The following is a 111,477-nucleotide window of genomic DNA, read 5'->3' as shown; positions in this document are numbered from 1 at the left end:
GTTCTTGTTGAGCAGCAGGGCGAGGTAGAGCCCGACCGTGAACTTCACCACCGAGGCGACCGCCGTGTACAGGCAGGTGTTGAACACCGAGAGCCAGAACACGTCGTCGTCCCAGAGCCACGCGTAGTTCTCCAGCCCGATGAAGACGCCGTCCCGGCCGATCCGTGCATTGGTGAAGGACAGCCAGATGCCCTTCAGGAGCGGGTAGGCCAGGAACAGGCCGAGGATCAGCGCGGTCGGCAGCATGAACCAGAAACCCGCCCAGCCGCGGCTGGCCCGCAGCCGCTGCCAGCCTGAACGGGTCGGGACCGCGACCGGGGCGGGCTGCGTCAGGGCCGTGTGCGCCATGCTCTCGCCTCCGCGCGGGGGGGATCAGGTGTTCCGGAAGATGCGCTGGGCGGCGCGCTCGGCGTTGCGGATGGCGCCCTTCACGTCCTCGCGGCCGGTGCAGTGGCTCGCGAACATGTCGACCACCACGAAGTCGGCCAGCACCGCGGCGATGCGCTCGCTCACCGGCGCTTGTCCGCCCGCCGCGAGGGATCGCCGGCCCGCCTCGGCGAAGACCGCGTTCTTCGGATCGTTCGTCCAGATCGGGTTCTTGGGATAGTTCGACAGCGGCTCGCACAGGTAGCCCTGCGCGGCCTCCAGCCAGGGATTGTAGTTCTGCGCCTCCATCATGAAGGCGATGAAGGCCTTGCAGGCGTTGGGCGCCTTCGAATACTTGAAGGCCAGGATCGGATAGGCGAGCTGGAACTCGGTCGGCTTGCCCACCGGACCGACCGGCCAGACCGCGTGGTCCATATCCTCGGCGAGCTTCGGATTGTCCTTCTTGGCGGCGGCGTAGATCGAGATGCCGTTGTTGGTCAGGTACAGATCGCCGGCCAGGAACGCCTTGTTGTTCGACGAATCGTTCCACGACACGGTGCCCGGCACGAAGGTCTCGTACAGGGATTTCACGTATTCGAGCGCCTTGGCGGTCTCGGGCGCATTGATCACGATCTTCTCGTTGGCGTCCACGAGATTGCCGCCATGGGCCCAGAGCGCCCAGTGGCACCACGTGTTGCCGTCGCCGGTGGCGTGGCCGAGGGCGAAGCCGGCCGGGGTGTTGTTCTTCTTCAAGCCCCGGCAGAGGTCGAGAAAGCCCGCGGTATCGGTGGGAAATTTGCTGAAACCGGCCTTGTTCATCGCCGAGATGCGGTAGTTGGGATAGCCGCCGTTGAAGGCGACCGGAATGGCGATCCACTGACCCTTGACCTTGCCGTAGGCCTCCGCCGACGGGAACCAGGGGCCGTATTTCTTGGCGAGCGAGGCCGCCACGTCCTCCAGGGGCAGACACTTGTCCGGGAACAGCGCCGGAAACGAGAACAGCCCCCAGACCATGTCGGGCCCCTGCCCGGTATTGGCCGCCACAGAGGCCTTGGGCTGGATGTCGTCGTAGGATTCGTTGCTGACCGTGATCTTGACGCCGGTCGCCTGGGTGAAGGCATCGACCATCTTCAGGAAGGCCTCGTCCTCGCTCGGCACGAAGCGCTTCCAGCGGAGCAGCGACAGGCTGGCCCCGGGCTCGGGCTTCCACTCGGCGTCCTGCGCCCAGGCCTTGGCGAAGCCGAGGAGGTCCCCGCCGGCGGCGAGGCCGGTCGCGGCGGCGCCGGCGAGCAGGGAACGGCGATCGAGAACGGGCATCGGCGGCTTCTCCCTGGGTGATCCTGTCCGGCGGCCGCGCGCGGCGTCCCGCCCTGTCATCCTGTGGGGCTCAGGTCGGTCAGCTCGACAGACGATGCCCGGTCCCGGCGTCGAAGAGATGCACCCGGTTCGGGCGCAGCGAGACGGTCTCCCCCGGCCGTTCGATCACGCGCTCCCGGAGCACGCAGGTGAGATCCTGGCCGACCGCGCGCACCGCCAGCATGGTCTCCGAGCCGGTGGGCTCCACGACCACCACCTCGGCGGCGATCCCGTCCGGGGCGAGATCGAAATGCTCGGGCCGGACGCCCAGGACGAGCGGCCTGCCCTCCACACCGGCCGGCGCGTCGTCTAGCGGGACCGTCAGGCCCGTATCGGTGACGAAGGTCAGGCGGCCGTTCGCCCGGATCCTCCCGGGCAGGAAGTTCATCGCCGGGGAGCCGATGAAACCCGCCACGAACAGGTTGTCGGGCCGGTCGTAGAGATCCAGCGGTGCCCCGATCTGCTCGACGATGCCGTCGTGCATCACCACGATCCGGTCGGCCATGGTCATGGCCTCGATCTGATCGTGGGTGACGTAGATGGTCGTGGTCTTCAGCCGCTGGTGGAGCTCCTTGATCTCGGTGCGCATGGCCACGCGCAGCTTCGCGTCGAGATTCGAGAGCGGCTCGTCGAACAGGAACACCTGCGGGTCGCGGACGATCGCCCGCCCCATCGCCACGCGCTGGCGCTGCCCGCCGGAGAGCTGGCGCGGATAGCGGTCGAGCAGATGCGTGAGCCCGAGGATCTGTGCGGCCCTGTTGACCCGCAGGTCGATCTCGGCGGCGGGCGCCTTCCGGATCCGCATCGAGAACGCCATGTTATCGCGAACCGTGAGGTGCGGGTAGAGCGCGTAGTTCTGGAACACCATCGCGATATCCCGCTCCTTGGGCGGCACATCGTTCACGATCCGCTCGCCGATGCGGATCTCGCCGCCGGAAATGTTTTCGAGTCCGGCAATCATCCGCAGCAGGGTCGATTTCCCGCAGCCCGACGGGCCGACCAGGATCACGAATTCACCGTCCCTTATGTCGACGGACACGCCGTGCAGGACATTCGTCGATCCGAAAGCCTTGCGAACCTCGCGGATTCCCACCGAGGCCATGCTTCCTCCCGATCAAGGCCACTCTGCCGGCGGCTCTATCGCGCCAGTACAGGGGAGCGAGGGCGGGAAAGCAAGCCGTAACCTTCACGATCCCGCAGAATGCCCTGTTTCTGTCAGCCGAGATCCCAAAACCGGTGACGGCCCCGCCGGCGTGAAACGTCCGGCAAGCTCCGAACACCCCCGGGAATGCTAGAGCGGGCGCCGCACGCGCTCGGGGAAAGCCGCGGCCCGTCGTCAGGGGAAAGGGAGCACCATGTCGTCATCCGGTCTCACCGCGCACGCGATCCTGCCCGCGGATGGCTGCCGCGGCGCGCTCGTCGGCCGGGTGTGGCGCCCGGAGGCGCAGGGCCCGAGCGTCGTGGCGATTCGCGCCGGCGCGTCGGGGGAGGCGCGGGTGGTCGACGTCACGGCCCGGCTGCCGACCGTGAGCGACCTGTGCGAAACCCCGGATCCCGCCGCGGCGCTGCGCGGCGCGGCGGGCGAGGATCTCGGCAGCCTCGACGCGATCCTCGCCAACACGCCGCCGGACACCCGCGATCCGGGCCGGCCGTGGCTCCTCGCCCCGGTCGATCTCCAGGCCCTCAAGGCGGCGGGCGTCACCTTCGCCACCTCCATGCTGGAGCGGGTCATCGAGGAGCGGGCCCGCGGCGACCTCGCCGCCGCCGCGGCGATCCGCGCGGAGGTCAAGCGCCTCGTCGGCCGCGACCTGCGCAAGTTGAAGCCCGGCTCGCCCGAGGCGATGGCCCTCAAGGCGGTGCTCGTCGCACAGGGTGCCTGGAGCCAGTACCTCGAGGTCGGCATCGGGCCGGATGCGGAGATCTTCACCAAGGCGCAGCCGCTCTCGGCGGTGGGCTGCGGCGCGGATGCGGGGCTGCATCCGGACTCGCACTGGAACAACCCCGAGCCGGAAGTTGCCCTCGCGGTCGCGTCCGATCAGCGGATCGTCGGGGCGACGCTCGCCAACGACGTCAACCTGCGCGACTTCGAGGGGCGGTCGGCGCTGCTCCTCGGCAAGGCCAAGGACAACAACGCCTCCTGCGCCCTCGGGCCGTTCCTGCGCCTGTTCGACGACACGTTCGACCTCGACAGCGTCCGCCGCACCACCGTCACCCTGGAGGTGACCGGCGCGGACGGGTTCCGCATGGAGGGCACCTCGCCGCTCGCCGAGATCAGCCGCGATCCGGACGAGCTGGTGGCCGCCCTGATGGGCCGCACGCACCATTATCCGGACGGCGCGCTGCTGCTCCTCGGCACGATGTTCGCGCCGATCCAGGACCGGCACGGGCCGGGCCTCGGCTTCACCCATGTCGAGAACGACCGGGTCGTGGTGGCGAGCCCGGAACTCGGCAGCCTCGTCAACCGCATGCGCCCGTGCGACGCCTGCGCGCCCTGGACCTTCGGCGCCCGGGCCTTGATGCGCAACCTCGCGGCGCGCGGATTTCTGTGACAGAGCGACGGGCGGAGCCCCGCCCGACCCGGTGCCCGAGCCTGCCGAGAGGATGCTGATGACGAACGCCGCCCTCCTCGACCGCCTCGCCGCGCTGGTCGGACCGTCCGGCCTCGTCACCGGCGAGGAGCTGCGCGGGCGCTCGGCGAACTGGACGCGGCCGACCGAGCCCTGCGCCGCCCTGGCGCTGGTCCGTCCGCGCAGCACCGCCGAGACCAGCGCGGTCATGGCGGCCTGCCACGCGGCGGGGATCGCGGTGGTGCCGCGGGGCGGCGCCACCGGTCTGGTCGACGGTACCCTCTGCGCGCCCGACGAGATCACCCTCTCGACGGAGCGGATGACCGGCATCGAGCCGGTGGACCCGCTGGGCATGACCGTGGTGGTCGGCACCGGCGCCACCATCGAGAGCGTGCAGGACGCCGCCGCGGCGGGCGGCCTGTTCTTCCCCCTGGATCTCGGTGCCCGCGGCTCGGCGACGATCGGCGGGGCGATCTCCACCAATGCCGGCGGCCTGCGGGTGCTGCGCTACGGCATGACGCGCGAGATGGTGCTGGGCCTCGAAGCCGTGCTGGCGGACGGCACGGTGGTCTCGTCCATGCGCCCGCTGATCAAGAACAACACCGGCCTCGACCTGAAGCAGCTCTTCATCGGCACCGAGGGGACGCTGGGCATCGTCACGCGGGCAGTGCTGCGGCTGCGCCCGGAGCCCGCCGGCTACGCCACGGCGCTGGTCGCCTGCCCGGGGGTCGACGACGGCGCCCGGGTGCTGCGGGCGGCCCAGAGCGCCTTCCAGGGTCGGGTCTCCTCTTTCGAGGGGCTATGGCCGGATTTCTATAAGCTGATGACCGCCCCCGGCCGGGCCAAGGCGCCGCTGGGCTACGCGTATCCGTTCTACGCGATCATCGAGGTCGAGTGCGTGCCCGAGGAATCCGACCGCTTCCTCGGCCTGCTGGAGGGCCTGATGGGCGACGGCACGATCCTCGACGCGGCCGTGGCCTCGTCCGAGGAGCAGCGCCGCGGGATGTGGCGCATCCGCGACCGGGTCGAACACCTCAACGCCGACGGGATCGAGCGCGCCTTCGACGTCAGCGTGCCGCTCGCCAAGATGGACGGCTACGTCCGCGGCGCGCTGGACCGCCTCGCCGCGATCCCCGGCTGCCGCGCCGTGGTCTACGGCCATATCGGCGACAACAACCTGCACTGGAACACGACCCGCCTCGACGCCGGCGGCAACGCCTTGATCGACGCCGCGATCTACGCGCCGCTCGCCGAACTGAACGGCTCGGTCTCGGCGGAGCACGGGATCGGCCTGGAGAAGCGGGGCAAGCTGCCGCTCTCGCGCTCGCCGGAGGAGATCGGCGCGATGCGGCTCATCAAGCGGGCGCTCGATCCGGACAACCGGCTGAATCCGGGCAAGATCTTCTGAAGGCGCGGGCGGTGGCGCGACGCCCGCCGGAGCCGGCGGCCAAACCGCTGCGGTTGACCGTGAGGCTGACCCCGCGCGGCGGCCGCGACGCCGTGGAGGGATGGATCCGCGATGCGGACGGCACGCCCTGCCTCAAGGTGCGCGTCGCGGCCCCGCCCGTCGACGGGGCGGCCAACACGGCCCTCGAACGGCTGATCGCCGATGCCCTCGGGGTCGCGGGCGGCGCAGTCAGGATCGTGGCCGGCCACCAGGGGCGGGTGAAGCGCCTGGATATTGCGGGCATCCATGATGATGCCCTCGCCAGGGCCTTCGGCGAGCCGCCATAGGCCGGCGTGCGGCGACGCGACTGCACCACGCTGCCGGTCGCAGGCGGCTCGAGCCGATTCTCTCAGTCAAGCCCCGGCACCCGGCGGAATGCGTCGCGGTTCGCGCTGACCAGCCGCAGGTTCGAGGCCAGGCATTGGGCGGCAATCAGGAGATCGTTCGGTCCGATCGGCGTGCCCCGCTTCTCCACGACCGCGCGTATCGCGCCGTACTGGTGATCCGCCGGACTTGTCAGGGGCACGATCGGGATCGCCGCGAGGACCGTTCTGGCGCGATCCGCGAGAGCCTTGGACCCTTTCCACGCAACGCCCTACCGGATCTCGGCTGCCACAACGATGCGCGTGCAGACGTTGGCCGTGCGCCCGTCGAGCCTCGCGGCGACCGGGCCGTCACGTCCGCGGTTGATGAGATCCGACAGGATGTCGGTATCGAGCAGATCGTGAATCCGACCGCTCAAAGGACAACGTCCTCGGCGTTGAGTCCGGGATCGCGTCCAACGTGTCTTCGGGCGAAAGCGGTTCCAGCGAGGCGATGAGGACCACAAGCCCGAGTCTCGGCCGGAGGACCAGGCTGCCGCCCGCTGGCCGCGAGACCGCCACCTCGTCGCCAGGCCGTTCGAACGCCTTCGGAATCCGAACGGTCGGGCTGCGGTTATTCCTGACCACTTTCGCGATGCGTTCCACCGCTCCCTCCCGGCATATGCCGGCGCTCGCGGCCTCGGAAGCGCGCGTCAAGCGCCCCTTAGAACGCCACCTTGTCGCCGCCCTTCAGCGTCAGCATCTCCCGCGCCTCGTCGGGGGACGCGATGGCCAGGCCGAGCCCCTCGATGATCGAGCGGACGCGCCGCACCTGCGCCGCGTTGGTCTCGGCGAGCTTGCCGGGGCCGTCCCACAGGCTGTCCTCCAGCCCGACGCGGACGTTTCCACCCATCGCGGCCGCCATAGCGGCGATGTTCATCTGGTTGCGGCCCGCTCCCAGCACCGACCAGCGGTATTGATCGCCGAACAGCCGGTCGGCGGTGCGCTTCATGTGCATCACGTCGTCGGGATGGGCGCCGATCCCGCCTTGAAGCCCGAACACGGTCTGGATGAACAGCGGCGCCTGTACGAGCCCGCGGTCGAAAAAGTATTTCAGGTTGTAGAGATGGGCCGTATCATAGCACTCGAACTCGAACCTCGTCCCGTTCGGGCCGCAGGTGGTCAGGATGTGCTCGATCTGCCCGAACGTGTTGCGGAAGATGATGTCCTTGTTGCCGAGGTAATCCCTCTCCCATTGGTGCTTCAGGTCCTTGAAGCGATCGAGCATGCCGAACAGGCCGAAATTCATCGAGCCGAGGTTCAGCGAGGCGACCTCGGGCTGGAAGGTCGCGGCTGGACGCACCCGCTCCTCGATCGACATGGTCGGCGCGCCGCCGGTGGTGATGTTCACCACGCAGGATGAGCGCTGCTTGATCACCGGCAGGAACTTGGCGAAGGCCTCCGGCGACTGGTCCGGCTGGCCGGTCTCCGGGTCGCGGGCATGGAGATGCACGATGGCCGCGCCGGCCTCGGCAGCGCCGATGGCGGCGTCGGCGATCTCCTCGGGCGTCACGGGCAGGTGCGGCGACATGCTGGGCGTGTGGATCGCGCCCGTCACCGCGCAGGTGATGATGACTTTCCGCTGGGTCGCCATGCTCAGTCCCTCTGCTGCATCTTGTGGGCGCGGAGCGCCGCGAGTTTTGCGTCCCGGCGCCCCATGCGGGCGGGCAGGTCGCCGGGCGCCGGCCAATGCGCCAGGATCGCCGCGGTGGCGTCCGCCGCGTAGACCGAGGGGGGCGCCGGATCGGCCGCGAGGCGCTTGTAGAAGTCGGTATAGCGGGCGCAGTAATCGGCGATCCCGCCCGGCGCGTTCAGCTCGATGGTCTCGAACGGCCCCATGAAGCTCCAGCGCAGGCCGAGCCCGTCCGAGACGGTCTTGTCGAGGTCCTGCGGGGTCACGTAGCCCTCCGCGGCGAGGCGGAAGGCCTCCGCCAGCAGGGCCCCCTGAAGCCGGTTGAGGATGAAGCCCTCGATCTCCTTGAGCACGGTGATCGGTACCTGGCCGATCGCCTCGTAGACCGCCCGCGCCCGGGCCAGGGCCTCCGGCGCGGTCCAGGGGGCGCCGGAGATCTCCACCAGCGGGATCAGATGCGGCGGGTTCACCGGATGGCCGATCAGGCAGCGCCCGCGGCCGGGCAACCCTTCCGTGAACAGCGAGCAGCGGATCGCCGAGGAGGACGAGGCGATGACCGCCTCCCCCGGCGCCAGCGCGTCCAGCTTGGCGAACAGGGCCTGCCTCACGTCAAGCCGTTCCGGCCCGTTCTCCTGGACGAAGCCGACGCCGTCGAGGCATTCCGAGAGGGACGCGACGGCCCGGATCCGTCGCCCGGCCGTCTCCGGGTCGGAACAGAGCCCGTGCGCCGCCAGCGTGTGCAGCCCCTCGACGCAGAGCGGGATCGCACGCGGGGCCACGTCGTCGGCGGCGTCGAACAGGCGCACATCCCACCCGGCGCGGGCGAAGATCATCGCCCAAGCCCGCCCGATCAGGCCGGCGCCCACGATCGCGACGCTCTCGGTCATGACAGCCCTCCCAGGACCCCGCCGAACGGCGTTGGCGCGCCACGTGCTGTGATCACAGATCACTATCGGCACCGCGCGGGTTTCGTCTAGTCTCCGATCATGGACTCACCGGCGGCCCTGGCCGATCTCCCGCAGCTGGAACGCCAGACCCTGTCGGGCACCGCCTACGCGGCGCTGTCGGACCTGCTCGCCTCCGGGCGGCTCGCCCCCGGCGACCGGCTGTCCCTGCGCCGGAGTGCGGCGGCGTTCGGCGTCTCGGTGATGCCGGTCCGGGAGGCAGTGAGCCGCCTCGTGGCCGAGGGCGTGCTGGAGGTGTCACCGGCGCGGGCCATTCGGGTGCCGATCATGAGTGCCGGTGCGTTCCGGGCGCTCGCCGAGACGCGCATCGCCGTGGAGGGGATCGCGGCGGCCCGATCTGCGGAGCGCCGGACCGAGACCGAACTCGACGCGATCCGGCGAGCCGAGGCGGCGTTCCGGGCCGAGGCCGAATCACCGCACGCCGACGTGTCCAAGGCCGTCCAACGCAATCGCGACCTGCATTTCGCGATCTACGGCGCCGGCGGGCTCGCCCCCCTGCGGGAGATCATCGGCCGCCTCTGGCTGAAGGCGGGCCCGGTCATCAATCTGGACCTGCGCGGCTGCCCGGAGCGGCTGCGCCAGGGTTTTGCGCTCCGGCGGCATGCCGAGGCGCTGGCCGCCATCGCGGCGCGGGACGGCCCGGCGGCTGCCGCCGCCATCGCGGCGGACATCCGCGAGGCGGCTGATTTCATCCTGTCCCGCGGCGGCCTGCGGGACGTGCACGGGGAGGAGTGACCATGGATCTCGGTATCGCCGGCCTGCGGGTTCTGATCACGGCGGGCGCCGCGGGGATCGGGCGGGCGCTCGGCGACGCGTTTCTGGAGGAAGGCGCCCAGGTCTTCGCCTGCGACATCGACCCGGAGGCGCTGGACGGGCTGCCGGCGAATGTCGGCCGCTGCCGCACCGACGTGGCCGACCGGGACGCCGTCGCGGCGATGATGACGGCGGCGGTCGCGCATCTCGGCGGCCTCGATGTGCTCATCAACAATGCCGGCATCGCCGGACCGACCGGCCGGGTGGAGGAGATCGCCCCCGAGGCGTGGGATCAGTGCCTCACCGTGTGCCTGACCAGCCAGTTCAATTGCGCCCGGCTCGCGGTGCCGCATCTGCGGCAGAGCGCCAACGCCTCGATCGTCAACCTGTCCTCGGCCGCCGGCAAGTTCGGCTTCGCCCTGCGCAGCCCCTACGCGGCGGCCAAATGGGGGGTGATCGGCTTCACCAAATCGCTGGCCATCGAACTCGGTGGGGACGGGATCCGGGTGAACGCGATCCTGCCCGGACTCGTCGCCGGCGATCGCCAGCGGCGGGTGCTGGAGGCGAAGGCGCAGCAGCAGGGGACGAGCTTTTCCGAGATGGAGGCGCGCGCCTTCTCGTTCGTGTCGGTCAAGGATTACGTCACCGCCCGCCAGCTCGCCGACCAGATCCTGCTTCTCTGCTCGCCCCGCGGCCGGACCATCTCGGGCCAGGCGATCTCGATCGATGGTGACACGCGGATGCTGTCCTGAATGCACGACCGCGACGGCCAAAGCCCGCGCCGGAATCGCGCAGGCGCGCGAAGGCGATTCCCGAACGGCTGAATTTTGAATACAATCAGCCGCAGGTGGAATCGAACCACCACGGGAGGACGCGGCCGTGACGGGAACGAGGGCGCAGATCGCGACGGCGCCGCGCGCGGCGGCGCGCCTGGATGCCGGCCTGGCGCGCCGGCTGGCCGAGCAACTGCAGGGTGAGGCGCGCTTCGACGCCTTCACCCGTGGCCGCTACAGCACCGACGCGTCGATCTACCAGATCATGCCGGCGGGCGTGGTTTTGCCGCGCTCGGCGGCCGACATTGCCGCCACCCTGCGGATCGCCGCCGATTACGGCGCGCCGGTGATTCTGCGCGGCGGTGGCACCTCTCAGAACGGCCAGCCGATCGGCTCCGGCCTCGTCGTCGATTGCGCGCGGCATTTCAACGGCGTGCTGGCCTACGATCCGGAGGCCGGCACGATGACGGTCGAGCCCGGCATGGTCCTGGAGCGCTTGAACGCCCGTGTGAAGGCCGACGGATGGTTCTTCCCCGTGGAGCCGTCCACGGCCACCCGCTGCACCATCGGCGGCATGGCCGGCAACAATTCCTGCGGCGCCCGCTCCCTGCGCTACGGCAAGATGAGCGACAACGTCCTCGCCCTGGAGGCGCTGCTGCACGACGGCGAGGCTTTCGGGTTCGGGCTCACCGGCAATGCCGGATCGGGGGTGACCGGTTCGGGCCGGATTCAGGTCCTGGCCGAGCGCATGCGCGCCCTCGCCGACGGGCACCGGGACGAGATCGCGGCGCGCTACCCGAATGTGCAGCGCCGCGTGGGCGGCTACAATCTCGACGCGCTGGTCGAGGCGCGGCCGAATCTGGCGCACCTGCTGGTCGGCTCCGAGGGGACCCTCGCGGCGACTACCGCGGTGACGCTGAAGCTGTCGCGCCTCCCGGCACATCGGGTGATGGGGGTCTGCCATTTTCCGTCCTTCCGGGCCGCCATGGAGACCACGCGGCATATCGTGGCCCTGGACCCGGTGGCGGTCGAGCTGGTGGACAACAACGTCCTGGTGCTCGGGGCCGACATTCCCCTGTTCCGCACAACCCTGGCCGACATCACCCGGGGCCGGCCCAACTGCCTGCTGCTCACGGAATTCGCCGGCGACGACCGCGCCGCCCTCACCCGCGACCTGAAGCGGCTGACCGCCTGCATGGCCGATCACGGCTATCCGGACGCGGTCGTGGAGGTCGTGGAGCCGGCCCGCCAGAAATCGGTCTGGGAGGTCCGCGAGGCCTGCCTCAACATCATGATGTCGATGAAGGGCGACGCGAAGCCGGTCTCGTTCATCGAGGATTGCGCGGTGCCGCTGGAGCATCTCGCCGATTACACGGACGCGGTCACGGAGGTCTTCACCAAGCACGGCACCCGCGGGACATGGTACGCGCACGCCTCGGTGGGCTGCCTGCACGTGCGCCCGATCCTGAACATGAAGGACGGCGGCGACGTGCGGCGGATGCGCGCCATCGCGGAGGAGACCTCCGAACTGGTGCGCCGGTACAAGGGCTCCTATTCCGGCGAGCACGGCGACGGCATCTCGCGCTCCGAATACATCGCGCCCCTGTTCGGGCCGATCCTGGCCCGGGCCTTCGAGACGGTTAAGGACGATTTCGATCCGGAAAACCGGCTCAATCCCGGCAAGATCGTCCGGCCGCTGACCATGGACGACCGGTCGCTGTTCCGGTTCAAGCCCGACTACGCCGCGACGCAGCCGGTAAAGACCGCCCTCGACTGGTCGGACTGGGGCGGCTTCGGCGCCGCCGTGGAGATGTGCAACAACAACGGGACCTGCCGGAAGCTCGTCGGCGGGGCCATGTGCCCGTCCTATCGGGTGACCCGCGAGGAGCAGCACCTGACCCGGGGCCGCGCCAATTCCCTGCGCCTGGCGATCTCGGGGCAGCTCGGCGCGGACGCCTTCACCAGCCCGGAGATGAAGCGGACCCTCGATCTCTGCGTCTCCTGCAAAGCCTGCCGCCGGGAATGCCCCACCGGCGTCGACATGGCCAAGATGAAGATCGAGTTCCTGCACCATTACCACGCCCGGCACGGGCTGCCGCTGCGCGAGCGCCTGATCGCCCTGATGCCGCTCTACGCCGGGGCCGCCGCCCGGCTCGCGCCGCTCCTCAACCTGCGCGATCGACTCCCCGCGCTCGCCAGGCTGTCGGAGCGGGTGGCCGGGCTGTCGGCCAGGCGCTCGCTGCCGCGCTGGCGCCGGCCCTGGCGCGAGCAGGGCGAGGCCGCCCATCCGGGCGACGTCGCCGGGGACTTCCGCGACGTGATCCTGTTCGGCGACACCTTCAACCGCGCCTTCGAGCGGGAGAATTTGGAGGCCGCCGAGCGCGTGCTGCGGGCCGCGGGCTATCGCCTGCACCGCGTCTTCCCGGCGCGTGGCCGGCGCCCGCTCTGCTGCGGCCGGACCTGGCTCGCCTCCGGCCAGACCGACCGGGCCCGGCAGGAGGCCCGGCGGACCATCGACACGCTGCTGCCCTTCGTCCGGGCCGGGGCGCGGGTGGTCGGCCTGGAGCCGTCCTGCCTCCTCACCTTCCGGGACGAATTCGCGACGCTCCTGCCCGGCGCCGACGCGGCCCTGCTGGCCCGGCAATCCGTGCTGGTCGAGGAGCTGCTGGCCGCCGACCTCGCCGCCGGGCGGATCGAGCTCCCGCTGGCGCATCAGGGTGGCCGTGTGGCCCATCTGCACGGGCATTGCCACCAGAAGTCCTTCGGCCTGATGGGCTCGGTGGAGACGGTCCTGCGGTCGGTGCCCGGTCTCGACCTGCGGGTGATCGAGTCGAGCTGCTGCGGCATGGCCGGGGCCTTCGGGTACCGGCCGGAATCGATCGAGACGTCCTTCGCCATGGCCGAACTGTCGCTGTTCCCGGCGCTGCGTGCGGCGGCACCGGGCGATCTCGTGGTGGCCGATGGCACGAGCTGCCGACATCAGATCCACGACGGGCTCGGTATTCAGGCGGAACATGTGGTCCGCGTTCTGGATCGAGCGCTCGTGCCTCGACACTGAATTGCCGGACACCTACACATGGACAGCGGGTCGCTCAGACCTGCCCGTGTCGGGGGACCATGAACAAGATCGAACCCGGGATCGGCATCAGCCGCCGTTATCTTCACGACGAAGTGGCGGATCGGATGCGCGAATTGATCCGGTCCGGCGAGATGGAGCCGAAGGCGCGGATCAACGAGGGCGAATTGACGGAGCGCTTCGGCATCTCGCGGACGCCCCTGCGCGAGGCGATCAAGATCCTGGCCACGGAAGGCCTCCTCGAACTGCTCCCGAACCGCGGCGCGCGGGTCGCCAGCATCTCCGACACCGAGCTGGAGGAGATGATGGAGGTGATCGCCGGCCTCGAGGCGACCGCGGGCGACCTGGCCTGCCGCACGATCGGCGATGGCGAGATCGACGCCATCGCGGCCGATCACGAGGCGATGGTGGCGGCCTGGAAGGCGGGCGACGAGGCGGGCTATTTCAGCCACAACCGCCGGATCCACGAAGCCATCATGGCGGCCAGCCGGAACGCGGTGCTGGCGAACATCTACGAGAGCCTGTCGGGCCGGATCCAACGCTCGCGCTACTCGGCCCATCAGACCCCGGATCAATGGGCCCGCGCGGTCTCCGAGCACGAACGCATGATCGCGCTGCTCCGGACGCGGGACGGCACCGCGCTGGCGACCCTCATGCGCGAACACATCCGGGGCAAGAAGCCGGTGATCGCGGCCAATTACGGGGCGGTCGAGGCCGTCTGACGGCGCCAGGCCGGACGGACACCGCGGGACTCCCACGCGCATGCAGTGCAGGCGCGGTCCGGATCAGGCGGCATTCGGCGCTCGCAGGCCGGCGACGAGATCGGTGAACCGGTCACCCTGCACGAGGACGTGGTTGCGCAGCGCCTCGGCAGCCTGCGATGCGTCGCCGGCCACGATGGCGGCCACGATCGCCTCGTGCTCGGCTAGGGATTGCGGCAGGCGCTGACGCACCCGCAGCTGCAGGCGGCGATACGGGGCCAGCCGACGGTGCAGCGACAGCGCCTGATCGGCCAGGAAGGCGTTGTGGCTCGCCCGATACACAACGGTGTGGAACACGTAGTTCTCGGCGTAGTAGGCCTCCGCATCCGCCTCCGCCATGGCGGCACGGCAGCCCGACAGGGCGTCCTGGAGGGCGGTGGTATCGTCGGGGGTGAAGCGCCGGGCCGCGAGCCGTCCGCAGGCCGCCTCGATCTCCGCCATGGTCTCGAACATGGCGAGCAGCAGGTGCGGCTCCGGCGCGCTCACGATCGCCCCCCGGCGCGGCTTCGTCTGGACGAGCCCGGTGACGGCCAGTTGCAGCAGCGCTTCCCGGATCGGCGTGCGCGATACGCCGAACCGCGTCGCGAGCTGATTCTCGTCGAGTCGAGCCCCGAGGGCGAGTTCCCCCGAGACGATCTCGTCCTCGATCCGCTGCTTCAGACGCTGGGCGTGGCTCATCCGTCCGTTTCCCCTCCCCGGCGGAGCAGCCGGATGCGCAGCGGCGGCCCGGCGGACGCCGGTAGACGTATGCTTGTGGATTGACAAAGTATACATGGATGTTCTTCATGCATACACGGTGTCGTGTTTGTGCGACGCACAAAAACATCGCCGCGATGCTTGCGGTGCGGGAGAGCCACATGACGCTGACTCGTCGTTCGCTGATCGCGACTACTCTTGCGACACCTGCCATCCTGCGGTTCGGCCTGGGATCGGCGCGGGCGGCGACCACGCTGAAGCTGTCGCACCAGTTCCCGGGCGGGACCATCGAGGACGGTGACTTCCGCGACCGCATGTGCCGGAAGTTCGCCCAGACGGTGGCCGAGCGCTCGAAGGGCGCCCTCGAAGTCCAGGTCTATCCCGGGTCGTCGCTGATGAAGACGAACGCCCAGTTCGGCGCGATGCGCAAGGGCGCCCTCGACATGTCGCTGTATCCGAGCCCCTACGCCGGCGGCGAGGTTCCGGAACTGAACATCGGCCTGATGCCGGCCCTCGTGACCTCCTATGGCCAGGCGCTGTCCTGGAAGTCGGCGCCAGTGGGGCGCAAGCTCGCCGAGATCCTCGACGCCAAGGGGATCGTTCTGGTCTCCTGGGTCTGGCAGGCCGGGGGCGTCGCCAGCCGCGAGCGGCCCCTCGTCTCGCCGGCCGATGCCAGGGGCATGAAGGTCCGCGGCGGATCGCGGGAGATGGACATGATGATGAAGGAGGCGGGCGCCGCCACCCTCTCCATCCCGTCGAACGAATCCTACGCGGCGATGCAGACCGGGGCCTGCGACGCGGTGATCACCTCCTCGACGAGCCTGATCTCCTTCCGCCTGGAGGAACTGTCCAAGGCGCTGACCTCGGGGCGCGAGCGGTCGTACTGGTTCATGCTCGAACCGATCATGATGTCGAAGATCGTGTTCTCCGGTCTGCCGAAGGACCAGCAGGATCTGATCCTGGCGGTGGGCGGCGAGCTCGAAGCCTTCGGGCAGGCGGGCGCCAAGGAGGACGACACCCGCGTCGAGGAAATCTTCTCGAAGGCCGGCGCCAAGGTCTCGCAGCTCGACGAGACCTCGCTCGGCCAGTGGCGCGAATTGGCCAAGACCACCGCCTGGAAGGATTATGCCGGCCGGAACGCCAATTGCGCCGAGCTGCTGAAGCTCGCGGAGCAGGTCGCGTGAGCCACGCTTTCGACGCGGCCACGGCGGGACCGGAGGCGCGCGCCGCCGATGCGCCACGCGTGCCCGGCCTGCTCGGCCTGTTCGACCGCACGATGGGGGTGCTGAACCGGGTCATCCTCGGGCTCGGCGGCCTCTGCCTCGTCGGCGCCTGCCTCGTGCTCACCCACAGCGTCGTCGTCCGCTACGTGCTGAAGGAGCCGACGGAGTGGCAGGACGAGATGGCAGTGTTCTTGATCATCGGGGCCACCTTCCTGTCGGCCGCCGGCGTCCAGGCCAAGCGCGGACACGTGGCGATCGAGGCGCTGACCGGCCTGCTGTCGCCGGCGGTCAACCGGGTCCGGCTGCTGTTCGCCGATATGGTCAGCCTCGCCTTCTGCCTGTTCTTCGCCTGGAAGAGCTGGTCGCTCGACCACGAGGCCTGGGTCGACGGCCAGACCTCGCAATCGACCTGGGGTCCGCCGCTCTGGATCCCCTATACCCTCATGGCGGTCGGCATGAGTCTCCTGTGCCTGCAACTGGCGCTCCAGATCGCCGAGGCCCTGGCCTACGGCCCGCGGGCCGCCGGATGGGCCAAGCCCAAGATCGGTCTCGGGGCCGACATCAACCGCGACATGCACGACGCCCCCGCCGTCTCACCCCGGGGGCCCGATCCGATGGGGCAGACGGTAACCGCGAAGGTCGAGCGATGAGCACGGCGGCGATTGGCGTCCTCTACGCGGGCGCCACCCTCGGGGCGATGCTCGCGGGCATCCCCATCGCGTTCGCGTTGGGCTTCGTCGCCCTCGCCTTCATGGTGGCGTTCATGCCGGGCGCCTCCCTCGATACGGTGGCACAGAACGTCTACGAGGAGATGGCCTCGATCACGCTGCTGTCGATCCCGCTGTTCATCCTCAAGGGCGCGGCGATCGGGCGGTCCCGGGCCGGCCAGGATCTCTACTCGGCCATGCATGCCTGGATGCACCGCATCCCCGGCGGCCTCGGCATCGCCAACGTCTTCGCCTGCGCGCTGTTCGCCGCCATGGCGGGCTCGAGCCCGGCCACCTGCTCGGCGATCGGCTCGGCGGGCATCCCGGAGATGCGCAAGCGCGGCTACTCGCCGGGCTTCGCCGCCGGGATCATCGCGGCCGGCGGCACCCTCGGGATCCTGCTTCCGCCCTCGATCACCATGATCCTGTACGCGGTCGCCTCCGAGCAGTCGCTCGGCCGCCTGTTCCTGGCCGGGATCGGGCCGGGGCTGCTGCTCGTGAGCCTGTTCGCGGCGTGGGCGATGGTCCGCTTCCGCTCGGAATACGCGGCGGCCAAGACGGCCCTGGAGCGCGGCGGGCCGGCCTCCCCGATCCTGGCGGACGACCAGTACAGCATGGCGCAGCGCTTCTCGACGCTGCCCCGGGTGCTGCCCTTCGTGATCCTGCTGACCGGCGTGATGGTGGCCCTCTACGGCGGCTACGCCACGCCCTCGGAGACGGCGGGCCTCGGCGGATTGCTGGCGCTCGCGCTGATCGCCGCGATCTACGGCGTCTGGCGGTTCCGGGACGTCAGCCCGATCCTGATCGCGACGCTGCGCGAATCGACCATGCTGATGCTGATCATCGGCATGTCGCTGCTCTACGCCTACGTGATGAGCTACCTGCACATCTCGCAATCGGCGGCGTCGGCGATCGTCGCCATGCAGCTGTCGCCGTGGCTGCTGCTGGTCACGATCCTGGCGCTGGTGATCGTGCTCGGCTTCTTCCTGCCGCCGGTCTCGATCATCCTGATGACCGCGCCGATCATTCTGCCGCCGCTGAAGGCCGCGGGCTTCGACCTCGTGTGGTTCGGCGTGGTGATGACCATCACCATGGAGATGGGTCTGATCCACCCGCCGGTGGGGCTCAACATCTTCGTCATCAAGAACATCGCCCCGGACATCCCGCTCTCGGACATCATCTGGGGCACCCTGCCCTTCGTGCTGCTGATGGCGGTGGCGATCCTGATCCTGTGCCTGGTGCCGGGTATCGCCCTGTGGCTGCCGGACTGGCTCCTCGCCAGCACGCGTTAGCGCGACGGCCGTCCGAGGGCAGACCCACACGATCCGCGGCGGCCTTGATGCTGCGGATCGCGGCCTTATCGCCGCGCCAGGCTCAGCGCCCGGTCCAGGCCGGGGAGCGCTTGCCGAGAAAGGCCTCCGTGCCCTCGCGGAAATCCTGGCTCATGTAGCACATCAGGATCAGGTCATCGCCCGGATGCGGCGCCCCGTCGGCGGCGGGTTCCTCCTCGGCGAGCCGGCGCAACCCCTCCTTGGTGGCCTGCATGGTCAGCGGCGCGTGCCCGGCCAGCAGCTGCGCCAGGGTATCGACCCGCTCGGTGAGCGCCGTGCGGTCGTCGACCACCTCGCCCACGAGGCCGATAGCCAGGGCCTCCTCGGCCCCGACGAGGCGGGCGGTGAAGATGATGTCCTTGACGCGGGCCGGTCCGATCAGCCCGGAGAGCCGCTTGAGGTTGCCCAGGCTGAGGCAGTTGCCCAGCGTCCGGGCGATCGGGAAGCCGAAGCGGGCGTCCCGGGTGGCGATCCGCAGGTCACAGGCCGCCGCGATGGCGGCCCCTCCCCCGGTGCAGGCCCCGGCGATCGCCGCGATGGTCGGCACGCGCAGGCGCTCGAGGGTGCCGAGCACCCGGTCCATGAACCGCTCGTAGCCCAGCGCGTCCTCGGCGGTGGTGAAGCTGCGGAACTGGGCGATGTCGGTGCCGGCCGCGAACGCCTTGTCGCCGGCGCCGGTGATGATCAGCGCCTTGACGGCCGGGTCCGCGGAAATCGCGTCGCAGCAGGTAATCAGGCCCTGGTACATCGCGAAGGTCATCGCGTTGCGGGCCTGGGGCCGGTTCAGCACGATCCGGGCGATGCCGGCCTCGTCCGTGGTGAACAGAAGCTCGTCGGTGGCGGGCGTGGCATTCATCGCTGATCCTCCGGTTCGCCGGCTCAAGCCACGGTCTCGCGAACCACGCCCCGGTCGATCAGGCCGTCGATCTCGGAGGCGGTATAACCGGCCTCCGCCAGGATCGCCCGGGAATGCTCGCCGAGCAACGGCGCCGGGCCGTGGACTCGGCCAGGGGTCTCCGAAAACTTCACCGGCAGGCCCAGCGTCTTCATCCGCCCGACCCGCGGGTGATCGACCTCGACCACCATGGCGCGGGCCAGCGTCTGCGGATCCCGGTGCATGGCGTTGACGTCGAGCACCGGGCCGGCCGGGACGCCGCCGGCCTCCAGGCGTGCCAGCCAGACCTCCGAGGTTTCCGCGGAAAAAATCGGCGCGAGCGTGGCGGCGAGGTCGTGGCGGTTCGCCATCCGGTCCCGGTTGAGGGCGAAGCGCGGATCCTCGGCCAGGGCCTCGGCGCCGATCGCCTTGAGGAGGCGCAGCCAGTTGGTCTGGTTGGCCGCCCCGATGGTGATCCAGCCATCCGCGGTCTGGAAGGCCTCGTAGGGCGCGTTCAGGGGATGGGCCGAGCCCATCGGCCCGGGGGCGATCCCGGTGGCCATGGCGATGGCCGACTGCCAGTAGGTATGGGTGATCCCGGCCTCGAACAGCGAGGTATCGACCGCCTGCCCCTGCCCCGTCCGGAGCCGGTTGACGTAGGCCGCCAGCACGCCCATCGCGGCCAGGATCCCGGCGGTGATGTCGGTCACCGGCGGCCCGCACTTCATCGGCGGCCGGCCCGGCCCCTCCCCGGTTACCGACATCAGCCCGCTCATGCCCTGGGCGACGAGATCAAATCCGGCGCGGTCGGCGTAGGGTCCCGTGCGGCCGAAGCCCGAGAGCGAGCAGTAGACGAGCGCCGGAAAGTCCTGCCGCAGGGTCTCGTAGCCGAGGCCGAGGCGCTCCATGGTGCCACCGCGATAATTCTCGATCAGCGCGTCCGCACCCCCGAGCAGGCGGCGCAGGACAGCCACCCCGTCCGGGTCCTTCAGGTCCAGGCTGATCCCGCGCTTGCCGCGGTTCATCATCATGTAGGCGGCGCTCTCGCCCTCCAGGGCGGGCGGGACGGTGCGACGGGTATCGTCGCCGTCCATCTTCTCGACCTTGATCACCTCCGCGCCCATGTCGGCGAGCATCAGCCCGCAGACCGGGCCGGCCATGATATGCGCGAGTTCGATCACCCGCATGCCGGCGAGCGGGCCGGACCGTCCATCAGGCGCCATCATCGGATCCTACTCCGCGGCCGTCACGGTCACCACGGGCGCGACCGGCCCGGTGGCGGGCTCGGCGAATTCCCGCTCGGGATGCATCGTGAAGGCGAGGCCGGCGCCGAGCAGGCACAGGCCGATCGAACCGATGAACGGCAGGGTCCAGCTCCCCGTCAGATCGACGATGAGGCCGAAGACGATCGGCGAGACGATCGCCGCCACGGCCGAGCCGGTGTTCATGAGGCCGCTCGCCGTGCCGGCATATTTCGGCGCGATGTCCATGGGTACCGACCAGATCGGCCCGATCACGAGCTCGGCGAAGAAGAAGCCCGAGGACAGGAGCAGGGCGACCAGGGTGAGGTCCCGGGTGAGGAACACGCCCGCGAGGCTCGCGGCGGCGCCGAGGAAGCCGACCACGATCACCGACAGCCGGGCGAGCTTCACCTTGCCGGTACGGTGCAGGATCCAGTCGCTCATCACGCCGCCGACCGTATCGCCGATGACGCCGGCGAAGAACACGCCCGAGGCGAACAGGGCCGAGTTCTTCAGGTCGAGGCTGTAATTCTCCTTGAAGAAGCTCGGCAGCCAGCCGAGGAACAGCCACAGGGTCCAGCCGTAGCAGAAATACGTGACCGTCACCGGCAGCATGCGCCGGGTCAGGGCGCCCCAGGGCACGGATTGCTTGGCGCCGACCTTGCGGGGCGGGGGCAGCGTGTCGAGTTCCGCGCGGGTGATCGCGGGATGATCCGAGGGATCGTCGCGGAAATAGAGGTACCAGATCGCCACCCAGATGAAGCTGGCGGCGCCGAGGATCACGAAGCTCGTCCGCCAACCGAAGTGATAGATCAGGAAGGCGACGATCGGGGGCGCCACCGCGTTGCCGAGGCGGCTGAAGGCGTGAGTGATCCCCTGCGCGAAGCCGCGCCGGCCGGGCGCCGTCCAATTCTGCATGGCGCGTGTGGCGGTCGGGAAGGTCGCGCCCTCACCGAAGCCCAGAAGCACCCGCGCCAGGAACAGGCTGAGGACACCGCCGACGAGGCCGGTCAGGATGGTGGCCACCGCCCAGATGACACCGCAGGCCAGCAACGTGCGCCGGGCGCCGAACTTGTCGCCGACCGAACCGCCGATCACCTGGAAGATCGCGTAGGGATACGCGAAGGCCGAGAGGATGAAGCCGAAATCGGTCTTCGACATGCCGAAATCGCGCATGATCTCGGCGCCGGCGGTCGCGATGTTCACCCGGTCCAGGTAGGTGATGAAATACATCACGCACAGCAAGCCGAGCACGCCGTTCGTGGCGCTGATGCGCTTCGACATCGACCGTCCCTCCACAGATGGCGCCGCGTCTCGCGGTCGCCCGGCGCCTTGGCCGCAGGGCCGGACGCTCTCTCGTAATGCATTATTCAAACGCGTTACGCCGGGGAAGGCAACGGCGAAACATCCTCTGAGCGAGCCAATCTCCACTGTTGCACGGAAACGGGAGTGTTGCCGCCCAAGGAGGGCTGCGCGGCACCGGCCTCAGGGAGAGGCGTCGGCTCTCGGAAAATCTCGATCGGGCGCTGACGGCAATAGCGCATCACCCCGGTTTCCATGTCCGGGATGATGCGCCAGCGATGTTGCTCCGGCCGCGCCAGCGTCAGGCGGTGGCGGGCCTCAGCGCACCCGTCTGCGCATCGGCGACGCCGCCCAGCGCCTTGCCCCGCGGCCCGACCCAGCGGCCGACCCATTTGCGCTGCCAGAGCGCGAGGCAGCCGAGCACGATCGCGGTGAAGGCGGCGTAGCCGATGAAGCCGATGGAGAATGAGCCGGTATATTGCTTCGACAGCCCCATGACGTTCGGCAGGATCGCGCCGCCGAGGGCTCCGACCTCGCCGATCATCGAGCCCGCGACCGCGGTGTTGCTGGGCCAGCGCAGCGGCACCAACTGGAACAGCGCGCCGTTGCCGGCGCCGAGCGCCGCGAAGCACAGCATGAACAGGAGCGTGGTGAGCGCGAGCGACGGCGTCGCAGTGAGCGACAGGAAGGTGGCGATCGCCGCGAGCAGGACCACCGAGAGAACCGCGATCCCGCCCATCCGGTCGGCGAAATAGCCGCCGACGATCCGGATGCCCGAGCCCATGAAGGCGGCCAACATGGTCAGCCGCCCGGCCTCGACCTTCGTGACGGCGAACTGCTCGTAGAAGAAGGTCGGAAGGAAGTTCGACAGGCCGACGAAGCCGCCGAAGGTGATCACGTAGATCAGCGAGAACGCCCAGCCGTCCTTGGTGAACAGGCAGGAGATGTGCTCCTTGAACGATTGATGCGCGTTGTCCGGCGGCTCCTTGGCCAGAACGATCATGACCGCCAGGGGGATCAGCATCACCACGCCCGCAAAGGCGTAGGTCGTCTGCCAGCCATAGGCCTGCGCCAGCGGCGGGGCGAACAGCACGGCCAGCACGGTCCCGGAATTGCCGGCGCCGGCGATGCCCATGGCGAGCCCCTTATGCTCGGGCGGGAACCAGCCCGAGCCCAGCGACAGCGCCACGCCGAAGGACGCGCCGGCGATGCCGAGCAGCACGCCCATGGCGAGCACGTCGCTGTAGGACGAGACCGCGAAGTAGCCATAGGCCATCGCCAGGATGATCACGCTCATCTCGGTGATCGCGGCGTTCTTCCGACCGATATACTGGGCGAGCACCCCCAGCGGGAACCGCATCAGCGCCCCGGCGAGGATCGGGAGCGAGATCATGAAGCCGGTCTGGGCCGGCGAGAGCTTGAAGGTCTCGGTGATGAACGGGCCCATGGCGCCGTTCAGGACCCAGATGGCAAAGCAGAAATCGAAGTAGAGAAACGCGGCGAACAGCGTCGGGGGGTGCCCCGACTTCATCACGGTCTTGAAGCTGGCCATATCTGGTGCTCGTCTCAAGTGGGCGAACCGTCACGCGGCCGCTCATGCCGGGGGATCCGGACTCACACCGTCCGCTGTTGGGAGCGCCGTTGCTCCGCTGCCGCGGCACGCGCGGCCTACTCGACTAAGCAGCAAGCGTGCCAGACCGGCTGCCGCCCGCGTTGCCGCCGCTGATCGCTCGGCCGACTATCCCGGTCGGGCTCCGGTCCCGGATCACCGATGCCGCCGTTCAAGGCAGGCGTGCCGAGCAAACGGGCGGCGGAGCGGCGGAGACGAGCGCGCGTCTTGTGCCGTCCGGAACTGCGCCGAACCAGTCTCGTCATCGGGGACCGCGGGAACCGTTGAGGCACAACGGCAACACCGCGGCGCAGAAAGGGTCCCGATGTCCTCCAGGACGTTCATGCCCGCCGGTTCAACTTGGCGGCCGCGCGGGATATTTGCTAAGTCACGGACTGGGCGGCACCCCATATTCGTACGGGTCTGCTCGATCGCGCGCCGCCTCGACATGCGGTGTCGCCTTCCAGGGAAATCATCGCATGTCCGCCCCGATCCGCCGCCTGCTCCTGGCCGGCCTCGCCGTCATCGCGTTCGCCACGACCGCTCATGCCCAGGGCCGCGGCCCTGTCGGCGAGTCCGGCATCGACGGATTCGGTGACGACGGGCAGCTCTATCAGGATCAGAACGGTGCGCTCTACGTGCGCCGCAACGGGCGCTACCTGCCCTATACCGGGCGGGCCGACATCGTTCGTCCTGCGCCCGCGACTCCGGCCGTACCGCCCGCCGCGAGCCTCGACGTGGATCCCACCGTCCCGGCCCGTCCCGGCGCCGTGGCGCCGGCCGAAGGGCTCTCGCCGCTCGAAGCCGCCAAGGCCAGGGCCGTGCTTCGGGCGCCCGACAACGAACCGATCGATTACGCCAAAGCCTACGGGCCGGTCACGGACGACGTGTATCCGGTTCAGCCGTTCAACTATAAGAAAATGAACCCGGCCTTCCTGCGCCAGGAGATCGCCTATCACGGCCCCTACGAGCCCGGGACGATCATCGTCGACCCGCGCGCCCACCAGCTGACGCTGGTCCAGGAGAACGGCCGGGCGCGCCGCTACGGCGTCGGGGTGGGCAAGCAGGGTTTCGCGTGGTCCGGTAACGCGACCGTCAATTCCAAGCAGGCCTGGCCGGACTGGTACCCGCCGAAGGAGATGATCGCCCGCAGCCCGAAACTGGCGAGCGAGGTCGACAAGCTCCAGAGCGGCCTCGGCGTCGCCGGCGGCCTGCGCAATCCGCTGGGCGCGCGGGCCATGTACCTCTGGCAGGGCAACAAGGACACGCTGTTTCGGATCCACGGCACCCTGGAGCCGTTCTCGATCGGCAAGAGCGTCTCGTCGGGCTGCATCCGGATGATCAATCAGGACGCCATCGACCTGTTCAGCCGCGTGAATGTCGGCAGCAAGGTGGTCGTGCTGAACTGACGGCGCGGGCTTCACGCCCGGGGCCGGGCTTCTGGACCGCGCGTGAATCCGTTTTCACGATCTGGCGTCGCCGTCCCGCGGGCCAAGCCCGATCGGGGCGCGGCGGCGCGGCGCCTCAACTCAGCCCGCGTCGATGTTCGCCGAGGATCCGGCGGACCGTGCCGGCCTCCGAGCGGTAGACCACCGTCTCGGTCTGGATCCGGTCGGGCTGGAACCGGACGCCCCGCAGGAGCGCACCGTCGGTGACCCCCGTGGCGGCCACGATCACATCGCCGCTCGCAAGGTCGGTGAGGTCGTATTTCCGATCGCCATCTTCGATGCCCATCTCGGCCGCCCGGCGACGGCGATCCGCCGTGTCGAGGATCAGCCGACCCTGCATCTGGCCGCCGATGCACCGCATCGCCGCGGCGGCGAGGACCCCCTCCGGCGCCGCGCCGATCCCGAGATAGAGGTCGATACCGGTCTCCTTGGGGCTCGCCGTGAAGATGATGCCGGCGATGTCGCCGTCCGAGATCAGCCGAACCGCGGCGCCCGCCGCCCGCACCTCGGCCACCAGCGCCGCGTGACGGGGCCGGTCCAGGATGAGCGCGGTGATCTGCTGCGGCTCGACGCCCTTGGCCCGGGCCAGCGCCATGACGTTGTCGGTGGCGCTCGCATCCAGATCGACGAGGCCCGGGGGGTAGCCGGGCCCGATGGCGATCTTCTGCATGTAGACGTCGGGGGCCGCGAGCAGGGAGCCGCGCTCGGCCATCGCCATCACCGCGATGGCGCCCGGCATGTCCTTCGCGCAGAGCGTCGTGCCCTCGAGGGGATCGACGGCGATGTCCACCTCGGGCCCCTCACCCCGCCCGAGCTGCTCGCCGATGAACAGCATCGGCGCCTGATCGCGCTCGCCCTCCCCGATCACCACGGTTCCGCGGATCGGCAGACCGTTGAGTTCGTCGCGCATGGCATCGACCGCCGCTTGGTCGGCGGCCTTCTCGTCACCCTTGCCGCGCAGGCGTGCGGCCGCGATGGCGGCGCGTTCCGTGACGCGGGCGAGTTCGAGGGCGAGCATGCGCGGAACCCCGCGCGAGACGGACCTTGGTGCATCAGCCATCGTTTCCTGCCTCTGTCCGGCCCGATCTTGAAGTCGGATACCGGTTTAATGCCGTCGCGCGGCAGACGTTCAGCCTAAGTTCCGCGCTCCAATGCCTGATGGACCGTCGTTAGGCTGGACCGCCGGCGGCCCAAGACCGCGTCCGGATCACAGCCGTGGCATCGACCTGCGCAGCGGGATCGCGGATTGCGGATCGGGGCGGTGCCGTTACTCACGCTCGATCCGGATCACCTGCGGCGGCTCCGCGAGCAGCCCGTCCGCATCGATGGCATCGAGCGCGGCCCGGATGGTGCCCTCCGTTGCCGCATAGGTGATCAGGACCAGCGGCACCGGCCGGCCCGAGCGCCCGCGCGGATCCGTGCCGGCCCCCTCGGTCCGGCGCTGCAGGATGCTCTCCAGCGAGATCTCCCGCTCGGCCATCCGCTGGGCGACACCGGCGGCGACGCCCGGACGGTCGTGAACCGTGAGGCGGATGTAGTACCCGCCCTCGTGGCGCTGCATCTCGACGCGCTCGCTGGGCCGCATCGTGACGGCCGGGACGCCGAAGGTCGGGCGCACGATGCCGCGCGCCACGTCGGCGATGTCGGCCACCACGGCGGAGGCCGTCGCCGCGCCGCCGGCACCGGGACCGATCAGGGTCAATTCGCCGACCGCGTCCGCGTCGATGGTGACCGCGTTGGTGACACCCATGACCTGCGCGATCGCCGAGGATTTCGGCACCATCGTCGGATGCACCCGCTGCTCGATCCCCGACTCGGTGGCCTGCGCCACACCGAGCAGCTTGATCCGGTACCCGAGTTCGTCCGCCATCCGCAGGTCGAGGGGCTGGACGCGCGAAATCCCCTCCACCGAGACGCCCTCGGCGTCGAGAGCGGTGCCGAAGGCGAGGCTCGTCAGGATCGCGAGCTTGTGGGCGGTGTCGAAGCCCTCGACGTCGAAGGTCGGATCTACCTCGGCATAGCCGAGCGCCTGCGCATCCTTGAGGCAGGCCTCGAAGGTCAGACCCTCGCGCTCCATCCGGCTGAGGATGTAGTTGCAGGTGCCGTTGAGGATCCCGTAGACGCGGGCGATTGTGTTGCCGGGGAGCCCCTCGCGCAGGGTCTTGATCACCGGGATGCCCCCGGCCACCGCCGCCTCGAAGGCTAGGGCGACGCCCCTGTCCTCAGCGAGGGCCGCCAGGGCCGCACCGTGGTGGGCGAGGAGCGCCTTGTTGGCGGTCACCACCGGCTTGCCGGCCTGGAGAGCCGCCTCGACCACCGCCTTGGCGGGGCCGCCGGATCCGCCGATCAGCTCGACCACGCAGTCCACGGTTTCCGAGCGCACGAGCGCGACCGGATCGTCGAACCAGTCGATACCCGTCAGGTCGAGGCCGCGGTCGCGGCTGCGGTCGCGCGACGAGACCGCCGTGACGCGGAGGTCGAGGCCCGAAGCGGTCAGCGCCGCCCGGCGGCGTTCGACCATCTGGACCACGGACGCACCGACGGTGCCGAGCCCGGCGATCCCGAGGCGAAAGCTCACTGTCATGACCCCTTCCGTGCCCGGGCGGCCCTGACGGTCGGGGCGCCCGATGCGGCGCAGTTCTGCAAGAATTCCGTCCCGGCTGCAAGGAAACGGCCGAGGTGCCGAGGCCGCCTCATCCGGCCAGGTCGCGATGCCGGATCGCGGTCGCCACCAGGGCGTAGAGCACCGCCGCGTTCAGGAGATGCCAGAGCGCGTGCGTCCCGATCGGCAGCACCGTGCAGGTGGCCTGATCGGCGGTGCGCGCGGCGAGCGACAACAGGAACAGCACGCCGATCCCGGCGAGGCGCCGTCCGGTGCCGACGAAGCGTTCCTCGGGCCGCCTGACGGTCACGGCGGCCACACCGAACAGCGCAAGCATGGCCGGTACATAATCGATCGAACCGTTGGTCAGTCGCGAGACGTCCTGCCCGGTCAGGCCGTCGAGCATGGGCGAGAGGGCGAAGCCGAACAGGGCGAACCCGAGGGTCGCTGCGACGACGCGGACCGGCGCCAGCCGCAGATACCGGCGCAGCGCCACGGCGAGATAGGCGTCGATGAACAGCGCGATCGGGATCACGTCGGCGAGCATCGACCAGTAGACTGCCAGCGTGTGGAACAGGAAGGACCCGATTCCGACCGATGCGATCAACCCGGCTAGGGCGAGCGCGGCGCGGTCCGGCGGCCGGGGTCGCCCCGCGCGCCATCCCGCCGCGGCGGCGGCCAGGACGAAGCCGGCGTTGGACAGGGCATTGACGGGCTCGGCCCAGAACCCGGCGTCGGTTCGCTCGCAATAGGCCCGCACCGGCTCGAACCAATCCATCTGGAGACCTTCGCGCATCGTCCCGAAAGGCGGCCGCCGGCTTTCGGAAGAATACGATGCGACGACAAAAGCGTAGCGCATCGTGCCGTTTCCGACGTCCGGCCCGATGCGCTAGATCCCCGGCCTTGCGCCGGGATGGCCTTGCCAGGGCGCGGCGAAGCGCGGATGACGGCGCTGCGGCGACCGGATGCGAGGCGATGCGGATCACGACCTGGAACGTCAATTCGGTCAAGCAACGCTTGCCCCACCTGCTGGCGTTCCTGGACGAGGCCCGGCCCGACGCACTCTGCCTGCAGGAGCTGAAATGCCAGGACGCGGCGTTCCCCCGCGCCGAGGTCGAGGCCGCCGGCTACGCGGTCGAGACGCTCGGGCAGAAGGCCTATAACGGTGTCGCCCTGCTGGTCCGCGCGCCTCTCACGATGAGCGAGATCCGGCGCGGGCTGCCGGGCGACGCGGCCGACGAGCAGGCCCGCTACATCGAGGCGCTGGTCTCCGGGCCCGACACAGCGCCGGTGCGGGTGGCGTCGATCTATCTGCCGAACGGCAACCCGGTGGACAGCCCGAAATACCCGTACAAGCTCGCCTTCCTGGAACGGCTGCGGCTCCACGCACGCGCGCTCATGGCCGATGAGAAGGCAATTGTGCTGGCGGGCGATTACAACGTCATCCCGGAACCCGCCGACGCCGCCGACCCGGAGGCGTGGCGGTCCGACGCGCTGTTCCGTCCCGAGAGCCGCATGGCGTTCCGGGCGCTGCTGGCCGAGGGCTACACCGACGGCCTGCGCGCCTGCGATCCGCGCGACGGGCTCTACACCTTCTGGGACTATCAGGCGGGGTGCTGGCCGCGGAACGTCGGCATCCGCATCGACCATCTGCTGCTCTCGCCGCAGGCCGCCGACCGGCTGATTTCGGCCTCGGTGCAGAAGCATCTCCGGGGGCTCGACAAACCGTCCGACCATGTGCCGGTGACGGTGGAATTGTCGGCCGGCTGAGGATCCGCCCTACCTCCATCCCACGGCCAGGCGGATCGCGATCCGCCGGCCCTGTCACCAAGGGAGTCACGATGATCGTCTACGGTACCGGCTATTCGCCTTACGTCCGCAAGGTCCTGGTCTCGCTCGCCGAGAAGAACGTGCCCCACGAGCACAGGCCGGTGATGTTCCACGCCCCAGACCCGGATTTCCAGGCGGCGAGCCCCCTGGGCAAGATTCCGGCGATCGAGGATGGCGGCTTCAAGCTGGCGGATTCTTCGGCGATCCTCTGGTACCTGGAGCGCAAGCACCCGAGCCCGGCCCTGGTCCCGGCCGATCCGCAGGCGCTCGGGCGCGCGGTCTGGTTCGACAAGTTCGGCGACACCGAATTGTTCGGCCCGCTGATCGTGCCGTTCGTCGAGCGGGTCATGAAGCCCAACATGATGGGCAAGCCCACCGACGAGGCCGCCGTAACCAAGGCCCTCGACACCGACCTGCCGCCGCTGTTCGATTGCCTGGAGCGGCAGATCGCGGGGTCTTACCTCGTGGGCGACGCGTTCAGCATCGCCGATATCTCGATCGCCACGGGCTTCTACAATTTCCACTTGGCCGAGGCCCGGATCGATGCCGGCCGCTGGCCCAAGCTCTCGGCCTACATCGCCGAGATCCTGGCGCGGCCGTCGTTCAAGGCCGCGCAGGACGCCAGGAAAGGCTGAGACCTGCCGCTAGCGGGGCCTGCCGCTGTCTCCCGGAGGCAGCGGCAGGGCCTCGATCAATCCGGGTTCAGCGCCGCTTGCGGATCGAACCCACGGTCTGGAGCTGGGTCTGCGCCTCGGCGCGGTCGTCCTCGTTGGCGGAGGCCCAGTTCTTGTCGTAGAGCGCGACGATCCAGTCGTCCTTGCGGCCCTCCGCGCCCTCGCGGGCGAGGGACAGCCACATCAGGCCCTTCACCCGCTGGATCGGCACGCCGCCGAGACCGTTCATCAGCATGTCGCCGAGCAGCGCCTGGGCGGGGTGATGGCCCTTCTCGGCGGCGAGGTTGAACCAGCGCGCCGCCTGCCGGGGATCGGATTCGACGCCGGTGCCATCGAGGTAGAGCCGGGCGAGATTGTACTGCGCGTTGGGGTCGCCGTAATAGGATGCCGCGTAGTTGAACATGTCGTAGGCGCGCTCGGGATTCGGGCGCACGTAGGTGCCCTTGATCCCCTCCAGGAAATAGGTGCCGAGCGCCGTGAAGGCGCTGCCCAGCACCGCGGAATTCTGCGGATCGGGCCCGTCATCGGTGCTGGCATCGGCGATCCGGGAGAAGAACTCGAACGCCTTCAGGTCGTCGTGGGGCACGCCGTCGCCCTCGGCATACATCCGGCCGAGCTTCCACAGGGCGAGGGCATGGCCCTGGCCGGCGGCGTATTCGAGGGCGCGGGCCGCCCCCTGCTTATCGCCGGCATTGTACTCGCGGACACCGGCCCGGAGCGCGTCCTTGGCCGAGCGATAGCTCCTGTCCGCGACCGGCACCGGGACCGGCACGCGGACATTGGCGTCGAGCGCGTGGGGCGCGTCGGTCGGCAGGGCGAACAGGGCCAGGGCCCAGGCCGCGAGGGCGGCCCTGCCGAGGGACCGGAACCGACCGGGATCGGCCCCGGCCGGCGCCCTGCGCCGGCTGAGGTCAGTCCTAGACGTCCGCATAGCTCTGCGTCTCCTCGGCACCGCCGGGGTGCGTGACGGCGCCGTACAGCGCCGGGCCGACGCCCTGCGCGTATTTCCACAGGTAGCCGGAGGTCGCGGTGCTGGCGCGCGGTGCCCAGGCCTTGCGGCGCTCGGCGAGTTCCGCGTCCGACAGGGCGACGCTGAGCGTGCCCTGGATCGCGTCGAGGGTGATCATGTCGCCGTCGCGGATCAGGCCGATCGGGCCGCCCACCGCCGCCTCGGGGCCGACATGGCCGACACAGAAGCCCCGCGTCGCGCCGGAGAAGCGCCCGTCGGTGATCAGCGCGACCTTGTCGCCCATGCCCTGGCCGTAGAGGGCCGCGGTGGTCGACAGCATCTCGCGCATGCCGGGGCCGCCGCGGGGACCCTCGTAGCGGATGACGAGGACGTCGCCCTCCTTGTAGGTGCGCGACTGCACCGCCTCGAAACAGGCCTCCTCGCCGTCGAACACCCGGGCCGGCCCGGTGAAGACCTGGCTCGAGGCCGGCATGCCGGCGACCTTCACGATCGCGCCCTCGGGGGCGAGGTTGCCCTTGAGGCCGACGACGCCGCCGGTCGGGGTAATCGGCCGGTTGGCCGGATAGACCACGTCCTGGTCCGGGTTCCAGGTCACCCGGTCCATGTTCTCCGCGATGGTGCGGCCGGTCACCGTCAGGCAGTCGCCGTGCATGAAGCCATGGTCGAGCAGGGTCTTCATCAGCAGCGGGATGCCGCCGACCTCGAACATGTCCTTGGCGACGTAGCGCCCGCCGGGCTTCAAGTCGGCGATGTAGGGCGTGCGCCGGAAGATCTCGGCCACGTCGAAGAGCGTGAATGCGATGCCGCACTCGTGCGCGATGGCAGGCAGGTGGAGCGCCGCGTTGGTCGAGCCGCCGGAGGCGGCCACCACGGTGGCGGCGTTCTCCAGGGCCTTGCGGGTGACGATGTCGCGCGGGCGGATCTGCTTGGCCAGCAGCTCCATGACCTTCTCGCCGGCGGTGGCGCAGAACTTGTCCCGGATCTCGTAGGGCGCCGGGGCGCCGGCCGAATAGGGCAGCGCCAGGCCGATCGCCTCGGACACGGTGGCCATGGTGTTGGCGGTGAACTGGGCGCCGCAGGCGCCGGCGGACGGGCAGGCGACCTGCTCCAGCTCGTCGAGGTCCTCCAGGCTCATGTCGCCCACCGCGACCTTGCCGACCGCCTCGAACAGGTCCTGGACGGTCACGGGCTTGCCGCGGAACGAGCCGGGCAGGATCGAGCCGCCGTAGATGAAGATCGACGGCACGTTGAGGCGGACCATCGCCATCATCATCCCGGGCAGCGACTTGTCGCAGCCGGCCAGCCCCACCAGGGCGTCGTAGGCGTGGCCGCGCATGGTCAGCTCGACCGAATCGGCGATGACCTCCCGGGACGGCAGCGAGGCGCGCATGCCGCCGTGGCCCATGGCGATGCCGTCCGTGACCGTGATGGTGCAGAACTCGCGCGGCGTGCCGTGGGCGGCGGCGACGCCCTTCTTGACCGCCTGCGCTTGCCGCATCAGCGAGATGTTGCAGGGGGCGGCCTCGTTCCAGCAGGAGGCGACGCCGACCAGCGGTTGATGGATCTGCTCACGCGTCAGACCCATGGCGTAGAGATAGGAGCGGTGCGGTGCGCGGTCGGGCCCCTCGGTGACGTGGCGGCTCGGCAGCTTCGACTTGTCGTTCAAACGCGTCACCATGCCCTCAGACCAAGCCTTCGCGCAGCCAGTCCCGAGGGTGCGAAGGACCTTTGCGCATCGCCGTTCGCGATGCGCCCGGCTGGCCTTCCGCGTGCTCGGGAAAATTATCGTTTCTGATCGGTAAAGCGTTGTCGAGATTGCCCTTTACCGCGGAGGTTGAGGTGGGCCCGGACTATGGCGGGATCGCGGCGTTTACGGGCAGGTCTCGGGGCGGACCCGGGATCGTTTTACGGTGTTGCGACCTCGCCACAGCCACGCTTGAGGGCAATTCGGAAGACAACGAAAGATTAAGGCTCGCCGCAGGCGAGCGGCGTCGGACGGCGTCAATCCAGGATCACGCGGCGTCAGATACGACACCGTCCCGCGTCGACTGGACGTCGGAGCGGGACGCGGCTCTCGTCACCGGATTCCAGGTCGCCAAACGCTCAAGCCGAGGTGGCGGGCCGTTCCGGCAACGGTGGCGCCTCGCGCCCGGCGATGGCGACGCGGTCGCTCTCGTCCTTCAGCGTCACCCCGGTCAGACCGAGGCGGAGCGCGCAACCGAGCAGCCAGTCGAGCTTGAACGCGGCCCGGTCGGGCGTCAGGCCCGCCGCCCGCACGTTCGAGATGCAGTTCCGCTCGGCATCCGACCGGCCGACCCGGGGGCCGAAGGTCAGGTAGATCCCCAGGCTGTCGGGGGATGACAGCCCCGGCCGCTCGCCGATCAGCACGGCGACCGCGCGGGCGTCGAGGGCGCCGCCGATCGCGTCGCCCAGCGCCACCCGGGCCTGCCGGGCGACCACGACGGGCGAGAGCGCCCATCCGGCCGTCTCGGCGTAGGGTTTGAACGCGGCCAGAACCGGCACGGCGTTCTCGTGGACGGCGCGGGCCGACAGCCCGTCGGCGATGACGATCGCGAGGTCGAACGGCCCGGCCCGGTCCTTGAGCACGGCGCAATCCTCCGCCGCGAGTCTCCGGCCGAGATCCGGCCTGCGCAGGTAGGTCGCGCGATCCGGCGCCTGGGAGGCGACCGGCAGGGCGGTGAAACCGAGATTCGTGATCTTGCCGAGGAGCTCGTCCGCCTCGAGGGGCGTGTGCACCGCGTCGCGGGCCTGCGCATGGTCGAGGCCGAAGCGCAGCACCTCCCGGGTCGGCATCCCGCTGCCCGCCCGGCCGAGGCCGATCCGGGCAGGCGTCAGGCCGGCGAGGCGGGCCCAGATCGGGCCGTTGTCACTCATGCCGAGAGATCCGGTGCTGCCGTCAGGAGCGGCGTCTCGGCGCCCTGGATCAACGAGCCGGCGCCATCGGTGAGGCCGATCTCCTGCAACCACATTTCGAATTCCGGGGCGCGCTTCAGCCCGAGCACTTCGCGCAGGTACAGGGAATCGTGGAACGACGTGGATTGATAGTTCAGCATCACGTCGTCGGCCCCCGGCACGCCCATGATGTAGGTGCAGCCCGCCGCCCCGAGCAGCGTCAGCAGGGTGTCCATGTCGTCCTGATCGGCCTCGGCATGGTTGGTGTAGCAGACGTCGACGCCGAGGGGCACGCCCATCAGCTTGCCGCAGAAATGGTCTTCGAGACCCGCCCGGATGATCTCCTTGCCGTCGTAGAGGTATTCGGGGCCGATGAAGCCGACCACGGTGTTGACCAGCAGCGGCCGGAACACGCGGGCGACCGCATAGGCCCGGGCCTCCAGGGTCTGCTGGTCGATGCCGTGATGCGCGTCCGCCGAGAGCGCCGAGCCCTGGCCGGTCTCGAAATACATGCAATTGTCGCCGCGCGGGCCGCGCTTGAGCGCCAGCGCGGCCTCGTGCGCCTCCTTCAACAGGGACAGCGTCACGCCGAAGCTCGCATTGGCCTTCTCGGTGCCGGCAATCGACTGGAACACGAGATCCACCGGCAGGCCCTGCTCCATGGCGGCGAGGGTCGTGGTGACATGGGTGAGGACGCAGGCCTGGGTCGGGATCGCGTGGCGGCGGATCACCGCGTCGAGGAGCTGGAGCAGATCGCCGATCGCCTGGACCGAATCGGAGGCCGGATTGATGCCGATCACCGCATCGCCGCAGCCCAGGGCGAGCCCGTCGAGGATCGCCGCCGTGATGCCCTTCGGATCGTCGGTCGGATGGTTCGGCTGGAGGCGGACCGCGAGGGTGCCCGGCAGGCCGATCGTGTTGCGGAAGCGCGTGACGACCCGGCACTTCCGGGCAACCGAGATCAGGTCCTGGTTGCGCATGATCTTAGAGACCGCGGCGGCGATCTCGGGGGTGATGCCGGGGGCGATCCGGGCCAGCGTCTCGGACGGCGCGGTGAGCAGGACCTCGCGGAAATCGCCGACCGTCAGATGGCGGATCTCGGTGAAGGCGCCGGCGTCGTGCGTATCCAGGATCAGGCGGGTGACGTCGTCGCGCTCGTAGGGGATCAGCGGGCGGGCCAGGATCTCGGCGAGGGGCACCTCCGCGAGGCACCAGCGGGCGGCGGCATTCTCTTCGGCGGACTCCGCCGCGACGCCGGCGAGCCGGTCGCCGGAGCGGATCGGCGTCGCCTTGGCCATCAGGGCGGCGAGATCGGCGAAGGCGTGGGTGCGCGGGCCGACGACGTGACGGTAGGCCATGCGGATGTTTTCCCTCGCCGCGTGAACACCGGATCACAGGATAGCGTGATCCGGGGATCGGGTCTGCTCAGGCCGCGCCGGCATGGGGGGCGGGGATCTCGGTCGAGATCGCGTCCACGGTGCGCGGCATCGGGCTCCCCTGCCCGTCCGAGCGCTGGATCCGCACCTGCTGGTTGACCGGCTGCATGTTGCCGAAGGGCGTCGAGAAGGCGATCTCGGCGGCGTCGCGCCCGACGCCGATGCGCACCAGCCCGTCGAGATCCGCCTGCCGCGTCGCGTCGAACAGCCACCAGCGGCCGTCGAGATAGGCCTCGAAGACGGCGTGGAAGTCGCTCGGCACGAGGCCGTGGGCGTAGCAGCTCACGAACCGGGCCGGGATGCCCAGCGCCCGGCAGAAGGCGGTGCCGATATGGGCGAAATCCCGGCAGACGCCCGCACGCTTCAAGAGGGACTCGTCCGCCGTGGTCTCGCCGTCGCTGGTGCCCGGCTGGTAGGTGATGTGATCGTGGATCCAGTTGCAGATCTCGTTCACCCGGGCATGCCCCTTCGGCAGGGCGCCGAATTCGGCCTGGGCGAAGGGCGTCAGTCGGTCTGAAGAGACGAACCGGCTCGGCAGCAGGAACGGCAGGATGTCGAGGGGCAGCTGCCCGATCGGCGTCTCGTTGATGGTAGCCGGGTCGGCCCGGTGCACCGTCAGGTCCACCTCAGCATTGTACTCCAGCGCGAACTGGCCGGTGGGCACGTTCACGGCGAGATAGCGGTTCAGCAGATCGGGCGTCGTGTAGAGATCGCGCTTCAGGTTCGGCGTCAGGACCAGGCTCTCGCTCAGGATCTCGACGCTCTTCAGCTTGGCCACCTCCAGGTTGAAGATGAAGGTGGTGTCGGACAGGATGTTGTAGGACAGACTGCAACCGAGTGTGTAGCGCATCGGATCTCCTTGCCGGGCGACGACCTGTCCGTCGTCCAAGCAAAGTGCGCGCCCGAATGGCGGTTCCAGGCCCGACGCGCTGCGCTATCCGGCCCGCCTCGGCAGCAGCAGGACCGTGAGCGAGCGCACCCCCTGCGCCCCATGGATCAGCACGCCCTCGATATCGGCGGTCGCCGAGGGGCCGGTATGCAGCACAGCGTAGGCCGAGCGGCCGAATTCGGGCCGAAGATAGGCCGCCTGCACGTTCGGCAGGATATCGGCGGGGTCGAGCAGCACGATCAGGTGCTGGGCGAGATAGGCGACCGCGTTCACGATCAGCTCGCCTTCCGTGAACAGCACCGAACCCGTCTCGGCGATGCCGAACACCGCACGGACCACCGCCACGTCCACGTCCTCGACCTCCTGCGGGTCGCGCACCGCGCGCAGGTCGCGGTTGCCGGTGAGTTCGGGCACCGCGGAGGCGATGACCTTGGCGGAACCGAGCCGCTCGCGCAGGTCCGCGAAGGCATCGTCGGTGCCGGGCTCCGCCACCCGGCCGCCCATGCGCTTCAGCCGGTCGCCGAACTCGGCCACGGGGTCGTCGCCGATGAGCGGGGGGAAGAGCGGCACCTGCGGCAGCGGGAAATCGCCCGCCGGCCGGTTGGCCCGGATGTCGCCCAGGATCGCCTCGCGGGCGGTCATCGACCGGCGTCCTTCATGCGGTTCTGCTTGTACCAGGCGTGGAAGGTCTGGCGCGGGGCCTCGGGCATCTCGCGCTTCTTCCCCCAGGTGTTGAGCGGGTTGTAGACCGCGAAGCGCGGCAGGACCTTGAGCGCCGAATCCGCCGCGCCGATCGCCGCCCGGTAGGCGGCCGGCCGCGACAGGACCGCGCCCGCGGCCTTCATCATCCCCTGCTTGAGCGCGGGGATGTGGTGCTCCTCAACCAAGACCTTGCGCCACGCGAAGATCTGCTCGTGGATGTTGATCTTGACCGGGCAGACGTTGGTGCAGGAGCCGTTCATTGTCGAGGAGAACGGCAGGGTCGAGTATTTCCGCTTGTTGAAGGTCGGGTCGATGATCAGGCCGATCGGGCCGGAATAGGTCGCCCCATAGGAGAGGCCGCCGGAGCGCCGGTAGACCGGGCAGGTGTTCATGCAGGCGCCGCAGCGGATGCATTTCAGCGAGGTCCAGAACTCCTCCATGCCGAGGCGGGCCGAGCGGCCGTTATCGACCAGCACCATGTGCATCTCGGTGCCCGCGCGGGGCGCGCGGAATTGCGAGGTGTATTGGGTGATCGGCGAGCCCAGCGCCGAGCGCGACAGCAGCCGGATGAACACCCCGAGATGCTCGACCTTGGGGATGATCTTCTCGATGCCGATCGAGTGGATCTGCAGCGGCGGGACGTTGCCGGAGAGGTCGGCATTGCCCTCATTGGTGCAGGTGACGACCGTGCCGGTCTCCGCGATGGCGAAGTTGCAGCCGGTCATACCGGCATCGGCCTTCAGGATGTAGGGCCGGGTCGTCTCGCGCTGGCTCTCGGCGAGGTAATGGGCGTCGTCGTTGTCGGGATCGGTGCCGAGGGTCTTGGCGAAGACTTCGGCCACGTCCATCCGGGTCTTGTGGACCGCCGGCGCCACGATGTGGCTCGGCTCCTCGTTGTCGAGCTGCTGGATGCGCTCGCCGAGGTCGGTCTCGATGATCTCGATGCCGTTGGCCGCCATGTGGTGGCGGAAGCCGCACTCCTCGGTCAGCATCGACTTCGACTTGACCAGCGTCTTCGCACCGCGGTTGCGCAGGATCTCCAGGACGATCCGGTTGTGGTCGGCCCCGTCCCGCGCCCAATGGACCTGGACGCCGTTGGCTGTCGCGGCCGCCTCGAACTGTTCGAGGTACTGGTCGAGGTGGCTGAGCGTGTGCGTCTTGATCTGCGAGGCGAGCTCCCGCAGTTCCTCCCATTCCGGGATGCCGTGCGCCGAGACGTCGCGCTTCTTGCGCAGGTCCCACAGGCGCTCGTCATGGGCCGCCTGGTGGAGCGGTGCCGCCAGGAACCGTTCGGCGGCCTCCGCCTGATCGATCGGCCGGTCGCCGCGGATCTTGGCACCCCGGGGCTGAGCCTCGCGGATTTGCGGCGCCCGGATCGGCTTCGAGGCGGCCTCGGCGTGCTGGAGCCGTCCGCCGTCCTGAGAGCGCGCGCTCTCGTCGTCGCGGGCGCGGACCTCGGGGTGGATCACGCCTTCGCGCTCGCGCGGGTTCAGGTCCTCGACGCTCATGCGGCGACTCCGTTCAGCACCTGCGCGATGTGGATGTACTTCAGCGGCACCCCGAGGCGCTCGGCGCAGCCCTTCTGGTGCATCAGGCAGGAGGAATCGGCCGAAACGACGTATTCGGCGCCGGCCCGGTTCTGATCCGCGACCTTGTCGTAGCCCATCTTGGCCGAGACCGCCGGCTCGAAGACCGAGAAGGTCCCGCCGAAGCCGCAGCACTCGTCCGGCCGGGCGAGGTCCACCAGCTCGACGCCCTCGACCATCCGCAGCAGGTCGAGGGGCTTGGAATAGAAGGGCTTCACCAGCTCCGAGGGCCGGGCGTGGTGGATGCCGCGGAGGGCGTTGCAGTTCGTGTGGTAGGCGACCTTGTGGGGGAAACGCGCCCAGGGCAGCGCCTCGACCTTCAGCACGTCGTGCAGGAACTCGACCAGCTCGTAGGTGCTGGCCCGGACTTTCTTGACCTCCTCGGTCTGCGGGATCGCGGTCAGGTGCTCCCGGACCTGATGCACGCAGGAGCCCGAGGGCGCCACCACGTAGTCGAAGCCCGAAAAGTTCTTGACGAACAAGGCCTCGGTGGCGGCGGCCTCCGCGTGGCAGCCGGTGTTGGTCATCGGCTGGCCGCAGCAGGTCTGGTCGTAGGGATACTCCACCGTGCAGCCGAGCCGCTCCAGCAGCTCGAGGGTGGCGATCCCGACCTCGGGCTCGAAGGCGTCGACGTAGCACGGCACGAACAGGCCGATCCGCATGGTCCGGCACCTCCCTGGATCGCCCGCTCCGTTGGCCTGGAACGGTTCGAGACTGATCGGGAGGGTCTATCGGATGAGGTTGGTCTTGGCGAGGTCGAGGACCGCGTCACCGCGTCCATCCATCACGGCCCGCAGCACGTAGAGGCTGAAGCCCTTGACCTGCTGCCCGTCGATCTTGGGGGGCATCGCCAGCTCGTTGCGGGCGGTGCGCACGTCGAGGAGGGCGGGACCGTCGAAGGCCAGGAACTTGCGCACCGCGTCGGGCAGCTCGGCCGGATCCTCGACCCGCAGGCCGAAGATGCCGGCCGCCCGGGACATCGCGGCGAAATCCGGGTTGTCGAGGGCGACGCCGGTCTCGATGTAGCCGGCGGCCTTCATCTCGAGTTCGACGAAGCCGAGGGTGCCGTTGTTGAACACCACGACCTTGAGCGGCAGGCGGTGCTGCCGCAGGGTCAGGAAATCGCCCATCAGCATCGCGAAGCCGCCGTCGCCGCAGAGGGCGATGACCTGCCGGTCCGGCTGCGCCGCCTGGACGCCGATCCCCTGCGACAGGGCGTTGGCCATGGAGCCGTGGACCCAGGAGCCGAGCAGCCGCCGCCGCCCGTTCATGGTGAGGTAGCGCGCTGCCCAGATCGTCGGCGTGCCGACATCAGCGGTGAAGACGGCATCGTCCGAAGCCGCCTCGCTGATCGTCCGGGCGAGGTATTGCGGGTGCAGCGGACCGCCGGGCTTGCCCGTGGCGAGTTCGTCCAGGCCGGCGCGCGCCTTCGCGTAATGCTGCAGACTGGCATCCAGGAAGGCGCGGTCGGCCTTGGGCTTCAGACGCGGCAGCAGCGCCCGCAGCGTCGCCCCGATATCACCCACGAGGCCGAGTTCGATCCGGCAGCGCCGGCCGAGCTCGGACGGGCGCAGGTCGACCTGCGCAACCTTCGCGTCATGCGGGTAGAACTGCTTGTAGGGGAAGCCTGTACCGAGCATCAGCAGGGTGTCGCAGGACATCATGGCCGCGTAGCCCGACGAGAAGCCGATCAGGCCGGTCATGCCGACATCGTAGGGGTTGTCGAATTCGACGCATTCCTTGCCGCCCAGCGCGTGGACGATCGGGCTCTTGAGCGCCTCCGCGAGCTGGAGCAGCTCGGCATGGGCGCCGGCGCAACCGCGTCCGCACAGGAGGGTGACGCGCTTGCCGGCATTGAGCATCGCCGCCAGGGCGTCGAGTTCCGGGTCCGCGGGCCGTACCACCGGCTTGGCGGGGATCAGCCCGGCCCGCGGCGTCAGGGCACGCTTGGGCGCCTCGCGCAGGGCGACGTCCCCCGGCAGGACGATCACCGCGACGCCCTGCTCGCCGACCGCGGCGCGAATCGCGTTTTCCAGCACGAAGGGCATCTGGGCCGGGTCGGAGACCAGCTCGCAATAATGGCTGCAGTCGCGGAACAGCTCGGTCGGCTTCGTCTCCTGGAAGTAGCCCGAACCGACCTCGGCCGACGGAATGTGGGCGGCGATCGCCAGGACCGGGGTGCGGCTGCGATGGGCGTCGTAGAGGCCGTTGATCAGGTGCAGGTTGCCCGGGCCGCAGGAGCCCGCGCAGACCGCGAGCGCCCCGGTGATCTGCGCCTCGGCGGCCGCCGCGAAGGCCGCGGCCTCCTCGTGGCGCGTGTGGATCCAGCCGATGCGTCCCCGGGCGCGCAGCGCCTCGGTGATGCCGTTCAGACTGTCGCCGACAACGCCGTAAATGCGGGCGACACCCGCCTCCTGGAGCGTCTCGGCGACGACGTCGGCGACGTTGTTGATACGCATGATTCGGCTCCGCCATCGCGCCGGGTGCGGCAACTTGGTCCGGGGCGCTGGTAAGTCATCCGCCGCCGCCGGGATAGGGGGCGCGCCGCGGGTCCGACCCGCCGAGGCGGCGGCGGGGGGCGGCCCGCGGCACCACCGAGACTTCCCCGGGAAAGCCCGCCGCGCGCTTGATTTCCGCAGCCCCAGAGTCGAAGGACGTCTGGAAACGTTCCGAAGAGATCATCGTCATGGAAGAACTGCTGGCCCGCGTCACCGCCCGGACTGGGCTCGACGCCGCGACCGCACAGACCGCCGTCGGGCACATCCTCGCCTTCCTGCAGAAGGAAGGGCCCGAGAGCGAGGTCAACCAGCTGCTGGCGGCGCTGCCGGGATCCGATTCGCTGATCGCCGAGTCCAATGCCGGCGAGAGCGGCGGCGGCCTGATGGGCATGCTCGGCGGCATGATGGGCGGCGGCGGCGTCATGGCGCTCGGCCAGAAGCTGATGGCGGCCGGCGTGCCGATGGGTCAGATGCAGCCGCTCGGTCAGGAGCTGTTCGCGTTCGGCCGCGAGAAGGTCGGCGAGGACGCCATGGGACCGATCATCGGTTCGATCCCGGGGCTCAACCAGTTCGTCTGATCCCGCGCCGCGTGTGCGGCGCCGCACTGTCATCGGGCACGGCCCGGACGATCGTGAAAAAACAGTTTCCGGGCGAAAGCTTGACGGAACCTGTCAACGCGATCCCCGTTATTTGGGGTGCGGTCGGCAAGGGTGCCTTAAACGACCTGCGCGACCGCGATCCAGCAGGCCGGCCATGCCCGTGTTCGAAGCGAAGAACCTGGACAGCGCGTTCGAGGGCCAAGCGCTCCTCGCCGCGATCCTGCATCCGACGCGCGCTGCCCAGACCCGCGCGTTGCGCCACGGCCGCCGTCGCGCCGAGCGTGCATCCTCGATGGCCGATCCGATGACGCTCGAGCCGCGATTCCCGATCGCCGCCGACAGCCTGACGCCGAGCCCCTGCCCGTCGCGCTGATGGGCGCGACCGCTACCAGGGCTGCGGCGTGACCAGGCCCTGACGGGTCACCACCACCCAATCCCGTCCGCGGCGCTCGACACCTTCGACGCGGCCGAAACCCGGCAGTACCTCTCCGGGCCCGATCTCCAGGAGCCGGTGCCGGCGATTCTCGAGGATCGCCATGCCGTCATAGACGTCACGGACAGCCCACCCGTCGATCACCGGGGTCTTCTCGACGGCCAGCGCCTTCGGTTTCGCATCGGCCGGCTTGATATCCGCGAGGCGCGCTTCGGTGATCTTCGCATCGCCAGCCTTCGGCTCCACGCTCCGCGTCTCGGCGAGGCTTCCGGTCTGGGTCGGCTCGGCCTTCGCGACCGGGGTCACCGGGGGCACCCGCCGCTCGATCTGGGCCGCCAGCCCGGCGATGCGGACGTTCTGCTCCCGCTCGACCTGTTCGAGACGCTCGCCGAGGGCCATGGTCTTGGCCGCGAGGGTCTTGTCGAGCTGCGCGAGGCGCTCGCTCAAGGCGCCGCTGCGGGCGGTCGCCTCTTTGCGGGCGGTGTCGGTGGATGCGCGCAGATCGGCGAGGACCTGATGGAGTTGTGCGATGTCGCTGCCGAGCCGCGCGGTCTCGGTCCGACCGGCGTCCAGCGTGGTGCTGAGCGCCAGGACAGCGTCGTTGGGCAGGGCGGCCGACCGGGTCGCGGCGATGACGCCGCCGCCCAGCAGCGCGCCCAGCGCCAGGCAGGCCCCCGGGATCGCGAGCCTGCGCAGGTCGATCCGCGCCAGCGCCTCCCGAGCCGCGCGCTTTCTGGTGCGCGGCTCGGACGTCGCGGTCTCGCCGCCCGCATCCGCCTGGCCGGTCACCACGGCCTTGAGCAGATCGGCCGGCGACACGGCCGGCGTGGTTTCGCTCTTGGTCATCGCCCCGAACTCCGCGCGCAGAACCTCACTGCAAGCGTTCGTTAAGGACGTTTGTTTACGAAACCCTTACCGCGGCGCGATCGCTCACGCCGCCAGGCCACGCTTCTTCAGCAGGGGTTCGATGCTCGGCATCCGTCCGCGGAAGGCCGTGTAGGCCTCGCGCGGATCGCGCAGGTTGCCGGCCCCGTAGACGAATTGGCGCAGGCGTTTGGCCGTCTCCGGATCGAAGATGTCGCCGGCCTCGCGGAAGGCATCGAAGGCGTCGGCGTCCAGCACCTCCGACCAGAGATAGCTGTAATAGCCGGCGGCATAGCCGTCTCCCGAGAAGATATGGGCGAAATGCGGCGTCCGGTGCCGCATGCTGATCTCGGCCGGCATGCCGATCCGGCGCAGCGCCTCGGCCTCGAAGGCGGGCACGTCGAGCCCCGCTTCCCCTTCGGCCGAGAGGTGCAGCGTCATGTCGACGATCGCCGACGACGTGTATTCCACGGTGGCAAAGCCCTGGTTGAAGGTGCGCGCGGCCAGGAGCTTCTGCAGCAGCGTGTCCGGCATCGGCTCCCCGGTCCGGTGATGGCGGGCGTGTGTCCGCAGGACCTCGGGCTGCTCCAGCCAGTGCTCGTAGAGCTGAGACGGCAGTTCCACGAAGTCGCGGGCGACCGCGGTGCCGGACAGAAGCGGGTAGGTCACGTCCGACAGGAGGCCGTGCAGGGCATGGCCGAACTCGTGGAACAGGGTGCGCGCGTCGTCGAAGGACAGAAGCGTGCTCTCCCCCTCGGGCGCCTTGGCGAAGTTCATCACGTTGACGATGATCGGCGTGATCGGTCCGTTCAGCCGCTCCTGCGAGCGGAAGGCGCTCATCCAGGCGCCGGACCGCTTCGAGGCCCGGGCGAAGTAGTCGCCCAGGAACAGCCCGACCTCGGACCCGTCCGGGTTGCCGACCCGCCAGACCCGCACGTCGGGATGGTAGCGCGGCACGTCGGACAGTTCTTCGAAGGTCAGGCCGAACAGCCGCGCAGCCGTGTCGAACGACGCCTCGATCATCCGGTCGAGGGGCAGATAGGCCTTGATCTCGCTCTCATCGAGATCGTGCTCGGTGCGCCGCACCTTCTCGGCGTAGTGGCGCCAATCATGCGCCTGGAGGGTGAAGTTGTGGCCCTCGGCCTGGATCGCGGCCTGGAGCCGGTCGCGCTCGTCGCCCGCCCGGGCCCGGGCCGGTGTCCAGACGTCGCGCAGGAGCCCCGTGGCGGCGTCGGGGCTCGCCGCCATCGTGTCGTCGAGGGCGAAATGCGCGAAGCTCTCGAAGCCCAGCAGGCGCGCCCGCTCGGCGCGCAACCGGATGATCTCGGCGGCGACCGCGCGGTTGTCGGTCTCGCCGCCGTTCTCCCCGCGGCGGGTCCAGGCCGCGTAGGCGCGCTCGCGCAGGTCGCGACGGGTGGAGCAGACGAGGAACGGCTCGATCAGCGAGCGGGAGAGGGTGATGACATGGCCGTCCAGACCCCGTTCCTCCGCGGCGCTCCGGGTAGCGGCGCGTAGGAACGGCGGCAGGCCGGCCAGATCCGCCTCGGCTTGGAGCGGCAGCGTGAAGCTGCTCTCGTCGGCCAGGAGGTTCTGGCTGAATTGGGTGCCGAGTTCGGACATCCGCGCCGCGATCTCTGCGATGCGCGCCTTGGCCTCGGGCTCGAGATCCGCGCCCGCCCGTCGGAAGCGGATCCGGTAGCGGTCGAGCACGCGGCGCTCCTCGGGACCCAGGCCCTCGGCCTCCACCGCCGAGATGCGCGCCCAGAGCTTCGGATCGAGGTAGATCGCGCTGCCGTGGCGGGCGAGTTTCGGCCCGATCTCACGCTCGATCGCCTGGAGTTCCGGGTTCGTGTGGCTGCCAGTCAGGTTGTAGAACACCCCGGCGACCCGATCGAGGGCCTGGCCCGCCCGCTCCATGGCCACCACCGTGTTGGCGAAGGTCGCAGGCGCCGTCTCGCCGGTGATCGCCTCGATCTCGCCGGCATGGGCGGCGAGCGCCGCCTCGAAGGCCGGGAGGTAGTGATCCGACCGGATCCGCTCGAAGGGCGGGATCCCATAGGGCGTCGTCCAGTGCGCCTCGCGGAAGGGATTGTCCTGCGGCAGGCTCGGGAGCCCGGCTTCAGCTGCGTCCGGCATTCGGTCCTCGGATCCATCCATGCAATGGCGCGTCCCGCCGTCACGGTCGTGCAGACAGTGGTCCGTTCGGCGCATCCGTCAACCGCGCCGGCGATCCGAATGCCCGCTCGCTCGTTTGCTAGGACCAATGCCCACGCTTCGAGGCCCCATGCCGGGACGTCTTCCGCCGATCCGCCGACCGTCGATCCCGCTGGTGCGGGGGATCCTCGCCGCGGCGCTCGCACTGCTCCTCCCCGCCCCGGGTCGGGCGGCCGAGACCCCGGCGGCCACCGTTCCGGTGCCGCCGCCCCTGCCGCCGGAACGGCCGGACGCGCTGAAGCCGCCCGCCGCCGTGGAGACGGCCGCGCCGACGCCACCGGCGCGGCCTCCGGACCTGACGCCCGCCGACGCAACCAGGGTTCCGGCATCGGAGAAGGCCCCGGAGACGGGCAAGCCCGAGATCCCGACACCGCCGCCCACGCCGCCGGGGCGGCCGCCGGAACTTTCCGGCGAGGCCGTCCTGGCGCTCAAGGTCGCCCCCCCGGACGACACGGCCTGCCGGATGCGCCTCAAACGGCTCGGGGTCGACTTCGAGCCGCTGGCACCGATCGCCGAGGGTCAGTGCACCGCACCTTTGCCGCTCAAGGTCACCCGGCTCGCCGACGGCGTCGCGCTGCCGCAGGGGGCGACGCTGACGTGCCGCACCGCCGAAGCCCTGGCGCGCTGGGTCACGGAGGTTCAGGTCGAGGCCGACCGGACGCTCAAGCACGGGCTGACCGGGCTCGAACTCGGCGGCTCCTACATGTGTCGGGGCCAGAACCATGACCTCGACGCCAAGCTGAGCGAGCACGCCTTCGCCAACGCCGTCGACGTGATGGGCTTCACCCTCTCGGGCCGCGCCAGCATCCCGGTGAAGGCGTTGCCGGACGGTTCCGACGAGGCCGCGTTCCTGACCGCCGTCCGCGGTAAGGCCTGCGCCTTCTTCCGGACGGTCCTGGGACCGGGGACGAACGCGGCCCACGCCAATCACTTTCACCTCGACCAGCGCGAGCGCACGGCCGGTCACCGCCTCTGCGAGTAAGGTCGTGGAACGTTCGTGCAGGCGCAGCATTTCAGCGGGGAGCGCCTACGCTTGCGGAGATCACGACGTCGATGAACCCGAGACCTTGGCGTCCCGTTTGCGCGGTTGTGCTGCTCACTTGCATGGCTGCACAGGCTGCAGCTGCCCCGAAGGCCGCACAGGGCGACGCGAAAACGTCCGCCCTCACCGTTGAAGCCGTCAACGCGGCTGCCCTGGCGCCGCAGGCGGATGAAAAATCGAGCGACAAGACGTCCGCCGCGAAGACGAAGAAGGCAGAGAGCGGCGACGAGAAGCCGGATCCGCTGATCGTCAAGGCGCAGGTGCTGCTCGATCGGGCGCATTTCTATCCCGGCGCCATCGATGGCCTGACGGGCGACAATTACCGGCGCGCCCTGGCGGCGTTCGCGGTGGCACAGGGTCTGTCCGCCACGGAGAAACTGACGCCGGAGGTCTGGGACAAGCTTCAAGCCACCAGCGACAAGCCGGCGGTGACGGACTACACGATCACGGACGCCGACGCTGCGGGTCCGTATATCGACAAGATCCCGCCCAAGATGGAACAGCAGGCTGACCTGAAGGCGCTCAGCTACACGAACCCGCGGGAGATGCTGGCCGAGCGGTTCCATATGGGGCGCGCCCTGGTCACGGCCCTCAACCCGGACAAGCCCCTCGACAAGGCCGGCACGACGATCACGGTCGCGGCGGTGGACCCGATGGGCACCGACAAGCTGAAGGGGAAGGATCTCCCCCAGGATCCCAAGGTTGAGCGTGTCGAGGTCGATAAGCAGAGCCGGGATGTGCGCGCCTTCGGCGCGGACGGGAAGTTGCTCGCCTACTATCCCGCTTCGATCGGCAGTACCGAGAAGCCGGCGCCGAGCGGCGACACCAAGGTCAAGGGTGTCGCCTTCGATCCGGACTACACCTACAATCCGAAATACGCGTTCAAGGGCGTGAAGACGCAGCACAAATTCACGATCCAGTCCGGGCCGAACAACCCGGTGGGCCTCGTCTGGATCGATCTCGCCATCCCGAGCTATGGGATCCACGGGACCCCCGAGCCCGAGAAGGTCGGGAAGACCGAGTCGCATGGCTGCATCCGTCTGACCAACTGGAACGCCCGGGACCTCGCCGCCCACGTCGCGCGCGGGGCGAAGGTCAGCTTCAAGGACGATTGACCTCCGCAACGGTCGGCCAGCCACGGCTGGCCGCCAAAATGTATCATCAGTTAACATTCCGGTCGCCAATGGCTACGGAACGGCTCGGGAACGCTTGACACGTTGCTCGTAACGGGCGACGCCAAAGGCCACCTCGGGAACCGTTTGTCATGGCTGTGTTGCGTTTTTAAAGACGCCGAGCATGCGGTTTCTGAGAGGCAGACAAGCGAACGGTTTGGTCCCCGATCCGGGGGCGCTCGAAGGGAAGACGGCGCGGCGTGATTGCTGACCCCAACGACGATATTCTCAACGGCGTCCGCGTGCTCGTCGTGGAGGATGAGGCCGCGATCTCGATGTTGCTCGAGGACATGCTGCTCGATTTCGGCTGCGCCGTGGTCGGTCCGGCCGCACGCTTGTCCTCCGCGCTGGAAATGGCGTCGCAGGAGGTGTTCGAGGTCGCGATCCTCGACGTGAACGTGGCCGGCGAGCCGATCTATCCGGTGGCCGAGGCGATCGCCAAGCGCGATCTGCCGCTGGTCTTCTCCACGGGCTACGGCGGCGCCGGCATCCGCGAGCCGTTCCGTGACCGGCCTGTGGTGCAGAAGCCGTTCAGCCAGGCCGAATTGAAGCGCACGCTGATCGGCGCCATCCGGGCCGCCCGCGACTGAGACCCGCTCCGCTCCGCCCGGGTCGCCTCACAACCCCTCGATCGGGAAGGCGTCGGCCACGTGGGCCGGCCATCCCCGGGCGCCGACGAACACGGCATCGGCCCGGAACGTCATCCCGGCTGACCAGGAATTTCGGCCGATCCAGGACCTGACCGCCCGGGAGAAGCGGCGCCTCTTGACCGCGTCGATCGCCTCGCGAGCGTCCTCGCGCCGGGGACGGGCCTTCACCTCCACGAAGGCGATGGTGGTCCAGCGCTGGACGACGAGGTCGATCTCGCCCCCCGCGAGGCTGATGCGCCGTCCGATCGGCCAGTAGCCCTTGAGCATCAGCGCCGCCAGAGCCAGCCACTCGGCGCGATGGCCGCGCCGGTAGGCGGCGCGGCGTCGGACGGCCTGGTCCGGCCGCGTCGCGCTCACCCCTCGCTCCGCGCCAGGACGAGCGCCCGCGCGTAGATGAGCCGCCGGGGCTGCCCGGTCTGATCGGCCACGAGGCTCGCGGCGTCCTTGATCGAGTGGCGTTCGAGCGCCGTCCGGAGCAGCGCGTCGAGGGCGGTATCGTCCTCCGCGGTCCGCTCCGGCGTCGTGGCCGCGCCGATGATGACCACGATCTCGCCCTTCGGCGCCCCGTCCTGCGCGAAGCGCTCGCTCAGGGCCCCCAACGTGTCGCGCCGGATGGTCTCGTAGAACTTGGTCAGCTCCCGGGTCACCGCGGCCGGCCGGTCCGGCCCGAGCACCGCAGCGGCGTCGGAGAGCATCTCCGGGAGCCGGTGCGGCGACTCGAACAGGACGAGCGTGCCCGGGACCCGGGTCAACGCCTCCAGGCGGTTGCGCCGGGCGCCGGCCTTCTGCGGCAGGAACCCCTCGAAGAAGAAACGGTCGGTCGGCAGGCCCGCCGCCACCAGGGCGGTCATGACGGCGGACGGACCGGGCACCGGCGTGATTGCGATGCCCGCCGCGATGGCGGCCTGAACCAGCTTGTAGCCGGGATCCGAGACGAGGGGGGTGCCCGCATCCGAGACCAGGGCCAGCGCCTCGCCGGCGCGCAGTCTTGCGACCATCCGCTCGCGCACCGCGTCGTTGGAATGCTCGTGATAGGCCAGCAGCGGCGTCGTGATGCCGTAATGGGCCAGCAGCGTCCGCGTGACGCGCGTGTCCTCGGCGAGCACCGCATCCGCGGCCGCCAGGGTGGCGAGCGCGCGGATGGTTATGTCGCGCAGGTTGCCGATGGGCGTCGCCACGATGTGCAGGCCGGGCGCCACTGGTTCGGCCTCGCTGGCCAGCCCGAAGGCCGTGAACGTGAGGGCCCGCGGGCGGTCGCCGCCCGGCTTCTGAGCAGGGGGTCTCATCGGAGCGGCTTGCCCCTGGGCATCGAATCGACGGGTCATGATCGGCGATCTTGCCACACTGGACGGCTCTCGTCGCGTCGAAGCCGCGCCGCCGGGGGCAAGTCCCGGTCCGCGCGTTTACATTTCCCGGGCCTGCCATCACGGTGGCGTGGCCTGCCCGAAGGAGACCGCGCCATGGCGTGCCCGATCGGCGCGCCGGACCGTCTCGTGCGCGTCACCGCCTTGAGCGTCGTGCTCCTCGGCGCGCTTCTGCCCCTCGGCGGCTGCCTCGGCGACGGCGTCGCCCGGCGCAGGCCGCCGCCGCAGGCCGCCGCCTTGGCTCCACCCGTCGAAGTGCCGCAGGGGTTGCCGGATGCGGCACCGACGATCCCGACACCGATCGCGGCAGCCGGACAGCGGATCGGGACCGGATCCGTGAAGGTCGCCCTCGTCCTGCCGCTCAACGGACAGGGGGCGGCGGTGGGCACCGCCATGCGCAACGCCGCTCAGCTGGCCTATGACGAGGCGCAGCAGCCCGACCTGACGATCCTGGTGGAGGACGACCGCGGCAGCCCGGACGGCGCCCGGGACGGGACCCAGGACGCCCTGCGACAGGGCGCGGAGATCGTCCTGGGTCCCGTCTTTGCCGGCAGCGTCCAGGCCGCCGCCGCGGCGGCGAAGGCGATGGGCAAGCCGGTGATCGGTTTCTCCACCGACGTGACCGTGGCGGCCCGCGGCGTCTACCTCCTGAGTTTCCTGCCGCAGCCGGAGGTGGACAGGGTGGTCGAGGAATCGGTGGCGGGGGGCAAGCGCTCCTTCGCGGCGCTGATCCCCGAGACCGCCTACGGAAACGCCGTGGAGGCGGCCTTCCGCGAGACCGTAGCGCGCCGGGGCGCCCGGGTCGCGGCGGTGGAGCGCTACCCGGCGGGCAGTCCGGGCCAAGCGGTGGAGCGGCTGGCGCGGGTGATCACCGGTCCCGCAGCTACCGCCGACGCGCTGTTCATCCCGGAGACGGCCGACGCCCTGCCGGCGGTCGCGGCGGCACTGACCAAGGCCGGCTTCTCCCCGGCCCGGGTGCGGCCCATCGGGACGGCGTTGTGGAACGAGCCGGCGCTCTTCGCCCTGCCGGCGCTCCAGGGCGGCCGCTTCGCCGGGCCGGACCGCGCGGGGTTCTCCGCCTTCAGCGGGCGCTACCAGACCCGCTTCGGCGCGGTGCCGCCGCGCGTCGCGTCCCTGGCCTACGACGCCGTGATGCTCGCCGCGGCCCTCGCGCGGCAATACGGCTCGCAGCGCTTCGCCGAGGCGACGCTGACCAATGCGGCGGGCTTCGCCGGGATCGACGGCACCTTCCGCTTCCGGCCCGACGGGCAGAGCGAGCGGGCGCTGGCGGTCTACGAGATCCGCAACAACGCCGCGACCCTGGTCAGCCCGGCCCCGCGGGTGCTGGCCAAGCCCGGGATCTGATCAGCCGGCGAGCTCGGCCACGATCGCGTTGAGGACCGGCGCGCCCCGCGCCGTGGCGGCGATGCGTCCGCCGGGTCGCCGCTCCAGCATACCGTCGCCCACCAGCATGCCGATGCGGTTGCCGTTGAGCGGCCGGCCCTTGAGGGCGGCGTAGCGGTCCGGATCGATCCCCTCGCGCAGGCGCAGGCCCATCACCAGGAATTCGTCGGCCTGATCGACGGCCGAGAGCGTTTCGGTCTCGGCGATGCCGTGGCCGTCGCGTTCGACCCGGGTGAGCCACGCCTCCGGCGCGCGCTCGGTCACGGTGCCGATCCGTCCGGCCGCGGTGACGAGGCGGCCGTGCGCCCCGGGGCCGATGCCGGCATACTCGCCGTAGCGCCAGTAGAGCAGGTTGTGGCGCGACTCGGCGCCGGGCCGCGCGTGGTTCGAGATCTCGTAGGCCGACAGGCCGGCCCGGGAACAGAGATCCTGCGTGACGTCGTAGAGGGCCCGGCCGATCTCGTCGTCCGGAACCACGAGCTTCCCGGCCGCCGCGAGACCGTGGAACGGCGTGCCGGGCTCGATGGTGAGCTGGTAGAGCGACAGGTGCTCGCCGGCCAGCGCGAGGGCCTGACCGAGTTCGTCCCGCCAGAGCGCGGGGGTCTGGCCGGGCCGGGCATAGATCAGGTCGAAGGAGGTGCGCGCGAAGACGGCCTGCGCGACCCGGATCGCGTCGAGGGCCTGCGCCACGTCGTGCAGCCGGCCAAGGGTCCTCAGGGACGCGTCGTCGAGCGCCTGCACGCCGAGGGAGACCCGGTTGACCCCGGCCGCGCGGTAGCCGTGGAAGCGGGCGGCCTCGACGCTCGACGGATTGGCTTCGAGGGTGATCTCCGCGTCCGGCGCCACCGGCCATCGTGCCGCCACCGCGTCGAGCAGCCCCGCGACGGTCGCCGGCCGCATCAGCGAGGGGGTGCCGCCCCCGAGGAAGATGCTGGTGACGGTCCGGCCGGGCGTCCGGCCGGCCATATGGGCGATCTCGGCCCGGAAGGCGTCGAGGAAGCGCGGTTCGTCCACGCCTCCGTGCCGGACGTGGCTGTTGAAGTCGCAATAGGGGCACTTCGCGGCGCAGAAGGGCCAGTGCAGGTAGATCCCGAAACCCGCATCGCGGGTCGGGTGGTCCGGGCCGGTCGTTCGCATGATCGCCGGGATGTGCGCGCGCCCGTCCGGTTTGGCAATCAGGCGCCGGGCGCGAGGCAAGCCCGGCGCAGCGCCACGAACGCCCGGGCGCGGTGGGACAGACCCGCGCCCGTCTGCCAGTCGACCCCGTGCTTCTCCGCGGCGCTCATCTCGCCGAAGGTGCGGTCATGCCCGTCCGGCCGGAAGATCGGGTCGTAGCCGAAGCCGGCCGAACCGCGCGGCGCCACGAGGTCGCCGAAGACCCGGCCCTCGAACAGCTCGGTGTGCCCGTCGGGCCAGGCGAGCACCAGGGCCGAGACGAAGTGCGCGCGGCGGTCGATCGCCCCGCGGGCGTCGAGTTCGGCGAAGATTCGCGCCATCGCCCCGGCAAAATCCTTGTCCGGGCCGGCCCAGCGGGCCGAGAACAGGCCCGGCGCCCCGTCGAGGGCGTCGACGCACAGGCCGGAATCGTCCGCGAAGGTGGGAAGGCCGGTGGCGTCGGCGGCGGCCTTCGCCTTGATCGCCGCGTTCTCGGCGAACATCGTCCCGGTCTCGTCCGGTTCGGGCAGGCCGAGTTCGCCGGCCGAGACCGCCTCCACCCCGAACGGCGCCAGGAGGTCGCGCATCTCGACGAGCTTGCCGGCATTGTGGGTGGCGATCACGACCTTGCCGGTCAGCCTGCGGCTCACGCGAGGGCCTCCTTCTGAAGGGCGACCAGCCGGTCGGTGCCGGCGCGCGCCAGGCCGAGGAGTTCGAGGAGCTGCTCCTGCGTGAACGGCTCCATCTCGGCGGTGCCCTGGACCTCGACGATGCCGCCCCGGCCGGTGAGCACGAAATTGGCGTCGGTCTCGGCCGCCGAATCCTCGGCGTAATCGAGGTCGAGCACCGCCATCCCCTTGTACAGGCCGCAGGAGACGGCCGCGACATGGTCCTTCAGCGGGTCGACCGAGATGATCGAGCGCGTCCGCATCCAGGCGAAGCAATCGTGCAGCGCCACCCAGGCGCCGGTGATCGCGGAGGTCCGGGTGCCGCCATCGGCCTGGATCACGTCGCAATCGACCGTGACCTGGCGCTCGCCCATGGCCGGGAGGTTGGTCACGGCCCGCAGCGAGCGGCCGATCAGGCGCTGGATCTCCTGCGTCCGCCCCGACGGCTTGCCGGAACCGACCTCGCGCCGGGTGCGTTCGTGCGTCGCACGGGGGAGCATGGCGTACTCGGCCGTGACCCATCCTTTGCCCGAACCCCGCAGCCACGGGGGCCCGCGCTCCTCCAGCGAGGCGGTGCAGAGCACCCGGGTGTTGCCGAAGCTGACGAGGCAGGAGCCTTCTGCGTAGCGCGACACGGCGCGCTCCAGGCTCACGGGCCGCAACTCGTCGGCGGCACGCTTGGAAGGCCGCATTGCGGGCCCCTTCTGTGGTGAATGTCGAGGGCCGGGCTCTTAGGCCGGTGCGGCACCGTGAGCAAGCATCGCCGTATGGATTGATCCGGGCGGGTCGGCCGGACATGATCGGACCACAGGATGACCGCGTGACAGACCCGAACTCTCGTTTCCCGAACGATCCATCGATGCAGGCCCTCGCCGCCCTCAACGAACGCGCCCGGGAGATCTTCCGGCAGATCGTCGAGAGCTACCTCACCACGGGCGAGCCGGTGGGATCGCGCAATCTCGCCCGGATCCTGCCGATGGCGCTGTCGCCGGCCTCGATCCGCAACGTGATGGCGGATCTGGAGCATTCCGGCCTGATCTTCGCGCCGCACACCTCGGCCGGCCGCCTGCCGACCGAGCTCGGCCTGCGATTCTTCGTGGATGCCATGCTCGAACTCGGCGATGTCAGCCAGGACGAGCAGGCCCGGATCGAGGCGCAGATGCGCGCCGCCGCCTCCGGCCACACCTTCGAATCCGCTCTGGCCGAGGCCTCGACCATGCTGTCGGGCGTCTCGCGGGGGGCCGGGGTGGTGTTGACCACCAAGGCGAATGTGAGCCTGAAGCACATCGAGTTCGTCCGCCTCGACCCGGCCCGCGCCCTGGTGATCCTGGTCTCGGACGACGGTTCCGTGGAGAACCGGCTGGTGGACCTGCCCGCCGGCCTACCGGCCGGGGCCCTCCAGGAGGCGACGAACTTCCTGAACGCCCGGCTTCAGGGCCGCACCCTGGGATCGCTGCGGGCCGAGATCGAGGCTGGCCGCAAGGCCATGAAGCGGGAGCTCGACGCCATCACCGAGCGCCTCGTCGATGCCGGGCTCGCTACTCCGGTGGGTCCCACGGAGGCGCGCCAGCTGATCGTGCGCGGCCAGGCCAACCTGCTGGACGACCTGCGCGCCGTCGAGGATCTCGAGCGCATCCGCCTGCTGTTCAACGATCTGGAGACGCAGAAGGACGTCATCGACCTCCTCTCCCGCGCCGAGGGCGGCGAGGGCGTGCGGATCTTCATCGGTTCCGAGAACAAGCTGTTCTCGCTCTCCGGCTCCTCGCTGATCGCGGCGCCGTTCCGTGACGGCTCGCAGAAGATCGTCGGCGTCGTCGGGGTGATCGGTCCGACCCGGCTGAATTATGCGCGGATCGTGCCCATGGTCGACTACACCGCCCGGGTCGTCTCGAAGCTCCTCGACGGGGGTCGGTGAACCGCACGATCGCGGCGCGCGATGGCTTCACAAGAGGCGCCCGCCAAGCTTAGATTTTAAGTCAGCCTGGATCTCGATGATCGATACTGATTCGTCGTTGCCGAGGGCAGGCGCGCGCGTCGGCCCGACGTCGCGCGACACTGGGGATCCGCATGCCCAGTCTGGCGAGTTACCTGGCCTTCGCTGCGGTCTCGCTGGGCATGGCCCTGACACCGGGACCGAACATGGTCTACCTGGTCTCCCGCTCGATCGCGCAGGGGCGGACGGCCGGTCTGATCTCGCTCGGCGGCATCCTCGCGGGCCACATCGTCTACATGGCGTGCGCGGCTGTGGGACTCACGGCCCTGTTGATCGCGATCCCCTACGCCTACGATGCCGTCCGCTTCGCCGGCGCGCTCTACCTCCTCTGGCTCGCGTGGCAGGCGGTTCGGCCCAACGGTCGGTCCCCGTTTCAGGTCCACGATCTGCCCAAGGACAGCCCGCGCAAGCTTTTCGCGATGGGGCTGCTGACGAACCTGCTCAATCCGAAGATCGCGGTTCTGTATCTGTCGCTCCTGCCCCAGTTCATCGATCCGGAGAGCGGAAGCGTCCTCGCACAGGCGCTGATCTTCTGCGGCACGCAGCTCGCCGTCAGCGTGGGCATGAACGCCGTCTTCGTCGTCTCGGCCGGGACCATCGCCGCGTTCTTCACCCGGCGCCCGCTTTGGAGCGTCATCCAGCGCTGGCTGATGGGAACGGTGCTGGCCTCGCTCGCGGTCCGCATGGCGACCGAAGCCCACCGATGATCGCAGCGACGACACGGCCAGTGCCGCACGCCGGAGCGGCCTCCGTCCGGCGTGCGGTAGTCTTTGCGGACCAATCAGCCCGGAATGACGTCGACGATCTCGTAAGTGTCGGGATCGATGATCACGATGTCGTCGCGCACCAGGATGAAGTCGTAGCCCTCGTATTCCGGCACGAACTCGACGATCGATGGCGGCAGCCGGTGAAGGCTCACGGACCGGGGGATCGCGGTGCCGACCGCGAGGCCGAAGGCCACATCCCGCAGCGGCGAGACCCCGAGCCGGGTGATCGAACCGCGGAACTCTGAGCGCTGCCGCGTATCGAGGCGGCCCACCGCGCCGCGGGCCGGCCCGCCGCCCCGGGCACCGTCCCGGCCGCCCCGTTCGCCAGCGCCGCCGCGCTCACCCCGGTCGGGTCCGGCCCCATCCCGGTTGCCGCGCTCGCCCGCCGGTCCTGTCTCGCGACCGCCCCGCTCCGCGCCTCCGGGATTGCCGCCCGGCCCGCCGCGCTCCCCGGCGCCGTTGCGCTCGGCCGCGCCACCGGGCCGCCCCGGGCCTTCCGCGCCGCGGCCTGCCGGACCACCCGGCTCCGCGCCGCGGGGGCCACCTTCGGCGCCGCCGGGGCCACGCATCCCGCCGCCTTCCGGTCCGCCGGCACCGCCGCGCATGCCACCACCCTCGGGTCCGCCGGCGCCACCGCGCATGCCGCCGCCCTCGGGGCCGCCGGCACCGCCGCGCATGCCGCCGCCCGGTCCCGCGCCGCCGCCGGCCGGGCCGGCACCAGCTCCCCCGCCGCCGGGCCCGCCACCCGGACCGCCGCCGCCGGGACCACCCTGGGCGAAGGCGGTCGCCGCTCCGACGACGACGATCGCGGCCGCCACCGTATCCCTCAGTATCCGCTTCATGGCCTCTCCTCCCGCTTCCGTCGGAGCGCTCGCGGCGCTCGCAACGCCCGCAACGGGGCCCCGGCGGAATCCGTTCCGTCGCATCGCTGACGCGGCGCAGGTGTCGAGGGATAGACCGTCTATCGCGTCATCCCGGGGTCGCACCGCCCGCACCGGGCCTGACGGTCGAACGCGATGACCCCGCCGCGGACGAACCGGATTCACTGACACTGGCCACAGCTGTCCGCGGCTCGGGACCGATCACGGACTTGCGATCACGGTCATCACCTGTAACGTCGCGCAGCACGAAGAAGAGCCCGGCCCGTGCCGGCGCCGAGAATGGTCGACGGAGACGCCATGTCCGCCTCGAGAAACGATACGATCGGTATCGCGCCGAGCGCCCACGACGACGCTGCGGATCGGCGCCGGCGCATCTGGGCGATCGTCGGCTCGTCCTCGGGCAATCTCGTCGAGTGGTACGACTTCTACTGCTACGCGTTCTTCGCGCTCTACTTCGCGCCGGCCTTCTTCCCGAAGGGGGATTCCACCAGCCAGCTTCTCCAGACCGCCGGCATCTTCGCGGTGGGCTTCTTCATGCGGCCGGTCGGCGGCTGGCTGTTCGGGCGGATCGCCGACCGGGTCGGGCGGCGGACCTCGATGGTCATCTCGGTGCTGATGATGTGCTTCGGCTCGCTGCTGATCGGAATCCTGCCGACCTACGAGCATGTCGGCACTATGGCGCCCGTGCTGCTGCTCCTCGCCCGCATGCTGCAGGGCCTCTCGGTGGGCGGCGAGTACGGCACCTCGGCGACCTACATGAGCGAAGTCGCGATCAAGGGCCAGCGCGGGTTCTTCGCCTCGTTCCAGTACGTCACGCTGATCGGCGGCCAGCTCCTGGCCTCGCTGGTCCTGGTCCTGCTCCAGACGGTCATGACCGCGCCCGAACTCACGGCGTGGGGCTGGCGCATCCCGTTCTTCATCGGCGCCGGCCTCGCCATCGTGGCCCTCTACCTCCGGCGCTCGCTGGCCGAGACCAGGGACAGCAGCGACAAGGAGACCGCCGGCACCTTCGCCGAGCTGTTCAAGCACTGGCGGGCGTTCCTGGTCGTGGTCGCCTACACGGCCGGCGGCTCCCTGAGCTTCTACACCTTCACGACCTACATGCAGAAATACCTGGTCAACACCGCCGGGATGCCGAAGACCTCGGCCTCGCAGGTGATGACGGTGGTGCTGTTCGTCTACATGGCGATCCAGCCGATTTTCGGCGCCCTGTCCGACCGGATCGGCCGCAAGGTCAACATGCTGCTCTACAGTGGCCTCGGCACGCTCATGGTCGTGCCGCTGATGACGGCTCTCGGCACCAACAAGGACCCCTATCTCGCCTTCGCGCTGATCACGCTCGGGCTCGCGGTGGTGTCGTTCTACACGGGCATCAGCGGCATCGTGAAGGCGGAGCTGTTCCCCACCAACGTGCGCGCGCTGGGCGTCGGGCTGTCCTACGCGGTGGCCAACGCCACCTTCGGCGGCACCGCCGAGTTCGTCGCCCTGTGGTTCAAGGACAACGGCATGGAGAGCACGTTCTTCTGGTACGTGACCGTGCTGATGGCGATCGCCTTCGTGGCGTCCCTGATCATGCCGAACCCCAAGGTCCACGGCTATCTCGACGGCGACGGCACGGTCGAGGAGGCGCTCGGCAAGAAGGCGCGCTTCGCCCATGCCTGAGCGCGGTCGGACGATCGGGGCGGATCGCGCCCGGATCGTCCCCCACGCCGAGACCGCGCCGCCTTAACCCGCCGCTTACCCTGCGCCGGCCAGTGTGCCCCGTCATCCGACGAGGAACTGCATGACCGACATGACCGACACCGTGGGCGTCGCGGGCGACCGGATCCGCTCGATCATCGAGCGCGTGGAACGGCTTGAGGAAGAGATCAAGGACCTGATGGAGGCCAAGAAGGAGGTCTTCGCCGAGGCAAAGGGCGAGGGCCTGGACGTCAAGATCCTTAAGGAGATCCTGAAGATCCGCAAGCAGGACAAGGACGAGCGCGACGAGCAGGAGACCCTGCTCGACGTCTACCTGCGGGCGATGGACGCCCCTTCCCCGGCCCCACTGGCGGCCGCCGCGTGAGCCTTTTCTCCTGAACGCTGGGTGGACGGTGCGGGCAGCGCCGTCCGCTCAGCGAATGGGATTGGCGGCCAGATAGGCGTCGATGTTGCGCCGTATGCGGTCTAGCGGCACCTCGGCCGGATCCGGCAGCGCGAACGGCAGGCCGGTGATCGTCTCGTAGGCGCGGATGTAGACCGCGGCCGTCTCGAGGACGACATCCGCCGGGATCTCCGGGATCGGATCCGTGTAGGGATCGCAGCGGGCCACGACCCAGTTGCGCACGAAGTCCTTGTCGAAGCTCTCCGGCGCCGAGCCGGCCGCGAAGCGCGCGGGGTAGCTCTCCGCGAACCAGTAGCGGCTGCTGTCCGGGGTGTGGATCTCGTCCGCCAGGACGATGCGGCCGTCCCGGTCCGTGCCAAATTCGTATTTGGTGTCCGCCAGGATCAGCCCGCGCTGGGCCGCCAGGGCCTGGCCGCGGGCGAACAGGGCCAAGGCCGCCTCGGAAACCGTGCGCCACTGCTCCGCGCTCAGCAGGCCGCGGCCGAGAATCTCGGCCTCGGTCAGCGGCGCGTCGTGGCCGCCGTCGAAGGCCTTGGTGGTCGGCGTGATGATGGCGTCCGGCAGGCGCTCGTTCGGGCGCATGCCCTCGGGGAAGCGATGGCCGTACATCGCCCGTTCGCCGGCCCGGTACCGGGTCAGCACGGAGGTCGAGGTCGTGCCCGCGAGGTATCCGCGCACGACCACCTCCACCGGCAGGATGTCCAGGCGCTGCCCGACGACGACGTTCGGATCCGGATAGGCCAGCACGTGGTTCGGGCAGAGGTCGGCCGTGCGCTCGAACCAGTAGCGCGCGGTCTGGGTAAGGACCTGGCCCTTGAACGGGATCGCGGCGAGCGCCCGATCGAAGGCGCTGATCCGATCGGTGGTGATCAGGATGCGCCGGCCGTCGGGCAAGTCGTAATTGTCCCTGACCTTGCCACGGTAGTGGTTCGGCAGCCCGGGCAGCGTCGCTTCGGGCAGGACCTGATGCGCGTGCGGGGCGAGATCTGCCGTATCCATCCGAGCATTCCATCCGGCTGAGCGGCAACGCCGCGGCGCTGCCTGTGTGCGCGGACGGGGCGGAGATTTCCAGCCCCGCTGCGCAGCGGTCGGCAGACCGGCACCTGCGGGTTCAGAGCACGGCCTGAGCCGCGCCCCGCCGGACTCAGTTCAGGTTCGCGCGCGATTCGGCGGCTTGCTGCGCGGCGAGCTTCCGCCCGATCTCGTGCAGGAGCGCCTCCGCCCACGCCCTGAGGCCGGGATCGTTCAGGGCGTCGACCGCCCGGAACGCCGAGATCGCGGCGTCGGCGGCGCGTTCGAGGGGTGTCTCGCCCGGATCCGCCACCGGATTCGCGTCACCGTCCCGGGCGTTCAGGTCCGTGACGTCCACGATAATGCCATGGCCGCGCACCGGGCGGCCGAGGTGATCGCTGGAGAACCGGCCGCGCAACAGCACCCAGCGCAGGGCTCCGCCGGCCGAGGAGACGCGATATTCGACCACCGCGGGTCCGCCGTCCCGGACATACTTGCGGAAGGCCGCGCGAATCCGTGCACGGTCCAGCGTCGGGACAGCGGCCGCGTAGGCGGAGAGCGGCAAACCGGCTTCGGCCTCCTCCGGACCGAGGTTGAACAGGCGCGCCGCCGAACCGTCGGCCCAGACGCGATCCGAAGCCGCATCCCAGGTCCAGGTGCCGACGCCGTCTCGGGCATCGAGGGGGACCTGAAATTCCTTCCGCCGGCTCGGGCCGTCGAGCGACTTCAGTTTCGGCATTGCGGAGTCTGTATCTCGTTGAAAACCTGATTCATGCTAATTTGATTTTCGGCAACATCAAGGATCTCGATAGTGCAATCCGATAGGGTTGCCGGTGCCCATTCGCCGACCTGCGTGCGGGGCACTCTGCCTTCGGATGACCGTGGCCCGGATCGTTCGGACGCGTCGGAGCGGCGATCCACGGGAGATCGGGTCTCGTCCCGGTGCGGGTCCGTCCCCGCGATCCGCCCTGCGGTGCCGATCGAACAGGCACCGGATCCGCCGAGCCATGATGGCTGTGGCGGGCGATTAAAGCGCGCGGAGACTGTTCGCGAAAAGTCCTGCCCGCGCGATCAGCGAGCGGATGGTGCCCAGGGACGGAGTCGAACCGCCGACACTGCGATTTTCAGTCGCATGCTCTACCAACTGAGCTACCTGGGCGTCGCCCGTGGCCGTGCCGGCCTCGGACGCCGCGGGGTATAGTCAGTGCCGTGCGGCCTGTCCAGCCTTGCCGGACCCTCGGCGGGATGGAAAAGCCGCGAGACCCTCAGTGTTCGGAATCGGGCTCGGGCGGGGGCTCGTCACTGTCGATCTCTTCGGGGAGCGCGTAGCGCTCGTTCAGCCAGCGCCCGAGATCGACATCCGCGCAGCGCTGCGAGCAGAAGGGCTGAAAGTCCGGCTCTGCGGGCCGTCGACAGATCGGGCAGGCCGGGCGGCGCTCGCGGCTCATGCCAGCGCGCCCCAGCCGGCCCGGACCGGATAGCCCTCGCCGTCCAGCAGGCTCATGGTCTCGTAGAGCGGCAGCCCGACCACGGCACTGTAGGATCCGACGAGCTTCACCACGAAGGCGCCCGCCAGCCCCTGGATCGCGTAGCCGCCGGCCTTCCCGCGCCACTCGCCCGACGCGACGTAGCCCTGGATGTCCCGGCCCGACAGGCGCTTGAAGCGCACCCGGGTCTCGACGATCCGCTCGCGCCGGCCGCGGGGCGAGAGCACGCAGATCGCCGTGTAGACCCGGTGCTGGCGCCCGGACAGGAGACGCAGGCAATCCGCCGCCTCGTCCGGCACCTCGGCCTTGGGAAGGACCCGCCGCCCGACCGCCACGACCGTATCGGCCGACAGCAACCATGTCGGCGCCGTCTTGTCGCCTAGGTGAAGCGCGGCTTCCGCGGTGGCGAGCTTGGTGCGCGCCAGGCGGCGCGCGAGGTCGCGGGGCGGCTCGGCCTTGCGCGGGGTCTCGTCGATCTCGGCCGGCAGCAGCGCGTCCGGCTCGATGCCGATCTGCTGCAGGAGCGCGAGCCGGCGCGGCGAGGCGGAGGCGAGCACGAGACGGGCCGTCGGTCCCTGCGTCGCGCCCGTCGCGTCTGGTTTGGCGTCCATGGTGTTCCGTTCGCACGATCGGCCGAGGGCGGCGCGCGGGGGCCGAGCGGCGCCCGCTCCGGCCGGGCCGGCCTCGATCCGCCTGCCTGATACGGGATGGGCTCGGGCTTGTGAACCGGATCCGGGGTCTCGGCGCCCCCCACGGGCGCCTCCGGTAAGCCCGTCCGACGCGAGCGCTCCGTCGGCGTGTTTCGGCGCTATGCTGATCAACCGGGGATAAAATCTCCCCGCGGGCCGCGATCCAAGCTCCGTCAAGACAATCGCAAGTTCTCAAGCGTGGCGGTAACCGGGTGTTAACCACAAACGCAGCAGATTGTCGGCCTCGGGCAGGAGTTGCCGTCGATGCTGAACGCCGATCCACTGCTGCAGCGTCCGAAGCTGCTGAATACGGCACTCGTCGCCCGCGCCCTCGAAGGGCTGAGGCCGAACGCGCGCACGCCCGTCGAGATGTGGCAGATGCTGACGGAACGCTACGTGGTCGATCTCGATGCCGCGGCGACCCTGCTCCCCGCCGACGAGCCCGAGACGCACTGGCTACCGTCCCGCGACTGATTTCGGCTCCGGCTCCAGCCGCTGCCGCTCAACTGGCACATGACGTGCTAGGTAATTCGTCAACTGTGAGGAAGCACCCAGGCAATCACAACGCGGCGGCTCGCACGCCAGAGCACCCCGCGGACCTTTCGATCGCTCGAAGCCGAGGTCCGTCATGTCTGAACTGCTCTCCGTCGCCCTGGTCTGTGCCGGCACTCTGCTCGCCCAGGATTGCTCCCGCGATACCGCCCTGGACGTCATCATCGCCCCGGCGCACACGCCGATGGAATGCCTGATGCACGCGCAGACCATGGCCGCGCAGGCCGGGCTGCCCGGGGGCGGCGACCGCTACCTCAAGATCGCCTGCGAGCACCGCCGCACCGAGGTCGAGCCCGTCGCCGTCATCCGCCGGGCCTCCTGAGCGCGCCGGCTCCCAGCGGGGCCGCATGATGCATCAAAGCCACGTCGGTAGTCTTCTTCGGGACATTCGCCCTTCGGACAGTTGCGGGACCACCGAACCGCACCCATCCTGCCCGGCCATGCTGATGCAAGTCTGAACCCCGGCATCCGCCACCATTGCTGCCCCGTTAGCCCGCGTGCCGGGCAGGGCTCCGCGAGTGCCCGCCCGATGCTGTACGATGCGTTCGACCTGCAGACCGACATTGCCGCCCAGACGCGCGCCTGGGGGCGGGTGCTGAACGACGTCTGGTCGCCCTGGATCGGGTTCGGCGAGCCGATCACCTGGATGTCCGCGGGCGCCCGGATGATGATGCGAACGGGCCTCACCTTCGCGCGTCCGCCCTACGGCATCGACACCGTCGAGGTCGGCAATCGGACCGTCCCCGTCTCCGAAGAGCCCGTCGCGGTCACGCCGTTCGCGACCCTGCTGCACTTCAAGAAGGACATCCACACCGAACAGCCCAAGGTGCTGATGGTCGCGCCGATGTCCGGCCATTTCGCCACGCTGCTGCGCGCGACCGTGCGCGCCATGCTGCCGGACCACGACGTCTACATCACCGACTGGCACAACGCCCGCGACGTGCCGCTCTCGGCGGGGCGGTTCGGCTTCGACGATTACGTCGCGCACCTCGTCCAATTCCTGCAGACGATGGGCGAAGGTGCGCATCTCGTCGCGGTCTGCCAGCCCGCCGTGCAGGCGCTCGTGGCCGCGGCCGTGATGGCGCAGGCCAAGGATCCGGCCGCCCCGCGCAGCATGACCCTGATGGCCGGGCCGGTCGATTGCCGGATCAACCCGACCGGCGTGAACGAACTCGCCACCTCGAAGCCGATCGCGTGGTTCGAGAAGAACCTGATCGCCACCGTCCCGAACCGCCACAAGGGCGCCGGCCGCCGGGTCTATCCGGGCTTCATGCAGGTCTCGGCCTTCATGGCGATGAACGCCAAGCGCCACATCCAGGGCCATGCCGACCTGTTCTGGCACATGGCCAACGGCGAGACCGAGAAGGCCGAGGCGATCGAGGCCTTCTACGACGAGTATTTCGCCGTCCTGGACCTCTCCGCCGACTTCTACATCGAAACGGTCAAGACCGTGTTCCAGGACTACGCCCTGGCCAAGAACGAGGCGACCTATCGCGGGGAACCGATCGACCTGCGGGCGATCCGCCGGACCGCTCTGATGACCGTCGAGGGCGAGCGGGACGACATCTGCGCCGTGGGCCAGACCATGGCGGCCCACGATCTCTGCACGGGCCTGCCGCCCTACATGCGGTCCCACCATCTCCAGGCCGGCGTCGGCCATTACGGCGTCTTCGCGGGGCGCCGGTGGGAATCGCAGATCTACCCGCAGGTGCGCAACTTCATCCAGGCCCACAACTGAGCGCCGCCGTCGCGCCGATTTGACCCGCCGACCGCGGCGGCCCACCATGCTAGCCTCCGAGGATTGGAACCGGGATCGCCCCGGATTCCAGGGGCGCGGGGCGGAACGATCGGCGTGATCGGCAACGACGGCTTCGAAAGCGACGGCGGAAAGAACGCCGCCCGACCGGATCGCACCGCCGGATCCGCGCGGCTCGACCGGCTGGTCGCCCGGGCGCGGGTCGCGGCCCTGTGGGAGCAGGCCTGGCCGGTGCTGTGGCGCGGCCTCGGGGTCGTGCTCCTGTTCCTGATCTTGTCCTGGTCGGGCCTCTGGCTCGACCTGACCCCGCTCTGGCGCCAGATCGGCCTGGGCGTGCTGGCCATCCTGCTGGTGGCGGCCCTCCTGCCGCTCGTCCGTCTCAGGCGCCTCGAACGGCGCTCGGTTCTGACGCGGCTCGACCGGGAGGCCGCGGCGCGCGATCCGGCCCTGCGCCACGGACCCGCTTCGACGGCGCAGGACACCCTCGCGGTGGGTGCCGCGGATGCCGGCAGCCGGGCCCTATGGGACCTGCATCAGCGCCGTGCCGCGCGGGCGGTGGCGAGCCTCCGGGTCGGGCCGCCGCGGCCGGGCATGACGCGGCACGATCCCCTCGCCCTCCGGGCCGGATTGATCGTCGCGGCGGTGGCCAGCCTGTTCGCGGCGGGGCCTGAATGGCGCGAGCGGATCGGCGCGGTGTTCGACTGGCAGGAGCCGGCGGCGCCCGGGCCGAATTTCCGCGTCGACGGCTGGATCGACCCGCCGCTCTACACGCGGCTGCCGCCGCTGCTGATCGCGATGGACGGCACTGACCAGCATTTGCGGGCGCCGGTCAACGCGCAACTCATCGTGCGCATCGCCGGTCAGGGCAAGGCCGCGGCGAACACGACCCTGTCGGCCAATGCCGGGCTCGTGCCCGTACCGGGCCAGGAGCCGCGCCCGGATCTGCGCGAGGAACGCTACCGCGTCGTCGGCGCCGCGGAACTGGTGATCGTCACGCCCGCCGGCCGCCAGCGCCTGACGGTGGATGCGATACCCGACCGGCCGCCGGAGGTCACGGCGGTGGGCGGCCCCGAGGTGAACGGGCGCGGCACCTTCACCCTCACCTATCGGGCCAAGGACGATTACGGGATCAGCTCCGCCGAGGCGGTGATCGAGCCGCTGAAAGCCGGCCGCTCCCTCGTTCCCGTACCGCATATCGGCCTCGCCCAGCCGGCCGATGCCAGCGGCGAGACCGACACCAAGACCCTGGTCGATCTCACGGACAGTCCCTGGTCCGGAGCGCGTGTCCGATACCACATCGCGGTGAAGGACGAGGCGGGCCAGGAGGGCCGGACCCCGGATACCGAGATCACCCTGCCGGCGCGGCCGTTCCGCGATCCGCTGGCCCGGGCGCTCGCCGAGGAGCGCCGCCGCCTCGTCACCGCACCGGATACCGATCGCCGCTGGGTCCAGGGCGCGTTGGACGCCCTCCTGGTGGCGCCCGACATGTTCACGCCGCGGCCGGCAATCTTCCTCGGACTGAAGACGGCGAGCGAGCGCCTGCGCCGCGCCTCGTCCGATCCCGAACTCGTCGATGTCGCCGACCTGCTCTGGGAGATGGCGCTGAAGATCGAGGACGGCGATCTCTCGGACGCCGAGAAGCAGCTGCGTCAGGCCCAGGATCGGCTGAAGGACGCCATCGAGCGCAACGCGCCCGACGACGAGATCAAGCGTCTCACCCAGGACTTGAAACAGGCCCTCGACAAGTTCCTGTCCGAGATGGCGCAGAAGCAGGGCCGCGATCTCGGCAAGTCCGGCGAGCGGCAGCAGAACGACCAGCAATCTAAGACCGTCACGCCCGAGGATCTCGACAAGATGATCCAGGACATGGCCGAGGCGATGAAGCGCGGCGACACCGCCGAGGCGCAGCGCCTGATGGAGCAGCTGCGCAATATCCTGGAGAACCTCCAGACCGCCGAGCGTGGCAGCCGGTCGGACCAGGCCTCCCGCGAGATGCAGAAGCAGATGCGCGACCTCGACGCCATGGCGCGCGAACAGCAGGGCTTGCGCGATCAGACGTTCAAGGATGGGCAGGAGCAGCCCGGCGGCCAGCGGCCGCAGAACCGCGGTCAGCAGCAGGGTCAACGCGGCCAGCAGGGCGGCCAGCAGGGCGGCCAGGGGCAGAAGCAGCAGGGCCAGCAAGGCCAGGGGCAACAGGGCCAGGGACAGCGGGGCCAAGGGCAGCAAGGGCAAGGGCAGCAAGGCCAGGGACAGCAAGGCCAAGGGCAGCAGGGCGATGTCGGTGAGCGTCAGCAGGCGCTCCGGAAGCGGCTCGAGGAGCTGGAACAGCGCATGAAGGAGAACGGCATGCGCGGCGAGCAGGGCCTGTCCGATGCCGAGGACGCCATGCGGGAGGCCGAGAATGCCCTCAAGGACGGCGATTCCGGCGCCGCGGTGGATGCGCAGGGTCGCGCCCTCGACGGGCTGAAGCAGGGCGCCGAGGGCATGGCGCAGCAGATGGCCGAGGGTCAGGGCGAGGGCCCGGGCCAGCAGGACGGCGGCCAGCAGCCGGGCCAGCAGGGTCAGGCCGGCGCCCGCGACGACGATCCGCTCGGTCGACCCACCCGCGGTCGCGACATGAGCGACGGACGGGTCCGCGTGCCCACCGCCGATGAATCCGCCGTCCAGCGTGCCCGGCGCATCATGGAGGAGCTGCGGCGCAAGCTCGGCGATCCGACGCGGCCCCGTGAGGAACTCGACTATTTCGAGCGCCTGCTCCGCCGGAACTGAGCGCGCCCCTCTTCACCCAGCGATGGGAGCCGCCTCACGGTTCCCATCCGGCCCGGATCGTCGTCCGCATGTCCTCCAACGCCCTGGTGCTCGTGGCCTGTGTGGCCGTCGCCCTCGTCCTGCTCTACGGCCTCGCCAACATGATGCGGGGCGGCAGCGCCAACCTCTCGCAGAAATTGATGCGCCTGCGGGTGCTGCTTCAGTTCGTGGCGATCGTGATCATCATGGGCGTCGTGTGGTGGCGTTCGCCTTGACCACCGACCGGCGGGTGTGACTGCGCCGCCGCACCCGGCGCCTTTCGCCGAACCGGCGGATGAATTCGGCGGTCGGCCGCGGAAGCCTCGTGCTACGCTCGGTGGACTGGAACTGCGAAGTCCCCCCGGCCGAGCCCGCATGATCGCCCCCCTCCGCACCTGCCTTGTCGGCCTGCTCACGGCCGCCGCGATCCTGCCGGTCTCGGCCGCGGATGCGCCGCCCCTGCCGGCGGCCTACGCCGCGCCGGCCCAGCCGCTCAGCATCGTCTCGGAGGTCCGGATCGGCGGCGCGGTGCAGGACCCCGGCAGTGCCGAAGGCAAGCTCCCGGGTTTCAGCAAGGCGAACGTCAACGGCGAGATCCTGTTCGCCAAGCCTGTCCTCAGCGCCGACCCGTTCTGGCAGGCCTTCGTCCCGCGACCGACCGTGGGCGGCAGCTACAACACCGGCGGCCGGACCAGCTACGCCTATCTCGGCGCCACCTGGACCCTCGAGGTCTTCCCCGGGACCTTCAACCGGCGCATCTTCCTCGACGGCTTCTTCGGCGGCGTCGCCCATAACGGCTATACCGGCCCGAAGGCGGAGACGCCCTACGGCTTCAACACCCTGGGCTGCTCGCCCATGTTCCGCGAGGCCGCCGCGCTGGGCTATCGCCTGACGGAACATTGGAGCATCATGGCCACCGTCGAGCACATGTCGAACGCCGGCCTCTGCGCCAACAACCGCGGCCTGACCAATTTCGGCGGCAAGATCGGCTACACCTTCTGAGGCGCCAGACCCCTTGGTCAAGCTCAACCGCATCTACACGCGCACCGGCGACAAGGGCACGACCGCGCTCGCCGACGGGCAGCGCCGGTCCAAGGCCGACCTGCGCGTCGAGACCTATGGCACCGTCGACGAGACCAACGCCTGCATCGGAATGGTCCGCCTCCACACGCAGGGTCATCTCGACGGGATGCTCGGGGCGATCCAGAACGACCTGTTCGACCTCGGCGCGGACCTCGCGACGCCGCCGAGCCCGGAGCCCCTCCCCTACGAGCCGCTGCGGATCGTGGCGAGCCAGGTCGAGCGCCTGGAGCGCGACATCGACGCCCTCAACGAAGCGATCCCGCCGCTGAAGTCCTTCGTGCTGCCCGGGGGATCGGCCGCCTCCGCCGCCCTGCACGTCGCACGCACGGTTTGCCGCCGCGCCGAGCGTCTGGCGGTGAGCCTCGCGGCCCGCGAGGGTGAGGACGTCTCGCCCGAGGCGCTCCGCTACCTGAACCGCCTGTCGGACTTCCTGTTCGTGGCCAGCCGCACGGCGAATGCCGACGGGGCCGACGACGTCCTCTGGGTCCCCGGCGCCAACCGCTGAACCGGCGGCCGGTCTTTTCGAGCCCGCTCCACCGCGCCGCGTTGACAAGGCGGAAATGTGGCCGCTACGGTCCGGCCGCCTTGCGTGCCCACGCCGCGCTACGCCTCCGGCGCCCGCGGACGTGGCCTGCACGACGAAAAGAATCCTCCGGGGAAGGATCGTGACCGCCATGAAGGTGCTGGTGCCCGTCAAGCGGGTTGTGGACTACAACGTCAAGATCCGCGTCAAAGCCGACGGCTCCGGGGTCGAACTCGCCAACGTCAAGATGTCCATGAATCCCTTCGACGAGATCGCCGTCGAGGAGGCGATCCGCCTGAAGGAGAAGGGCAAGGTCACCGAGATCGTCGCCGTCTCCATCGGCCCGCAGCAGGCCCAGGAGACGCTGCGCACCGCGCTGGCCATGGGCGCCGACCGGGCGATCCTGGTGAAGACCGACGTGACCTGCGAACCCCTCGCCGTGGCCAAGCTGCTGAAGGCGGTGGTCGAGAAGGAGGCGCCCGAACTCGTCATCCTCGGCAAGCAGGCGATCGACGACGATTCGAACCAGACCGGCCAGATGCTGGGCGCCCTTCTCGGATGGCCGCAGGGCACCTTCGCCTACAAGATCGAGGTCGGCGAGGGCAGCCTCGACGTCACCCGCGAGGTCGATGGCGGTCTCCAGACTGTGAGTCTGAAGCTCCCGGCCATCGTCACGACGGACCTGCGCCTCAACGAGCCGCGCTACGCGTCGCTGCCGAACATCATGAAGGCCAAGAAGAAGCCGCTCGAGGAACTGGCCCCGGAGGCGCTCGGCGTCGACGTGACCCCGAAGCTGAAGGTCCTCAAGACCGCCGAGCCGCCGGGGCGCTCCGCCGGCATCAAGGTCGGGTCCGCAGCCGAACTCGTCCAGAAGCTCAAGGTCGAAGCCGGCGTCATCTGATCCGCAGGCGAGGCTCCCCGCCCCGGGTCGAGCCCCGCGCCCCCCACTCCGAGGACTCGAGACGACCATGACGACACTCCTCTTCGTCGAGCACGGCAACGGCCAGATCAAGGACGGGACGCTGAAGGCGCTGACGGCCGCCAGGGCTATCGGCGCGCCGGTCCACGCCCTGGTCCTGGGCTCCGGAGCGAAGGCGGTGGCCGAGGCTGCGGCCAAGCTCGACGGCGTCGAGAAGGTGCTGGTCGCGGAGGACGCGGTCTACGACCACGACCTCGCCGAGCCGGTCTCGGCCCTGATCGTCGCAGTCGCCGAGCCCTACGAGACCATCATCGCCTCGGCCTCGACCACCGGGAAGAACGTGCTGCCGCGGGTCGCAGCCCTGCTCGACGTCGCGCAGATCTCAGACATCATCAAGGTGGTCGCGCCCGATACGTTCGAGCGGCCGATCTACGCGGGCAACGCGATCCAGACCGTGCAGGCGCCCGCGGGCAAGCGGGTGATCACCGTGCGCACCGCGGCGTTCAAGGCCGCGGCCGAGGGCGGCGCGGCGGCGCCGGTCGAGCCCGTCTCGGCCTCCGCCGCGGAGGCGGGCGGTTCGAGCTTCAAGGGCGAGGAGATCGCCAAGTCCGATCGTCCGGAACTGGCGGCCGCGCGGATCATCGTGTCGGGCGGCCGGTCGCTCGGCTCCTCGGAGAAATTCCACGCCCTGATCGAGCCGCTCGCCGACAGCCTCGGTGCGGCGGTGGGCGCCTCCCGCGCCGCCGTGGACGCAGGCTATGCCCCCAACGACTGGCAGGTCGGCCAGACCGGCAAGGTGGTGGCGCCGGACCTCTACGTGGCGGTGGGAATCTCGGGCGCGATCCAACACCTCGCCGGCATGAAGGACTCGAAGGTCATCGTGGCCATCAACAAGGATGAGGACGCCCCGATCTTCCAGGTCGCCGATTACGGGCTGGTCGGCGACCTGTTCCAGGTGGTGCCGGAACTGCAATCGGAGATCGGAAAAGCGAAGGGTCAGTAACGGCCGGGTCTACCCCGGCGGTCGCACTGAACCGGTATGCCTGTATCATGCGACCTCGCGGGTTCCTTCCGCGTCGGTGATTGGTCTACAAGACAGCGACGGCAGGACAACGTGCCGTCGTCTTGGCGCATCCGTCGAGTCGCACGGCCGGGCATCGGCATCAGGGGCACAGGTCGGTCAATGAGTATGGAGATCAAGCGGGTCGGCATCATCGGCGCGGGCCAGATGGGCAGCGGCATCGCGCAGGTCTGCGCTTCGGCCGGTCTCGACGTCCTGTTGAACGATCGCGACTCGACCCGGCTCGATAATGGACTGGGCATGATCGCGGGCAACCTCGCCCGTTTGGTTTCGAAGGGCAGCCTCTCCGACGAAGACAGCCGCGCGGCCAAGGCCCGCATCCTGCCGGCCCGGGACTTCGACGCGCTCGGCCCCTGCGACCTGGTCATCGAAGCCGCGACCGAGAACGAGGCCACGAAGCGCGAGATCTTCTCGTCGCTGTGCGCGTCGCTGCGCCCGGAAGCCCTTGTGGCGACCAACACCTCGTCGATCTCGATCACGCGGCTCGCCGCCGCCACGGACCGGCCCGAGAAGTTCATCGGCATCCATTTCATGAACCCGGTGCCGTTGATGCAGCTCGTCGAGCTGATCCGCGGCATCGCCACGGAAGACACGACCTACGAGGCGGCCAAGGCGTTCATCGCCAAGCTCGGCAAGACCTCGACGATGTCGGAGGACTTTCCGGCCTTCATCGTCAACCGCATCCTGCTGCCGATGATCAACGAGGCGATCTATACCCTCTACGAGGGCGTTGGATCGGTGGAGTCGATCGATACCGCGATGAAGCTCGGCGCGAACCATCCGATGGGTCCGCTGCAGCTCGCCGACTTCATCGGCCTCGATACCTGCCTGTCGGTGATGCAGGTCCTGTACGAAGGGCTGGCGGATTCGAAGTACCGTCCCTGTCCGCTGCTGGTGAAATATGTCGAGGCCGGCTGGCTCGGCCGGAAGGCCAAGCGCGGGTTCTACGACTACCGTGGGCCGACGCCCGTCCCGACGCGCTGAGCGAGCGGTGTTCGGGGCGGCGCCGACGGCCGCCCCGCGCGACGGCTTACTTCGCCGCTCCGCCATTCGCACCCGGCTGAGCCGGCTGCGGGTAGGACGGGTTGCCGCCCGGCACGCCGGTGCTGTTCGCGGATGAGGAACCGCCGGCCTGGCCGCTGACCGAGCCCGTCACCTCACGGCGCGACGCATCCTGACTCTGGCTGGCGTAATCCTTGGGCGCATTCGCGCCGTTCCAGGTCAACAGACCCACCGTGGCGATCGCCAGAAGGACGAGGCTCGCGACCAGCACCCACAGCACGGTCTTGCCGCGCTCGCCCTGCCGGCTGTCCTGCGGGTTCAATCTCTCGGCCATCTGCACCAACCTTCATCGGCGGGACGCAACCCGCGGAAGCGCGGTCTGCAACACGTTCCCGTTACCGGCCGCCAACGCGAAGCCGAGGAAGCCGGTTCCTGTGTTCCGGACGGTCAACGCCCGGTGCTCAGCAGGATCTTGCCGAGATGGGCGCTCGATTCCATGAGCGCATGCGCCTCCTGGGCCCGCTCCAGCGGGAAGGTGGCGTGCGTCACCGTGCGGATGCGCCCGGCTTCGAGCGCGGGCCAGATATCCCGCCGCAGGCCCTCGGCGATCGCGGCCTTGTCGGCCTTCGAGCGCGGCCGGAGCGTCGAGCCGGTGAAGGTCAGGCGGTTGCGCATGATCGGGGTGATGTTCAGGCCGTCGACCTTGTAGCCGCCCATCAGCGCGATCATCACGAGGCGCCCATCCTGCGCCAGGGACTTGAGGTTGCGGGCCAGATAGCTGGCGCCGATCATGTCGAGGATGACGTCGACGCCGCGTCCATCGGTCAGCCGCTTGATCTCCTCGGCGAAATCCGCCTGCTTGTAGTCGATTGCCGCGTCGGCCCCGAGATCCTCGCAGAAGCGACACTTCTCGGCCGAGCCGGCGGTGGCGAAGACCCGGGCACCGACATGCTTGGCGATCTGGATCGCCGTCGCGCCGATGCCGCTCGACCCGCCATGGACGAGGAAGCTCTCCCCGGAGGCGAGCCGGCCCCGCTGGACCACGTTCGAGTAGACGGTGAAGAAGGTCTCGGGCAGCCCGCCCGCGTCGGCCAGGGGGACGGCCCTCGGGCGCGGCAGGCAATGGGCGGCTTCGGCCACGGCGAACTCGGCGTAGCCGTCGCTGATCACAAGGGCGCAGACTTCGTCGCCGATCGACAACCCCGTGACATCGGGGCCGAGCCGGACGATGCGGCCCGCGACTTCGAGGCCAGGGACCTCGGTGGCGCCGGGCGGCGGCGGGTAGACCCCGGCCCGCTGCGCGACATCGGGCCGGTTTACCCCCGCGGCCACAACCTCGATCAGCACCTGACCGGGCCCCGGGCTCGGGACCGGGGCCGTCTCGAGGGTGATCACCTCCGGACCACCGGAGCCCGCGTAGCGGATCTGGCGCATGGTCCCGGGCAGATCGGTGCTCACCATCGACGAAATCCTCTCCGCGCGTGTCATCTCGCCCGCGTCTATGCCGCCGCGGTGCGACTCTACTTGCGGCAAGGGGCGCGCTTGGCAAGCCGCGGGCCCGCCGAGCGCGCGGATGCGAGTGGTGCGACGGCTCGCGCATCGTACCGGATATCGGAACCGGCACGATGCGCTCGCTGTCCGATCAGCATCGCCGTTTTTGAAAAGCCGGCGGCCACCGTTCGGGACGTGGCTCTACCGCGCCGCGGCCTTGACCGCGGCCGGCAGCACGATCTGGCCCTGCGCCAGGCCCTTCGGCCAGATCGCGACCTGCTTGCCGTCCTGCCACTGCGCCATCAGGCCGGTCACGAAGCCCGTCCCGTACTTGATCGAGTGGGTGAAGGGATCGTCCGTGCCGTAGAATTGCGTGCGCCCGACGGTGCCTTCCCAGTCGGTCTTCTCCAGGGCGTCGACCAGCTTGTCGGCCTCCGTGGAGCCGGCGCGCTTCACCGCCTCGGCGGTGTAATAGACCTGATCGTAGGCCATGTAGCCGGCATAGGACGGGTCGCTGCCGAAGCGCTTCTTGAACGCCTCGCTGAAGCCGAGCGACTTCCCGGTGATCGCGGCCCCCGGCACCGCGATACTCTGGAAGATCACCCCCTGCGTGGCGCCGTTGGTGTTGGACCAGAAGGTCGAGGAGGTCGCCTGGGAGTTCATCCCGGTCATGGCGAGCGGCACCTGCTGGTTCTGCCACTGCACGGTCGGCTGGACCCCGACATGCGAGATACCGGTGACGATCAGGTCGGGCTTGGCCGCCTCGATCTTGTTGTAGATCGGCGTGAAGTCGCCCGTGTCCGGCGAGAAGCGGATGTGATCGACGACCTTGACGCCGATCTCGGGGAGGCACTTCTCGTATCCGACGTCGAGGGGCCGGGTCCAGGCCGCGTCCTCGCTCATGATCGCCGCGGTCTTCACCTTCATCAGGTCGAGGAGCATGTCCTTCGTGGAGTCGCAGATCGACTGCGCCAGGGCCGCCGAGGTCAAGTAGCCGTGAAAAGTGTACTTGTTGCGCGCGTAGTCCTTGTGAACGGCGAGGCTGATCTCGTTCGATGCGGCCCCGGGGGTGATCATCGGGGTCTTGAGCCGGGCGGCCCAGGGCATCAGCGCCAGCACCACCTCGGAGACGTAGCTGGCGATGACGAGGTTGACCTTGTCCTCGGAGACCGCCCGCTGGAAGGCGCGCACCGCGTCGGAGGCGGAGCTCTTGTCGTCGTAGGTCACGACCTGGATCTGCCGGCCGTCGACCCCGCCCTTGGCGTTGATCTCGTCGGCGGCGAGCTGCACGGCCTGCGGGATCGAGGCGCCGACCACCGATTGCGCCTCGGCGATCACCCCGATCCGGATCGGGTCGGCGGCGCGCGCCGGGCCCGCTCCCGTCAATCCGGCGACTGCGAGCAGGGCGAGGGCCCGGCTCGAAAGGCTGCGTTCCATCGGCATGGGCTTCCTCCTGGCGCCCGTGCGGCTTCTGCCGTCGCATCGGGTTCACGGGCGGAGTGTGCAACATTCGTCCGGCTGAATTCAATGTGCAGGCGCGCAGACGCGTGACGAATGCCCCGTCAGCTTCCCACGCGCCGGACGACCAAGCTCAGATTGTTCGCCGGCATCGCCACCCGCTCGGAGACGGCCAACTCGTGACGTGCGGCCTCGACCGCGACCGCTTCGCGATCACGTACACCCCAGTCCGGATCGCGCGCGCGCAGGGAGGCGTCGAAATCGGCGTTGCTGTCCGCGCTGTGCCGGCCGTCTTCCCGGAACGGCCCGTAGAGGAACAGGAGTCCGTCCTCCGTCAGGATGCGTCCGGCCCCGGCCATCAGCCCCTCGGTCGCCGCCCAGGGCGCGATGTGGATCATGTTGATGCAGACGATGGCGTCGACGCGGCCGACCGCCCACGAGGCCGCGCGCGCGTCGAGATCGAGCGGCGGCAGGATGTTGGTGGCCCCGGCCCGGCGGACATGCGCCGCGATGCTGCGCCGGGCCTCCGGATCGGGATCGCTCGGCAGCCACGTGAGGGCCGGCAGCGCAGCGGCGACGTAGACCGCATGCTCGCCGGAGCCGCTGGCGATCTCCAGCACAGTGCCCCGCGCCGGCAGGACCCGGCGCAGTACGGCGAGGACCGCATCGCGGTTGCGCGCGACGGCGGGCGCCGTCATGGCATCGCGGTCGACATCCCAGCCCAGCATGCTGCCGTCTCCCGGTGCGCGTGACGGCGCGACATGTTTCGATTGCGGGCCGGACGGAGCGCTCCGCCTTGTTCACCGCGTACCGTACATCCGATCCCCCGCATCGCCGAGCCCGGGAACGATGTAGCCGTGATCGTTCAGGTGGCTGTCGATGGCTGCGGTCCAGATCGGTACGTCGGGATGGGCCCCCTGGAACTTGGTGAGGCCCTCCGGAGCCGCCAGAAGGCAGACGAAGCGCAGGTCCGACGCCCCCCGGGCCTTCAGCAGGTCGAGGGCTGCGATCGCCGAGTTGGCGGTGGCCAGCATCGGGTCGAGGACCAGCACCGTCCGGTCGGCGAGATCCGACGGAGCCTTGAAGTAATACTCTACCGCCTCCAGCGTGTCCGGATCCCGGTAGAGCCCAATATGGGCGACCCGCGCCGAGGGAACCAGCGACAGCATCCCGTCGAGGAACCCGACCCCGGCGCGCAGGATCGGCGCCAGCACCAGCTTCTTCCCCTGGATCTGCCGGCCCTCCATCGGCTGCAACGGCGTCTCGATGGTCACCGGCTCCAGCGGCAGATCCCGCGTCACCTCGTAGGCCAGGAGCATGCCGATCTCGTTCAGGATCTGACGAAACCCCTTGGTCGAGCGGTTCTTGTCGCGCAGGTATGTGAGCTTGTGCTGCACAAGCGGGTGATCCACCACGGTGACCCGACCCATCGGCATGGCCCAACCCTCCGCCTCGGCCACCGAGGAATGCAGGACCCCGGGCCGGGGTGCAACTTCCGAGTTGGACCATCCGGGCGGGCTGATCCGTCGGTGGGAGCGGCAATCGACCCGGATCCGGTCGGCCTTCCGGATACGGGCCGGTCTCCGCATCCGCGGTTTCAGGGCCGGCCGTACGGCCGTGCAGAAAGATTGGCACCGAAGATCAGGGCGTGTTGGAAAGATCAATTTCTCAGGCTATTGCAGAGCCATTTTCCAGGTCTGGTTTGTGATCTCTGTGCAAATAGATGATCAACAATGGGCAGAACTGACCAAAAATCGTCGTCGTCCGCGCAAAATGACAGATTTTAACTTTTCTAAGGAATAATTTTTTTAATAATACAATCTTATTCAGTCGGTCTATAGTTAGAATTGATCAAAAAATGTATGTTTTCATGTACAAATCCGATTGTAAAAAAGCTTCAGAGAGAATTTCTATTACTGTCAGTCAACCTAACAACAGGTGATCCTTCGGCTTGCTGATCGTATCGCATGGCCTAACTGGGGCGAACTGCTTTGTCCTGCTGCGCCCGAACGCCCCGCCCCTGAACCGAGATCAGAGCGAGCTATGCACCTGAATCTATCTCTCAAGACGATTCTGACGATCCTCTTCGGCCTGATGGCGCTCATCGCGGCAGGACAGGGTGTCCTGTCGCTCCGCGACGCCGCCGCGATCCGCCAATCGACCACGGCGCTCGCCACGAACTGGCTGCCGTCCGTCGAGAAGATCAGCGCGATCGAGGTGGCGGCCTCCGAAGTTCGCATCAAACAGTACCGCCTGATCCTGTTGTCGGACACGCCGGAAAACCGGGCGAAAAACGAGACCAGCCTCGCCGAAACGCACACACGCCTGCGGGAGGCACGCCGCACGTATGAACCTCTGATCAGCACACCGGAGGAGCGGACGCTCTACGATGCCTTCGCGGCGTCCTGGAGCAAGTTCGAGCAGGTGGACGGCGATGCCCGCCGCCTGATGGGATCAGGGCAACAGCAGGATGCTGTGAAGCTGTTGGTCGAGCCAAATGTCGTGGTGTTGTATGATGATGCCCGCGCCCTGTTGGCGCGCTTGGTCGCGCATGACGGACAGACGGCGTCCCGCGACGCGGATGCCGCGATGGCGAGTGCGAACGCGGCCACTGTAACGGCGATGATCGGGATCGGTCTGGCCATCGCCTCGGCGCTGGCGGCGGCGGGGTTCGGCCTCCTCTACATCTCTCGGCCGATCCAGGCCATGACCGGGGCGATGTCGCGGCTCGCCGGCGGTGAGACCGGGACGGAAGTGCCGTTCCGGGACCGCCGCGACGAGGTCGGCGCGATGGCGGCCGCCGTGCAGGTGTTCAAGGACAACCTGATCCGCAGCCGCGCGCTGGAGGCCGAGGCCGCCGGGGCGCGCCACGCCGCCGAAGAGCAGCGCAAGCTCGGCATGCGGCAGATGGCGGACCGGTTCGAGGCCGCGGTCGGCGGCATAATCGAGCAGGTCTCGGCCTCCGCCACCGAATTGCAGGCCACGGCCGGGGCGATGTCGTCCATGGCCAGCCAGACCTCCGCCCAGTCCACCGCCGTGGCCGCCGCCGCCGAGGAGGCCGGGACCAACGTCAACACCGTCGCGGCCGCCGCCGAGGAACTCGGTTCCTCCGTCCAGGAGATCGGCCGTCAGGTGGACGGCTCGACCCGGCTCGCGCAGGCGGCGGTCGGCGAGGCCGACCAAACCGGGGCGCTGGTGCTGGAGTTGAGCGGCGCGGTGGCGCGCATCGGCGACGTGGTCGGGCTGATCTCGTCGATCGCCGGCCAGACCAACCTGCTGGCGCTCAACGCCACGATCGAGGCGGCCCGGGCCGGCGCGGCAGGACGCGGCTTCGCGGTGGTCGCCTCCGAGGTGAAGGCGCTGGCCGAACAGACCGCCAAGGCCACCGAGGAGATCTCCGGCCAGATCGGCCGGGTCCAGGCCTCCACGGGTCAGGCGGTCACCGCGATCGGCACGATCACCGCGCGCATCCGCGAGATCGACACCGTGGCGACCTCGATCGCGGCGGCGGTGGAGGAGCAGGGCGCGGCCACGCAGGAGATCGTGCGCAACGTCGGCCAGGCGGCGCAGGGCACCGGCGAGGTGACCAGCAACATCGTCGGTGTCGCCGGAGCGGCGGAGGAGACCGGACGGGCGGCGGGCCAGGTCCTCGGCGCCGCCTCGGAGCTGTCGCGCCAGTCCGAGCATCTCACGGCCGAGATCGACCGCTTCCTGGCCAACATCCGGGCCGCCTGACACGAGCGGCTGCCGGGCGCCTTTTGCCCCCCGGCAGCCGCATCAGAAGGAGTCATCCGGCCCCGTCGCCGGAGGTTCGGTTCCCGGCGATCCGGTCCTCCGGCGGAACATGGCTGGTCCCCTCGGTGATCGGTATCCGGGAACGGCTCGGGAGAGAGTGCGGTATCAGACCGTACGGCCCTCGCCCCCTTCGGTCCGGCGCTTCGCCATGAAGGCGTCGAACTGCTCGCGGTCCTTGGCCCGCTTCAGCTCCTCGACGAACGCCGCGAAGGCGCGGCTTTCCTCCTCGAGGGCGCGGCGCTGCGCCTCAAGCCGGTCGAGTTCAGCGCTGCGATAGGCGTCGAAGGCCGCGTTGCCAGTGCCGTCGCGGCGGCTCGCCGCCTCGAACGCCCGGGCGAAGCGGGAGACCGGCCGCGCATCCCCGAAATCGGACATCGTCCGGCGGGCCGTGTCGCGCAGCTCGGCGAAGGCCGGGTAGCCCGCAATCTTCCAGGCGACGAGCGCGAGCCCGACGGGCCACCAATAGATGAAGCCGACGACGATCGCACCGATCTCCAGCGAACGGCGCGGGAACGGACCGGACCGGCTAAGCCTGCCGGTCGCCCAAGGGGAGGATGTCTGAGAGGTCACGGCTGTGCTCCGCTGTCCATGTGAACGCGGTTAACATGCGGGTGCCGATGACGCCTTTCAAGGCCGTCCGGTGCCGGATCCGTGTTCGCCGGACCGCGCGACGCCGTGGACGAGGGCGAGGACGCCGGCGCGCAGGAGTTCGAACTTGTCCGGGAAGCCGGGACCCCGCGGCAGGTGCCCGGCGGCCGAGAGGGTCGCGAGGCCGTGGGCCAGGGCCCAGACCTCCAGGGCGATGAAGCGGGGTGCGACGCCTCCGAACCCATCGGCGAACGTCGCCTGAAGCGCCTCGACCAGGAGATCGAAGGGGCTCGGCCGAGCGGCGGCGCCTGCGGCACCCGGCGCACCGTCGTGCTCGGCCGCGGCGGACGACAGGCCCCGGGTCTCGAAGATGGCGGCGTAATAGGCCGGCTCCTCTTCGGCGAAGGTCAGATAGGTTTCGCCCATGCGGGTGAACCGCTCCAGCGGGGTACCGCGCGAGGTCAGGGCCCGTGCGAGCCGGGCAGCGAGTTCGGCGAAGCCCCGCCCGGCGAGTTCCTCCAGCAGGGCCTCGCGTCCGCGGAAATGCCGATACAGGGCCGCGGGCGTCACCCCGACGAGGCGCGCGGCATCCACCAGCGTGAAGCCGCCGATCCCGCGCTCGGCGATGAAGCGGCGCGCAGCCTCAAGGAGCGCCTCCTTCAGGTTGCCGTGATGGTAGTTCCGCCGGTCGTTCGGTCCGTCCCGCCAGGGTCGCAAGATCTCACATCCTCTGCGCGCTCGTGCGCACCTCGCAGAACGTCCACCGCACTGTCGAGTCGGAAGACCGCTGGGGCTGCTGAATTCAGCGGGGTGGCGCCGGGCACGACCACGTAAGGCCGATTTTGTTGCCGGTCGCGTTCATGGGCCCGCGCTTGACCGGCTCTACTCCGCGCAACACTCTCGCGCCGCGGTCTTCCACCCCGGGGAAAAGCATCGGACATGGCTTTCGTGAGCCTCAAGGCGTGGCGCGCCCGCTCGGCCGAGCGGGCCGAGATCGCGGCCCGGCTGAAGCGGGAGCTGAGCGCGGCTCTGCGCCTCGGCGAGACCGCCACTCTGTCGGTGAACGAACTCGCCTGCCCAGATCCCGGCTGCCCCGACATGGAAACCATCGTGCTGGTGATGCGGGCGGGCGCACCGACCCGGGCCCTGCGGATCCGGCGCCCGATGGATGCGGTGGACGCGAACGACATCGCCGCGCTCGTGGCGGAGGATCGTCTGGACGCGCCATCTCGATGATGTGATCCGGTGCCCCCGCTTTCGCGCGCGCCGCGTCGCCGGGCCGCGCGGCCTTTCCGGTCCGGTGGTGTACCCTGCCCCAAAGCCGCGCTCCCACGAAGGAGCGTCCGGCATCCGGGAGACGCACCATGAACACCCGCCGCCATGTCGTCGCACTGGCCAGTCTGGCCTTGCTGCTGACCGCCGGTCCCGGTCCGTCACGCGCGGGCGAGACGATCCCGTTCTCGGAGAGTGCCTTCGCCGCCGCACAGCAGAGCGGCCGCCCGATCCTGGTCGAAGTCAGCGCGCCCTGGTGTCCCATCTGCAAGACGCAGAAGCCGATCCTCGCCAAGCTGTCGGCGGACCCGCGGTTCAAGGATCTCCAGATCTTCGACATCGACTTCGACAGCCAGAAAGCGATGCTGAAACGGCTCGACGTGCGGATGCAGAGCACGCTCATCGCCTACAAGGGGGCGACCGAGGTCGGGCGTTCCGTCGGCGAGACCCAGCCCGAATGGATCGAAGGCCTGGTCGAGAAGACCCTCTGACCGGCGTCCCTCTTCGGAGGGACGACCGATACCCTCCGGACACGGGAACGCTTCCGGCTTCGTTCAGGCAAGCCTGGGCATATCCCCGTCGCGGCCCCGGACCCACCCGGCCAGGCCCGACGGAGCCGACCGGTGACGAGCGACCGCCTATCCATCGCCACGACCCCCGACGCGATCGTGGCGGTGCCCGTGCGCAACGAGGAGGAGCGTATCGCGACCTGTCTGCGCGCCATGGACGCCCAGGCGGGCCTGGAACCGGGGAGCCTCGGGCTGGTCCTGTTCCTGAACAACTGCACGGACCGGACCGAGGCCATCGTCGCCGGGCTCGTGCCCACCCTGTCGATCCCGGTCCGGGTCCTGGTCGAGCGGTTTGCGGGTGCCCATGCCGGCTGGGCCCGGCGTCGCGCCATGGATGCGGCGGCGGAGTGGCTCGGCGATGTTGGACAGGCGGGGCTCATCCTGTCCACCGACGCCGACAGCCGGGTGCCGCCCGACTGGGTGGCCCGCAACCGGGCGGCGATCCGGGCGGGGGCCGACGCGGTCGCCGGCCGCGTCGAACTCGATGCCGCCGAGGCGGCCTTGCTGCCGCCGTCGCTGCCCGCCCGAGGCCGCCTCGAAGACCGCTACGACGCGCTCATCACCGAGGCGGAGGCGCGGATCGACCCGGACCCGCACGATCCCTGGCCGTGCCACCGCACCGCGATCGGCGCGACGCTGGCGGTGACCCGCGCGGCCTACCGCGCCGTCGGGGGCATGCCGGAGATACCCCTCGGCGAGGATGGTGCCTTCATCGCGCGCCTCATCGCGCGCGGCTTGCGCGTTCGCCACGCCACCGACGTGTGCGTGACCATCTCGGCCCGCCTCACGGGTCGCGCCCCCGGGGGCGTCGCCGACACGATTCGCGCGCGGTGCGAGGAGCCCGACGCCCTCTGCGACGCCCGGATGGAACCGTTTGCCCGAGCCGTTCGCCGCTACCTTTGGCGGCGCCGGTTCCGAAGGCTGCACGGACGGGGCTTGCTCAGCCGCCATCGCGCCTGGGCTCGGACGCTCGGGATCGGCGCGGCGGAGGCGGATCGGATCGCGACCCTGCCCCTCGGCCAAGCCATCGCGGAGGCCGAGCGCGCCAGTCCGCGGCTCGCCTACCGCCCCATCGGCCCGCGCCACCTGCGGCGGCAGATCCGCATCGCGCGGGTCGGCCTCGCGGCGATCCGCCTGGGCCTCGCCCTGTCCGGATCGATCCGGTCCATCGCAGCCGCGGCAGCACCCCGGCGCGCCGCGGTCGAGCCGCGGGCGACTGCGCCGGATCCGGTCAGCCGTCGCCCTGGGTGAGGAGTTCCCGGGGGGAGAGGCCGAAGCGGCGACGGAAGGCACGGCTGAAGGCGGCCGGGTCGGTGAAGCCGCAACTGGTCATGATCGACGTGACCCGGATGCCCGTCTTCCGCATCATCACGATCCGATCATGCGCGCGGTCGAGGCGCGCCTCTCGGATCCTGGCCGCGATCCCCTCCCCCCCGGCAAAGGCCGCGTAGAGGCGGCTGCGCGAGATCCGAAGGTCTGCGGCCAGGCGGTCGGGACCGAATTCAGGGTCGTGCAGGCACCGCTCGATCCGGGCCAGAGCGAGGGAGCGTAGCGCGTCCCGGGAGAGCTCTTCGCCGTCGGCGCGCTCGGCCCCCCCGTTGATGGCACCGCGCAGCAGGTGGAGGGCGCCCTCGATGGCGATGCCGGTTTCCGCCTCGGACATGTCGGCGACTGAATACGCGAAGGCACGAAGATAGGTGACAAACAATCCGCTCAGCGGCGTCGGACCGAACCTGCGTCCCCCGTATGCGCGCGTATCGCCCATCTCCGCGAGGAACGTGGATCGGGGCACGGTGAGCCGCAACTCCTCGTAGCGCCCCAGGTTTCCCCCACCGCCGGGCCGCTCCCAAGCGTGAAAGGCGATGTCGCCCGCTTTCAGGAGCGCACCGTTGTTGCCCTGCTCGATATAGCCATTGCCTCTCAGGACCACCGTCACCCCGACGTCGTCGCGTCCGTCGCGCCGGACATGCTGGGCCGTCCGCTCGAGTTTGTAAGCATCGCTGAACGCGTGGAGGATCGCGCCGTAGGGCGAGGCGGCGACCGTGCGGCCGGCCGAGAACGGCAGTGCCGAATCGAGCGGCGTCACGTCGACCCCGCCCATTATCGTGCTGCGCCAATAGTCGAAAGCTTGTTTTCCCTCGACCACGTCGGTCGTGGCGGTGGAAACCGGGACTTTCTTCTTTCTGCTCACAATGGATCGCCCCCACAATCCTCAATATCGGGCATAGGCGACGACGCCCTGGCACGCTTGCAAATCCAGGTTTTCAGATCCGACATCGACAAGCAACAGGAAAGCAGAGTTGCCGGGATATGCCGCGCATATCGCTCAATGAGGGACAACGGCTTTGGAAACAGTAAAATCGGTCAATTTCTAGGACTTGAACTTGAAAATTATTAGATATCAGTGCAACGAAGATCTGGATAAACGAAGCGGTTGATGACTGCTTATTCGAAAATATTTTGAAATAATTTCTCTTGATCGATCACAGCTAAGACTTTAATAAATAACACGGCGTCGGTTTTCACTGTAAAAAATCTGCCGTAGATTGTAAAAACGAATTACGATCCAAATACATTGGTCGATCTGAAAAACAATATTACCACTGTTGACGGGAACTGGGAGCGCGCGCGTTCGCCGCGACGAGACGCGTCATCGTTCGGTCATGACCCGTCAGGCGCTCGCGTCGCCGCACCCCGGCGCGCATGCCCTCAATGGCTGCTCACGCCGGCTCGGGCCTCATCGCGTGGCGGTTCGGCACCGGCGAAATGCAACACCACCGAACGCCCGGTGGCGGGCGGGCTGGTCAGCGTCCCGCGGAACCGGGCGGCCTCCGCGTTGCCCAGCACCGCCCGCGGTGCGTTGACCGTGAATGTCCGGATCACGCGACCGCCGGCATCCCGGATCTCGGCGCTGAGCGGCGCGATCGGCATATCGGACCGCGCGACACCCACGAGGTCGCCCTCGACCACGAGTTCGGCCGGACGGCCCTCCTCGGCGGGGCTGCTGAACGCCACGACGTCACGGATCTCGAGGCCGCGCAGGTTCACCGGCAGGCCGATCCGGGCGAACAGGGCTGCGGTCTGCGGGACCGTCCGGACCACGCTCACGCGGGCGAGGCACAGCAGCGGCAGCGCCGCCAGGAGCGTCAGCCCGACCGCCAGGGATGGTGACAGGCCGCCGCGGAGCCGGTGTCTTCTCCCGCGGAACGGCAGCCCGGCTGCGGCTGGGACCGTGGGGGTCGGGAGATCGGAGGCCTCCCGCACCGCGGCGGCCGCCTCTTCCCAGGCCGCGTCGGCGGCCGGATCGGCCTCCGCCGCGAGTTCGGCCTCGTGCCCGGCGAGCACGTCGGCGGGGGTGATGAACCAGGTCTCGCGGCAGGCCGCGCAGCGGACCGAGCGGCCCTCCATGCCGACCTTTCCGGCGTCGATCTGGTAGGCGCTCGCGCAGCTCGGGCAGACGATCAGCATACGCGCCATACTCGCATCCACCGGCCGTACCGCGGCCGGACAGTGAATTCGCTTGAGAAAGTGTGGCTGAACAGGGTTAAGCGCCCGTGAAATTCCGAAGGCCTTGAAAACGCCCGCCGCTCCGGCGATGCCCGTATCGGGATCGGCGAGACACGGCACGGCCTTGAACCTACAGGCGAGCATGAAGAGCCTGCTGCCCGGCGCGGAGCGGCCGGTGGTGCAGTTCGAGAATGTCGGCATGCGTTACGGCCTCGGGCCGGAGGTGCTGTCGGACGTGAGCTTTCGCATCGCCCCGCGCTCCTTCCAGTTCCTCACCGGTCCTTCGGGGGCCGGCAAGACGACGCTGCTGCGCCTGATCCTGCTGTCGGTGCGGCCGACCCGAGGCCTCGTCTCGATCTTCGGCGAGGAGGTGAGCGGCATCTCCGCCAAGGCCCTGACCGGGCTGCGGCGGCGGATGGGCGTCGTCTTCCAGGATTTCCGCCTTCTCGACCATCTCACCACCTACGAGAACGTGGCGCTGCCGCTGCGCGTCCAGGGACGCGCCGAGGCGAGCTACCGGGCCGAGGTGGTGGAGCTGCTGCGCTGGGTCGGCCTCGGCGAGCGCATGCACGCCCTGCCGCCGCTCCTCTCCGGCGGGGAGAAGCAGCGCGCCGCCATCGCCCGGGCGCTGATCGCCCGGCCGGACCTGCTGCTCGCCGACGAGCCCACCGGCAACGTCGATCCCGGACTCGGGCGGCGGCTGCTGCGCCTGTTCCTGGAACTGAACAAGCTCGGGACCTCGGTCATCATCGCCACCCACGATTTCGGCATCATGGATGCGGTCGACGCCCGCCGGATGGTGCTCGGTGAAGGCCGGCTTCGGATCGAGGAATGAGCACGCAGGCCATCCCGCGGGCCCGGCCCGAGCCCCTCGCCGGTCCCCCGGTCCCGTCCGTGCCGGCGAATCTGCGCCGCAACGCGCCGCTGGTGCCGACCGACACGGCGGCGGGGCGCTCCCTGGCGGCGGTCATCGCCATCCTCACCTTCCTGGCGGGGCTCTGCGCCGGTGCCGCCGAGATGGTGGCGGCGAACGCCGCCCAGTGGCAGGGCGACGTCGCCCAGGAGGTCACGATCCAGATCCGCCCGGGTCCCGGGCGCGACGTCGACGCCGACGTGACCCGGGCGGCGGGCATCGCCAAAGCCGAGCCGGGCATCGCCGAGACGCGGATCTTCTCCAAGGCCGAGGCCGAGCGGCTCCTGGAGCCGTGGCTCGGCAGCGGGCTCGATCTGTCGGACCTGCCGGTGCCGCGGCTGATCGCCTTGCGGCTCGCGAGCGGCCAAGGCACCGATCTGAAACGCCTGCGCACGCATCTCCTCGACGCGCTGCCCGGGGTCGCCAGCCTCGACGACCACGCCCTCTGGCTTCAGCGGCTCTCGACCGCGGCCAATGCCTTCGTCGGGATCGGGATCGGGCTCGTGGTCCTCGTCCTGGTCGCCACGGGGCTCGCCGTCACCTTCGCGACGCGGGGTGCGATGGCCAGTAATCGCGAGGTGGTGGACGTGCTCCACTTCGTCGGCGCGGACGACGATTACATCGCCCGCGCCTTCCAGCGCCGCTTCTTCGGCCTGGGCCTGCGCGGGGGCGCCATCGGAGCCGGCCTGGCGATCCTCGCCTTCGTCATCGGAGGGCTTCTGGCCCGGGCCGCGCGGTCCGGACCGGCCGGTCAGGAGGTCGAGGCCCTGTTCGGCGCCTTCCAGATCGGTCTGCGTGGCTATGCCAGCATCCTCCTGATCGGCGTGATCGCGTCCCTGGTGACGGGCGTGGTCTCGCGGATCACCGTGCGCCGCTTCCTGGCCTAGGGACGCCGCGCGCTGTTAGAAGGCGTGGACAGCGGTCACCAGGCGGGCGCGTTTACGATCCGGAAACCTTATCGTCGCGGTGTGGGGGCGGACGACCGGGCCGCCTCCGGGCCGCCGCAATCGACGCCGATCCTCCGGAGGATGACCACGCGTATGCTGCGCGCATCGGATCCGCTCACGACCGACGTCGTCGGTTGGGCCTGGCACGAGCGAGGCTGCCCGCGCGCCGCGCAGCCGCGGCAGCGGGGGCGCATCGCGCTCTGGACCTGCGGCCTCGGGGCGGGTCTCGGGGCGGTGGCCCTGCTGGCCGGGTTCCTGATCTTCGTCAGCGTGCTCGCCCGGCACGAGCGGACGCCGTCCGACCGGGTGGACGGGATCGTGGCGCTCACCGGCGGCGCGCAGCGGATCGGCGACGCGATCGATCTGCTGGCCGGCGGCTACGGGCGCCGCCTGCTCATCACCGGCGTGAACGAGCGCACCAGCCGCGACGAGATCGCCCGGCTGAACCCGACTCAGCGCGCGCTCATCGCCTGCTGCGTCGATCTCGATTATCGGGCGCGCAACACGATCGGGAACGCCATCGAGACCCGGCGCTGGATGCGGGCCCATCGCTTCAGCACCGTGGCGGTGGTGACCTCGAACTACCACATGCCGCGGACGCTGATCGAACTCGATCACGCCCTGCAGGACAGCGACCGCGTCCTGCCGCATCCCGTCGTCACCGAAGCCTTCGACGCCGACCGGTGGTGGCGGAGCCCGCCCGCGGCCCGGCTCGTGGCCTCCGAATACGTAAAGTTCCTGGCTAGCTGGGTGCGCACCCGGTTCGAAACGGATCCGGAACGGTCCCGGGCGGCGGTCCTGATCGGGCGCGGCAAGCCCGTGAAGATCCCGGTGAAGATGGTCGCCGAGCCGCTGGCGGCCCGCGACGTGGATTGAGCCGGCGAATGGGGGGTCCGCGTCCCGCGGGGAGCACCCTATTGGCCGCGGCAATGCGCCTTGATCGCCGCGGAGAACTCCCGGTCCGATCCCTGGACCTGCGCCAGACGCTCGCCGCGTTCCGAGCCGGAGAGGCAGCGGCCGTAGACGCTCGCGACCCGGCGCATCGTCTCCACGTGGCGGCGCCAAACCCGGCAGTTCTTGGCGTCGTCTCCGTCCGCCTGTTCGAGCTGGTCGACGGCCTGCCGCTGCATCGATTGCGACACGAGGAGGTCGCGCGCGCAGGTCGTCTCGCCCTGCGCCAGGACCGGACCGGTCAGCCCCGCGGCCAGCGCGAGGGATGCGGCGTTTCGGAGGTGGGGCATCACGCGGCCTGCGGTGCCGTGGAGCGGGTCAGGAGAGCGTAGAGCGCGCCCGCATCCCGGGCCGCCCGGATATGCGCCAGCATGCCGGGCTCCCGCAGGATCCGGGCGACCTGCGCGAGGGCCTTCAGATGATCGGCGCCGGCGCCTTCCGGGGCCAGCAGCAGGAACGCGATATCGACGGGCTGTCCGTCGAGGGCCTCGAAATCCACCGGCCGATCGAATCGGGCGAACAGACCGAACAGGCGGTCGAGCCCGGGGAGCTTCCCGTGGGGAATCGCCACCCCGTCGCCGATGCCGGTCGAGCCGAGCCGCTCCCGCTGGAGCAGCGTATCGAAGATCGGACGCTCCCCGAGCAAGGGCAGGCGACGCGCCGCGTGGGTCGCGAGGTCCTGAAGGACCTGTTTCTTGGTCCGCGCGCGCAGCGACGGCACGACCGACTCGGGGTCGAGGAATTCCAGAACTGGCATCGAACGACCGTTGCCCCGTCGCCCGCCCGGTCAGGGCGGGCCTCGTTGCAGGAACAGTGACGGCCGCCTCGGCCGCGTCCCCGCACATCAATCGACCGGGAAACAAGCCGGTTCCGGCTCCGTTCCTCCCGACCTGCCCCGTCAGTCGACGGCGTTCAGCGGGTCCACCCAGCCGATTGCGCCATCGCCGCGCCGATATACGACGTTGATGCGCCCGGTGCCAGCATGGACGAACACGAGCACCGGCGAGCCCGTCATGTCGAGGGCCGTGACCGCCTCGCCGATGGTGCGGCGCTGCAGGGTCCGGGTGCTCTCCGCGACGATCGGCGGATGCGCGTCCCCGTCGGCCGGCTCGTCGTCCTCCTCGTCCGGCGCGGCCAGGACCGCGTAGGCAGCCTCGACCGCGACATCGTCGGTCGGCCCGGTGGCGTGCTGCTTCAGACGGTGCTTGTAGCGGCGCAGCCGCGTCTCGAGGCGCTCGGCAGTCTGCTCGAAGCTCGACCGAGCATCGTGCGAGACCCCGTTCGCCTCGATGGTCAGGCCCGATACGAGATGCAGCACGCAATCCGTGCGGAACGCCGACCCGTCCCGCCGCAGCGTGACATGGCCGGTGCAGGCTTCGCTCATGTGCGAGTCGAGGTATTTGGCCTGTATCGCCGACATGCGGTCCTCGACGCGGCCGCGCAGACTCTCGCCGAGATCCACGCCGTGGCCCGTGACTCGCAACGAACCCATGTCGCCTCCCCCGTTTCGATGCAGGCGACCGACTTAGAGAGCCGGCTCGCGTTAAGTCAACGGAGGTGCGCGGATCAGCGGACCGCTTAACCCTGGGTTCAGCCGGGCCGCGTGTATAGACAGGCACCGAGAGCGCGTTCCGCCGGAGCGGCGATCGGTTCGGGACACGGCACGCGTCAGGACGCGGAAGCGGGGCCGGACCGGAATGCCGCGCTGTCGGCAACGGCTTCAGAGACGAGAGACCGACCACCGTATGATAAGTCCCGCCCGACCGCCCCTTGCCCTGACCCGCCGCGGCGTGCTGGCCGGCGCCCTGGGCGCTGCCGCGGGTTCGCTTCCGGGCAACGCGATCGCGGCTGATCCGGAAACGGCGCCGGCCCTCCCGGGCGCCGGCGAGGCCTTCGAGGCGAACACGCTCCTCGATTTCGCCCGGGCCCGGTCCAAGGCGCCCTTTGCCGGCCCGAAATCCGGCGATCTGCCGGCCGCCCTGAAGAACCTGTCCCGGGACGCCTACGAGGCGATCCGCCCCGCCGCGGGACGGGCCGTCTGGGCCGATCGGGGCATCGGCTACAGTTTCGAGCCGCTGTTGCGCGGCTCGATCTTCGACACGCCGGTCGCCCTGTTCCTGGTCGAGAACGGCCTCGTGCAGCCGGTATCCTACGACAAGACCGCGTTCTCGGCGCCGGGGGTGGATCTGCCGGATCTCCCGGCCGCGGCCGCCTTCTCGGGCTTCCGCCTGCGCGCCCGTTTCGTCGTTGGCGGCGATCTGGCGGATTTCGCCCTGTTCCAGGGCGGCTCCTTCTTCCACCTGGTGGCGGAGGGACAGGATTTCGGGATCAACGCCCGGGCCCTCGCCCTGCGGCCGGCGGATGCCCGCGGCGAGGAGTTCCCGCTGTTCCAGGCGCTGTTCATCGAGACCCCCGCCCCCGGGCAGCCCGTCGTGGTCCACGCTTTCGCCGAATCGGATTCCGCGACGGCGGCGTTCAAGCTGACCCTGACCCCGGGCCGGGACGCCTCCGTGGCCGGGATCGACGGCACGGTGTTCGCCCGCGCCGACCTCGACCATATCGGTCTCGGCGGCATGCAGGGGAGCTACCTGTTCGGGGCGCTCGACCGGCGCCGCGTCGACGACCTGCGCGCCGCCGCCTTCTCGGTGGAGGGATTGGCGATCCACAACGGCTACGGCGAGCCGATCTGGCGCCCGGTGCACAATCCCGAGGCGCTCCAGGTCTCGGCCTTCGTGGACCGCGGGCCGAAGGGCTTCGGCCTGATGCAGCGCGCCCGTTCCTACGATGACTTCGACGACGACAGGCGTCACTGGGAGCAGCGGCCCTCGCTCTGGCTGGAGCCGCTGGACGATTGGAGCGAGGGCGCCGTGACGCTGCTCGAGATCCCGAGCGATTCCGAACTCAACGAGAACGTCTTCGCCTATTGGCGACCCAAGGCGACGCTCGCCAAGGGCGGCGAGATGCGCTTCCTCTGCCGGCAGCACTGGTCCAAGGGATGGCCCGACCCGCTGCCGCCCGGGATCGCCCGCGTCAGCGACAGCCGGTGCGGCCATGGCAGCGCCGGCAATCGCCGCCTGTTCGCGGTAGATTTCCAGGGCGATGCGGTGATGGACCCCGGGGACATCGACGTCGATCTCAGCGCCTCGGCCGGGACGATCACCCGGCAGGACCGTTACGCGTATCCCGCGCGCAAGACCCTGCGGATCCTGTTCGAGCTCGATCCCGGCGGTGAGCGGGCCAGCGAGCTGCGCCTCGCGCTCCGGCGCGGACAAGATCGGGCCAGCGAGACTTGGCTGTTCCGCTGGACCCCATAACCCCTGACCGAAACCGAGGATCAGCCTCCGCCGTGCGCATGGACGAGACGACCACCCTGCCCAAGCCCGCAGTCCAGCCGGACGCGCAGCCCGGTCCGGCCGCTCGGGAGGCCGGCTCCGGCCTGCCGCCCGAGGCGCCGCTGGCGATGCCGGTCCAGGATCTGTCGCGCTGGGACGCGCGTGCGGCCCACATTCCGTCGCGCCGGGCGCGCGATCCCTGGCTCGCGCGGCTCTGGGTATTCGGCGGCGCGCTGGCGCTCACCGGCTATGGGGGCTGGCAGATGGTCGAGACCGTGTCGGTGTCGGGCAGCCCGACCGGGCTCCAGCTTGTGCTCGTGGTCCTGTTCTGCCTGACCTTCTCGTGGATCACGCTGGCCTTCACCAGCGCGCTGCTCGGCTTCGCGGTGCTGCTGCGCCGCCCGCGGGCGGCGGCGGTTCCGGCGGTGCTGACGACCCGGACCGCGATCCTGATGCCGGTCTACAACGAGGCGACGGCCCGGACCTTCGCGGGGGTCGAGGCCATGCGGGAGGCCGTGGAAGCCACCGGGCTGGGGCAGCACTTCGACTGGTTCGTGCTCTCGGATTCGACGCAGCCCGATGCCTGGATCGCCGAGGAGCGGGCCTTCCTCGACCTGCGCGACCGCCTCGGGCCGGACGCCCGGCTGTCTTATCGCCACCGGCCCAAGAACCACCATCGCAAGGCCGGCAACATCGGCGACTTCGTCACCCGCTGGGGTGGCCGTTACGACCACATGCTCGTGCTCGATGCCGACAGCCTGATGAGCGGCCCGGCGATCGTGACCCTCGCCGCCGCCATGGAGGCGGACCCGGATGCCGGCATTATCCAGACGCTGCCGCTGATCATCAACCGCAACACGCTGTTCGCCCGGCTCCAGCAATTCGCCGCGCGGATCTACGGCCCGGTGATCGCCGCCGGGCTCTCGGCCTGGTCGGGGCGGGGCGGCAATTACTGGGGCCACAACGCCATCATCCGGACCCAGGCCTTCGCGGGATCCTGCGGCCTGCCCGATCTGCCCGGGAAGCCCCCCTTCGGCGGCCACATCCTGTCGCACGACTTCGTGGAGGCGGCTTTGATCCGCCGGGCCGGCTGGGCGGTCTACATGCTGCCCCGCCTGCCGGGCTCCTACGAGGAGAGCCCGCCCTCGCTGATCGACGTGGCGGTGCGCGACCGGCGCTGGGCCCAGGGCAACCTCCAGCACGCGCGGGTGATCGGGGCGGCCGGCCTGCATGCCGCCACCCGCCAGCACTTCGCCACCGGCATCGCCGGCTACCTCGCGTCGCCGCTCTGGCTGCTCCAACTCGTCGTCGGTATCCTGCTGGTCCTTCAGACCGCCACGGAGCGGCCGGACTATTTCGGCGGCGCCGGCTTCTCGCCGGTCTTCCCGCGGTTCGACCCGGTCCGCGCGCTGCAACTGTTCGGGCTGACCATGGCGGTGCTGCTGGCGCCGAAGCTGCTCGGCCTGATCCTCGCCCTGCTCGACGGCCCTGTGCGGCGGGCCTGCGGGGGCGGCGGGCGGCTGATCCTTTCGAGCCTCGTCGAGATCCTGCTCTCCGCCCTGGTGGCCCCGGTGGCGATGGTGATCCAGTCCGGATCGGTGATGGACATCCTGCTCGGGCGCGATACGGGCTGGAACCCGCAGCGGCGCGACGACGGCTCGATCCCGCTCCGCGATATCGTGGCCCGGCATAGCTGGCACATGGTGCTGGGTCTGGTCGCGGGGGTCGCGGCCTTCGCGATCGCCACGTCGCTGTTCCTCTGGATGAGCCCGACTATCGTAGGCCTCGTGCTGGCGATCCCGATCTCCTGGGCGAGCGGCCAGCTCGGCCTCGGCCTGGCGCTCAAGCGGCGGCGCCTGCTCGCCACGCCGGAGGAGGCTACGCCGCCGGAGATCGCCACCCGCGCCGCCGGCCTGGCCGCCCGCAATGCCGCGCAGGCGTTCGACGCCTCCGATGCCCTGGCGGCCCTGCACGCCGATCCCCGCCTCGCCGACGCGCACGCACGGATGCTGCCGGCCGGCCGCGACCGTCCCCGGGGCGCCATCGACCCGGACCGGACGCTGGCCGCCGCCAAGATCGATGAGGCCGAGACGGTCGGCGAAGCGCAGGCTTGGCTGACGCCGCGGGAGCGCATGGCGCTGCTGCACGACCAGACGCTGATCGACCGCTTGGTCCGGCTCGGTTGAGGTCGAAGACCGGAGGGCTTGATCCGGACCGGGCATTTCGCGGCGAACCTGGCACCGGGGCGGACTTTGGAGGCTGTTTGACCGGTCTTTCCCTATCCCGATCTCATCCTGAGAGGCCGTGAGCCCTTCGATCGATCGCCCGGTCGGCGGATGGGTCAGTCCGGAACAGCCACGCGCCCTCCCTCCCCCGCCTGCGATGTTCACACCTCGCTGGCCGACACGTTCTCTCCTCCCCCTTTGCGGGGAGGCGTTGGAGGTGGGGGTGGCGCAGGATGGAGCGGTGCGGTGCCGTCTGAACCACCCCCACCCCTAACCCCTCCCCGCAAGGGGGAGGGGAAAAGCGCCCCTTTTTCAGAGTGGTGGTGTCAGATTGAGACGTGCGAATCCCGTAGCCCTCCCCCGCAGAGGCTACGGGATTCACACAGCGGGTTTGGTGACGTGGCTTCGGGAGCGGGGGCCTTTCGCCCCTTCCCGAGCCGTTGTCTGAACACCGGTGCCCGGGCTGGAGAGGCCGCTTGGGGCCGGACGTGGATCGCGGCGATCGATCGGCGGCCGCGTCCTCCGTCAGAGGCAATTAACACTTCGACGCCTAAGCTCTCCGTGTCCAACCGGATCCCGTACTCGGAAGCCGCCATGACCCTGATGCTCGGTCTCCTGCTCCTGCCGCTGGCGGTCGCCATTGTCCTGGCCCGCGGCGAGCCGGTCCGCACCATCAGCTGCCTCGGCGCCATGGGTGTCGGTTGCGCGATCGCCTGCCTGAGCGTGGTGAGCCTGATCCGCCACCGGACCTGACCGCCGGGTTCGCGCGGCTAGAGGAACCCGACCTGCCGCGCGCCGCCCGTGAGCGTCCGTCCCGCCCGGGCCACGAGTTGCGAGAAAGCCAGCGCGGCAGCCGTTGCCTGCGCCCGGGACGGAAAACTCCGACGGGATTCGAGGACGGTCTCGGCGGTCTCGTTCAAGAGAACCCAGGACCACAGCGACCGGCTGTTCTCGCGGATCTCGAACTGCACGGGGCGCCTGCCTTTCTCAGCATGCGAGCGCGTAGACTTGCAACGATCGGTGACATCCCGATGACATCATCGGCGGCGCGTCAAGTTCCGATGCGTAGCCAAATCATCAACTTCGCGGGCCCGTCAGAGATGGCGATAGAGGCACATATTTAAGTTGCCTTTGACCCTTCATCACTCAAGACTAATTGGTTTGGGGTATTGATAAATTTAATACGAATGTTGATTTGCAAATAGATCCAGTCACTGTCCACAGACTCAATGACGGTGCGGCCGACTTTCGAGCCCGAAACGCCTGATATCGCCTGGGTCGGTGGAACGCACGAATGCCATGTTTCCGGCGGCTTGACGGGCCAGGCAGAGTCCCAGCAGCCAGTCGACCGGAGACCGCATGAAAGCCGTGAACGCGCGCATCGCCGAAGAACTCGGCGTCGCGGAAGCGCAGGTGGCCGCGGCGGTGGCGCTCCTCGACGGCGGGGCGACCGTCCCGTTCATCGCGCGCTACCGCAAGGAGAATACGGGCGGACTCGACGACACGCAGTTGCGCCGGCTCGAGGAGCGCCTGTCCTACCTGCGCGACCTCGACGACCGCCGCCGTGCCATCGTGGAGGGCATCGAAGCCCAGGGCCGGATGACTCCCAGCCTCGCTGCGGCCCTGGCGGCTGCCGAGACCAAGGCGCGGTTGGAAGACCTCTATCAGCCATTTCGGCCGAAGCGGCGCACGAAGGCCCAGGCCGCCCGCGAAGGCGGGCTGGAGCCGCTGGCGCAGGCCCTCCTAAAACATCCCGACAAGGCCCCCGAGCGCGCGGCGGCTGCGTTCGTGGCGCCCGAGCGTGGTGTGGCGGATGAGGCGGCGGCGCTGGAGGGAGCCCGCGCGATCCTGGTCGAGCACTTCGCCGAGGATGCCGATCTCGTCGGCCGCCTGCGCGCGGATTACTGGCGCAGCGGCCAGCTCGTCGCGAAAGTCCGTAAGGGCAAGGCGACTGAGGGGGCGAAGTTTGCGGATTACTTCGACTGGAGCGAGCGGCTGGAGCGGATGCCCTCGCACCGCATCCTGGCGATCTTCCGCGGTGAGCGCGAAGAGGTGCTCGATATCGCCTATGCGGCGGAGGGCGAGGAGTCGCCGAGCGGGGTCCCGGGCCCGTTCGAGACGGCGATCTGCCGGCGATTCGGCCTCGCCGCCCTCGGACGTCCGGGCGATCCCTGGCTCCTCGAGACCGTCCGCACGGCCTGGCGCACGAAGATCCGGACCGGGATCAAGCAGGACCTGCGCAGCCGGCTGTTCGAGCGCGCCGAGGACGAGGCCGTGAAGGTTTTCGCCGGCAATCTGAAGGATCTGCTGCTCGCCGCTCCGGCCGGCGGGCGGGCGACGATGGGGCTCGATCCGGGCTACCGCAACGGCGTGAAGGTCGCGGTGGCGGACCGGACCGGCCGGATCGTCGCGGTCGAGACGACCTACCCGCACGAGCCGCAGCGCCGCTGGCGGGAGGCCGTGGCGGCGCTCGGGCGGCTCTGCCGCCTGCACGGCGTCGAATTGCTCGCGGTCGGCAACGGCACGGCCTCCCGCGAGACCGAGCGGCTCGCCGCCGAGATCGTCGCCGCCAATCCCGACCTGACGCTCGCCAAGGTGACGGTGTCGGAGGCCGGGGCCTCGATCTATTCGGCCTCCGAGATCGCCGCGCGCGAATTGCCCGATCTCGACGTGTCCCATCGCGGCGCCGCGTCGATCGCCCGGCGGCTGCAGGATCCGCTGGCCGAACTCGTGAAGATCGACCCGAAGTCCATCGGCGTTGGCCAGTACCAGCACGATGTCAGCGAGGCGAAACTGTCGCGCTCGCTGTCGGCGGTGGTGGAGGATGCCGTGAACGCCGTCGGCGTCGACGTGAACACGGCCTCCCCCGCCCTGCTGGCGCAGGTTTCGGGCCTCGGCACCGCACTGGCCGAGCGGATCGTCACGCATCGGGACACGCACGGGCCGTTCCGCTCGCGGGCCGCCCTCAAGGCGGTGCCGGGGCTCGGTCCGAAGACCTTCGAGCTGGCCGCGGGCTTCCTGCGCATCCAGGGCGGTGAGGACCCGCTGGACGCGTCCGGCGTCCATCCGGAGGCCTATCCGGTGGTGCGCCGGATCCTGAAGGCGTCCGGGAGCGACATCCGGGTTCTGCTCGGCAACACGGGGGCGCTCGCCAAGCTGACGCCCGAGACGTTCGTCGACGCCCGCTTCGGTCTGCCGACCGTGCGCGACATCATTGCCGAGCTGGAGAAGCCCGGCCGCGATCCACGCCCCGCCTTCAAGACCGCGCATTTCCAGGAGGGCGTCGAGACGATCGGCGCCCTGAAACCGGGCATGCAGCTCGAGGGCGTGGTCACCAACGTGGCCGCGTTCGGCGCCTTCGTGGATATCGGGGTCCATCAGGACGGCCTCGTCCACATCTCGGCGATGGCGCGCCGCCGTATCGCGTCCCCCACGGAGGTGGTGCGGATCGGCGAGGTGATCCGCGTCCTGGTGTTGAGCGTCGATGTCCCGCGCAAGCGGATCGCACTGTCGATGCGCCTGGACGATCCGATCGAGCCGCCGGTGCCGGCGGTGCGTGCGGGATCCGAATCGAACCCGGCTCGGTCGCGCGCGTCGCCGGAGGCGCCGGCGGGCGGCCCGCTCGCGGATGCGCTCCGGCGGGCGGGGATATCTTCGTCGCGCCGCGGTTGAATCAAATCGCCGTGACGGCACCCGCACGATACCCGTCCCTCGATGCCGCACAGCCATCGGCCGGAGTGAACTGATGCCAGCGACGCGCGACGCAGTTCCCAGTCCGCTCATCGGGCCGGCCCGCCTCATCCGGGCGGCGTTCGAGGGTGCGGATATGGCCGCCCGGGCCAACGCGATCCTGTCGGCATCGACGGACGGCGTCCTCGAAGCCGGCACGGCCCTCGACCTGTCGACGATCCTACTGCTGATGCATCGCCACGACGAGGCGCTCCAGCTTCAGGCCGAGGTCCTGCAGAGTAACCGCCACTTCGCGCTCCGCTCCAACGGGCCCGCCGCGACGACCCGCGTCCTGGTCCTCGTCACGGCCGGCGATCTCATGGCCAATACGCCGGTCGATTTCCTGTTGGATGATCCGATCTTCCACGTGGAATACGTCTTCGTGCTCCCCGGGGATCCTGCCCTCGAATCGCTTCCGGAACACGACGTCTGCATCGTCGGGGTCGCTTATTCCACCGCGAACGAGCCGGTGCTCGACGCCCTGACGTCCGCCGCCGCGCGCTGGGCCAGGCCCGTGGTCAATCATCCGCGCAACGTCCTCAAGACGTCCCGGCACGGGATCGCGGACGCGCTGCGCGGTGCGGCGGGCGTCGTGGTCCCGCCCATCGTCCGCATGGCGAAATCGGAGCTCGCGTCCAGAGCGAACGAACTTCCGGACGGCTTGCGCTACCCGGTTCTCATCCGCCCCATCGACACCCACGCCGGCAACGCCCTGCAGAAGCTTGACGGGCCCCAAGACCTCGAAGCCTACTTACAGGGCGCCGACGAGGCCGAATTCTACGTCACGCAGTTCTGCGACTACAGCGGCCGCGATGGGCTGTACCGGAAGCTCCGCATCGTCCTGATCGACGGCGCACCGTTCCTCTGCCACATGGCCCTGCGCGATCACTGGATGATCCACTATCTGAACGCGGGCATGAACGAGGACCCGGCCAAGCGAAGCGCGGAGGCCTCGGCGATGGCCGCGTTCGACGCCGCCTTCGTACCCCGTCACCGGACGGCCCTGGCCGAGATCCACCGCCGGACCGGGCTCGACTACCTGATCCTCGACTGCGCCGAGAGTCGCGACGGTCGACTGCTGGTCTTCGAAGCCGATACCGGGATGATCGTCCACGATATGGATCCCGTCGATCTGTTTCCCTACAAACCGCCTCAGATGCGCGGGGTCTTCGCCGCGTTTCATCGGGCGATCGAGACACGCGCGGCGCGCGCCGTGTGAAAGCCGGCGCGACGCGAGGACGGGCGATCACTCAGAGTTTGTAGGATTGCTCGCCGATATGGCCGAGCTCCTTGCTGAGGGAGGGATCGCACCAGATCCGATAGCCGAGGGACCGGACGCGATCGCTGAAATCGTAATCCTCGCCGATGTTGACGCCGGCCTCCTCATCGACGCGAAACCGGAAATACGGCCGCTTCAGCCGCTCGAACACCGTGGCTTTCACCAGCAGGAAACCCGTCGGGATGCGTGCCATCTCCAGCAAGCCCTTCGGCACGTCCGCGGGCTGCTCCGGAAGGATGTCACCCAGGAAATGGAACGGCGCCGTCCGGCGGGAGTAGGTCGCCGCGATGATATCGACGTTGCGCACCAGAAGCCTGAGCAGGGCATCGCGCGGGAACGTCATGTCGCTGTCGATGAACAGGACGTAATCCGCTTTGAGCTTCTGCGCGAAGTCGAGACCCATGTTCCGCGCGTCAGCGACGATCGATGATTTTCCAACCACGATCGACATCGGCATCTCGCCGAGCGAATGCATCATCGAGCTGAGGCACACGGCGAAATCTGCGTGAACCATCGTTCCGCACGGGATCGCGATCGTGACATGCGGGAACGTCATCGGGAGGTCGACATGCGGGGGACTTGCCTCGACAGGCGTTTGAACGATCACGGTCGAGCTCCAAACAGGATGTGGCACCGCCCGCGTCCACCCATTGATCGGCTCGGTTCCACCCGAACAAGATCCACCAGACCGCAGCAGCCGCCGCGGTTATGTCGGGTTATGGTTAATGGATCCTGAACACCTACGAGAACTGCGATGGATCAGATTTGATCTCTCAGTACTAAATTAAGGATCGCGCCGCATACTGTGGAATAGCGCGCCGCTTTAACGAGTCCGAAACGTCTGCGGAGCGATTACTGCTGAGCCCGAGAAACGGGTGGCACAAATCAGAAAGATATCGACCGATGTCCTCGATCACCCTCTCGGCCGCGACCCGTCAGAACCTGCTTTCGCTGCAGGATACGGCCTCGCTCCTCTCGACCACCCAGAACCGCCTGGCCACCGGCAAGACGGTCAACTCGGCGCTCGACAACCCGACCAACTTCTTCACCTCGCAGGCCCTCGACAGCCGCTCCTCGAGCCTGAACTCCCTGCTCGACGGCGTTTCCAACGGCGTCCAGTCGATCCAGGCCGCCAACCAGGGCATTACCTCGATCCAGAAGCTCGTGGATCAGGCGAAGTCGCTCGCCAACCAGGCGCTGTCGACCCAGCTCTCCACCACCGGCACGGCGACCAACGCTTTCCCGGTCACCACGAGCACGGCCTCCACGACGGCCCTGTTCACGATCAATGGCACCTCCGTTTCGGCAAACTTCGCCGCGTCGTCGAGCATCACATCCGTGGTGTCGGCGTTGAACTCCGCGGTCAGCTCGGCCAGCACCACGTCGGGCGGCTCGTTCGGCGCCGGCGCGATCTTCTCGGTCGATAGCACCGGCACCAAGATCGTCCTGAACGCGCAGGCCGACGTGGAATTCCAGAACTCCACCAGCCAGGCGGCGCTCGGCTTCGCGTCGTCCTCGACCACGGCCTCGACCTATGGCACTGCCGCCAGCACGGTGGTCTCCAGCGACCTGGCCGTGTCCGGCGTCAGCCAGCGCAAGTCCCTGTCGCAGCAGTACAACAACCTGCTCAACCAGATCACCCAGCTCGCCGGCGATGCCAGCTACAACGGCGTCAACCTGATCGCCGGCACCGGCAACAACCTGACCATCAAGTTCAACGATACCGGCAGCTCCAAGCTGGATGTCGCCTCGGTGGACGCGACCGCCAGCGGCCTGGGCCTGACCTCGATCACCAACTCGAACAGCTCGACGAGCTCGAACGGGCTGGGCAACTTCCTGCTGAACTCCGACGTCAACTCCACCCTGACCACGCTGACCAACGCCGGCAGCGCCCTCAACTCGGCGGCGAGCAACCTGGGCTCGAACCTCTCGGTGGTGCAGAACCGCCAGGATTTCTCGAAGCAGCTCATCAACGTGTTGCAGACCGGCTCGGCCAACCTGACCAACGCCGACCTGAACCAGGAAGCCGCCAACTCGCAGGCGCTGTCGACCCGTCAGTCGATGGGCATCTCGGCGCTCTCGCTGGCCAACTCCGCGCAGCAGGGCGTCCTGCAGCTCCTGCGCTGAACGCGAGCTTGGGTGAAGAACAGGGCCGGCCGGGGTCATTCCCGGCCGGCCTTTCGTTTGCGCGGGCGCCCTCGCGATCCGATGCTTCGCCGTGGCCCGTCGCCCTGTCGATCGCCGGACGCCCGGGTCGGCGGCGGAAGCGCCCAGCCCGACCGCCCGCTGCCCCCTCCCGAGGACACGCCGACGCGCCCAAGGCGTCCAGAGCGCGCGCCATAGGCGAACCAACGCGCAGGTCATGCGGACATCCCGGGCGTCGCCGCTGGGCTGTTGGAACGTCTCGACGGGGCAACCCAGGCGCGTTGCCATGCCGGCCCGGCCCGCAGCACCCTGGTCTGCGAAGGCCATCGAAGCCTGTATTCCCCCAAGATGCCAGTCGTATCAGTATTGCCTCTGACTAGATGCCGACAGGCAGCTGGTTCGTACTAGAGATATCTGTTTCCTCGTACAGAATATGGTGTTTTAGGCGCCCGACACCGAACAAGCGGTGGATCGTCGCCGGCTCAAGCGCGAGACCGCAGCGATTGCCCCCGGGACCGGCGGCGTCCTGAACGCCGAACTCCGACAGGTCCGCCGATCCGCGCGGCGTCGCGGTGCCGAAATGGTCCATCGCTTCGATCCCGGGCAATGCGTCGGCGGCCCCGGTCGTATCCAAATGAAAGGTTCCGGATACCGGCGAAAGCGAAACAAGAAGAGCAGCCTGGACAATTTAAGATTTGGCGATAGCCTGGCAGTCAACTAAAGCTCCATTACACCGAAGGTGACGAACAGCGACATTCTGTTCGGCGCGGCGATTGCCGATTCGGGCCCCGGGAGAACAATCGGTTCAACAGACATACCGTTTCCGATTCGGCGCGTTGATTCTCGATTAACCGATGCCGCATAGTCAGATCCGGGGACCCGCTGGGGTGATCCATCTCCTGTCCCGGCGAGGCTCCGATGATCGTCTTGATAGTGGTGGCGATCGGCACCGGTCTCGTGACCGCCATCGTCCTCGTCCCGATCAGTATCGTGGCCGCGCTCGTCGCCGCGCCGCTGGCGGCCAGCATTTCGGCCCTCGCCGCCGGATCGCTCCTGGCGTGGCTGGGCGCCCGGCGAGACCGGCGGAGACGTGCCCTCGATGCGAGGACCGAAGCGATGGTCTCGGCGCTGCGGGATGTCACCGGGCAGGCGGAACCGAAATCCCCCGCGCCAAAGGTCTCCCGGCGCCGATTGGGGACCTAAGCCCCCATCCCTGCTGCCTGCGGGCGAACGAACCTCGGCAACATGGTCCGACGGTGAACCGGACGCGGTCGAGGCTCCGGGCAGCGATCGCCCGATCACGCGTATCCACGTCCGGGATGCGCAGCGGCACGGCGATGGCGGCCGCCACGCATCACGTGGCGCGACGCGGGATGTCGCTGGCGGAAGGGGTGGGATTCGAACCCACGGTGGAGTTGCCCCCACGGCGGTTTTCAAGACCGCTGCCTTAAACCACTCGGCCACCCTTCCTGGCGGCACCCGCGACCCCACGGTTACGGCCGCGAACGATGCCGCGTCAACCGGCGACGGACCGGTTGACCTGCGCAGCCATTCCGCCTATCCCACCGCCCACGCCTGACGCCGCCGAAAGCAGCGCTGCCGGTTCGATGCCGTTCCAAGGACGGCTTGGTCCGGCTGATGGCCAATTGGGGGATAGTTTAACGGTAGAACGGTGGACTCTGACTCCTCTAGTCCTGGTTCGAATCCAGGTCCCCCAGCCACCGAACATCCCAGCCTTCTGAAGTCGTCGAACGGTTGACCCAAACATCTGTTTGGCTCAGCACGGATCCCTGCAGACGGTTGGTGTCGCTGGAAGCGTCCGACGCGCGCGGCAGAATCACCAGATCGCGCATTCCTATCTTTGGGCGCCTCGACGCCGCTGGTTCCGCCGACCTACTCGGGCAGCGGTTTTCCCGTGGTCTCCGGCATGAACCACGGCACGATCAGGCCGATCCCGTAGACGCTGGACATCGCCAGGGCCGCGGCGGCGACGCCGCCGAACGAGGTCACGATCTGCCCGGCGATGATCGGGAAGATCCAGGCGATCAGCCGGGCCCCGTTGAACACGAAGCTGGCGGCCGTCGCCCGCACGGCGGGGGTGAACAGTTCCACGAGATAGATCGCCATCCACGAGAAGGCGAAGCCCAGGGTGAAGAACCCGTTCAGGAAGGCGAGGCCCATGAAGGGCACTAGGCCGCCGCTCCAGAGATAGCATGCGAGCGACGTCGCGATGCAGCCGATATAGGTGACGACGAGGAAGGCGCGGCGCCCGAGCGCGTCGGCCACGAAGCCCGAGATCACGTAGGCGGTGATCGCGCCCAGGTTGTAGATGATGCCCATGCGCGGGCCCCAGACATTGGCCGGCTCGCCCGCCGCCTTGGCCAGCCCCTCGGTATAGGCCGGCAGCCAGGACGAGACCGCCCACCAGCCGACCGTCGTGGCGAAGGACATCGCGGTGGCCAGCAGCACCCGGCGCCGGCTCTCGGGCTCGCGAAAGATCTCGGCCAGGGTGAACGGGCGCTGCGCGCCACGGGGCGCCTGCCCCGAATCGTCGGCCGTGGCGGACCAGCGCTGCGCCTTCAGTGCCTGCAGCCACTGCTCGGATTCGTCGAGGGCCCGCCGGAGGTACAGGCAGACGAAGGCGGGCAGCGCGCCGAGCGCGAACAGGATGCGCCAGGATTGCTCCCCCAGCGGGTTGGTGGCCGCCAGCGCGGCCCAGACGATGGCGGCGAGCACCGCACCGCCGCCGAAGCCGGACTGCAGGAAGCCGCATCCCTTCGGTCGCGCCCGATTCGGCCAGGTCTCGGCCACGAGCGCGATACCCGTGGACCATTCCGAGCCGATGGCGAGGCCGGTGATGAAGCGCAGGACCGCGAGCTGCGTGAAGCTCTCCGCGAAGGCCGTCATCCCGGTGAAGATCGCGTAGCCCAGGATCGACAGCATCATCATGCGCTTGCGCCCGATATAGTCGGCCGCGATCCCGCCGATCAGACCGCCGATCCCCCAGCCGAGCAGCGTGATCCCGATGGCGAGCCCCACGTAGTAGGCCGGCGCCTGGGCCTGTTCGGGGGTCAGGATCGTGTTCAGCGCCGGTCTCAGGGCGTAGACGAGGGCAACGGCCTCGTAGCCGTCGAAGATCCAGCCGAGATAGCTGCCCCACAGGATGCGCCAGTGCCGCCGGGTCAGACCGGCGTGCCACGGTGCATCGGCGTCCTCGCGCAGCAGCGCCTCGCCCGAACTCATGCCATCCTCCCGACGACGATAATGGCCCGCACCGTTCTGCCGCCCCGCGCCCCCTGACAGGTCCCCGCGCTTCAGGCAACGGTCCGGGCGGGCTCGGCCTGGATCCGTCCGCGCAGCCACGCGATGACGCCGCCGGCGAGCAGGATCTCGATCTGACGCGGCGACAGGTCATGCCGCAGCCGAATCGTCTGCCGGCCCCCGCGGATCGTCGCCGTGATCGTCGGGCCGGCCGCCAGCGCCTCGGCGATGCCGGCGATCTCCACGGTGTCGCCGAGTTCCAGCCGGTCGTAGTCGGACGGGTCCTGGAAGGTCAGCGGCAGCACGCCGAAGTTGACGAGGTTTTGCCAGTGGATCCGCGCGAAGCTCTTCGCCAGCACGGTCTCCAGACCCAGATAGCGCGGGGCGAGCGCCGCGTTCTCGCGGCTCGATCCCTGCCCGTAGTTCAGGCCGCCGACGATGGCGTGGCCCGACCGCGCCGCGCCGCCCTGCTTGGCCCGCCGCGGATAGGTGTCGTCGATCGGCTCGAAGGTGAAGTCGCTCGTCTTGGGGATGTTCGACCAGTAGGGCATCACCCGCGCGCCCGCCGGCATGATGTCGTCGGTGGAGATGTCGTCGCCGGTCTTCAGCATCACCGGCACGCGGATGTCGGCCCCGAGCTTGCCGAGATCGGGCAGCGTGGTGATGTTCTCGGACTTCTCCAGGCGGACGGCGCGGGCCTCCGCCTCCGGAAGCGGCGCCACCAGCATGGTGGTGTTGCCCGGCACCATCCCGGGGGGCGCGATCCGCGGATAGGGCATGTCCAGCGTGCGCGGGTCGGTGATGAATCCGGTGAGCGCCGAGGCCGCGGCCGTCTCCGGGCTGCACAGGAACACGCTGTCCTCACGGGTACCGGAGCGCCCGGGGAAATTGCGCGGCACCGTGCGCAGGGAGTTGCGCCCGGAGGCCGGAGCTTGGCCCATGCCGATGCAGCCGTTGCAGCCGGCCTGATGGACCCGGGCGCCGGCGTGGATCAGGTCGGAGAGCTGCCCATCCCGGATCAGGGTCTCGAGCACGACCCGGGTCGAGGGGTTGATGTCGAACGAGACCCGGTCGTGGGTGTTGCGGCCCTTCACGATGGCGGCCGCCACGGCAAAATCACGAAACCCCGGATTGGCCGAGGACCCGATATAGGCTTGGTAGATCTCGGTGCCGGCGACCTCCGAGACGGGGACGACGTTGCCGGGGCTCGACGGCCTGGCGATCATCGGCACGAGGGACGACAGGTCGATCTCCTCGTGGTCGTCGTAGCCCGCATCCGCGTCCGGGCCGAGGGGCGTCCAGTCGCCGCTTCTGCCGACCCCGTCGAGGAAGGCCTTCGTCGACGCATCGGAGGGGAAGACGCTCGTGGTGGCGCCCATCTCGGCGCCCATGTTGGCGATGACGTGCCGGTCCATGGCGGTCAGGCAATCCAGGCCCGGCCCGTAATACTCGATGATCCGGCCGAAGCCGCCCTCGACGCCGTGACGACCGAGCAGCGTCAGGATCACGTCCTTGGCGCTGACCCAGTCGGGCAGCGCCCCGGTGAGCTTCACCCCCCAGACCCGGGGCATGCGCAGCTGCAGCGGCTCCCCCGCCATGGCGAGCGCGACCTCGACGCCGCCCGCCCCGAAGGCGAGCATGCCCAGTGATCCGGCCGCGGGCGTATGGCTGTCGGAGCCGACCAGGGTCTGACCCGGCTTGCCGAAGCTCTGCATGTGGACGGGATGGCTGATGCCGTTGCCGGGCCGCGAGTACCAGACGCCGAACCGGCGGCAGGCCGAGCGCAGGAACATGTGCTCGTCGGCGTTGAGCTGGTCGTTCTGAACGAGGTTGTGGTCGATGTACTGCGCCGCGAGCCCGACCTTGACCCGCTCGACGCCCATCGCTTCGAGCTCCAGCATGACGAGGCCGCCGAGCACGTCCTGCAGGAGGGTCTGGTCGATCTGAAGCGCGATCTCGCTGCCCGGCCTGAGGTCGCCCTGGACGAGGTGCGATTGGACGAGCTTCTGCGTGAGGTTCAATCCCACCGTGTCGTCTCCCCCTATCGCGCCGGGCTGTCGGCCGGATCGCGCCGCCGCTCGGCGTCGTCGTGTTCGGCCCAGACTAGTGTCGGGCCCTGGCCGTGGAAGGCGATCGCGTTACAGGGGGCGTTCCGTGTCGAGCTTGGCAGGACTGTATCAGTCTGACCCGGCGCTGATCCGAGTCGCCTCCCGGCGCTCGAGCGACACGCGGCGCGTTGCCAGCGCGGGCGGCCGGGAACGGAGAGCCCGCTTTCGGTGCGGACCGTCGGCAAACCCGCACGCTTTCACCAAGCTGTCACCGGTCTTTTCTGGATGCCCGACTTGAGATTGGGCGTCACGGCGCCATCCTGGCCGCATGACCCGCCGCAAGAGCGGGTCGAGACCAGTGCATTCGGAGGAAACCCATGGCGACCGCATCGGCCGACCGAGCCCGCAACGCGCGCGCGGCCTCAGCCGAACCCGGCAGCGGACGGGCCGCAGGCGCACTGGAGCGGCTGGGGGTGCGCTTCACCAACTGGGCCGAGCGCTGGTTCCCGGACGCCTTCATCTTCGTCGCCATCGCGGTGGTGATCGTCGCGCTGGGCACCCTGGCCAACGGCGCCTCGCCGGCCGCGATCGCCAAGAGCTTCGGGGACGGCTTCTGGAGCCTGATCCCCTTCACCATGCAGATGGCCTTCGTCACCATCGGCGGATACGTCGTAGCCGTGTCGCCGCCCGTCCAGGCCTTGATCGAGCGGCTGGCCCAGATCCCGAAGACCGGTCGCGGCGCAGTCGGATTCGTGGCCGGCGCGACGATGATCTCGTCGTTCATCAGTTGGGGCCTCAGCCTGATCTTCGGCGGATTGCTGGTGCGGGCGCTCGCCCGTCGGACGGACCTGCGCATGGACTACCGGGCCGCGGGGGCGGCGGCCTATCTCGGGCTCGGCGCGACCTGGGCGCTGGGGCTCAGTTCCTCGGCGGCGCAGCTGCAGGCGAATCCGGCGAGCCTGACCAAGAACCTGCTGGCGATCTCCGGCGTGATCCCGTTCAGCGAGACGATCTTCCTCTGGCAGTCGATGCTGATCGCCGCGATCCTGTTCGTGGTCTCGGTCGCGATCGCCTACGCCTCGGCGCCCCGCCGCGAGACGGCGGCGACCGCCGAGACGCTCGGGGTCGACGTGGGTCGCGAGTCGTCCGACCTTCCGCCCGCCCGGCAGCCCGGCGAGTGGCTGGAGCATTCGCCGATCCTGACGATCCTCCTCGTGCTGATCGCCGGCGGCTGGATCGTGCAGGAATTCGCCCGCCAATCCTGGATCGTGGCGATCTCGAACCTCAACACCTATAACCTGCTGTTCCTCACGCTCGGCCTGCTCCTGCATTGGCGGCCGAAGCGCTTCCTGGCGGCGGTCGCGAAGTCGGTGCCCGCGACGGCCGGCATCCTGATCCAGTACCCGCTCTACGCGGCGATCAGCGGCATGCTGACCGGCCCGAAGAACGCAGCCGGCGCCTCGGCCTCCGACGCGATCACCCACGCCTTCGTCAGCCTCAACACCACCGGCAGCTTCCCGCTGACCATGGGCGTGTACTCGGCGATCCTCGGCTTCTTCGTGCCATCGGGGGGCGGAAAGTGGCTCCTGGAGGCCCCCTACGTCCTGCAGGCGGCCAACGAGCTGAAGGTCCATCTCGGCTGGGCGGTGATGATCTACAATGCCGCCGAGGCGCTGCCGAACCTGATCAACCCGTTCTGGATGCTGCCGCTGGTGGGCATCCTCGGCCTGAAGGCCCGCGACATCGTCGGCTTCAGCTTCCTGCAGCTGATCGTCCACCTGCCGCTGGTGCTGTTCCTGCTCTGGGCGCTGGCCTTCACGCTGACCTATCACCCGCCGGTGATGCCGTGAGACCAGGGCATTGCGGCACAGCTTAAGCCCGCTCCCGCATTGACGCGTCCCGGCGCCGGCGCCTAGATCGCCCCATGTGCAGGCGCCCGCCCCGGACGGTTCGAGGCCGCGCGATCATCGGACTGGTCGCGCTCTACGCGCTGCTGCTTCAGGCCTTCCTCGGGTTCGCCGCACCGGCCCGCGCTTTCGCGGGATCCGGCGCGGTCCTCTGCGCCGAGCACCCGACCGGCGGTCCGGACGACCGGCCGGTTCCGATCCACGTCCATGCCTGCTGCACCCTGGTGCAGGCGGGGGCTCTGGCGTTGCCGGTGTCCGGATCGGCCATGGCGGTCCCGCCCACCATGGCGGCCGTGCCCCTCGCCTGGCGCCCCGAAGCAGAGCTTCCGAGAACCGGCCCGCCGCCGCGCGTCGGCACCGCCCGAGGTCCCCCCGCCGCCTGACGATCCCATCCCCAGATCGTTCACCAGGCCCGGACCCTTTTCCATGTCGATCGTCTATCCCGGCACCGCCCCCACCGAGGGGGCGGGCGGCTTGCTGCGCGCCGCCTGCTCCGGCGTGTGGCGGCTCGGCCGCAGCGACTGCCGCCGCCGCTCCGTCCAGAGTCCCTGTCCGCCCGATCGCCCGACCGCGGATCGTCCAGTCGCCCTGCGCCGCGGCACCCTCGCCCTATTGCTGGCCGGAAGCCCCCTCCCCGCGCTGGCGGAAACCACCGTGACGCTGGAGGAACTCACCGTGGAGGGCGAAGCCCATCCCGGCTCTGGCAATTCCGCCCCATCGGCCTTCGGCGTCGCGGCGCCGCCGGGTTCGGCACCCTCCGTCATCGAGCACCCGGTGGGCGAGGTCGTCAGCGGGATCGGCCGGGACAACACCATCGCCGACAGGCCGGCGACCAGCCTCGGCTCGGTGCTCGTCAACAGCCCCGGGGTCACCGTGCGCCAGGGCAACGGCGGTCGCGACGTGATCGTCTCGATCCGCGGCAACAACGCCCGCTCCACCGGGGTGATCAAGAACACGGTCGTGCTAGAGGACGGTTTCATCCTCACCCAGCCGGACGGCGCCGCGCGCTTCGACCTCACCGATCCCAGGGCCTATAGCCGGATCGACGTGTTCCGCGGTCCGCAATCGCCGCTGTTCGGGAACTACGCCACCGGGGGCGCGATCGCGTTCCGCACCCGCACCGGCCGGGAGATCGACGGCTACGAGATCGGGCTCGATGCCGGGAGCTTCGGGTATCTCAGCCGATACTTCACGGTCGGTAGCGTCAGCGGCCCGTTCGAGATCAGCCTGTTTTCCAGCGACGTCCGGGCCAATGGCTACCAGGATCACGCCGCCTACGACACGCAGACCATCAACCTCCTGGCGAGCTACACCCCGACGCCGGACAACCGCTTCACCCTGAAGGTGATCAACAACACGCTCGACACCAACCTCGCCGCCCGGTCCTCCCTCGCCCAGTACCGGATCAATCCGTACCAGCGCGGCTGCGCGACGGCGGCGAGCGCGGCGCCGGGCTGCACGACCTACAACCTGCCGCGCAACGGCGCCTTCGGCGCCACCGTGCCGGTCACCGCGGACCAGGGCGGGTTCGGGCGCAACGACCGCCGCACCGTCGTGGCGGCGCGCTGGGAGCACGATATCGACGCGTCCACCACGTGGCGCACGCAGCTCGGGTTCGACGAACGCAACTTCGACCAGCCCTTCTACGTGAACGCCTTCCTGGGTTCATTCCCGTCCTGGAACGCCCAGAGCGACGTCACGCGGCGCGGCGACCTGTTCGGCCTGCCGGCGGTGGGCTACGTGGCGCTCGCCTACACCACGATCGACATTCATACGCCCACCTACACCCTGACGCCCTATGCCGCGTCGCGCCTCGGAGCGCTGATCGGCGTTCAGGATGCGGGACAGTCCAATCTCGGTGGCCGGGCGCGGCTCGAACTGGGCCTGTCCGACCGCTGGACCGGGGTGCTGGGCCTCAGCGCCGAGGGCACCAGCATCACCGGCCGCAATCTCGCCTACAGCTACGCGGCGAGCGGCACGACCCGGACGGTGGCGGATGCCGACCGGTCCTTCCTCAACGTTGCCCCGGAACTGGCGCTGGTCTATCGGCCGGACGACGCTTGGGCGTTCCGCGGCCGGGTCGCCACGGGCTACACCACGCCGGCAGCCTCCAACCTGTTCGTCACCCCGGCCGGGTTACCCGGCAACAACACCCAGCTGCAAACCCAGCACAATCTCGGGATCGACCTTGGAGCGGATTGGAGCCCGGCCGAGAGCCTGCGCCTCAGCGTGACCGGATTCTACGAGTTCTTCCGCAACGAGCTGGTCTCGCAATCGCCGGGGGCGGGCCTGCAGAGCTACACGTTCAACGCCCCCGCTTCCGAGCATCGCGGTATCGAAGTCGGCGCCGACTGGGCCTTCGCGCCCGGCTGGCGGGGGACGCTGGCCTACAGTTTCGACGACCAGATCTACACGCGCTACGCCGAGCAGCTCAGCGCCGGCAGCCTGACGCGCCGGTTCGATCGGGCGGGCAACCGGATCCCCGGCGTGCCGGCCCACCAGCTCCTGACGCGCGTCGGCTACGACATCCCGGCCGGCCCGCTCGCGGGCCTCGGCGCGTTCGTGGAGGCCGTGGTCCAGGGCGACTTCTACCTCGACAATGCCAACCTCCTGAAGGCGCCGGGCTACGCGGTCGTCAACGCCAACCTGCACTATGCGAAAGATCTGATCGGCGGATATGCGAAACGGCTGAGCGTCTATCTCGAAGTCCGCAACGTATTCGACACGACCTATGTCGGATCGGCCCAGAATCTGTCGAATTCCATCAGCGGCGCGACCGGTCTTCAGAACAACGCCGCCGTGCTGGCGGGCACCACCGGGTCGGTGTTTGCGGGTGCGCCACGCAACATCGTCGGCGGGATGCGGCTGTCATTTTAGTAACCGCAGTCCGGCCCGCGCGTGGTGTTAAAGCTGAGCTTACACTAAGCTGCGGTCCGGGCAGTCGGTGCGCGCCGCGCGCGTGCAGCCCGGCCCCTCCGGCCGGTCGACGGCGGTTGAGGGGGGCTCGGGGATCGGATGAGGCGGCGAACCGTGATCGCTGGGCTGCCCTGGATGCTGACCGGCCTGCCCGCCGCAGCCCGGGCCCAGGCGCGGACCGTGGTGGCGGCGCTCTGGCCGTTCCAGGACGACGACGCCGAAGGCCGGGCCCTGTCGGCGGCGTTCGACGCAGCCCTGCGCGCGCGCGCCCAGGGGGAGATCGCGATCGACCATCGGTGGGGCGGAGCCGATGGCGAGCGCATGCGGGCGATCGCCGCCGATCTGGTCCGTGCCGCGCCGCAGGTGATCTTCACGTATCTCAACGCGCAGCTGCGCGCCGTCTCCGCGCTGACCTGCGGGATCCCGATCGTCTTCGTCGGCGCATCCGATCCGGTCGGCGCCGGCCTCGTCGCGAGCCTCAAGCGCCCCGGGGGAAACATCACGGGCTTCACCCTCTACGAGACCTCGCTCGGCGGAAAGTGGCTCGCCGCTCTCAGGGAAGCCGTGCCGACGATCGGACGGGTCACGCTCCTGCTGAACCCGAGCACCGAGATCCGTGGCGGCCATCTCTACGCGAACGCCTTCAAGACGGCCGCTGCCGCCCTGGCCATCGAGCCCGCCATCGTGGTGGCCGGGACAGCCGCCAACATCGATCGCGTCATGGCCGATCTCGCGCGGCAGGGGAACGCGGGCTTGATCGTGGCGCCCGGCACCTTCAGCGAGGCCAACGGGGACCGCCTCGTCGCGCTCGCCGCGAGCGGCAGGATTCCGGCCGTCTTCGCCATCCGGCGTTTCGCTTACCGCGGGGCGCTGATGTCCTACGGACCCGACCCCGCCGAGGCCGTGCGCCGCGCGGCCGTCTACGTGGACCGCATTCTCCGCGGCGACGATCCCGCGGCCCTTCCGATCCAGGCGCCCCCGAAGTTCGACCTCGTGGTCAACCTCAGGACCGCCCGAAGCCAGGGCTTCGACATCCCGTCGGCGCTGCTCGCCCAAGCCGACGAGGTCGTCGAATGACGAGCCCCGTCACCGCGACCCGGCCGCCAAAACCGGGCCGGAAGCCGTTCCACCTGCCGCTCTCGGGGAAGTTCGCGGTCGCCTTCGTCGGTCTCGTGACGCTGGTGCTGCTCATCAACGGCGCGGTCGATCTGACGCTGAACTATCAGGAGGCCAAGCAGAACGCGATCACGGTTCAGCGCGAGAAGGCGCAGGGTGCCGCGGAACGCGTCGAGGCCTTCGTGTCCGAGATCGAGAACCAGATCGGGTGGACGACCCGGGCCGAGTGGCGCCGCGTCTCTCCGGAACAGCAGCGCTACGACTTCATCCGCCTGATGCGTCAGGCCCCCGCGATCACCGAGGTCGCCTATCTCGACCCGAGCGGTCGCGAGCAGCTGCGGGTGTCGCGCCTGGAGCCCGACGCCATCGCCAGCGGGAAGGACTTCTCGACATCGCCGCGCTTCACCCAGGCCCTCCAGGACAAGACATGGTTCGGCCCGGTCTACTTCCGGCGCGGCTCCGAGCCCTACATGACCGTCGCCGTGGCGCATGCGGGGCGCGATCCGGGGGTGACCGTCGCGGAGGTCAACCTGAAGCTGATCTGGGACGTGGTCAGTGCCATCCGCAACGGGGTGAGCGGGTACGCCTTCGTGACGACGGCGACCGGGCGGCTCATCGCCCACCCGGACCTCAGCCTGGTCCTGCGCGACACCGATCTGGCCAGCCTGCCCGAAGTCGCCGGGGCGCTGCCGGGAACCGCCGGCGCACGGGATTACGGGATCGCCCGCGGGCTCGACGGCGGATACGTGCTGGCGGCCCACGCCACCGTTCCCCGGGTCGGGTGGATCGTGTTCGTGCAATTGCCCCTGCGGGAGGCAATGGAGCCGCTGATCGAATCGATCATCCAGACCGTCGCGCTGATGGGCCTCGGCGTGCTGCTCGCGGCGGTGGCGGGCACCTTCCTGGCCCGGCGCATGGTGGTGCCGATCCGCCAGCTTCAGGACGGGGCCGAACGCTTCGGGGCGGGCGACTTCTCCGAGCGCATCGTGATCAACACCGGCGACGAGATCGAGACCCTCGCGCATCGGTTCAACCTGATGGCAGGCCGGATCCAGGAATCCTACGAGACCCTCGAAGCCAAGGTCGAGGAGCGGACCCACGACCTCAACGAGTCCCTCGACGATCTTCAGAAGACACAGAGCCAGCTCGTGCAATCCGAGAAGCTCGCCTCGCTGGGCCAGCTCACGGCGGGCATCGCCCACGAGATCAAGAACCCGCTGAACTTCGTCAACAACTTC

The 111,477-nt window shown here is 69.5% G+C and carries 105 protein-coding genes, 3 tRNA genes and 1 pseudogene (2 of these 109 cut by a window edge); 53 read left to right on the top strand and 56 right to left on the bottom strand.

What is annotated here, in order from left to right:
- From AC3IF1_RS11850 to AC3IF1_RS11840, 3 genes are all read right to left on the bottom strand, one after another.
- Positions 1–348, bottom strand: partial view of a carbohydrate ABC transporter permease gene (locus AC3IF1_RS11850; RefSeq protein WP_489217683.1) — the 5' portion only. The gene continues 609 nt to the left of window position 1, outside the view; the window shows 348 of its 957 coding nt (coding positions 1–348); it begins with the start codon at positions 346–348; the stop codon falls past the left edge of the window.
- Positions 349–372: 24 nt separating this feature from the next.
- On the bottom strand, positions 373–1,683 hold the full coding sequence (locus AC3IF1_RS11845; protein WP_489217682.1) for an ABC transporter substrate-binding protein: 1,311 nt from the start codon (positions 1,681–1,683) through the stop codon (positions 373–375).
- Between the two features lie 79 nt (positions 1,684–1,762).
- Positions 1,763–2,824, bottom strand: a complete 1,062-nt coding sequence (locus AC3IF1_RS11840) for an ABC transporter ATP-binding protein (protein ID WP_489217681.1) — start codon at positions 2,822–2,824, stop codon at positions 1,763–1,765.
- Between the two features lie 253 nt (positions 2,825–3,077).
- On the opposite strand from AC3IF1_RS11840, the gene AC3IF1_RS11835 reads away from it, so the two are divergent.
- Genes AC3IF1_RS11835 through AC3IF1_RS11825 form a run of 3 tightly spaced genes read left to right on the top strand, consistent with a single transcriptional unit; the run spans position 3,078 to position 6,023 of the window.
- Entirely contained in the window at positions 3,078–4,271 is a 1,194-nt protein-coding gene (locus AC3IF1_RS11835) for a fumarylacetoacetate hydrolase family protein (protein ID WP_489217680.1), read from the top strand.
- Between the two features lie 58 nt (positions 4,272–4,329).
- Positions 4,330–5,697, top strand: a complete 1,368-nt coding sequence (locus AC3IF1_RS11830; RefSeq protein WP_489217679.1) for an FAD-binding oxidoreductase — start codon at positions 4,330–4,332, stop codon at positions 5,695–5,697.
- An 11-nt stretch (positions 5,698–5,708) separates the two neighbouring features.
- Complete coding sequence (locus tag AC3IF1_RS11825) at positions 5,709–6,023, top strand: DUF167 domain-containing protein (RefSeq protein WP_489217678.1); 315 nt, start codon at positions 5,709–5,711, stop codon at positions 6,021–6,023.
- 62 nt (positions 6,024–6,085) lie between these two features.
- On the opposite strand, the pseudogene AC3IF1_RS11820 reads toward AC3IF1_RS11825, so the two are convergent.
- The 5 genes and pseudogenes from AC3IF1_RS11820 to AC3IF1_RS11800 form a co-directional block, all read right to left on the bottom strand.
- Positions 6,086–6,298, bottom strand: a pseudogene (locus tag AC3IF1_RS11820) (PIN domain-containing protein); the annotation flags it as partial.
- Positions 6,299–6,331: 33 nt separating this feature from the next.
- On the bottom strand, positions 6,332–6,478 hold the full coding sequence (locus AC3IF1_RS11815) for a hypothetical protein (RefSeq protein WP_489220499.1): 147 nt from the start codon (positions 6,476–6,478) through the stop codon (positions 6,332–6,334).
- Positions 6,411–6,686 carry an antitoxin gene (locus tag AC3IF1_RS11810; protein WP_489220377.1) on the bottom strand — a complete coding sequence of 92 codons (276 nt, stop codon included), beginning with the start codon at positions 6,684–6,686 and terminating at the stop codon, positions 6,411–6,413. The genes AC3IF1_RS11815 and AC3IF1_RS11810 overlap by 68 nt, the downstream gene beginning before the upstream one ends.
- A 76-nt stretch (positions 6,687–6,762) precedes the next feature.
- On the bottom strand, positions 6,763–7,692 hold the full coding sequence (gene kce, locus AC3IF1_RS11805) for a 3,5-dioxohexanoate:acetyl-CoA acetone transferase (protein WP_489217677.1): 930 nt from the start codon (positions 7,690–7,692) through the stop codon (positions 6,763–6,765).
- Positions 7,693–7,694: 2 nt separating this feature from the next.
- The gene (locus AC3IF1_RS11800) at positions 7,695–8,618 is read right to left on the bottom strand and encodes a 3-hydroxyacyl-CoA dehydrogenase (RefSeq protein WP_489217676.1); all 924 of its coding nucleotides are present in this window, start codon (positions 8,616–8,618) and stop codon (positions 7,695–7,697) included.
- A gap of 99 nt (positions 8,619–8,717) precedes the next feature.
- On the opposite strand from AC3IF1_RS11800, the gene AC3IF1_RS11795 reads away from it, so the two are divergent.
- The 4 genes from AC3IF1_RS11795 to AC3IF1_RS11780 all read left to right on the top strand — a co-directional run bounded on the left by AC3IF1_RS11795 (position 8,718) and on the right by AC3IF1_RS11780 (position 14,020).
- A complete protein-coding gene (locus AC3IF1_RS11795) occupies positions 8,718–9,431 on the top strand; it encodes a GntR family transcriptional regulator (protein WP_489217675.1) in 714 nt (237 codons plus the stop codon).
- Positions 9,432–9,433: 2 nt separating this feature from the next.
- Positions 9,434–10,201 (top strand): SDR family oxidoreductase, encoded by a 768-nt coding sequence (locus AC3IF1_RS11790; protein WP_489217674.1) that lies wholly within the window; start codon positions 9,434–9,436, stop codon positions 10,199–10,201.
- 127 nt (positions 10,202–10,328) lie between these two features.
- Positions 10,329–13,280 carry an FAD-binding and (Fe-S)-binding domain-containing protein gene (locus AC3IF1_RS11785; protein ID WP_489217673.1) on the top strand — a complete coding sequence of 984 codons (2,952 nt, stop codon included), beginning with the start codon at positions 10,329–10,331 and terminating at the stop codon, positions 13,278–13,280.
- 59 nt (positions 13,281–13,339) lie between these two features.
- Positions 13,340–14,020, top strand: a complete 681-nt coding sequence (locus tag AC3IF1_RS11780; protein ID WP_489217672.1) for a GntR family transcriptional regulator — start codon at positions 13,340–13,342, stop codon at positions 14,018–14,020.
- A gap of 63 nt (positions 14,021–14,083) precedes the next feature.
- On the opposite strand, the gene AC3IF1_RS11775 is transcribed toward AC3IF1_RS11780, so the two are convergent.
- A complete protein-coding gene (locus AC3IF1_RS11775; protein ID WP_489217671.1) occupies positions 14,084–14,737 on the bottom strand; it encodes a GntR family transcriptional regulator in 654 nt (217 codons plus the stop codon).
- 179 nt (positions 14,738–14,916) lie between these two features.
- Between AC3IF1_RS11775 and dctP the strand changes: the two genes are divergently transcribed.
- Genes dctP through AC3IF1_RS11760 form a run of 3 tightly spaced genes read left to right on the top strand, consistent with a single transcriptional unit; the run spans position 14,917 to position 17,977 of the window.
- Positions 14,917–15,939 carry a TRAP transporter substrate-binding protein DctP gene (gene dctP / locus AC3IF1_RS11770; RefSeq protein WP_489217670.1) on the top strand — a complete coding sequence of 341 codons (1,023 nt, stop codon included), beginning with the start codon at positions 14,917–14,919 and terminating at the stop codon, positions 15,937–15,939.
- A complete protein-coding gene (locus AC3IF1_RS11765) occupies positions 15,936–16,628 on the top strand; it encodes a TRAP transporter small permease (protein ID WP_489217669.1) in 693 nt (230 codons plus the stop codon). The genes dctP and AC3IF1_RS11765 overlap by 4 nt, the downstream gene beginning before the upstream one ends.
- Positions 16,625–17,977: a TRAP transporter large permease gene (locus AC3IF1_RS11760; protein WP_489217668.1), complete on the top strand. Its 1,353-nt coding sequence runs from the start codon at positions 16,625–16,627 to the stop codon at positions 17,975–17,977. The genes AC3IF1_RS11765 and AC3IF1_RS11760 overlap by 4 nt, the downstream gene beginning before the upstream one ends.
- 82 nt (positions 17,978–18,059) lie before the next feature.
- On the opposite strand, the gene AC3IF1_RS11755 is transcribed toward AC3IF1_RS11760, so the two are convergent.
- The 4 genes from AC3IF1_RS11755 to AC3IF1_RS11740 form a co-directional block, all read right to left on the bottom strand.
- The gene (locus AC3IF1_RS11755; RefSeq protein WP_489217667.1) at positions 18,060–18,872 is read right to left on the bottom strand and encodes an enoyl-CoA hydratase/isomerase family protein; all 813 of its coding nucleotides are present in this window, start codon (positions 18,870–18,872) and stop codon (positions 18,060–18,062) included.
- A 23-nt stretch (positions 18,873–18,895) separates the two neighbouring features.
- Positions 18,896–20,116, bottom strand: coding sequence for a CaiB/BaiF CoA transferase family protein (locus tag AC3IF1_RS11750; RefSeq protein ID WP_489217666.1), 1,221 nt, complete (start codon positions 20,114–20,116; stop codon positions 18,896–18,898).
- Between the two features lie 6 nt (positions 20,117–20,122).
- Complete coding sequence (locus AC3IF1_RS11745; protein ID WP_489217665.1) at positions 20,123–21,415, bottom strand: MFS transporter; 1,293 nt, start codon at positions 21,413–21,415, stop codon at positions 20,123–20,125.
- A gap of 319 nt (positions 21,416–21,734) precedes the next feature.
- On the bottom strand, positions 21,735–22,985 hold the full coding sequence (locus AC3IF1_RS11740) for a nitrate/nitrite transporter (protein WP_489217664.1): 1,251 nt from the start codon (positions 22,983–22,985) through the stop codon (positions 21,735–21,737).
- A gap of 536 nt (positions 22,986–23,521) precedes the next feature.
- Here AC3IF1_RS11740 and AC3IF1_RS11735 point away from each other — a divergent pair.
- On the top strand, positions 23,522–24,451 hold the full coding sequence (locus AC3IF1_RS11735; RefSeq protein ID WP_489217663.1) for a L,D-transpeptidase: 930 nt from the start codon (positions 23,522–23,524) through the stop codon (positions 24,449–24,451).
- 115 nt (positions 24,452–24,566) lie between these two features.
- Here AC3IF1_RS11735 and glpX read toward each other — a convergent pair whose 3' ends face one another.
- From glpX to AC3IF1_RS11720, 3 genes are all read right to left on the bottom strand, one after another.
- A complete protein-coding gene (gene glpX / locus AC3IF1_RS11730; protein WP_243973915.1) occupies positions 24,567–25,550 on the bottom strand; it encodes a class II fructose-bisphosphatase in 984 nt (327 codons plus the stop codon).
- Between the two features lie 207 nt (positions 25,551–25,757).
- On the bottom strand, positions 25,758–27,074 hold the full coding sequence (locus tag AC3IF1_RS11725) for a homoserine dehydrogenase (protein ID WP_489217662.1): 1,317 nt from the start codon (positions 27,072–27,074) through the stop codon (positions 25,758–25,760).
- 109 nt (positions 27,075–27,183) lie between these two features.
- Complete coding sequence (locus AC3IF1_RS11720; protein ID WP_489217661.1) at positions 27,184–27,870, bottom strand: ceramidase domain-containing protein; 687 nt, start codon at positions 27,868–27,870, stop codon at positions 27,184–27,186.
- Between the two features lie 197 nt (positions 27,871–28,067).
- Between AC3IF1_RS11720 and xth the strand changes: the two genes are divergently transcribed.
- Both xth and AC3IF1_RS11710 read left to right on the top strand, forming a co-directional pair.
- Positions 28,068–28,862, top strand: a complete 795-nt coding sequence (gene xth / locus AC3IF1_RS11715; RefSeq protein ID WP_489217660.1) for an exodeoxyribonuclease III — start codon at positions 28,068–28,070, stop codon at positions 28,860–28,862.
- Positions 28,863–28,933: 71 nt separating this feature from the next.
- Entirely contained in the window at positions 28,934–29,557 is a 624-nt protein-coding gene (locus AC3IF1_RS11710; RefSeq protein ID WP_489217659.1) for a glutathione S-transferase family protein, read from the top strand.
- Between the two features lie 67 nt (positions 29,558–29,624).
- Here the strand turns inward: AC3IF1_RS11710 and AC3IF1_RS11705 are convergent, their stop codons facing one another.
- From AC3IF1_RS11705 to poxB, 9 genes are all read right to left on the bottom strand, one after another.
- The gene (locus AC3IF1_RS11705) at positions 29,625–30,527 is read right to left on the bottom strand and encodes a tetratricopeptide repeat protein (RefSeq protein WP_489217658.1); all 903 of its coding nucleotides are present in this window, start codon (positions 30,525–30,527) and stop codon (positions 29,625–29,627) included.
- On the bottom strand, positions 30,514–32,244 hold the full coding sequence (gene ilvD, locus AC3IF1_RS11700) for a dihydroxy-acid dehydratase (protein WP_489217657.1): 1,731 nt from the start codon (positions 32,242–32,244) through the stop codon (positions 30,514–30,516). The genes AC3IF1_RS11705 and ilvD overlap by 14 nt, the downstream gene beginning before the upstream one ends.
- Positions 32,245–32,669: 425 nt before the next feature.
- Positions 32,670–33,461 carry an ethanolamine ammonia-lyase subunit EutC gene (gene eutC / locus AC3IF1_RS11695; RefSeq protein WP_489217656.1) on the bottom strand — a complete coding sequence of 264 codons (792 nt, stop codon included), beginning with the start codon at positions 33,459–33,461 and terminating at the stop codon, positions 32,670–32,672.
- Positions 33,458–34,837 (bottom strand): ethanolamine ammonia-lyase subunit EutB, encoded by a 1,380-nt coding sequence (locus AC3IF1_RS11690; RefSeq protein WP_489217655.1) that lies wholly within the window; start codon positions 34,835–34,837, stop codon positions 33,458–33,460. The genes eutC and AC3IF1_RS11690 overlap by 4 nt, the downstream gene beginning before the upstream one ends.
- Before the next feature lie 67 nt (positions 34,838–34,904).
- Positions 34,905–35,765 carry a transglutaminase-like domain-containing protein gene (locus AC3IF1_RS11685; protein ID WP_243973906.1) on the bottom strand — a complete coding sequence of 287 codons (861 nt, stop codon included), beginning with the start codon at positions 35,763–35,765 and terminating at the stop codon, positions 34,905–34,907.
- Positions 35,766–35,849: 84 nt separating this feature from the next.
- On the bottom strand, positions 35,850–36,446 hold the full coding sequence (locus AC3IF1_RS11680) for a LutC/YkgG family protein (RefSeq protein WP_489217654.1): 597 nt from the start codon (positions 36,444–36,446) through the stop codon (positions 35,850–35,852).
- The gene (locus AC3IF1_RS11675; RefSeq protein ID WP_489217653.1) at positions 36,443–38,014 is read right to left on the bottom strand and encodes a lactate utilization protein B; all 1,572 of its coding nucleotides are present in this window, start codon (positions 38,012–38,014) and stop codon (positions 36,443–36,445) included. The genes AC3IF1_RS11680 and AC3IF1_RS11675 overlap by 4 nt, the downstream gene beginning before the upstream one ends.
- Positions 38,011–38,754, bottom strand: a complete 744-nt coding sequence (locus AC3IF1_RS11670; RefSeq protein WP_243973903.1) for a (Fe-S)-binding protein — start codon at positions 38,752–38,754, stop codon at positions 38,011–38,013. The genes AC3IF1_RS11675 and AC3IF1_RS11670 overlap by 4 nt, the downstream gene beginning before the upstream one ends.
- Positions 38,755–38,820: 66 nt before the next feature.
- On the bottom strand, positions 38,821–40,551 hold the full coding sequence (gene poxB / locus AC3IF1_RS11665; RefSeq protein ID WP_489217652.1) for a ubiquinone-dependent pyruvate dehydrogenase: 1,731 nt from the start codon (positions 40,549–40,551) through the stop codon (positions 38,821–38,823).
- A 227-nt stretch (positions 40,552–40,778) separates the two neighbouring features.
- Between poxB and AC3IF1_RS11660 the strand changes: the two genes are divergently transcribed.
- Positions 40,779–41,168, top strand: a complete 390-nt coding sequence (locus AC3IF1_RS11660) for a DUF2267 domain-containing protein (RefSeq protein WP_243973901.1) — start codon at positions 40,779–40,781, stop codon at positions 41,166–41,168.
- A gap of 175 nt (positions 41,169–41,343) precedes the next feature.
- Positions 41,344–41,562, top strand: coding sequence for a hypothetical protein (locus tag AC3IF1_RS11655; protein WP_243973900.1), 219 nt, complete (start codon positions 41,344–41,346; stop codon positions 41,560–41,562).
- Positions 41,563–41,574: 12 nt separating this feature from the next.
- On the opposite strand, the gene AC3IF1_RS11650 is transcribed toward AC3IF1_RS11655, so the two are convergent.
- A complete protein-coding gene (locus AC3IF1_RS11650; RefSeq protein ID WP_489217651.1) occupies positions 41,575–42,468 on the bottom strand; it encodes a hypothetical protein in 894 nt (297 codons plus the stop codon).
- Positions 42,469–42,552: 84 nt separating this feature from the next.
- Positions 42,553–44,622: a M3 family metallopeptidase gene (locus tag AC3IF1_RS11645; RefSeq protein WP_489217650.1), complete on the bottom strand. Its 2,070-nt coding sequence runs from the start codon at positions 44,620–44,622 to the stop codon at positions 42,553–42,555.
- A gap of 148 nt (positions 44,623–44,770) precedes the next feature.
- Here AC3IF1_RS11645 and AC3IF1_RS11640 point away from each other — a divergent pair, with 148 nt between their 5' ends.
- The 3 genes from AC3IF1_RS11640 to AC3IF1_RS11630 all read left to right on the top strand — a co-directional run bounded on the left by AC3IF1_RS11640 (position 44,771) and on the right by AC3IF1_RS11630 (position 47,504).
- Entirely contained in the window at positions 44,771–45,682 is a 912-nt protein-coding gene (locus AC3IF1_RS11640; RefSeq protein WP_489217649.1) for an extensin-like domain-containing protein, read from the top strand.
- Positions 45,683–45,804: 122 nt separating this feature from the next.
- A complete protein-coding gene (locus AC3IF1_RS11635) occupies positions 45,805–46,857 on the top strand; it encodes a L,D-transpeptidase family protein (protein WP_489217648.1) in 1,053 nt (350 codons plus the stop codon).
- A 257-nt stretch (positions 46,858–47,114) separates the two neighbouring features.
- Complete coding sequence (locus AC3IF1_RS11630; protein WP_243973895.1) at positions 47,115–47,504, top strand: response regulator; 390 nt, start codon at positions 47,115–47,117, stop codon at positions 47,502–47,504.
- A gap of 27 nt (positions 47,505–47,531) precedes the next feature.
- Here AC3IF1_RS11630 and AC3IF1_RS11625 read toward each other — a convergent pair whose 3' ends face one another.
- Complete coding sequence (locus AC3IF1_RS11625) at positions 47,532–47,921, bottom strand: YraN family protein (RefSeq protein ID WP_489217647.1); 390 nt, start codon at positions 47,919–47,921, stop codon at positions 47,532–47,534.
- Positions 47,918–48,889: a 16S rRNA (cytidine(1402)-2'-O)-methyltransferase gene (gene rsmI, locus AC3IF1_RS11620; RefSeq protein ID WP_489217646.1), complete on the bottom strand. Its 972-nt coding sequence runs from the start codon at positions 48,887–48,889 to the stop codon at positions 47,918–47,920. The genes AC3IF1_RS11625 and rsmI overlap by 4 nt, the downstream gene beginning before the upstream one ends.
- Before the next feature lie 135 nt (positions 48,890–49,024).
- Between rsmI and AC3IF1_RS11615 the strand changes: the two genes are divergently transcribed.
- Positions 49,025–50,293, top strand: a complete 1,269-nt coding sequence (locus tag AC3IF1_RS11615) for a penicillin-binding protein activator (RefSeq protein ID WP_489217645.1) — start codon at positions 49,025–49,027, stop codon at positions 50,291–50,293.
- Here AC3IF1_RS11615 and hemW read toward each other — a convergent pair whose 3' ends face one another.
- Genes hemW through rph form a run of 3 tightly spaced genes read right to left on the bottom strand, consistent with a single transcriptional unit; the run spans position 50,294 to position 52,847 of the window.
- On the bottom strand, positions 50,294–51,469 hold the full coding sequence (hemW, locus tag AC3IF1_RS11610) for a radical SAM family heme chaperone HemW (protein WP_489217644.1): 1,176 nt from the start codon (positions 51,467–51,469) through the stop codon (positions 50,294–50,296).
- Positions 51,470–51,507: 38 nt separating this feature from the next.
- Positions 51,508–52,137 (bottom strand): RdgB/HAM1 family non-canonical purine NTP pyrophosphatase, encoded by a 630-nt coding sequence (gene rdgB / locus AC3IF1_RS11605; RefSeq protein WP_489217643.1) that lies wholly within the window; start codon positions 52,135–52,137, stop codon positions 51,508–51,510.
- Positions 52,134–52,847: a ribonuclease PH gene (gene rph / locus AC3IF1_RS11600; RefSeq protein WP_489217642.1), complete on the bottom strand. Its 714-nt coding sequence runs from the start codon at positions 52,845–52,847 to the stop codon at positions 52,134–52,136. The genes rdgB and rph overlap by 4 nt, the downstream gene beginning before the upstream one ends.
- A gap of 167 nt (positions 52,848–53,014) precedes the next feature.
- On the opposite strand from rph, the gene hrcA reads away from it, so the two are divergent.
- Together hrcA and AC3IF1_RS11590 are read left to right on the top strand one after the other, a co-directional pair.
- On the top strand, positions 53,015–54,070 hold the full coding sequence (gene hrcA / locus AC3IF1_RS11595) for a heat-inducible transcriptional repressor HrcA (protein WP_243973888.1): 1,056 nt from the start codon (positions 53,015–53,017) through the stop codon (positions 54,068–54,070).
- Positions 54,071–54,222: 152 nt separating this feature from the next.
- On the top strand, positions 54,223–54,855 hold the full coding sequence (locus tag AC3IF1_RS11590) for a LysE family translocator (RefSeq protein ID WP_489217641.1): 633 nt from the start codon (positions 54,223–54,225) through the stop codon (positions 54,853–54,855).
- Between the two features lie 74 nt (positions 54,856–54,929).
- Here the strand turns inward: AC3IF1_RS11590 and AC3IF1_RS11585 are convergent, their stop codons facing one another.
- Positions 54,930–55,757, bottom strand: a complete 828-nt coding sequence (locus tag AC3IF1_RS11585) for a DUF1236 domain-containing protein (protein WP_489217640.1) — start codon at positions 55,755–55,757, stop codon at positions 54,930–54,932.
- A gap of 336 nt (positions 55,758–56,093) precedes the next feature.
- On the opposite strand from AC3IF1_RS11585, the gene AC3IF1_RS11580 reads away from it, so the two are divergent.
- Positions 56,094–57,458, top strand: a complete 1,365-nt coding sequence (locus AC3IF1_RS11580) for an MFS family transporter (protein ID WP_489217639.1) — start codon at positions 56,094–56,096, stop codon at positions 57,456–57,458.
- Positions 57,459–57,579: 121 nt separating this feature from the next.
- Positions 57,580–57,861, top strand: a complete 282-nt coding sequence (locus AC3IF1_RS11575) for a DUF2312 domain-containing protein (RefSeq protein ID WP_243973884.1) — start codon at positions 57,580–57,582, stop codon at positions 57,859–57,861.
- Positions 57,862–57,909: 48 nt separating this feature from the next.
- On the opposite strand, the gene AC3IF1_RS11570 is transcribed toward AC3IF1_RS11575, so the two are convergent.
- The 5 genes from AC3IF1_RS11570 to AC3IF1_RS11550 form a co-directional block, all read right to left on the bottom strand.
- On the bottom strand, positions 57,910–58,899 hold the full coding sequence (locus tag AC3IF1_RS11570; protein WP_489217638.1) for a phosphoribosylaminoimidazolesuccinocarboxamide synthase: 990 nt from the start codon (positions 58,897–58,899) through the stop codon (positions 57,910–57,912).
- A 145-nt stretch (positions 58,900–59,044) separates the two neighbouring features.
- Entirely contained in the window at positions 59,045–59,650 is a 606-nt protein-coding gene (locus tag AC3IF1_RS11565) for a PAS domain-containing protein (protein WP_243973882.1), read from the bottom strand.
- 344 nt (positions 59,651–59,994) lie between these two features.
- Positions 59,995–60,070, bottom strand: a tRNA-Phe gene (locus tag AC3IF1_RS11560).
- Positions 60,071–60,176: 106 nt separating this feature from the next.
- Positions 60,177–60,359, bottom strand: coding sequence for a DNA gyrase inhibitor YacG (locus AC3IF1_RS11555; protein ID WP_489217637.1), 183 nt, complete (start codon positions 60,357–60,359; stop codon positions 60,177–60,179).
- Positions 60,356–61,009 carry a Maf-like protein gene (locus tag AC3IF1_RS11550; protein ID WP_489217636.1) on the bottom strand — a complete coding sequence of 218 codons (654 nt, stop codon included), beginning with the start codon at positions 61,007–61,009 and terminating at the stop codon, positions 60,356–60,358. The genes AC3IF1_RS11555 and AC3IF1_RS11550 overlap by 4 nt, the downstream gene beginning before the upstream one ends.
- A gap of 342 nt (positions 61,010–61,351) precedes the next feature.
- On the opposite strand from AC3IF1_RS11550, the gene AC3IF1_RS11545 reads away from it, so the two are divergent.
- The 10 genes from AC3IF1_RS11545 (at position 61,352) to AC3IF1_RS11500 (ending at position 70,772) form a co-directional block, all read left to right on the top strand.
- Positions 61,352–61,561 (top strand): hypothetical protein, encoded by a 210-nt coding sequence (locus AC3IF1_RS11545; RefSeq protein WP_243973879.1) that lies wholly within the window; start codon positions 61,352–61,354, stop codon positions 61,559–61,561.
- Between the two features lie 154 nt (positions 61,562–61,715).
- A complete protein-coding gene (locus tag AC3IF1_RS11540; protein ID WP_489217635.1) occupies positions 61,716–61,961 on the top strand; it encodes a hypothetical protein in 246 nt (81 codons plus the stop codon).
- Between the two features lie 207 nt (positions 61,962–62,168).
- On the top strand, positions 62,169–63,377 hold the full coding sequence (locus tag AC3IF1_RS11535) for a polyhydroxyalkanoate depolymerase (RefSeq protein WP_489217634.1): 1,209 nt from the start codon (positions 62,169–62,171) through the stop codon (positions 63,375–63,377).
- 114 nt (positions 63,378–63,491) lie between these two features.
- Positions 63,492–66,164, top strand: a complete 2,673-nt coding sequence (locus AC3IF1_RS11530; protein WP_489217633.1) for a TIGR02302 family protein — start codon at positions 63,492–63,494, stop codon at positions 66,162–66,164.
- Between the two features lie 68 nt (positions 66,165–66,232).
- Complete coding sequence (locus AC3IF1_RS11525; protein WP_243973875.1) at positions 66,233–66,418, top strand: twin transmembrane helix small protein; 186 nt, start codon at positions 66,233–66,235, stop codon at positions 66,416–66,418.
- Positions 66,419–66,557: 139 nt separating this feature from the next.
- Complete coding sequence (locus AC3IF1_RS11520) at positions 66,558–67,184, top strand: acyloxyacyl hydrolase (protein ID WP_243973874.1); 627 nt, start codon at positions 66,558–66,560, stop codon at positions 67,182–67,184.
- Between the two features lie 13 nt (positions 67,185–67,197).
- The gene (locus tag AC3IF1_RS11515) at positions 67,198–67,770 is read left to right on the top strand and encodes a cob(I)yrinic acid a,c-diamide adenosyltransferase (RefSeq protein ID WP_489217632.1); all 573 of its coding nucleotides are present in this window, start codon (positions 67,198–67,200) and stop codon (positions 67,768–67,770) included.
- Between the two features lie 169 nt (positions 67,771–67,939).
- Positions 67,940–68,689: an electron transfer flavoprotein subunit beta/FixA family protein gene (locus tag AC3IF1_RS11510; protein ID WP_243973953.1), complete on the top strand. Its 750-nt coding sequence runs from the start codon at positions 67,940–67,942 to the stop codon at positions 68,687–68,689.
- Positions 68,690–68,756: 67 nt separating this feature from the next.
- Entirely contained in the window at positions 68,757–69,710 is a 954-nt protein-coding gene (locus tag AC3IF1_RS11505) for an electron transfer flavoprotein subunit alpha/FixB family protein (protein ID WP_243973872.1), read from the top strand.
- Between the two features lie 180 nt (positions 69,711–69,890).
- On the top strand, positions 69,891–70,772 hold the full coding sequence (locus tag AC3IF1_RS11500) for a 3-hydroxybutyryl-CoA dehydrogenase (protein WP_489217631.1): 882 nt from the start codon (positions 69,891–69,893) through the stop codon (positions 70,770–70,772).
- A 46-nt stretch (positions 70,773–70,818) separates the two neighbouring features.
- Here the strand turns inward: AC3IF1_RS11500 and AC3IF1_RS11495 are convergent, their stop codons facing one another.
- The 5 genes from AC3IF1_RS11495 to upp form a co-directional block, all read right to left on the bottom strand.
- Positions 70,819–71,124, bottom strand: a complete 306-nt coding sequence (locus AC3IF1_RS11495; protein WP_243973952.1) for a hypothetical protein — start codon at positions 71,122–71,124, stop codon at positions 70,819–70,821.
- Between the two features lie 113 nt (positions 71,125–71,237).
- Positions 71,238–72,251, bottom strand: coding sequence for an NAD(P)H-quinone oxidoreductase (locus AC3IF1_RS11490; RefSeq protein WP_489217630.1), 1,014 nt, complete (start codon positions 72,249–72,251; stop codon positions 71,238–71,240).
- A 231-nt stretch (positions 72,252–72,482) separates the two neighbouring features.
- Positions 72,483–73,724, bottom strand: a complete 1,242-nt coding sequence (locus tag AC3IF1_RS11485; RefSeq protein WP_489217629.1) for an ABC transporter substrate-binding protein — start codon at positions 73,722–73,724, stop codon at positions 72,483–72,485.
- A 119-nt stretch (positions 73,725–73,843) separates the two neighbouring features.
- Complete coding sequence (locus AC3IF1_RS11480) at positions 73,844–74,467, bottom strand: DUF938 domain-containing protein (protein ID WP_489217628.1); 624 nt, start codon at positions 74,465–74,467, stop codon at positions 73,844–73,846.
- 72 nt (positions 74,468–74,539) lie between these two features.
- Positions 74,540–75,175, bottom strand: a complete 636-nt coding sequence (gene upp / locus AC3IF1_RS11475; protein ID WP_243967526.1) for a uracil phosphoribosyltransferase — start codon at positions 75,173–75,175, stop codon at positions 74,540–74,542.
- Between the two features lie 607 nt (positions 75,176–75,782).
- On the opposite strand from upp, the gene AC3IF1_RS11470 reads away from it, so the two are divergent.
- The gene (locus tag AC3IF1_RS11470; RefSeq protein WP_489217627.1) at positions 75,783–77,474 is read left to right on the top strand and encodes a methyl-accepting chemotaxis protein; all 1,692 of its coding nucleotides are present in this window, start codon (positions 75,783–75,785) and stop codon (positions 77,472–77,474) included.
- 165 nt (positions 77,475–77,639) lie between these two features.
- Here AC3IF1_RS11470 and AC3IF1_RS11465 read toward each other — a convergent pair whose 3' ends face one another.
- Together AC3IF1_RS11465 and AC3IF1_RS11460 are read right to left on the bottom strand one after the other, a co-directional pair.
- Positions 77,640–78,104 carry a DUF2852 domain-containing protein gene (locus tag AC3IF1_RS11465; protein WP_243971259.1) on the bottom strand — a complete coding sequence of 155 codons (465 nt, stop codon included), beginning with the start codon at positions 78,102–78,104 and terminating at the stop codon, positions 77,640–77,642.
- A gap of 57 nt (positions 78,105–78,161) precedes the next feature.
- The gene (locus tag AC3IF1_RS11460; RefSeq protein WP_243971261.1) at positions 78,162–78,839 is read right to left on the bottom strand and encodes a TetR/AcrR family transcriptional regulator; all 678 of its coding nucleotides are present in this window, start codon (positions 78,837–78,839) and stop codon (positions 78,162–78,164) included.
- 222 nt (positions 78,840–79,061) lie between these two features.
- On the opposite strand from AC3IF1_RS11460, the gene AC3IF1_RS11455 reads away from it, so the two are divergent.
- From AC3IF1_RS11455 to AC3IF1_RS11445, 3 genes are all read left to right on the top strand, one after another.
- On the top strand, positions 79,062–79,358 hold the full coding sequence (locus AC3IF1_RS11455) for a hypothetical protein (protein WP_489217626.1): 297 nt from the start codon (positions 79,062–79,064) through the stop codon (positions 79,356–79,358).
- Between the two features lie 128 nt (positions 79,359–79,486).
- Entirely contained in the window at positions 79,487–79,885 is a 399-nt protein-coding gene (locus AC3IF1_RS11450; protein ID WP_243971265.1) for a thioredoxin family protein, read from the top strand.
- 132 nt (positions 79,886–80,017) lie between these two features.
- Entirely contained in the window at positions 80,018–81,214 is a 1,197-nt protein-coding gene (locus tag AC3IF1_RS11445) for a glycosyltransferase family 2 protein (RefSeq protein ID WP_489217625.1), read from the top strand.
- Here the strand turns inward: AC3IF1_RS11445 and AC3IF1_RS11440 are convergent.
- Together AC3IF1_RS11440 and AC3IF1_RS11435 are read right to left on the bottom strand one after the other, a co-directional pair.
- Positions 81,195–82,154: a helix-turn-helix domain-containing protein gene (locus tag AC3IF1_RS11440; protein ID WP_489217624.1), complete on the bottom strand. Its 960-nt coding sequence runs from the start codon at positions 82,152–82,154 to the stop codon at positions 81,195–81,197. The genes AC3IF1_RS11445 and AC3IF1_RS11440 overlap by 20 nt on opposite strands.
- Before the next feature lie 518 nt (positions 82,155–82,672).
- A complete protein-coding gene (locus AC3IF1_RS11435) occupies positions 82,673–83,431 on the bottom strand; it encodes a zinc-ribbon domain-containing protein (protein ID WP_489220376.1) in 759 nt (252 codons plus the stop codon).
- Positions 83,432–83,612: 181 nt separating this feature from the next.
- Here AC3IF1_RS11435 and ftsE point away from each other — a divergent pair, with 181 nt between their 5' ends.
- The 3 genes from ftsE (at position 83,613) to AC3IF1_RS11420 (ending at position 86,206) form a co-directional block, all read left to right on the top strand.
- Positions 83,613–84,305: a cell division ATP-binding protein FtsE gene (gene ftsE / locus AC3IF1_RS11430; protein WP_043380143.1), complete on the top strand. Its 693-nt coding sequence runs from the start codon at positions 83,613–83,615 to the stop codon at positions 84,303–84,305.
- Positions 84,302–85,270, top strand: coding sequence for a cell division protein FtsX (locus AC3IF1_RS11425; RefSeq protein ID WP_489217623.1), 969 nt, complete (start codon positions 84,302–84,304; stop codon positions 85,268–85,270). Before ftsE ends, AC3IF1_RS11425 begins: the two co-directional genes overlap by 4 nt.
- Before the next feature lie 153 nt (positions 85,271–85,423).
- A complete protein-coding gene (locus tag AC3IF1_RS11420) occupies positions 85,424–86,206 on the top strand; it encodes a YdcF family protein (RefSeq protein WP_489217622.1) in 783 nt (260 codons plus the stop codon).
- Positions 86,207–86,244: 38 nt separating this feature from the next.
- On the opposite strand, the gene AC3IF1_RS11415 is transcribed toward AC3IF1_RS11420, so the two are convergent.
- From AC3IF1_RS11415 to AC3IF1_RS11405, 3 genes are all read right to left on the bottom strand, one after another.
- The gene (locus AC3IF1_RS11415) at positions 86,245–86,571 is read right to left on the bottom strand and encodes a hypothetical protein (RefSeq protein WP_489217621.1); all 327 of its coding nucleotides are present in this window, start codon (positions 86,569–86,571) and stop codon (positions 86,245–86,247) included.
- Positions 86,571–87,038, bottom strand: a complete 468-nt coding sequence (ptsN, locus tag AC3IF1_RS11410; protein WP_489217620.1) for a PTS IIA-like nitrogen regulatory protein PtsN — start codon at positions 87,036–87,038, stop codon at positions 86,571–86,573. Before ptsN ends, AC3IF1_RS11415 begins: the two co-directional genes overlap by 1 nt.
- 141 nt (positions 87,039–87,179) lie before the next feature.
- Positions 87,180–87,773, bottom strand: coding sequence for a ribosome hibernation promotion factor (locus tag AC3IF1_RS11405; protein WP_489217619.1), 594 nt, complete (start codon positions 87,771–87,773; stop codon positions 87,180–87,182).
- Positions 87,774–88,026: 253 nt separating this feature from the next.
- On the opposite strand from AC3IF1_RS11405, the gene AC3IF1_RS11400 reads away from it, so the two are divergent.
- The 3 genes from AC3IF1_RS11400 to AC3IF1_RS11390 all read left to right on the top strand — a co-directional run bounded on the left by AC3IF1_RS11400 (position 88,027) and on the right by AC3IF1_RS11390 (position 92,591).
- On the top strand, positions 88,027–89,595 hold the full coding sequence (locus tag AC3IF1_RS11400) for a glucan biosynthesis protein D (protein WP_489217618.1): 1,569 nt from the start codon (positions 88,027–88,029) through the stop codon (positions 89,593–89,595).
- Positions 89,596–89,633: 38 nt separating this feature from the next.
- A complete protein-coding gene (mdoH, locus tag AC3IF1_RS11395) occupies positions 89,634–91,799 on the top strand; it encodes a glucans biosynthesis glucosyltransferase MdoH (RefSeq protein ID WP_489220375.1) in 2,166 nt (721 codons plus the stop codon).
- A gap of 633 nt (positions 91,800–92,432) precedes the next feature.
- A complete protein-coding gene (locus tag AC3IF1_RS11390; protein ID WP_243971284.1) occupies positions 92,433–92,591 on the top strand; it encodes a hypothetical protein in 159 nt (52 codons plus the stop codon).
- A 17-nt stretch (positions 92,592–92,608) separates the two neighbouring features.
- Here the strand turns inward: AC3IF1_RS11390 and AC3IF1_RS11385 are convergent, their stop codons facing one another.
- Complete coding sequence (locus AC3IF1_RS11385) at positions 92,609–92,809, bottom strand: hypothetical protein (RefSeq protein ID WP_243971286.1); 201 nt, start codon at positions 92,807–92,809, stop codon at positions 92,609–92,611.
- Positions 92,810–93,197: 388 nt separating this feature from the next.
- Between AC3IF1_RS11385 and AC3IF1_RS11380 the strand changes: the two genes are divergently transcribed.
- Both AC3IF1_RS11380 and AC3IF1_RS11375 read left to right on the top strand, forming a co-directional pair.
- The gene (locus AC3IF1_RS11380) at positions 93,198–95,510 is read left to right on the top strand and encodes a Tex family protein (RefSeq protein WP_489217617.1); all 2,313 of its coding nucleotides are present in this window, start codon (positions 93,198–93,200) and stop codon (positions 95,508–95,510) included.
- 73 nt (positions 95,511–95,583) lie between these two features.
- A complete protein-coding gene (locus tag AC3IF1_RS11375; protein ID WP_489217616.1) occupies positions 95,584–96,786 on the top strand; it encodes an ATP-grasp domain-containing protein in 1,203 nt (400 codons plus the stop codon).
- Between the two features lie 31 nt (positions 96,787–96,817).
- On the opposite strand, the gene AC3IF1_RS11370 is transcribed toward AC3IF1_RS11375, so the two are convergent.
- Positions 96,818–97,249: a glycosyltransferase family 2 protein gene (locus AC3IF1_RS11370; protein WP_489217615.1), complete on the bottom strand. Its 432-nt coding sequence runs from the start codon at positions 97,247–97,249 to the stop codon at positions 96,818–96,820.
- 500 nt (positions 97,250–97,749) lie between these two features.
- On the opposite strand from AC3IF1_RS11370, the gene AC3IF1_RS11365 reads away from it, so the two are divergent.
- On the top strand, positions 97,750–98,973 hold the full coding sequence (locus AC3IF1_RS11365) for a flagellin N-terminal helical domain-containing protein (RefSeq protein ID WP_489217614.1): 1,224 nt from the start codon (positions 97,750–97,752) through the stop codon (positions 98,971–98,973).
- 394 nt (positions 98,974–99,367) lie between these two features.
- Here the strand turns inward: AC3IF1_RS11365 and AC3IF1_RS11360 are convergent, their stop codons facing one another.
- The gene (locus AC3IF1_RS11360; protein WP_489217613.1) at positions 99,368–99,580 is read right to left on the bottom strand and encodes a hypothetical protein; all 213 of its coding nucleotides are present in this window, start codon (positions 99,578–99,580) and stop codon (positions 99,368–99,370) included.
- A 329-nt stretch (positions 99,581–99,909) separates the two neighbouring features.
- Between AC3IF1_RS11360 and AC3IF1_RS11355 the strand changes: the two genes are divergently transcribed.
- Positions 99,910–100,194 carry a hypothetical protein gene (locus AC3IF1_RS11355; protein ID WP_489217612.1) on the top strand — a complete coding sequence of 95 codons (285 nt, stop codon included), beginning with the start codon at positions 99,910–99,912 and terminating at the stop codon, positions 100,192–100,194.
- 177 nt (positions 100,195–100,371) lie between these two features.
- Here the strand turns inward: AC3IF1_RS11355 and AC3IF1_RS11350 are convergent.
- Positions 100,372–100,461, bottom strand: a tRNA-Ser gene (locus AC3IF1_RS11350).
- A 177-nt stretch (positions 100,462–100,638) separates the two neighbouring features.
- On the opposite strand from AC3IF1_RS11350, the gene AC3IF1_RS11345 reads away from it, so the two are divergent.
- A tRNA-Gln gene (locus AC3IF1_RS11345) sits at positions 100,639–100,712 on the top strand.
- Between the two features lie 172 nt (positions 100,713–100,884).
- Here AC3IF1_RS11345 and AC3IF1_RS11340 read toward each other — a convergent pair.
- Both AC3IF1_RS11340 and AC3IF1_RS11335 read right to left on the bottom strand, forming a co-directional pair.
- Positions 100,885–102,234, bottom strand: a complete 1,350-nt coding sequence (locus tag AC3IF1_RS11340) for an MFS transporter (protein WP_489217611.1) — start codon at positions 102,232–102,234, stop codon at positions 100,885–100,887.
- 71 nt (positions 102,235–102,305) lie between these two features.
- Positions 102,306–104,279, bottom strand: a complete 1,974-nt coding sequence (locus AC3IF1_RS11335) for an aconitate hydratase (RefSeq protein WP_489217610.1) — start codon at positions 104,277–104,279, stop codon at positions 102,306–102,308.
- Positions 104,280–104,677: 398 nt separating this feature from the next.
- Here AC3IF1_RS11335 and AC3IF1_RS11330 point away from each other — a divergent pair, with 398 nt between their 5' ends.
- From AC3IF1_RS11330 to AC3IF1_RS11310, 5 genes are all read left to right on the top strand, one after another.
- The gene (locus AC3IF1_RS11330) at positions 104,678–106,150 is read left to right on the top strand and encodes a short-chain fatty acid transporter (protein WP_489217609.1); all 1,473 of its coding nucleotides are present in this window, start codon (positions 104,678–104,680) and stop codon (positions 106,148–106,150) included.
- Positions 106,151–106,224: 74 nt separating this feature from the next.
- The gene (locus tag AC3IF1_RS11325; RefSeq protein ID WP_489217608.1) at positions 106,225–106,590 is read left to right on the top strand and encodes a hypothetical protein; all 366 of its coding nucleotides are present in this window, start codon (positions 106,225–106,227) and stop codon (positions 106,588–106,590) included.
- A gap of 43 nt (positions 106,591–106,633) precedes the next feature.
- A complete protein-coding gene (locus tag AC3IF1_RS11320) occupies positions 106,634–109,084 on the top strand; it encodes a TonB-dependent receptor family protein (RefSeq protein ID WP_489217607.1) in 2,451 nt (816 codons plus the stop codon).
- Positions 109,085–109,222: 138 nt separating this feature from the next.
- On the top strand, positions 109,223–110,200 hold the full coding sequence (locus AC3IF1_RS11315) for an ABC transporter substrate-binding protein (protein WP_489217606.1): 978 nt from the start codon (positions 109,223–109,225) through the stop codon (positions 110,198–110,200).
- On the top strand, positions 110,197–111,477 hold the 5' portion of the coding sequence (locus AC3IF1_RS11310; RefSeq protein ID WP_489217605.1) for a sensor histidine kinase. Its footprint extends 750 nt past the window's final position; the window shows 1,281 of its 2,031 coding nt (coding positions 1–1,281); the start codon lies at positions 110,197–110,199; its stop codon lies beyond the right edge, outside the window. Before AC3IF1_RS11315 ends, AC3IF1_RS11310 begins: the two co-directional genes overlap by 4 nt.

It is taken from the genome of Methylobacterium sp. E-012 (assembly GCF_057836545.1).
This window is presented reverse-complemented; position numbering and strand designations above follow the sequence as displayed.

What these genes read in the sequence shown, in the direction of transcription:
- AC3IF1_RS11680 (WP_489217654.1), bottom strand. Translation starts at nt 36,446, where the DNA reads ATGACCGCCCGCGAGGCGATCCTGGGCGACATCCGGGCCAACCGGCCG.
- AC3IF1_RS11720 (WP_489217661.1), bottom strand. Translation starts at nt 27,870, where the DNA reads ATGGATTGGTTCGAGCCGGTGCGGGCCTATTGCGAGCGAACCGACGCC.
- AC3IF1_RS11565 (WP_243973882.1), bottom strand. Translation starts at nt 59,650, where the DNA reads ATGCCGAAACTGAAGTCGCTCGACGGCCCGAGCCGGCGGAAGGAATTT.
- AC3IF1_RS11570 (WP_489217638.1), bottom strand. Translation starts at nt 58,899, where the DNA reads ATGGATACGGCAGATCTCGCCCCGCACGCGCATCAGGTCCTGCCCGAA.
- AC3IF1_RS11795 (WP_489217675.1), top strand. Translation starts at nt 8,718, where the DNA reads ATGGACTCACCGGCGGCCCTGGCCGATCTCCCGCAGCTGGAACGCCAG.
- mdoH (WP_489220375.1), top strand. Translation starts at nt 89,634, where the DNA reads ATGGACGAGACGACCACCCTGCCCAAGCCCGCAGTCCAGCCGGACGCG.
- hemW (WP_489217644.1), bottom strand. Translation starts at nt 51,469, where the DNA reads ATGCGAACGACCGGCCCGGACCACCCGACCCGCGATGCGGGTTTCGGG.
- AC3IF1_RS11355 (WP_489217612.1), top strand. Translation starts at nt 99,910, where the DNA reads ATGATCGTCTTGATAGTGGTGGCGATCGGCACCGGTCTCGTGACCGCC.
- kce (WP_489217677.1), bottom strand. Translation starts at nt 7,692, where the DNA reads ATGGCGACCCAGCGGAAAGTCATCATCACCTGCGCGGTGACGGGCGCG.
- AC3IF1_RS11760 (WP_489217668.1), top strand. Translation starts at nt 16,625, where the DNA reads ATGAGCACGGCGGCGATTGGCGTCCTCTACGCGGGCGCCACCCTCGGG.
- AC3IF1_RS11640 (WP_489217649.1), top strand. Translation starts at nt 44,771, where the DNA reads ATGCCGGGACGTCTTCCGCCGATCCGCCGACCGTCGATCCCGCTGGTG.
- AC3IF1_RS11750 (WP_489217666.1), bottom strand. Translation starts at nt 20,116, where the DNA reads ATGATGGCGCCTGATGGACGGTCCGGCCCGCTCGCCGGCATGCGGGTG.
- AC3IF1_RS11510 (WP_243973953.1), top strand. Translation starts at nt 67,940, where the DNA reads ATGAAGGTGCTGGTGCCCGTCAAGCGGGTTGTGGACTACAACGTCAAG.
- AC3IF1_RS11320 (WP_489217607.1), top strand. Translation starts at nt 106,634, where the DNA reads ATGTCGATCGTCTATCCCGGCACCGCCCCCACCGAGGGGGCGGGCGGC.
- rsmI (WP_489217646.1), bottom strand. Translation starts at nt 48,889, where the DNA reads ATGACCCGTCGATTCGATGCCCAGGGGCAAGCCGCTCCGATGAGACCC.
- AC3IF1_RS11370 (WP_489217615.1), bottom strand. Translation starts at nt 97,249, where the DNA reads ATGGGTCTCGACTTCGCGCAGAAGCTCAAAGCGGATTACGTCCTGTTC.
- hrcA (WP_243973888.1), top strand. Translation starts at nt 53,015, where the DNA reads ATGCAGGCCCTCGCCGCCCTCAACGAACGCGCCCGGGAGATCTTCCGG.
- AC3IF1_RS11780 (WP_489217672.1), top strand. Translation starts at nt 13,340, where the DNA reads ATGAACAAGATCGAACCCGGGATCGGCATCAGCCGCCGTTATCTTCAC.
- AC3IF1_RS11615 (WP_489217645.1), top strand. Translation starts at nt 49,025, where the DNA reads ATGGCGTGCCCGATCGGCGCGCCGGACCGTCTCGTGCGCGTCACCGCC.
- AC3IF1_RS11405 (WP_489217619.1), bottom strand. Translation starts at nt 87,773, where the DNA reads ATGGGTTCGTTGCGAGTCACGGGCCACGGCGTGGATCTCGGCGAGAGT.
- AC3IF1_RS11670 (WP_243973903.1), bottom strand. Translation starts at nt 38,754, where the DNA reads ATGCGGATCGGCCTGTTCGTGCCGTGCTACGTCGACGCCTTCGAGCCC.
- AC3IF1_RS11775 (WP_489217671.1), bottom strand. Translation starts at nt 14,737, where the DNA reads ATGAGCCACGCCCAGCGTCTGAAGCAGCGGATCGAGGACGAGATCGTC.
- AC3IF1_RS11740 (WP_489217664.1), bottom strand. Translation starts at nt 22,985, where the DNA reads ATGGCCAGCTTCAAGACCGTGATGAAGTCGGGGCACCCCCCGACGCTG.
- AC3IF1_RS11585 (WP_489217640.1), bottom strand. Translation starts at nt 55,757, where the DNA reads ATGAAGCGGATACTGAGGGATACGGTGGCGGCCGCGATCGTCGTCGTC.
- AC3IF1_RS11590 (WP_489217641.1), top strand. Translation starts at nt 54,223, where the DNA reads ATGCCCAGTCTGGCGAGTTACCTGGCCTTCGCTGCGGTCTCGCTGGGC.
- AC3IF1_RS11710 (WP_489217659.1), top strand. Translation starts at nt 28,934, where the DNA reads ATGATCGTCTACGGTACCGGCTATTCGCCTTACGTCCGCAAGGTCCTG.
- glpX (WP_243973915.1), bottom strand. Translation starts at nt 25,550, where the DNA reads ATGGCTGATGCACCAAGGTCCGTCTCGCGCGGGGTTCCGCGCATGCTC.
- AC3IF1_RS11645 (WP_489217650.1), bottom strand. Translation starts at nt 44,622, where the DNA reads ATGCCGGACGCAGCTGAAGCCGGGCTCCCGAGCCTGCCGCAGGACAAT.
- AC3IF1_RS11845 (WP_489217682.1), bottom strand. Translation starts at nt 1,683, where the DNA reads ATGCCCGTTCTCGATCGCCGTTCCCTGCTCGCCGGCGCCGCCGCGACC.
- AC3IF1_RS11520 (WP_243973874.1), top strand. Translation starts at nt 66,558, where the DNA reads ATGATCGCCCCCCTCCGCACCTGCCTTGTCGGCCTGCTCACGGCCGCC.
- AC3IF1_RS11635 (WP_489217648.1), top strand. Translation starts at nt 45,805, where the DNA reads ATGGCTGCACAGGCTGCAGCTGCCCCGAAGGCCGCACAGGGCGACGCG.
- AC3IF1_RS11535 (WP_489217634.1), top strand. Translation starts at nt 62,169, where the DNA reads ATGCTGTACGATGCGTTCGACCTGCAGACCGACATTGCCGCCCAGACG.
- AC3IF1_RS11415 (WP_489217621.1), bottom strand. Translation starts at nt 86,571, where the DNA reads ATGCCCCACCTCCGAAACGCCGCATCCCTCGCGCTGGCCGCGGGGCTG.
- AC3IF1_RS11835 (WP_489217680.1), top strand. Translation starts at nt 3,078, where the DNA reads ATGTCGTCATCCGGTCTCACCGCGCACGCGATCCTGCCCGCGGATGGC.
- AC3IF1_RS11390 (WP_243971284.1), top strand. Translation starts at nt 92,433, where the DNA reads ATGACCCTGATGCTCGGTCTCCTGCTCCTGCCGCTGGCGGTCGCCATT.
- AC3IF1_RS11495 (WP_243973952.1), bottom strand. Translation starts at nt 71,124, where the DNA reads ATGGCCGAGAGATTGAACCCGCAGGACAGCCGGCAGGGCGAGCGCGGC.
- AC3IF1_RS11705 (WP_489217658.1), bottom strand. Translation starts at nt 30,527, where the DNA reads ATGCGGACGTCTAGGACTGACCTCAGCCGGCGCAGGGCGCCGGCCGGG.
- AC3IF1_RS11330 (WP_489217609.1), top strand. Translation starts at nt 104,678, where the DNA reads ATGGCGACCGCATCGGCCGACCGAGCCCGCAACGCGCGCGCGGCCTCA.
- poxB (WP_489217652.1), bottom strand. Translation starts at nt 40,551, where the DNA reads ATGCGTATCAACAACGTCGCCGACGTCGTCGCCGAGACGCTCCAGGAG.
- AC3IF1_RS11555 (WP_489217637.1), bottom strand. Translation starts at nt 60,359, where the DNA reads ATGAGCCGCGAGCGCCGCCCGGCCTGCCCGATCTGTCGACGGCCCGCA.
- AC3IF1_RS11375 (WP_489217616.1), top strand. Translation starts at nt 95,584, where the DNA reads ATGCCAGCGACGCGCGACGCAGTTCCCAGTCCGCTCATCGGGCCGGCC.
- AC3IF1_RS11485 (WP_489217629.1), bottom strand. Translation starts at nt 73,724, where the DNA reads ATGCCGATGGAACGCAGCCTTTCGAGCCGGGCCCTCGCCCTGCTCGCA.
- AC3IF1_RS11380 (WP_489217617.1), top strand. Translation starts at nt 93,198, where the DNA reads ATGAAAGCCGTGAACGCGCGCATCGCCGAAGAACTCGGCGTCGCGGAA.
- AC3IF1_RS11745 (WP_489217665.1), bottom strand. Translation starts at nt 21,415, where the DNA reads ATGTCGAAGCGCATCAGCGCCACGAACGGCGTGCTCGGCTTGCTGTGC.
- AC3IF1_RS11400 (WP_489217618.1), top strand. Translation starts at nt 88,027, where the DNA reads ATGATAAGTCCCGCCCGACCGCCCCTTGCCCTGACCCGCCGCGGCGTG.
- ftsE (WP_043380143.1), top strand. Translation starts at nt 83,613, where the DNA reads ATGAAGAGCCTGCTGCCCGGCGCGGAGCGGCCGGTGGTGCAGTTCGAG.
- AC3IF1_RS11505 (WP_243973872.1), top strand. Translation starts at nt 68,757, where the DNA reads ATGACGACACTCCTCTTCGTCGAGCACGGCAACGGCCAGATCAAGGAC.
- AC3IF1_RS11315 (WP_489217606.1), top strand. Translation starts at nt 109,223, where the DNA reads ATGAGGCGGCGAACCGTGATCGCTGGGCTGCCCTGGATGCTGACCGGC.
- AC3IF1_RS11800 (WP_489217676.1), bottom strand. Translation starts at nt 8,618, where the DNA reads ATGACCGAGAGCGTCGCGATCGTGGGCGCCGGCCTGATCGGGCGGGCT.
- rph (WP_489217642.1), bottom strand. Translation starts at nt 52,847, where the DNA reads ATGCGGCCTTCCAAGCGTGCCGCCGACGAGTTGCGGCCCGTGAGCCTG.
- AC3IF1_RS11550 (WP_489217636.1), bottom strand. Translation starts at nt 61,009, where the DNA reads ATGGACGCCAAACCAGACGCGACGGGCGCGACGCAGGGACCGACGGCC.
- AC3IF1_RS11725 (WP_489217662.1), bottom strand. Translation starts at nt 27,074, where the DNA reads ATGACAGTGAGCTTTCGCCTCGGGATCGCCGGGCTCGGCACCGTCGGT.
- AC3IF1_RS11340 (WP_489217611.1), bottom strand. Translation starts at nt 102,234, where the DNA reads ATGAGTTCGGGCGAGGCGCTGCTGCGCGAGGACGCCGATGCACCGTGG.
- AC3IF1_RS11840 (WP_489217681.1), bottom strand. Translation starts at nt 2,824, where the DNA reads ATGGCCTCGGTGGGAATCCGCGAGGTTCGCAAGGCTTTCGGATCGACG.
- AC3IF1_RS11655 (WP_243973900.1), top strand. Translation starts at nt 41,344, where the DNA reads ATGCCCGTGTTCGAAGCGAAGAACCTGGACAGCGCGTTCGAGGGCCAA.
- eutC (WP_489217656.1), bottom strand. Translation starts at nt 33,461, where the DNA reads ATGAGTGACAACGGCCCGATCTGGGCCCGCCTCGCCGGCCTGACGCCT.
- AC3IF1_RS11735 (WP_489217663.1), top strand. Translation starts at nt 23,522, where the DNA reads ATGTCCGCCCCGATCCGCCGCCTGCTCCTGGCCGGCCTCGCCGTCATC.
- AC3IF1_RS11540 (WP_489217635.1), top strand. Translation starts at nt 61,716, where the DNA reads ATGTCTGAACTGCTCTCCGTCGCCCTGGTCTGTGCCGGCACTCTGCTC.
- AC3IF1_RS11470 (WP_489217627.1), top strand. Translation starts at nt 75,783, where the DNA reads ATGCACCTGAATCTATCTCTCAAGACGATTCTGACGATCCTCTTCGGC.
- AC3IF1_RS11660 (WP_243973901.1), top strand. Translation starts at nt 40,779, where the DNA reads ATGGAAGAACTGCTGGCCCGCGTCACCGCCCGGACTGGGCTCGACGCC.
- AC3IF1_RS11325 (WP_489217608.1), top strand. Translation starts at nt 106,225, where the DNA reads ATGTGCAGGCGCCCGCCCCGGACGGTTCGAGGCCGCGCGATCATCGGA.
- AC3IF1_RS11450 (WP_243971265.1), top strand. Translation starts at nt 79,487, where the DNA reads ATGAACACCCGCCGCCATGTCGTCGCACTGGCCAGTCTGGCCTTGCTG.
- AC3IF1_RS11480 (WP_489217628.1), bottom strand. Translation starts at nt 74,467, where the DNA reads ATGCTGGGCTGGGATGTCGACCGCGATGCCATGACGGCGCCCGCCGTC.
- AC3IF1_RS11545 (WP_243973879.1), top strand. Translation starts at nt 61,352, where the DNA reads ATGCTGAACGCCGATCCACTGCTGCAGCGTCCGAAGCTGCTGAATACG.
- dctP (WP_489217670.1), top strand. Translation starts at nt 14,917, where the DNA reads ATGACGCTGACTCGTCGTTCGCTGATCGCGACTACTCTTGCGACACCT.
- AC3IF1_RS11500 (WP_489217631.1), top strand. Translation starts at nt 69,891, where the DNA reads ATGAGTATGGAGATCAAGCGGGTCGGCATCATCGGCGCGGGCCAGATG.
- xth (WP_489217660.1), top strand. Translation starts at nt 28,068, where the DNA reads ATGCGGATCACGACCTGGAACGTCAATTCGGTCAAGCAACGCTTGCCC.
- upp (WP_243967526.1), bottom strand. Translation starts at nt 75,175, where the DNA reads ATGCCGATGGGTCGGGTCACCGTGGTGGATCACCCGCTTGTGCAGCAC.
- AC3IF1_RS11455 (WP_489217626.1), top strand. Translation starts at nt 79,062, where the DNA reads ATGGCTTTCGTGAGCCTCAAGGCGTGGCGCGCCCGCTCGGCCGAGCGG.
- AC3IF1_RS11685 (WP_243973906.1), bottom strand. Translation starts at nt 35,765, where the DNA reads ATGCGCTACACACTCGGTTGCAGTCTGTCCTACAACATCCTGTCCGAC.
- AC3IF1_RS11690 (WP_489217655.1), bottom strand. Translation starts at nt 34,837, where the DNA reads ATGGCCTACCGTCACGTCGTCGGCCCGCGCACCCACGCCTTCGCCGAT.
- AC3IF1_RS11360 (WP_489217613.1), bottom strand. Translation starts at nt 99,580, where the DNA reads ATGGACCATTTCGGCACCGCGACGCCGCGCGGATCGGCGGACCTGTCG.
- AC3IF1_RS11650 (WP_489217651.1), bottom strand. Translation starts at nt 42,468, where the DNA reads ATGACCAAGAGCGAAACCACGCCGGCCGTGTCGCCGGCCGATCTGCTC.
- AC3IF1_RS11365 (WP_489217614.1), top strand. Translation starts at nt 97,750, where the DNA reads ATGTCCTCGATCACCCTCTCGGCCGCGACCCGTCAGAACCTGCTTTCG.
- AC3IF1_RS11790 (WP_489217674.1), top strand. Translation starts at nt 9,434, where the DNA reads ATGGATCTCGGTATCGCCGGCCTGCGGGTTCTGATCACGGCGGGCGCC.
- ilvD (WP_489217657.1), bottom strand. Translation starts at nt 32,244, where the DNA reads ATGGTGACGCGTTTGAACGACAAGTCGAAGCTGCCGAGCCGCCACGTC.
- AC3IF1_RS11575 (WP_243973884.1), top strand. Translation starts at nt 57,580, where the DNA reads ATGACCGACATGACCGACACCGTGGGCGTCGCGGGCGACCGGATCCGC.
- AC3IF1_RS11830 (WP_489217679.1), top strand. Translation starts at nt 4,330, where the DNA reads ATGACGAACGCCGCCCTCCTCGACCGCCTCGCCGCGCTGGTCGGACCG.
- AC3IF1_RS11580 (WP_489217639.1), top strand. Translation starts at nt 56,094, where the DNA reads ATGTCCGCCTCGAGAAACGATACGATCGGTATCGCGCCGAGCGCCCAC.
- AC3IF1_RS11490 (WP_489217630.1), bottom strand. Translation starts at nt 72,251, where the DNA reads ATGGTGAGCACCGATCTGCCCGGGACCATGCGCCAGATCCGCTACGCG.
- AC3IF1_RS11755 (WP_489217667.1), bottom strand. Translation starts at nt 18,872, where the DNA reads ATGAATGCCACGCCCGCCACCGACGAGCTTCTGTTCACCACGGACGAG.
- AC3IF1_RS11675 (WP_489217653.1), bottom strand. Translation starts at nt 38,014, where the DNA reads ATGAGCGTCGAGGACCTGAACCCGCGCGAGCGCGAAGGCGTGATCCAC.
- AC3IF1_RS11420 (WP_489217622.1), top strand. Translation starts at nt 85,424, where the DNA reads ATGCTGCGCGCATCGGATCCGCTCACGACCGACGTCGTCGGTTGGGCC.
- AC3IF1_RS11435 (WP_489220376.1), bottom strand. Translation starts at nt 83,431, where the DNA reads ATGCTGATCGTCTGCCCGAGCTGCGCGAGCGCCTACCAGATCGACGCC.
- AC3IF1_RS11425 (WP_489217623.1), top strand. Translation starts at nt 84,302, where the DNA reads ATGAGCACGCAGGCCATCCCGCGGGCCCGGCCCGAGCCCCTCGCCGGT.
- AC3IF1_RS11525 (WP_243973875.1), top strand. Translation starts at nt 66,233, where the DNA reads ATGTCCTCCAACGCCCTGGTGCTCGTGGCCTGTGTGGCCGTCGCCCTC.
- ptsN (WP_489217620.1), bottom strand. Translation starts at nt 87,038, where the DNA reads ATGCCAGTTCTGGAATTCCTCGACCCCGAGTCGGTCGTGCCGTCGCTG.